We start from the raw sequence: 115343 nt of genomic DNA on the forward strand, positions 1-115343 counted from the left end.
TTGTTCAAAGTGCTGAAGGAACAGGGACTGGATGAGGAGACGCTGGTGATTTATACCAGCGATAATGGAGGCGTCAGCAAAGCGTTCAAGGCGGGCCTTAAAGGAGGTAAGGGGAGTGCCTATGAAGGAGGGACCCGAGTGCCTTTCGTCGTCCGCTGGCCTGGTCAGATTCCAGCAGGAAAAAAGACCGACGCGCTGGTGGCTCAGATTGATCTGTTTCCCACGTTCTGCGAACTGGCGGGAGTCAGTATTCCCGAAGGTGTTGACCTTGATGGAAAATCCATTCTGTCTCTCATGCAGCAGGGGGGAGGTGAGTCGCCTCATGAGTACCTGTATCACACCTGGGATCGTTACACACCGAACCCCTGGCATCGCTGGTCGATTCATGGTCCACGGTTCAAGCTGGTAGGACACGATCCTCAAGGCAAAAAGAAACAGCAGGAGCCGGCTGGCCAGTTGTATGACCTCACAGCAGATCCTGGTGAAACCAAAGATGTCTCCTGGAAATTCCCGGAGGTGGCTTCCCGCTTGCGAAATGAGTTTCACCGCTGGTTCGATGATGTGACCCGGGGGCAGGAATATCAGCCGGCTGCGATCCCTGTGGGGGATTCTACGGAACCTGTCGTCGAGTTACAGCCGAGCTGGGCCATCATTGATGGTGACGGACTCGAATATTCGTTCGACGGATATGACTGGGATACCCTTGACGGCTGGAAATCCAACAAGAGTTCCGCGCATTGGCAGTTGGATGTATTGAAGTCGGGCCGTTATGAGGTCGAACTCAGCTATGGATATCGTTCAGAACCCACGACGAGCGGAACTCTGCAACTGACAGTAGGGGATCAGAGCCTGAGTTGTAAGCTCCCCATGACGACAAGTCAGAATGTCTTCATGAAAACCATAGCTGGGACACTGGATCTGTCTCAGGGAAAACAGAAGCTTACAATTCGTGCCGCCGCCCCTGCGGGGATCCAGGGACTGCGACTGAATTCAATCTGGCTCAAAGCATTGCCTGAATAAATCAGGATCAGAGTGACTTACGAATTCGCTGGAAACTTTCCTGGATCTCTTTGCCGACATTCCACAGCGCGTCGGCCACTCCGCCTGCTGATTCTGAGACGGCATCTTTCATCGGTTTATAATCGTCTTTTAATTTATCAAACCGACCGGTGACCTGATCCCACTCGTCCTGTGCTTCCTTCTTCCCCAGATGAATCTTCAGGGCCAGTTCATCGCGTTGCTGTTGCAGTGCACTGATCAGTTCGTCCATGCGATTGCGGTTAGTCATGGTCATGGTTCCTTACTTTGGATCATTCTCTTGAAAACAAAGATCAACGGGTCAGATTGATTCTTGCTTAGTTTTAACGGCTCATTACTGACATTATACCAGTTTTCCGAGGAAGTCGACAGCCGTTAAGTTGCAACTGACAAATATTTAATGGCTTACATCAGTTGTCTACCTTGGGGCTGTATCAGTCAATCAGAACCAGGGCATCCTGAAGTTCGTTCTTATCATCAGAGGCGCGAGGCAGGAGTATGGCTGCCTGGTCGCCGATTTCGCGGATGACTTCACATATCGTTTCAGAAGCTTTCCCTGAGTGGAGACCTGCTGTCAGTTTTTGACAGATCTGATCAATGAAAGACTGCCCCAGTTTGTCGATGACTGACTGGTCAGCCAGTGCCACTGCCACATGCTCAAACAGGGAAATGTAGATGAGTACTCCGGTCCCCCCTTCGGTGTGATGGACGCGCTTATCGAAAAAGATCTCCCGGGCACGAGCGGCAACTTCGTCCTGCATCTGTTGTCGGGGTGTAAACAGACGACGAAGCCAACCGATCCGGCTTCCGGCAATCGCTCCCAGAATAAACGCGATGACCATCGCGAGGGCCGCCAGAATCAGTTCGACAACGACGGGTAAACCTCCCCAGTCACCTGCCTGTCCCTGAACACGGGGAAAGAAATACCAGAAGCCCAGTCCTGTGATAACGGTCAACCAGAGCCCCACAACGTCTTCCGGACGATCGTAGCGACCCGAAGATGTAGCCACTACGGGAACAATCTCACAGGATGTTTTACCCTCGGCGTCAACAACGGCCTGCTCAACCTGCTTCTGTTGTTCTTCGGTTAAAAAGTTAAATGCGCTCTGCATGGAAATGAGCTTTCGATCTGGAAACTGGGGAATAACGATCTGGTTACCACGAGCCGGTGGCACCGCCACCACCGGAGAAGCCACCTCCGAACGAGCCGCCACTGAAACCGCCTCCTCCACCTCCCCGATTGGTGAGCATCTGGTAGAGAATCGTGCCGATCACCGCAAAGATGACGCCCCAGAATAACCAGGCCCAGCCACTGGATCCGCGGCGAATTAAAGAGACGATGGTGAAAATGGCCAGTCCAATCGCCACCGCGATGATGACGTAGCTCCAGGCAGACTGTGGCTTGGCAGGCATTGACAGCTTGCGTGCCATTTTATCGAGGGCCTCGACTCCCGCCAGAATACCCTGCGAAAACTGTCCCTGTTTGAAATGGGGGATAATGTAGTCGTCCATGATTTCACGGCACTTGGCATCGTCTTCCCGACCCCAGCCAGCACCGAGCTCTATGCGTGCCTTGCGATCATCTTTAGATACCAGCAACAGAATGCCGGTATTCCAATCCTGATCATTCAGTTTGGCATGTCCGATCTGCCACTGATTGAAGAGGATCGTAGCAAAGGTTTCGATCCGCATGTCAGCGCCGCCATGTTTAGCCATCGAATCGATGGTGACAACAATGATCGGCGTCGCCTTGTCGGTAAGCAACTTATCGCAGATCTCCTGGATCTTTTTCTTAGTCGGCTCATCGATCATGCCGGCCAGATCGCGAACGAATTCACGATCTCCCGGCGGTTCGAGCGTTAATTCCAGGGCATGAACTGAATTCAGCCTGCTGAAACTGATTATAGTCAGCGTCAGAAAGACGACGAGGTATTGATACTTGAGTAGGGATTTCACGTGATCTCGCTTGATTCAGAGAACTGACATCAGTGATTGAACTGAAGTCAGTCTATGAATCTGTGCGGATAATTTCAATTCCACTTAACGCGGCCGGCATCTGCTCTGCCGCTTCGTTTTGCGGGACCAGTTCAAGATGTAGATTGTCTTTGACTGGAATACCTTCGAATTTCCGAACCTGGATGCCCTGTTTCCCGTGTGGGTTGAAATCTTTCTGTACCACTTTACCCTGCAGTTTAATCGTAAACAGGGGAGCAGCCTGAGAGTCATTCACAGAGACGGGTTCCAGTTCCGAGAACGAGAGCTGCACCGAATAGTTTGCAGGTGCATCATCTTTACCCAGCAGCGGAATCGAGCATTCTTTCAAACCCCGTGCCCAGGATGTATAGACCCATGGAGGTTCTGCTTCTTTTACGGGATGAGTAATTTCATTGAGGCTGTTGTAGCCACCGCCACTATTGAATATGGGGCTGATATCAAATTTGAAGTCGAGCCCTGTTTCACGACTCGGGGTTGGACGCGGATATGCCATCCAGACAGTTCCGCGAGCATCCCGTCGGTCGCCAGGGGCTCCCATGTTAAGTGCCATGTGATCGACTGGTGTTTTCGGACCGACCGAGCTGAAAATAGTCCAGTGTTTTCGTTCTTCGCGCGGTTCGAGCACAATGGTGGAAGAGATTGAAAACAGACAAACACAGCCGGCACTCGATTCCGGGATCATGACCAGACCGTTGGCTGGGATCGCGTTGATCCAGCACCCCGTACGATGGCCCGCGAAGTGACGGGTGCCTGCGTCTTTTTCCAGGTCATAAAAGCCGGTGAAACCGGAACGGAACATCAATAGGTTTTCGGAAGCGGCCAGCATGCCGCAGTGATGTCCTTCCCGCATGATACTCCAGGGAACTTCTTTACCGGTCAGTGGGTGTTTCCGCATATGCTGCAACCCAGTGTAGAGGTCGTAAGACCAGGGCTCGGCAATCACCTTGTCACCCACGATGATGGGACGATGGCGATAGTTGGCGTCCTTCTTCCAGAGAAGGGCACCATCGTTTGCATTCAGCGCAACGAGTCGACGTCGCGAGAAATCGCCGGCCATAAACTGTTTCCAGTAATGACCGTTGGCATTGGCACCGCAGAGTAGTAGAACGTTGTTCTGATAGAGCAACGTAAGTTTTCCGCCACCGATGCCAATTTCGCTACAGTCAGTCACATCGACTGGGGTGGACCAGAGTTTTTTGCCTGTCTTGACGTCGAGGGCGACTGCCAGACGCAGGTCCTGTTTTTTCAGGCGGTCTTCTGCGATTTCCCGTTCTTTCCCGGTCAAATCTTTCAGGTGCGATTTGTCCTGACGGAGAATCTCTGCCCGCTGCTCGCTGGTAATGGAGCTGTCGATAAAATATGCGGCTTCCGGACCTATGGCGATGGTGTGATGTGCGATGCTTTTGCCCTGATAGGTCCAGGCAGGTTTACCTGTTTTGACGTCGATTGCAAAAACGGCATCTGTTGAATCTTCAGTTCTGCGACCGCGGCGGATCTGTCGGGCTGCGAGTTCCTGGCGAGTCGTCGCGGTGCCGAACAACAAGCCGTCTTGATAGGCGAGGTATCCCCATTCGTGCTTGCCATCATTGAACTGTTCGGGCAGGGGAATCTTAGTGACCGTTTTTCCCGTAGCGGCATCCAGTTGATAACAATATTCTTTCATCATGAAGAACAGGCTGTCTTCACTGGCAACCAGGTTGCCAGGATTCTGGTTCTGGAATACCCCGGTACGGATGGCCTGGGGATTTTCACGTTCCCAGAGAAACAGTCCGTTGTATGCATCGAAGGCCATGATGGTGGTTTCACCCTGAATGAACAGGCGGCCGTTGATTGCCAGTGGACCTACTGCACCTTCATGGCGGTTTACCATTTTCTTTTCACCGGGGTCGCCAAACCAGAGCACTCCCAGACCACCTCTGACGAGTTGATCCTTGCTGCTCGCGGTGTTTCCCGGATCTGCATATTGATGAGACCAACTGCCGGCTCCCGGCAGAGCCCCTCGAATGAGCAGGGCATAGTCACCCTGAGTCTTAATCTCAGCGGTTTCGGTAAGGCCGGTATCTTTGAGCCAGCCTGTCAGGCTGGCTGAATCCGTTGTCGCTGATTTCGGGTCGGCGGGGGTTCCCAGACAGATAGTGCCTCCCAGCGGTTTGACATGAGTGGCGACATCTTGGGGAATCCCAGGGACTTTTCCTGTTTTGAGCAGTGTGTCTGAGACAATCAGATTTGCAAAGTAGTGTGAATAAGGCAGCGGCGATAGTTCGGTCTGATGGAATGTGATCCGATGTCCGTAGTAGCCTGCCTGGCTCAGTTTTTCCCGAGCTGCAGCAACTTTGGTAGCATCGGGTTCGATACAGTAGATTTTCAACTTTGAGTTGCGGGCCAGTTCGTAAGCCAACTGTCCCTCTTCACCACCCAGAACCAGGCAGAAACCGTTCTGGACTCCCGTGTTTTTCAGGATGTCCTGAGCAGCCTGCTGGTAACGGGCAGAGGTTGCATTGTCCGCATATGGATTTTGTGTGGAGACTGTATCGAGTTCCGTCAGCTTTTCAGTCGGAGTACTTGAGGAACCAAAACCGATGATGTCGCCAGCGGACGTGCTGACAACCAGTTGGCCATCTGAAACAGCCAGTCCCCGGGCCTTACCTTTGACTTTCAATGTCTGCAGGACCTTGCCGGAATCGGCTTCGAGAATCAGCACCTGCTCCTGACCGCCGGCGATGACTTTATCTCCCGCCACGATCAGTGAGTCACGGGCTACAATTGGCTTTTCCCAGATGACGCCCGCTTGTGTGTATTGTTTATTTTCTTCCTGTAATTTCTTGATCTGATCCCGGGCGGCTGTGGCTTGCTCGCCTTTGAGACTGCGGAGCTTACGGAACAGACCGTTGATGGTCATTTCATTGGCGTGGGCTTTCTGGGAGCCTTGGGCATGCTCGAGCCGATTCACTTTCAACAGGCTCGTATCGGTGGCCAGGTAAGCGTACTCATCTTTGACGACCATCTGTTGTCCGTTGATCCAGGCAAAGCCTACATCGCCTTCATCCTGAGTCAGGGCGAGAATGTGGTGAGCACCCATCGAATAGATCTGACCATCAGCTAACAGTGCCTGAGTCCCGCCGACGACACCACCCGCGGTGCTGCGCCAACTGTAAGATCGATTGTGTTCCTGTTCCCCTGTCTTTTTGTTGAAGGCAGCGGGAAGAGAACGACCAGAGGGGAAAAACAGGAAATCGTCATTAGCCAGAATATAGCCCTGGGGAGAGAGTTCATTTCGACCAGCGCTGGTCTGACTCAGGTTATCGATTTTCCAGATTACTTTGCCAGAATTAGCCTCAACGGCATAGAGGTAAATGTTTTCGTGGGGAAAAATGCCGGCACCAAAATAGGCGATTCCCTCGTCGATCAGTACGTTTGTGCGGACGGGCCAGCGGGAGACCATTTCTCCGCGGGCGATAATCATTTCTTCGTTCAGCCCTGCCCGCAGTTTCCAGATCTCTTTTCCAGTCGCTGCGTCAAGGCAATACACGAATCCATCATCGGAGCCAAAATAGACTTTTGCCTGATGGACGGTCGGGGAGAGACGAATCGGGCCGCCGGTAAAGAAACGCCAGACTACCTGTCCACTTTTCAGATCAACACAACGCAACTGATGATCGACCGAGGATCCGAAATAGACCTTTCCTGCTGAGATCGCGACCTGAAAGGCATCGTCAAAATCGACCCGCGATTCCAGATCGTGGCCTTCGATGACCCGTTCGCCGGGGTCGGTCTGGCCAGTCTGAGGTGCACTTGGAGCAGAGTATTGCCAGACAGGGACCAAGGGAGTCTGAACGCTGTCCGTAGTGGCACCAGCACGCTCCCGATCCATGAGATAGGTCGGCCAGTCTTTCGCTGACAGCTCATGCCCGGGCTGAGTTAAAACAGAGACGAGGGTAAGCAGACAGAGGGTGAGGAGGGGGAGTCGCTGTTTCACTGATTGATCCTTCATAATCTGGCGGAGATCATTCCGAGCCGCCTGTTTGAGGGGGCGGGTAATAACCAAGCTAACATATCGATGGATATTGATGCCATTGAGTATACCGGGGCTGGTCGTGGAATCGCAAGTAGTTGCAGAAAACAGACGCTTTGAATTGCAATGTTTCTGGCAGGGCTCTATTTTGGGGATCATTGTTAGTATTGTGAGTGCGTTTGGTGAATCTTTGATTTTGAGTCAGGGAACGCTGGCCTGACACTCGCAATCAGCTCACGATTTATCAAAAGATCGGTACCTGAAGTGCGTGTCCAATTGAAATCTATGAGGGATCTCAGGATGAAGAATAAGATATTACTTTCTCTGGCAGGTTTGTGTCTGTTTAGCGGCTGCCCCGCTAACAATCCTCCGTCTGATCAGGGACAGCAGAAACAGGAACAGCCGACAGAAGGTAAAGCACAGAAAACCGTACCAGAGAAAGAAGCGGCGGTGAAACCCGATGATCCTGAAGCGGTCAAAGCCTTCAAAGCTCTGGATGCGAAAATGGTAACCTCCGACGATGGACGGGTGCTCATTCTCGATTTGAAAGGGACCAACGCCAAGGACGAAGACCTGAAGCATCTGGCTGGTTTGCCTTCCCTGGAACGGCTGATTATCTGGGGACCTAATTTTACCGATGAAGCGACCAAAGAGATCGGTAAAAAGAAGGGGCTCTGGTTTGTCAGTCTGGAAAGCACGGCCATTGGCGATGCAGGGGTCAAAAATCTTGCCGACCTGCAGGATCTGCAGGTACTCTCATTGCGGGCGACCAACATTACCAACGATGCGCTGAAGACAGTCGCGCAGTTTCCCAAGCTGAAAGACCTCGATCTGCGCTTCAATAAGGAAATCAACGACGAAGGGATGCCGTTGATCAAGGATATGAAGAATCTGAGGGTGCTGAAGCTCCAGGCAACTCAGGTGACCGATGATGGCATGAAAGATGTGGCGCAACTGCCTAATCTGCAGCGATTGAATACCTGGGGACGCAATATCTCTGATAAGACGCTGGCACTGCTCAAGGATAAGAATCTGGTATCACTGGAACTGGATGATACGGAAATCTCTGATGAGGGGCTCCAGCACCTCAAGGGGATGACCAACATGGAAGCCCTGCATCTGCGTCGCGACTTTGTAACAGACGCGGGTATCGAAAATATCAAAGATATGAAGAACCTGCAGACGCTGCATCTGCGTGATACTGTGGTCACCAATGAAGGGATGAAGAATCTGTCGGGACTGACGGAGCTGACCTACCTCGATCTGGATGAATCGATGATCGGGGACGAAGGGCTGGAGCAGCTCAAAGATCTGAAAAAACTGACCCGTCTCGGCCTCTGGGGAACCGAAACTACTGATGAAGGTTTAAAGGTGGTCTCCGGATTTACCGATCTGAATCGGCTGAATCTGGAAGGTACCCAGATTACCAATGCTGGCCTGGAGCATCTCCTGCCCCTGAAAAAACTCGAATATCTGAACCTGAGCAAAACGGAAATCGGTGATGAAGGATTACAGAAACTCACAGCCTTGAAGAATCTCAAGGAAGTGCAGGTCAGCTTCACCCAGGTGACAGATGACGGGATCAAGAAGTTCAAGGAAGCGGTTCCCGGTTGCAAGGTCAAGCATTAAAGGATTGGTCGAGAGCAGATGTCTGATCAGGAACAACAGCGGGCACAACGGGCCGTACGTCAGTTTATGCAAAGCTGGCAGCGTTCCGGGCTGACGCATATCAAACATATCGAGCCGGCGCCCGTGGTTTCTGCGCCTGTAGAAGTTGTTCCACCTGCTGTCCCTGAATCGAAAACTTCGCTGCGAATACGTCCCGTTGAGCCCGAGACTCCACCAGAACGTACACCGGTCTCCCCGCCAGAGCCAGCAGTTGAACATGTTGTTGAACCGGTTGTAGAGACCGCAGACCCGCGAAAGGATATGAGCGTGCCCCGAACAACAAAATCGAGACTTTCCAAGGCAGATCGCCAGGCACAACTGGATATTGTGGCTGGAGAAGTCTCTCAATGTCGTCAGTGCCCGGAACTGGCTGAGACACGCACTCAGACCGTATTTGGAGTCGGGAATCCAAGTGCAAAAATCATGTTTATCGGTGAGGCACCCGGGGCGGATGAAGATAAGCAGGGAGAACCCTTCGTGGGACGGGCAGGGAAGCTGCTGGATAAAATTATCGAAGCCTGCCAGATGAAACGCAGCGAGATCTATATCGCGAATATTCTCAGGTGTCGGCCCCCTGGAAACAGGAATCCGTCCGACACGGAAGCGGCAAACTGTCGAGGCTTTCTCGATGCTCAGATTGAGATTGTCGATCCGGATTACATCGTCTGCTGGGGCTCTGTGGCTGCAAAGAATCTGCTGCACTCAGAGCTTCCGATTGGCAAGATGCGCGGGCAGTTTTACGAATATGGCCGGGCCAGAGTCGTCTGTACCTACCATCCGTCTTACCTGCTGAGAAACCCATCTGCCAAGAAGAATGTCTGGGATGACATGATCTTCCTGTTCGAAGATATGGGCGTCGACCTCAAGGCAACTCAAAATTAGGAACCGTGAGGTCTTTACGACTAATCGTCAATCAGCCCATGCAACTGCAGCAACTGGCGATGAGAATTGACTCGATTCAGGTGAGGTGGATTGATGTCGTGCGTTGAGGAGTGGATTTCCGTCGTGGAAGACACTTTCACTTCCTGCTCTGTGTCGCAGTCGACTTCATCTAATGTCAGCATCAGGCGGAACAGGTCGCGGCAGGTCAGTTTTCCGATCAGCAGTCCCTCGTTTGTTACAGGCATACAGCTGTTGCGACGATCGCGGAACAGGGGAGCCTGGAGCAGGGCATCGTCGTCCGGTGAGAGGGTTTCCAGCTGAACATGCATGATGGATTCAACGGGAGCATTCATGTCTGCGAGCTGTAATTTCTGTTTCAGAAAATTGTACTCGGGAACAACGCCGACCAGTCGCATTTGATGGTCAGTCACGTAAACTTCAGGCGATTCTGCTTCGATCATGCGCCGGGCGGCTTGCTTAAGAGTTGTTCCCAGTGGCACACTGACCGGACTCTGGGTCATCAGATCACGAACTCGTACCTGCATTGTTTCTTCCTTGGCAATGACCTGTTTTGAATGGTTTCAAAACGGTTTCTACAATAGGGACGGATGAAATCGGTTTATCTCACAGGGGAGATTGAAAATTACAGGCCCACTGAAAAGTAGTTCAAGTCCACAGCTAAAAGAGCAATAGCCTTCAACCAGCCTTTCAATCAAAGATAGGTTGCCAGGAAACAACATGATGCATTTTCTCAACACATTCTCTCGAAAAGCGGGGAACTGTGCGAAAAACATGCGGGTTATGCAGGTTGTAGTGAGAAGATCTTTGAACTGAATGAGCTTTCAGAGAGAGCATATTACTGACCGCGTCACTGCATTTACTGATAGCGCTTGAGAATCTCTTCTGCGACCAGATAGACGACTTTAGGCCCCGTGGTCGCTTCAATGTGTCCCAGTTTGTGATGCGAGACCCTGGTGCCCCATTGTTCTGCCAGCTCTGCGATCCGCAGTGAAGGGACAAAGCGATCAAAGTCGGCGATATGCAGACGAATCTGATCGGGAGATAATAACGGTTGCCACTGATTCAACCGCAGTGGTTTACAAAGCGTTTCCAGTTGTGATTCCTCAGGCGGATCGTGACTGGCGCCGCGGCGGATTGCATTTACTACAGTGCCCCCTTCATCAAGGATTCGTAAGAGATCGACAGGAGGCGTAATCGCATGCGCGAATTCGAGGTTTTCCACCAGCAGAGTCGCTGTCAGCGTTAACCAGGCCCCGTGACTGATGCCCATCAGACCGATACGATGTCCCTGAGACTGGAGTGTCAGAATCAGACTCCAGAGATCGAGAACTCCCTGCCGGGCGACCATCAACTGGTGGTCGATATTTCCCCCTGCGATTAACTGTCCAGGTCGGTATCCCGGAGGAGTGCGACGGAAATTGAAAGGGCTGTCCAGCATGACCACATCGATGCCGTGAGGCGTTAACCGTTCCGCCAGTCTGTTAAAGCTGCGGACTCCTAACTGCACAATTCCATCAACGGCGACAACGGTCAGGCGTTCGGGGATGTTGTTCTGCGTGGATTGAACGGTCGATTTCCAGTGGCGACCTTTGACGCAGTCATTTTCAGGAAAACCGCTGGCGACGCTGGACTGAAACCTGAAGTCTTTTACTTCCGCAGAGGGGAATGTAGTCTTGGAGGCCGGACGTAACTCGGACTGATACTCCAACTGGGCTGGATCCGGTTTCGGAGAAAAAAACTGGTCTAACTCGCCACTCTGGAGTTCCGGCGTGGTTTCACGCGCACTCGAGACCGCCAGCGGTTGCTTTTGGTAGTAGAAGAACCGATGCAGGAGATAGAAACCAACAACCTCATCCAGGCAAGTCGACCAGAGCTTTTGAAACATGCAATAAACTCGGACTGGGGAATGTCTTATTCCGGTTTCTGTTTCAAGGCTGCTTCGATTGCTGCTTTAATATCTGCCTGCGTGATTTCCTGGCTGGGGTCTGCAAAAGAGAATTTCTTAACCAGTTTCCCACTGCGGTCGTAGATACGGTAGTGCGGGAGCGCGCCGTCGTCGATCCCAAAGGTCTCCATCGGATCCTTGTCATCGGCTGCGGTCGCCAGGACGTTAGTGAATTGGGCTTTCTGCTTTTCGAGAAATTCGCGAACGGCTTTCTGAGTTGCCTCGTCTGATTCATCCATGCTGACCGAGATGACACTCAACCCCTGATCGGCGAGTTTCTGATTCCATTCCACTGTATGGTGAAAATTCTTGACGCAGGGAATGCACCAGGTTGCCCAGAAATCAACCAGTACAACTTTACCCTGCTGTTGCTTGAGGATCTCTTCAAAACCGGCAGCATCGCTTAAGGTCAGTGTGATCTCTTCTGTCTTAGCAGGTTTGGCTTCGTGAGCGGCTGTCTCGGAGGGAGCAGCTTCGGGCTGCGGCTCAGTTTTTGTCGTTTCCTGGCTTTCCTGTGACGAGCAGCTGAATGTGAGTAGCAGCAGGCTGCAAACGAAAGCGGTGCGAAATTGAGTTTGTTGACGAAAGTTGTGTATCAGTTGTGTAAGGATCATGGTTCGTCCCTGAAAAGTGTAACTAATCGGATATACCTGTTCGAATTTTAAACAAAAACGGAAAAGGAGCATAGTGTGAAGCGGGTTTCCTTCAGTAAGATTAAAGAGTCCAATAATTATTGAAATGTCTTTTTAATCCGGGACCCTTTATGAATTTCCCTGGCAAAACGTTTCTAATCTGCACAATACTGAGTCTCTCTCTGTTAGCGGATCTTCACACACCTCTCCAAGCCGGTTCACCAGAAATCTCCGTACAAATTGAGCGATTGGAAAATACCTGGTTGTATGAAGTCGCGGATGGTGACTATCAGATTCTGGTGGAAGGAGAACCCCTGAAACGCATTACCGGGGCAGAGCTGCCTGCTTTACGCGACTTGGAGATTAAGTTACAGAAACAGAAGCAGAATGATCCTCGGGCAGCGCAACAGCTCAATGCGCTGTTGATTGCCATGGGACGCATTGCGGACGAACCGACTCTGATCTACCTGCATGAACTTTTCGAATCGTATCCCGAGCGACGAAATGATGTGGCTGAGGCGATCAGCTGGTATTCACAGGAGAATCAGCGCCGGGATGCCGACTGGCGGATTCTGGTACGGTCGTTGAATATCGTCGAAGGAAAACAGGCCCGGGCTGTGATGCAGGCATTGACCCGCTTTCACAGGCGATCCAACAAAGCGCAATGGATTCGGCAGGTGATTCTGGTCGGGCTGCAGCAGAATCCTGAGGGGCAGGCGATTGCAGTGAAACTGCTGGAGCACTGGACTGGACAACATCTCGAACAGTCGGGAGAAGCTGCTTCATCTCCGCTCGTGGCCTGGCAAAAATGGTTTGCTCAAAAATATCCGGACGAACTTCCCGCGGAACTTCCGGTGGAACCAGAGGACAGCCGCTGGAAATATGCCGGCCTGTTGAAAGAATTGAAGAACGAGTCGACAAAACCAGCTAATCTGAAGCTGGGAGCTGAGGCGTTTGTAAAAGCGACCTGTGTCAAATGTCATCTTTTTGGAAAAACAGGTGAGAAAATCGGACCTGATCTGACTCATATCAGCAGGCGTTTCCAGCAGAAGGAGATCCTGCAGGCGACCATCTTTCCTTCCCATTTCGTTTCCGAAGAATATCCCACGTTTACCATCATTACCAGTGCCGGTAAGTCTCATACCGGCATGATGGGCGCAGCGGGACCCGATGAGATTATGTTGCTGACCAGTGAAGGCAAACGACAGCTGATTAAAAAGAAGGATGTGGATGAGATCATCCCCGTCAAGAAATCGTCAATGCCGGATGGGCTGCTGAATCTACTGACGAAAGCCGAGGCCGTGCAGCTGATTCGCTATCTGTCCCGACTGCCTGAAGGGGCGTCGGAAGCATATCGGCATTCAACCCGATAAACGTGCCGTTACATGACGGGCGCAAACAGGCGATAGATATTCTGTTTTAATATCACCAATCTGCTTCGTTGGTCCCACTCAGCCTCAGTGATTCTGATGGCATCCAGCAGGTCCTGCTCACAGGTTTCTCTCAGACGCTGGGCAAACTTGCGGTCATAGATTGCCAGTCCGACTTCGAAATTGAGAATCAGGCTACGGGAATCAAAGTTGGCGGTCCCCACGAGGGACCAGCAGCCATCGATCGTAAGTGTTTTGGAATGCAGGATTCCCTTGTTGTACTCGTAGATTTCCACGCCGGCATCGAGCAGCGAATCATAATAGGAGCGGCCGGCATGTACGGTCGAGGGATTTGCCGACTTGCCGGAAACCAGCAGTCTCACATGAACTCCCCGCCGCGCTGCTGATTCGAGCGCAGTTGTTAATGATTCTGGCGGGACGAAATAAGACGTCGTCAGTAACAGACTCTCGCGGGCTTCATTGATGGCGGCAAACATCAGGGTCAGGAATACATCTGCATTTTTTTCCGGCCCGGAACAGAGCGTCTGTGCTGTGACGTTCCCATCGGTTTCCGGATGGGGATAATACTGAGAATGAGTCAGGGCTTCCCCGGTGGCGAAGAACCAGTCTTCTGCAAACACCTGTTGCAACTGCAGTGTTTCGGGACCTTCGATTTTGAGATGGGTATCGCGCCAGAAGCCAAGATTCTGATGCAGTCCCAGATATTCATCACCGATGTTCATACCACCGGTGAATGCCACGTTCCCGTCGACAATCACAATTTTACGATGGTTACGAAGATTGATCGACCAGCGCTCGCGAATTGAAGCACCTGGCAGGAAAGGGGCGACCTGAATCCCTGCGGCAATCATCGGCTTGAAGAAGTGGTTCCTGAGATTCATTGACCCGAAACCGTCATAGAGAAAGCGAACTTCAACGCCTGCATTTGCTTTTTCAATCAGCAGGTCGCGTAGCATGGTGCCTGATTGATCGGGTTGCCAGATATAGTATTCCAGGTGCAGGGAATGTTGGGCGTTTAGAATCGCCTGTTTAATCAGGCCCAGTGTGCGGTTGGTATCTGTCAATAGTTCGATGCTGTTGCCATAAGTGGGCACGGTATGTGCGATGTTCTGTGCAAGTCGCATCAAATTCTGATTCAGGACCAGGTACTCATCGTTGGAGAGCAGCTGGTTTTGAACGATCTGGGGGAGTTTAGGAGCCAGAGACTGATTGGCCCGCTCTTTCGATCTGGAACGCCGTTGAACGCGGTTGATTCCGAAGAAGAGATAAATGATACCCCCAGGCCGGGGAGCAGCAGAATACTTAGAATCCAGGAAACGGTGGAGACGGGGTGTCGTTTCTTCTGCAGCAGGATGTGGGGAATCAGCGCCAGCGTAATCAGGTAACCGGTAAGTGAGATTGTCGCTGTAATCCAGTCCATCGAAAAGTCTCTCGAGCGCCAGGAAGCATAATACATGCAGGAAGATCAATTTGATTCAGGATTATGCAGTAATCCACTGGTTTCTCCTACCTTGTTTTTCTGTATGGCTTGAAAATTATGAGAAATTCGGGAACTCGGCGGGAATTCCGTTCGTCAAATCAACGCGAAATATTATGATTCCCGTCTGAAGCACTTCAAAAATAAACACATCTTGATACAGGTCCTGCAATGTTAAAGTTATCCATAAAAAAACACCTTCTCTGGTCATGCATGCTGGTTAGCCTGACCTCGCTGGGAGTTTATCTCTTTGCGGCAGAAAAAAGTTCCCCCGAAGTCCGTTCGCTGGCAGATTCCTATCAGAAACAGGGAAACTACCGCGATGCCTGGGAACTGTATCAGAAGCTGGCAACCCGACAGGATAGTTCAGCAACAGAGGTGGTGCATGATCTGCAGGCAGGCATCCAGTGTCTGCAGCGTTTGAACCGCGTCAGTGAAATCGACGCGTTTCGAAAAGCGATTCTCAAAGTACACAGCGATGAACCGCTGGTTCTCTCCAGTCTTGCAGAAACACTGATTCAGGGACCTTATTTTGGATATATCATCGATGGTGAGTTCATCCGCGGTCACCAGAGGGGTGGCAGTCGATATGTGAATACACGGGAACAGGACCGTCTCCGGGCCTTACAGCTGATGAGTCAGGCGGTTGAGGAATTGAAGTCATCCAATGATCCAGCGCTCGCAGCCCAGATTTATGCTGACTATGCCAGATACCTGATGTCAGGCCGTCAGGGACGCGATGCCTGGAAGCTTCAGATTTTGACTGATCTTGAGGCAATACCCGACTACCAGAGCGTCGGGGTAGAACCTGGCAACTGGTTTCGTGGTGAACCCAGCGGAGGGTCGGAAGGGGCGCCCGTGGATGCGAATGGCAAGCCCGTTTACTATCGAGTGCCCGAGTCCTGGGAGGGAGCGGCTAATGATGGAGAACGCTGGCGATGGATGCTGGCGGAATCAGTCAAACAGGAGCCCGGGCGGGAAGGGCGCGTGCTTCTGGAAGTCGCGAATTTTACCCGCAGTCAGTTTGGCGTTCAGACCCTGCAGCAATACTTTCCCCTGCTGTACCGGACTCGGGCGATGGACGATGCCAAGGAGGAAGAGCAGGTTAATCCCTATTCTCTGGAGAGTCTGAAAGAATCCGAAACCCTCGCACGTCTGGCTACGGGAATTCAACGCTTCGAGCTGCCCGCCGATCAGAATTATATTCTGCTTTACCAGAAGGTGATCTCACTGGGTAAAAGCAACCAGGCGGAAAACGCACTGGCTCAGTTGACGAGTGTCTTCGAGAACCGGAGACAGTATCCAGAAGCTGCTAAATACCTGCAGCAGAACATTCGAGAGTATGGTGATCCCGGGCAGAATAAACAGAAGCACCTGAATCAGATTGTTGGCAGCTGGGGAGAATTCGCACCCACTCAGACACAGGCCGCAGGTCAGGGGGCTAAGGTCGATTATCGTTTCCGGAACGGTATGCAGGTCAGATTTGAAGCGTATGAGATCAACGTTGCTGAATTGTTGAAAGATGTCAAAGACTATCTCAAGTCACATCCGGACCGCCTGGACTGGAATAAAATCAATATTTCCAACCTGGGATATCGTCTGGTTCAGGAACAGCAGAAAAAATATCAGGGTGAACTGGTTTCTCGCTGGGATATGAAACTGGATCCTCTGGCAGGACACCGGGACCGTCGTGTGACTGTCACCACCCCGCTGCAGAATGCAGGAGCATATCTGCTGATCGCGAAAATGGAAGACGGGAATACCAGTCGGATTGTCGTCTGGCTGGATGATACTGTCATCGTGCACAAGCGGATGGCAGACCGGACCTTCTATTATGTGGCTGATGCCCGCAGCGGGCAGCCGGTGCCGAATGCGAATCTGGAGTTTTTTGGATATCAGAACAAATACGTCGCCCGTAATCAGCGACAGACTCTGACCGCCAGTTTTGCAGAGCAGACCGATGAAAACGGTCAGGCATTTCCTGAAGAGAATCTACTGAAACGCGAGTTTCAATGGATTGCCATCGCCCGTACGAAGTCAGGTCGATTTGCCTACCAGGGGTTCGATCGATTCTGGTACCAGCGGTCCCCCCAGGAAGAGTATCAGGTCAACAAGATTTATGGGATCACCGATCGTCCCGTCTACCGCCCTGGTCAGAAAGTCGATTATAAATTCTGGGTGCGGAACGTGGGCTATGATCTTTCGAAATCTGAGGAAGCCCTGTTTGATCAACGTGAGGTTACATTAAAGCTGATCGGGCGAGATCAGAAACAGATCTTTGAAAAAACGCTCACGACCGACGAGTATGGCGGTGCAAACGGGGAGTGGGAGATTCCCCAAGATGCCGCTCTGGGCTCTTACAGTTTTGTGGTCGAAGTCAAATATGATTTTCCACCGGGGAATAAACGAAATCGCAGATTTGCTTCGTCGTTTTCGTTCCGCGTTGAGGAATATAAGAAACCGGAATACGAAGTTTCAGTCGAGGCACCTGATGAACCCGTGGCACTGGGAGATACGATTAAAGCCAAAATTAAGGCAAAGTACTATTTTGGCAGTCCGGTGGTCAACGCGGAAGTCAAATACAAAGTAACGCGAACCTCTTACGAACAGCACTGGTATCCCTATGATCCGTGGGACTGGTTGTATGGATCCGGTTACTGGTGGTTTACCAGTGATCATCCCTGGTATCCCGGTTGGGGCCATTGGGGATGTATTGCCCCCGGTCCGTGGTGGATCCATCGTCGCTCTGCACCACCAGAAGTTGTTATGTCGAATACGGTTCCAATTGGCAGCAATGGTGAGGTTGAAATCGAGATCGACACAGCGCTGGCGAAAGCGATTCACGGCGATGAAGATCATCGATATGAGATTACTGCAGAAGTCGTTGACGAGTCTCGACGTACGATCGTGGGAAAAGGATCGGTACTGGTAGCCCGTGAACCCTTCAAAGTGTTTGCCTGGATGGATCGGGGGTATTACCGGGTTGGCGATTCGATGACGGCCAGCTTCAAGGCACAGACACTCGATCAGAAACCGGTCCAGGGAACCGGGAAGATCGTGTTATACCATATTACCTACAATCAACGGGGAGAACCACAGGAAACGGCGGTCCAGGAATGGGACGTAATCCCGCAAGAGGAAGGTACAATCAATCAAAAGATGTCCGCGACTCAGGCCGGACAATATCGAGTTGCCTGTGTCGTAACGGACAGACAGGGGAAACAGATTGAAGGGGGCTCCCTGTTCACGATCCGAGGTGAAGGTTTTGACGGCAAGGAGTATCGATTCAATGACCTGGAAATCATTGTCGAAAAGAAAAATTACCAGCCGGGGGAAAAGGTCCGTCTGTTGATCAATACGAATCAGCCGGGCAGTACCATTTTGTTGTTTTTGCGTCCCGTGAATGGAGTCTATCAGAAACCCCAGGTGCTCAAGCTGGCTGGCAAGAGTACCACTTATGAGCTGGACCTGACGTCCAAGGATCTGCCAAACCTGTTTGTGGAAGCTGTGACAATTCACCAGGGGCAGGTGTTTACCGAAGCACGTGAAATTGCCGTTCCACCAGAAAAACGGGTGGTCAACCTGGAAGTCGAATCCTCTGAAACAGAATATAAGCCCGGTCAAGACGCGACCGTGAAGCTGAAAGTGACCGATGCAGAAGGAAATCCGGTCGAGGGTTCCCTGGTGCTGAGTGTCTATGACAAGAGTGTGGAGTACATCAGCGGCGGTTCGAATGTGAGTGATATCAAATCATTCTTCTGGAAATGGAAACGTTCACATCACCCTTTGACCTACAGTAGTCTCAGTCGGAGTTTTCATAACCTGCTCAAGCAAGGTGAAATAGGCATGCAGGTGCTGGGGACTTTTGGAAATCTGATGCCTGCGAATGCTGATAAATCGGATCAATTCGGAGTCATGGAGGGTGCTGCTGGCGGGCTGGGGGCCATGCGTCGTTCAAGGGCTGTCGGTGCTACTCCGATGGCTGCAGCTCCGGAAGCAAATATGCTGATGGAAAAACAGGCCGATGCAGCCGTTGAATCAGTGGGACCCTCAGCGGTGGTCGAACCGGTCGTACGTCAGAATTTCGCAGATACCGCCTTTTGGAATGGCGCGATCAATACGGACCAGAATGGTCTGGCAGAGGTTTCCTTCAAGATGCCCGAAAATCTCACCAGTTGGAAGATTCGCAGCTGGTCAATGGGCGCAGGGACCATGGTAGGTGAAGGTCAGCGTGAAGTCGTCACTCGTAAAAATCTGATTATTCGGCTCCAGGCTCCCCGGTTCTTTACAGAGACTGATGAAGTCGTGCTGAGTGCGAACGTGCATAACTACCTGAAGACATCCAAGGATGTGCAGGTCGTGCTTGAACTGGACGGCGATGCATTGGAACCGCTGGATGAACTGACTCAGACGGTGACGATTGACGCCAATGGCGAGAAACGGATTGACTGGCGGGTCAAAGCCTCACGGGCTGGTTTTGCCGTAATTCGTATGAAAGCACTGACCGACGAGGAATCCGATGCGATGCAGGTGACCTTCCCGGTCAAAGTGCACGGAATTTTAAAAACAGAATCCTTTACCGGCAGTATTCGTCCTGGCGATACATCGGCCCAGATCAGTTTTCAGATTCCCGGCCAGCGGACGACGGAACTCAGTCGCCTGGAACTTCGTTATTCCCCCTCACTGGCAGGAGCGATGGTCGATGCACTGCCTTATCTGATTTACAACCCCCATAAAACTACAGATTGCACCCTGTATCGTTTTCTGCCAACCGTGATGACCCAGAACATTCTGAAACGAATGGGGCTGGATCTGAAGGAGATTGAGCGGAAACGGACTAACCTGAATGCCCAGGAAATTGGCGATGATCAGAAACGGGCTGAACAGTGGAAACGCTATGGTCAGAATCCGATCTTCAATCAGGCTGAGGCGGATCTGATCGTGAAGCAGGGCGTCGCAGATTTGACCAGTATGCAGTTGTCTGATGGTGGCTGGGGCTGGTTCTCTGGCTGGCAGGAACGGTCGTCTCCCTTCTTCACTGCCCGGGTTGTACAGGGGCTGGCCCTGGCGCAGCAGAGCGATGTTGCGCTGGTGCCCGGCACTTTGGAACGCGGGGTCGAGTGGTTGAAGAACTACCAGCAACAGGAAGTTCGGAAGCTTCTGAATGCACCAGCTAAAACGAAACCCTACAAAGAATATGTGTCCAACCTGGATGCCTATGTGTTCCTGGTTCTGGTCAATCAGGGCGTCACCAATGAGCAGATGTATGATTTCCTGTATCGGGATCGTACTAAATTATCGGTCTATGCCTTGGGAATGTTGGGACTGGCGTCTCATAAGCTGGAACGTCAGGATCGTCTGACGATGCTGATGGATAACATGGATCAGTACCTGGTACAGGATCCTGAAAATCAGACCGCTTATCTTAATCTGCCAGAAAACAACTGGTGGTGGCACTGGTACGGTAATGAAGTGGAAGCGAATGCTTACTATCTGAAGCTGTTGTCGAAAGTGGATCCGCAGAACCCCAAAGCGGCACAGCTGGTCAAGTATCTGCTTAACAACCGCAAGCACGCCACCTACTGGAGTTCTGTGTCGGACACTGCGATCGCAGTCGAAGCTCTGGCCGAGTACTGGACAGCCAGTGGAGAAGATCAACCCGATCTGACTCTCGAAGTTTACCTGGATGGTGAGAAACAGAAAGAGGTGAAAATTACAGCCGCCGATCTGTTTACTTATGACAACAAGTTTGTCCTGGAAGGGGACGCATTGACTGCGGGGGCTCATCGTCTGGAGATCCGGAAGCAGGGGCGGGGGCCGGTATACTATAATGCTTATGTGACGTACTTCACCAAGGAAGATTTCATCACAGCCACAGGTTTGGAAGTCAAAGTGGAACGAAAGTATTACCAGCTGATTCCCGAAGACGCGGACATTAAAACGTCCGGCTCGGAAGGTCAGGTCGTCGATCAGCGTGTGGAGAAATACCAGCGTCAGGAAATCACACGTGAGGCTGCACTCAAGAGTGGCGACCTGGTGGAAGTGGAATTGATCTTCGACAGCAAAAATGACTATGAATATCTGGTATTCGAAGATTTCCGCGCCGCTGGTCTGGAACCGGTCGAACTCCGCAGCGGATACTCCTACAACGGACTGAGGAACTATCAGGAATTTCGGGATGACCGCGTGGTCTTTTACATCCGACAACTGCCCCGCGGAAAACATAGTCTGAATTACCGGTTGCGAGCCGAAATTCCCGGGAAGTTCAGTGGCTTACCGACTACGGGCGAGGGCATGTATGCTCCCGAACTCAAAGCCAATTCCGACGAAATGAAACTGCAAATCATCGATAAATAATCGAGGTCAGATCGGCTCCCAGAAGGTACCATTCCATCTGCTGAGCCGATTCTGTTTTGCATCGAACAGATAGAGCGTGCGTTGTGGGAAGATTTGCTGCACACGGGCAGGGGGATACTGATCGGGAATGTAACGACCGGTCAGGATCTCCTGTTGTTTCAGGTCGGGCGAGTTGATGACGTAGTCGATGTGTCGATCGTGCGGATCGTGGGCGATGAGCATCATCGCGGGACGTTTGATTTGCGGATGATGATTCAGCATCTGCTGAAACTGAAAATGTTTGAGACGTGAGAAGGCAACATTACTCACGATGATTTCCAGCTTGGAGACACCCCAGAGTGGGGGTAGGACCGTCAGGTTAGTCAGGAAGGCGGCCAGCATCATGGCCAGCCAGAGAACGCACATCAGGGGACGGTCGATTTGTTGCCAGATCCGAAACAGCGTCTGCGTGGCGCGGGCAAAGATCAGCGCCCAGAGCGGGCCGGTTTCGAAGACGTAATGCCAGTGCATGATGCCGTCGTACCAGTAGGGGATGTGGACAACGTGCAGTGATATGATGGAAGCGATTACCAGCCACCAGCGGGACCACTGTTTCCATTCAGTTAATAGAAAGACCAGCGCTGCCAGGGAGAGAGGGATAATTCCCAGCGTCCACTGCAGGCTGGCCAGGAATCGGTTCTGTACATTCTGGACAGCCAGAGCCGGCGTCAGGTTTTCGGCCCACTTGTCGTAATTATTTAGGACCTTGGGCCCCAGTTTCTGCTCTCCCCGGATGACATTATTGAAACCATACACGTGCCGAGGGGTGTAGATATCGGTATAGAGCTGATAGGGCATCTTCCAGCCGCTACCGGTGATTGACTGATTATACAGAAACAGACAGATTAACCCGCACGCCAGGGGCAGCGCCAGTCCCGCCACAGGCAACCAGATTTGCCGGGCTGAGCTTTCGGTTTCTGTTTTCTTTATTTTTTGCAGACACCAGCGGACCAGTTGAACTGCCTGCCAGATTCCAAACGGGAGGGCAAAGCCGGCCGCCGTCATGGGGCGACACAGCATCGCGAAACTGAGTCCGAGCCCTGCCAGTAAGGCGTCCCCAAACGAACTGGTTCGCTGCATGCGCAGGTAGGCCCAGAGAAAGAGGGACAGTCCGACCAGGGTGGGATGATGGGCCAGTAACAGGTTACTGAAGATCGCCATCCCCGGGGAGAATGCAATGATCAGGCCGACCAGTAAGCCGACGCCATTTCCTCCGAGCTCTCGTGCTGCCCAGAAGAAAAAGAACGTCGTAATCCCACCCGCGAGCCAGTACCCCCAGTAAGGATGTCCCCAGGCGAGAAACGGGGCCAGCCAGAGTCCTGTGCCTGGAAAATAGCGGCTGGCCATCTTTCCTTCGTTCAGGACATGGACCTGGTCGAAGAGTTCTGGTGCCTCAGCATGACTGGGAAATGAAGTCCGTCCAGCCAATAAAGTTTCCGCCTGAAACAGGTAGCTGTATTCATCATGATACGCCGGGGGAAGGTCGCCGAGAGTGAGTTCTCGTTCGGCATCCACAATATGATCTGCAGTCCAGCCGCTGATAAAAAGTGATGTCAACGCCAGGAGCAGGCTGATCGAAATAGCAAACCAGTCCCGTTGTTTGTCGCTACGCTTTTTCTCGACCCACGACTGGGAGAGTCGGGGACGCAGGAACCGAGTGAAGAATCCCCAATGGATGGGGAGTGGCAGCCACCAGCAGAGTGGGCTGAAGAGGAGCAGTATGAAATACGGCGTCGTGTCGACATTCACGTACAGAAAGAAGCGGGACAGCCAGGGGAGTTGCAGATTCTCGGATTCAATCCGGTTCCATTCATAGGGGGCCAGTAAGGAGAGCAATCCGATCAGGAACAACAGATGGATCAGCGGAATCCAGCGTGAGGGGGAGGTAGGTGTCATCTCCGCTCCCGAGTTGGGCTGGGAGGAAGGTTGCTGTTTCGAATTCATGAATCGTATTGATTTCTGCGGATTGGAACCTGCTGCGAGTTCAAAGGAAAATCATAGACTTCTATTCCTTAAAGAGAGTATAGCTGTGCCGATTGGAAAAAAGAAAGGCGTGATCTCCGAGTAGACCACGCCTTTTTCAGGGAACAGAGACAGATCTCAGTTTTTCTTTTTAGCGGCCTTCTTTTTCTCGATCTGTTCCAGGATTTCTCCCAGAATTGATTTCTGTGAGGCTGAGAGTACTTCCGCGCACTCGGCGTCTTTTTTCGCATCGATTTCAGCGAGTTGTTTCTTCAGACTGTCGATCTGGGCTTTATAGTCCTTCTGTATTTTATAAATCTTCTCGCGCTGGTCATCCGTGAGATTCAGCTTTCCATAGTGATTGGGTAAGCGGACTTTCCGTTTGGCAGGAGCCTTTGTGCCTTCCGTTTTTTTAGCGGCGGGCTTTGCAGACTCGCCCTCTTTTTGCTGAGCCGGAATAGAATCGGCCGTACAGACGGTGAATGCGATCACTGTGGACAAAATGGCAATCATTTTCAAAGCATGCTGTTTCAACATGGCTTTCCCCCTCGTTAAACAACTGGAAATTGTAAACCGCCCCCATGGGGGCCACGTGTATATTATTGTGTACACGTGGATTTTTGTGTTCAACTGTTATTACCGAGATAATCCGAAAAAACTGATAATCAGTTCAGTTGCTCGCGGATGCGGTAGAGTTCTTCCAGAGCCGCCAGAGGGGTCATTTCATCTACATTCAGATCCCTGATTTCATCCAGTACCGGATGGGGGGCATTTCCAAACAGAGATAGCTGCTGATGCATCGATTTCTTCTGTTTGCGGGGTGGAATTGTAGTCTGGCCACTGTCATCGAAGTGGTCTTTTTCCAGAGTAGCCAGGATCTGGTTGGCCCGTTGAATGACCTGATCGGGGATGCCTGCCAGTCGCGCGACGTGGATCCCGTAGCTCTTGTTGGCTGATCCTTCGACAATTTTATGCAGGAAGACGATCTCGCCATCCTGTTCATGCACCGCCACATTCCAGTTACTGGCCTGCTTCAGTGTCTGTGTCAGCTCGGTCAGCTCATGGTAGTGGGTGGCGAACAGGGTCCGTGCTTTGATCTGGTCGTGCAGAAATTCGGTCATGGACCAGGCTAGGGAAATCCCGTCGTAGGTACTCGTCCCTCGGCCGATCTCATCCAGGATGACCAGGCTTCGATCCGATGCGGAATTCAGAATACGCGCTGCCTCCGTCATTTCGACCATGAAGGTACTCTGGCCCTTGCTCAACTCATCACTGGCACCGACGCGGGCAAAAATACGATCGGCAATTCCGATGCGTGCTTCACTGGCGGGGATGAACGAGCCGATTTGTGCCATGAGTGTCAACAGGGCTGCCTGACGGATATAAGTACTCTTACCCGCCATGTTCGGTCCGGTGATAATCTGGACTCGTCCGTAAGGTTCGCCCAGCAGGACGTCGTTGGGAACAAATTCACCCGAGGGCTGCAGGCGATCCAGCACGGGGTGCCGACTCTCGCGGATGTCGAGTACGGGATCGGTGGTCATTTCAGGTCGCGTGTAACCGGCGTGTGTTGCCAGGTGCGCGAGACCGAACAGGACGTCGATCTGGGCCAGTACTTCTGCAGTCCGCTGGGTACGAGTGGCTTCTTTCGCGACCTTCTCCCTAAGCGTGTCGAACATGGTCTGTTCGAGTTCAATCGCCCGTTCTTCTGCTTTGAGTACTTTTTCTTCGTACTCTTTGAGTTCGGGAGTGATGTAGCGTTCCTGATTTTTCAATGTCTGTTTGCGGATGTAGTGTTCGGGGACTTTGTCCGCGTGGGCCGCTGAGACTTCCAGGTAATAGCCGAAGACTTTGTTGTAACCGACTTTGAGATGGGGAATGCCAACCCGCTCCGATTCTTCATTCCGATAGCTGGCGATCCATTCCTTGCCCCCTTTAGAGAGCGAACGCAGTTCGTCCAGCTCATCGCTGAAGCCTGAGCGGATGACGCCCCCTTCGTTGAGTGTCAGAGGCGGGTCTTCGACGATCATGGTTTCAATCTCATTGCGGACTTCTGCACAGAGATCGATTCCCGCTTCGAGCGACTGCAGCAGTTCTGCTTTGCGTCCCGATAGTTTTGCTTTCAGTTTTGGCAGCAATGCCAGAGTCTGTGCCAGGAAGCTGAGGTCCCGGGCACTGGCACGTCCCGTAGCGATTCGTGCCGTCAGACGCTGCAGATCGTATGTTTTTGAAAGTTGTTCCCGCACATCATTGCAGAGCACCGGGTTTTGTGAGATCTCTTCAACAGAATCGTGGCGTTTCTGGATTTCATCCAGACTGGTGAGGGGGTTGGCAATCCAGTCGTTGAGCAGGCGGGCTCCCATGGAAGTCACGGTCTCGTCCAGGACGGAAATCAGACTGCCTTCCCGTTTTCCTTCGCGGATCGTCCGGGTCAGTTCCAGGCTGCGGCGGGTTGCTTCGTCGATCAGCAGACGATCGCCCCGTTCGTACGGTTCGATCTGGTTGATATGCGGAATGGCACTCCGCTGGGTTTCCTGAACGTATTCCAGCAGGGCGCCGGCAGCAGTGATGGCGGGCGTTCCCTGTTCCAGGTTGAAGCCTTCGAGGGTTTTGGTGCCGAAATGTGTGAGCAGGAGCTTTTCGCATTCCTCTTCTGCAAACGTCCAGGAAGGGCGTTCTGACAGCATCGTTTCCAGATGTCCGATGGCGTTCTGAAGTGCTGTGTTCCCCTCGGCAAAGATGCACTCAGCAGGATGGATCCGCGCCAGTTCGTCGACCAGATGTTCTGCCGTCGTATTGGACGTGAGGAAACGCCCCGTCGAAAGTTCCAGCCAGGCCAGGCCGATATCACTTTTGCCGAAATAGATACTGGCCAGAAAGTTATTTTCATGCGGGTCGAGCAGGGCGTCATCCGTTAGAGTTCCAGGTGTAATCACACGGGTGACTTCGCGCTTGACCATCCCTTTCGCTTTTTTGGGATCTTCTACCTGATCGCAAATGGCGGCCCGATAACCGGCATGAATCAGCTTATAGAGATAACTGTCCAGCGAGTGATGAGGGAACCCGGCCATGGGGATCGGGTTGCTGGAATTTTTATCGCGACTGGTGAGTGTGATTCCCAGAATGCGGGCTGCGATTTCCGCGTCTTCGTAAAACAGCTCATAGAAGTCACCCATCCGAAACAATAACAGTGTTCCCGGATTCTGGTGTTTGACTTCCAGATACCGCTCCATCATCGGGGTCAGCTTCTTGCCTGTTTTTGCCATGCGTCCTGATTTTCTCTGACAGTGAGCTATTACAATTCGGGATTACTTTTTCAGTCGCTTTTCCGGAAAAAGAGTGCTGACACTGGTTCGGTCATGAATGGACCGGATCGCGGCAGCAAAGGAATGGGCAACTGAAATGATTTCAATGTTATCCGGCAGGGGATCGATCTGTGATTCAATGGTATTGGTCATAAACATCTTTTTCAAAGGACTCTGGCCAATTCGTTCGGCTGCTCCTCTGGATAAAACCCCATGCGTGACTGCGGCATAGATGTCTTTGGCACCTTTGTTTTTCAGCAGTTCGGCCATGCTGATCAGGGTGCGACCGGTGATCGTAAAGTCGTCGACCAGGATGACGTTTTTCCCTGCCACCTCACCGATGACTTCCAGCATCTCGACGGTTTCGGAGTGATCTTTACGCATCTTGTTACCGATGACCACCGGTGCTCCCAGCAGCTTCGCAAAATCAGAGGCTTCCTTGGCGAATCCAACATCGGGACTGCAGACGACCAGATCCTCAATTTTGAGTTTGCGGATGTGATCGCTGATGACATGTCGTCCGTACAGATGATCGACGGGGACACTGAAGAATCCCTGGATCTGGGGACTGTGCAGATCCATGGTCAGGACGCGGTCGGCACCCGCCACTTCGATGGCGTCTGCACAGACTCGCGCTCGGATGGATACGCGGGGTTCGTCTTTCTTATCGCCCTTGGCATAACTGAAGAAGGGGATGACGGCTGTGATCTGCTGGGCACTGGCCCGTTTGAGGGCATCAATCCAGAACAGAAGTTCAACGAAGTTGTCATTAACCGGGGAATGGACACCCTGGATGATGTAGGCATCGCGGCCTCGGACATTCTCGAGGATCCGGACAAAAATATTACCCTCGCTGAACTTGTGCGCTTCACAGGGTGTCAGCCGAATGCCTAACTCATCAGCGATTGCTTTTGCGAGCAGCGGGTTGCCGGAACCGGCCATGATGGTCAGGTCGCCTTGGGGAGGTTGGAAAGACTGGACGCGGGGCCCTCTGGATAATGGGTTGGGAGATTGTGACATTAAATAATAGATCAATCAAACGGGGCAATTACTCGCCTGAAACGCGACTATTCCCGGGAATTCTTGAATATTTGGCTTCGCTCCATTCACGAAGAAATGCAGACTCCATAATATCGATGCTGAATGGCAAAACAAGCGAACGCCTGCCATTATCCTCAAGGATGGTTCCAAGAGTGAGAGTTTCGTCGGTAATATTGACACCACACTGGTTACTCAGGGTGAAACCTCCGAATTTTGCCCGCAAACGATGTTGAGATATCTAAAATGACAGAAAGAATTTACAACTTTTCTGCGGGACCTGCAGCGCTCCCGTTACCCGTTCTCGAACAGGCTCAGAAAGATTTGATCTCTCTGGGCGATACCGGTATCGGAATTCTGGAGCACTCCCATCGCAGTAAAGCCTTCCTGGCGGTATATGAAGCTGCTGAAGCTCTTTGCCGTGAACTGGCAGGGGTGCCCGAAAATTATAAAGTCCTGTTCGTCCAGGGGGGCGCTTCGACCCAGTTCTTCACGATTCCCATGAACCTGCTCTCCAAGGATCAGACTGCTGACTACCTTGTGACCGGTTCCTGGTCGAAAAAAGCGGTTAAAGAAGCCAAGATGTTTGGTAATGTGAATGTCGCCTGCAGCAGTGAAGATCAGAACTTCTCTTACATCCCGGAAGAAGTCAACTACAGTGAAAAGCCGGCTTATGTGCACTTCACTTCGAACAACACCATCTACGGAACCGAATTCGCCAGTGAGCCTGAAGTTCCCGGCGATACGCCGCTGATTTGCGATGCCAGCAGCGATATCTTTTCCCGTCCGCTGGATATCAGCAAATACGGAATCGTCTATGCCGGTGCTCAGAAAAACCTGGGACCCAGCGGTGTGACGCTTGTGATCATTCGCGATGATCTGATCGAGCAGGGCCCCAGTGACATTCCTACCATGCTGCAGTATCGGACCCATTCTGAAGCTGGTTCGATGTATAATACTCCGCCGACTTTCGGGATTTATATTCTGGGGCAGGTTCTGCAATGGCTGAAAGACCAGGGCGGATTGTCAGTCATGCAGGAGAAGAACCAGGCGAAAGCCGGTAAGCTGTATGATTACCTGGATCAGAGTAAGCTGTTCAAGCCGACTGCGGCGAAGAAAGACCGTTCGCTGATGAACGTCACTTTCGTAACCGGCGATGCCGACCTGGATGCGAAATTCATCGCCCAGGCGACCGCAGCAGGTCTGGATGGTCTGAAAGGACACCGTAGTGTCGGCGGCATGCGTGCCAGCATTTATAATGCATTCCCGGAAGCGGGCGTCGACAAGTTAATTGAAACCATGAGTCAGTTCGAACAGGAAAATGCCTCTTGAATCAACCCCAGGACGATAAAGCACATGCGGATATAGGGCTGGTCTGTGCTCTGCCGATGGAGGTCCAGCCGTTTCTGGACCGCTGCGAGCACCTCAAAAAGTACACCGGCGGTTCGTATGTGTTTCGGGGTGGTTTTCTGGATCGAATCAAAGTTGCTGTGGTGCAGACGGGAGTGGGCTTTGCCCGCGCCCGGGCTGCGACCCAGGCGTTGATCGACGCACACTCTCCACCATGGGTTCTTTCCATTGGTTTCTCGGGGGCACTGCGATCCGGGATGCGAGTGGGGGATATCGTGGTCGCGACGTCGATCTGTGATCTACATGGACAGGAGCTGACGAATGACGTCCATTTTCCGGAAGATCCGGAGAACGGGCTCTATGTTGGCCGGATTCTCAATGCTGATGAAATCGTCCGGACCGTCGAGGAGAAACAGAAACTGGCCGCGGAGTATGACGCGCTGGCCGTCGATCTGGAAAGCCTTGCGGTGGCCCAAGTCTGTCACGCTCAACAACGGGGATTCATGGCGATCCGGGTGATCAGCGATGACTGCTCAACAGACTTGCCCAAAGAAGTGCTCTCAATTTTAGGGGAGACGGGGGCCGTGCGTGCGGGCGCTGCACTGGGAGCGGTCTTCAAGCGTCCGGAAAGTATCAAAGAGATGTGGAAGATGCGGGGCGATGCGTCCCGCGCTGCCACTCGCCTGGCCAGCTTTCTGGAAGGAGTGGTTGTGCAACTCTACGATGCCCGGCATTAGTAATCAACGATGGTCTCGCCGCCGACGGGCGTGCTCAGTGCTTTGAGAATGGCAGGGTCGATATTGCGATCGACAAACAATACTCGACCATCGCAGAACAGCACATGATTTCCTCCCCGGGAAAGCGATTTCTTCCCTGGTCCAATGACTGCGGAGGGGACTGTTAATGAGCTGGGGTCTCCCCAGGGTTTGAATCCTTCTCCGAGTTCGACGGCCATGATGGTATTTGACGATCCATCCGTGATGGATTCCCGTATTTTCATGCCTTGATTCTGTTTCAGAACTAATTTGTCGCCTGCAAAGTGAGAGAGCGAATAATCTGCCCGGGATCGGGGCTGGCTGGTGTTTGGGCTCAGGTAGACGGAGATTTCGTGTTGGAACGGGGGCGGTTTTCCGGAGCGTCCCACGACTTCTGGAAGTCAATCTGTTTGAAAACAGACTCGTGGTCGAGATAGGGAAGAATCAAAGCCTGCCAACTCTGGAAGGGATGATCTTTGCTGTCTGAGAGGGCGCCTGGAGGAAATGTGGTATTCTGCTCATGGTATATGTGTAGAGCCAGACCGATCTGCTTCAGATGATTCTTGGTAACAGACCGCCGCCGACCGCTGGACCTGAAGAACTGCATGTCGAGCAGAGGGATCAGGATGGCAACAGCGATTAACAGAACTAGAACCAGATTGACTGGATCAAATCTGCGGCGGGCAATTATCGGAGATGATACATTTTCATGGGGGCGAGAAAACTGTTCCGGTAAACTGTCTGCAGACTGAAATTGCCGGTCTGTCCCCTGCCGGATCAGATCTGTTTTTGTGATTTTTCCTGTTGTCAGGAGATCTTCCAGTTCCTGATCTGAATACGGTCCCGTGATTTGCTCGTTACGTTTCAGGTACCAGTCAGCCATGGAACTCTTTCAGTATGAATTAGAACTCTCCCACGATTTCGCCACCAGCAGGGGTACTCAACGCTTCCAGAACACCGGGGTCAATGTTTTCTGAGACGAAGCGCACAGATCCGTCTCCCAGCATGACGTGGCTGCCGCCGCGGAACGCGGATTTCGCACCTGAGCCAATATAGTCGACGGGATTCCCAAAATTCGTGGGATCTCCCCAGGCTTTGAAATTATCTCCCGCTTCAAATGCGAGTATGGTATTCGAAGTACCATCTGTGATGTTCCGGATCCGCAGGTGGCTGTTTTCGTTTAACGCTTGCTCATTGGCCATATAATGTGACAATGCCAGACCGGCGGGAGTATATTTATCCTCGATCTGTGGGTTCAGGTAGACAGGTAGTTCCAGCTGAAACAGAGTCTGATTTTGTGGGGCAAACCAGGGCTCATTAAAATCGACTCGATTGTAGAGCGGTGCGTTGTCTACGAAAGGCAGAATATAGGTCTGCCAGCTGTGGTAGGGAGTACCATCGGTGCGGGCAGTTCCTCCTGGTGGAAATACTCTGTGGGTATCGTGGTAATTGTGCATGCCAATTGCGATCATCTTCAGGTTATTTTTTGAGTGTGATCGGCGGGCGGCGTCACGTGCCGACAGGATGGCTGGCAGCAGTAATGCCATCAGGACGAGCACAATCAGAATTCCACCTCCCCCCAGCACGGCGATGATAAAAAGCGTTGATTTCTTATTTTTTGTTGCTGGCTCGCGGGAGGAGGAAACCGTTTCAAAATCCTCGTCCGGTAACAGACCGGGAATCTGGTGTGCCTCAATGAACGAGCCGTCTTCTCCCTTGCGGATGAGGTCTGTGTCTTTGATGCGTCCCTCTGTAGCCAGTTCCTTGAGACGCTGCTGAGTCAGAGGGCCAGCGATTTCAGAGCCTCGTTTCACGTACCAGTTTGCCATCCTGCTTAACTCCTTCGGGAAATGATCTTGATATTCGTTCAGCATACCCGGCTGTTGATCTGGGGTACAGAGGGATAGGCAATACTTTGAATATTTATTGCTTTTGATGATGAAGAAAAGATTAGAAATCACCAGTCGAATCGGCACTGGAGGGGGTGCTCAACGCTTTGAGAATGGCCGGATCGATGTCTTTCGAAATTAAGCGTACGGATCCATCACACATCAGAGCCTGATTTCCATCGGCGAATGAGGAAACTTTGTCCGGTCCGATAATCTTCTGCGGATCTTCCAGGGAAGTCGGGTCTCCCCAGGCCTGAAAGTCATTACCGCGTTCCACGGCCAGAATGGTATATTGCGGTCCGTCTGAGATACTTTCATACGTTCTGGGAAAGTCGTCTCTGAGCAGTAGACGATTGCCGACATAATGCGACAAAGCCAGTCCATCCGGTGTGACTTTTTCTGTGATCAGCGGATTTAGATAAAGGGGAACCTGTTTCTGAAAGAGATTATAGTTAACGGGATGTGTCCAGCGCATCTTTAGATTTATCTTTGAGTACAATTCTGCTTCACCTAAAAAGGGGAGAATTGCAGTCTGCCAGCCATGATAGGGATGAACCGATTCCTTAAACAGGGCGTGTGGTGGGTACCGGTATCGATCTTTGTAGTAATCGATGACTGCACGGTTGATGTGTCTCAGATTTTTCTTGGAATCAGACCGGTTGGTGGCGACCACCATTCTGTCCAGAAAGAAGGTGGGGGCTTCCGGTTGAGTACGTGTGGAGACCACGTTAGCGGGTGAGACTTTGTGGGTGTCATCCTGCTGAGTTGATCCATTTTGTTTCATCAACGGAACATCCAGAATATCCTGGAACAGAAACAACAACAGCAAGATGGAAAACAGACATCCGCCCAGTATGGTCATCAGGCTTCGGTGCGAGGGGGTGAACTGATTTGTCGATTGGACAGTTCCTGAATTATGATCGGGCTGTGAATTCATAATGAAATATCTCACTCTGCATTTTAAATGCTGGTCATACAATAGATTTAAAGCTCACAAAGAGCTGATCTGAAACCTGGTTAAGAGGCAGGCTTCAACGTCGCATAGGCTCAGTAGAAACTAAAACAGGTTCACGAGAGCCTGGATGAGGGGAATCAGCAGCAGGCTGCCCATAAAGATGGAACCACAGATAATTACGATCCATTCTTTCTGCTCGATCGTCAGCAGCGGGCTGGATTCGAGATCCAGATCGTGCACCCGCTCTTTTGATTTCCTGCCTCGGGAACGAGACGGAACACTGGACTTCTTGAGGGTTGGCAACAGTCCGGGGATCTCGCGTGCCTGGATTCCCGTGCCTGACATTCCCTCGCGAATCTGGTCCCGGGGAGAGATTTTTCCCTGCGATGCGAGTTCTTTCAGCGCACCTCGCGTGAAAGGGCCTGTGATTTCAGAGGCTTGTTCGAGGTATAAGTTAGACATGAGGCACTACAGTTTCCGAGTTTCGGAGCAGGAGAGATGGATCTGGAATGGAAAGGCTGGTTCAATAGTCCCAGATCCGTTCATTTCCATCGGGAGTACTTAAACTTCGTAAGATTTCAGGATCAGTATTTTCTGAAATGAAACGCACGCTTCCATCAAGCATGAGAACATTGGTGCCTCCCTTAAAAGATTTTTTCTGTCCGGGGCCGAGTATCTCATGGGGTTTAGCAATGTTGCCTGGATCCCCCCACGCTTTGAAGTTTTCACCAGCTTCCAGAGCCATGATGGTGTTGGCTGCACTGTCGGTAACATCACGAAATCTGAGGGGAGTATTTTTCTTTAATAACAGTTCATTGCCAACATAATGCGATAGTCCCAGGCCGTCTGGAGTCGCTGTTTCTGATATGGCAGGATTCAGGTACTGACTAATCTGGTATCGAAATACTTGCTGGTTCTGTGGAGAAGACCATGGTTGATCTTGATCAATCTGATCGTATAACCGTGATTGTTCCAGGCCAAGTTCAGGTAAAATTGCTGTTTGCCAGCTGTGCATGGGGGTGCCATCATCCCTGAATGTTCCTCCTCGAGGAAAATGTCTGAATCTATCGTGATAGTTATGGATTGCCAGCCCCATCTGTCGCAAGCGATTATAAGAGGTCTCACGCAGCGCGGCCTGATGCGATCTGTTCCAGGCTTCGTAAAGGATGAATAAGAAAGAAACCCCTGCTAAAAATCCGATGCAGAGCAGGATTGGCAGGCTGGAATGTTTTTTCTTCCGGGCGGGTGGAGTATTCGCTGGGGAAGATGGTACCTGAGGTGTGGGAGGGCGCTCTGACTCAGGATCAGGTAATAATCCCGGAATCTGACCTGCAGGAAAGAAATCGCCTTGCTCCCCTTTCCGTATCAGGTCTGTTTCCTCTATTTTTCCCTGGGCGGCGAGTTCTTTAATCCGGTCTTGAGTTAAGGGGCCAGCTGTCTCTGATCCTCGTTTGACATACCAGTTGGCCATGGGGCTTCTCCTCAGACAAGATTAATACTAAGTGAATACTTGAGTATACACATGTGACTGTGTGGGGTACAGTGTGATAGGTCAAAAGTCTGTATCTTGTTCCAGATAACAGAAGTATCATGAATGAGGTTTGCCCATGAAACTGTTAGTATGCATTTACATATCAAACCGCTCCCGGAAAACTCCAGACAAGGAGAGAACTGAGTGTCTGCAGAACCTGCGATGCGTCCCTGGATCTTAGCCGAAACCAACTATGCGCATGTCAAAGAATGTTCCTATGAAGTAGCGGTGCTGCCGATGGGGGCAACTGAACCACATAATCTGCATCTGCCCTACGGGACTGATACGTTCGAAGCCGAAGCCATCGGCTCACGTGTCTGTGAAGCGGCATGGCAGCGGGGAGCAAAGGTCGTGATGCTGCCCCCCATCCCTTACGGCACCGAGACGAACCAGAGTGCGTTTCCGTTATCCATGAATGTGAATCCTTCCACACTGGGACAGATCATTTCTGATCTAGTCGCTTCCCTCGCGAATCATGGTGTAGAGAAGCTGCTGATTTTGAACAGCCACGGGGGGAACGATTTCAAACCACTGTTGCGGGAACTGCATGGCACCACGCCGGTCCAGATCTTTCTGGCTGACTGGTTTCGCGGGACCACCGCTGATGTGAAGCCACAGATCTTTGAGAATCCCGATGATCACGCCGGGGAGATGGAAACCTCGCTCGCTCTGGCATTTTTCCCTCATCTGGTCGTCCGGGATCCTGAGTCCGGTGCGCTGCTCGCAGACGAAGGGGCCACGAATCCGACCCGCTTTACTGCCGTCAATTCAGGCTGGGTGAGTATTACGCGTCCCTGGCATCTGTTAACCACCAATACGGGATCCGGAAATCCACATCAGGCATCTGCTGAAAAAGGGGAAAAGCTGATGCAGATTCTGGTGGAGCGATTGTCCGAGTTTCTGGTCGAACTCTCCGAGGCGGAACTGGATGAGCAATTTCCGTTTTAGACGAAATACAGCTTCCCGTCTGTTGCAGCGGATGAGATGGACGGTCTGTCTGCTCAGCTGCCTGTCGATTGGCGATCCGGTTCTGCTTTCCGCTGAGGAATCGGCGGACAAAATACAGCTCAAGGATGTGACCGACGCTGTGCAGCTTTCATTTCAGCATCGCTCACCGCTGACCGTCACCCGGCATCTGCACCTGATGATGGGATCCGGGGTTGGCTGGTTCGACTATGACAACGATGGCTTTCCCGACCTGTTCTGTGCCCAGGGAGAAGAATGGCAATCTGCACTGCGTAAGAAACAGGTTGCAGACCTGGACTGGTCACATCGCATGTTTCGGAATGTGGAAGGGCGTGCGTTTCATGACATCACCCGGGCCTCGGGGCTGACCGGCTTCGGTTACGGAATGGGCATGGCTGTTGGCGACTTTAATCACGATGGTTTTGAGGATCTGTATGTCAGTGTCTTTGGTCGCAATCAATTGTATGCGAACAATGGTGACGGAACCTTTACCGATATTTCACAGGCGGCCCACGTTGATCATCCCGGTTACGGTGCCAGCTGTACCTGGGTAGATCTCAATGGCGACGGGCTGCTGGATTTGTATATCGCTAACTATCTCGAGATCGATCGGGAACACTATCCTCTCTGCAGCCGTCGAGTTGATAACTCGCGGGTTTATTTCGTCTGTCATCCGCGTTATGTACCCGGCGAATATGATGTGGTCTATCGTAATCTGGGTAACGGTAAATTCCTGGATGTCTCCCAGCAGTCAGGCCTGCATAGCGAGCCTGCCCGACAGGGACTGGGAGTCTTTGCTGCAGACTACGATCTGGATGGCGACCAGGATATTTACGTGGCGAATGACTCCGTGGCGAATCAGCTCTGGATCAATGATGGTCGAGGGAACTTCACCGATCAGGCATTGATCGCGGGGCTGGCCTTCAATCGGGAAGGGGACCGTGAAGCGGGCATGGGGTTGGCCGGTGCTGATTATAACGGGGATGGCACCCTGGATTTATTCGTGACTAACTACTTCGGCGAAACTAATACGCTTTATCGCAACGAAGGTGCCCTGTTTTTTCTGGATGTCACCGACGAGACTGGACTGGCGGCACCGAGTCGGGTCCGTCTGGGGTTTGGAACTTCGTTTGTCGATCTGAATAACGATGGTTGGGACGATCTGTTTGTCGCCAACGGACATGTGCATGATCGGCTGGCCCAACTGGGTAAAAGTGAGCCGTTTGAACAGGAACCGCAGCTCTTCAGAAATGAATCCGGAACCCGCTTTCGTGAGATCTCTAACTCTGCAGGGCCTTTCTTTGAGACCAGACGGGTCGGACGCGGGAGTGCCACTGCTGATTTTAATCGGGATGGACTGGCTGATCTGGCTGTCTCTCATTTGAATCAAAAGGTGGTCCTGCTGCAGAATCAAACCCGGACCACCGGTCAGAGCATCGCCTTGAAACTGATTGGAACCGAGGCGAACCGCAGTGCGATCGGGGCTGTTGTGGAAATCACTGCCGGGAAGAGGAAACTGATGCGGTTACGAAAGGGGAGCAGCAGCTATCTGTCGGCTGATGAGTCTGAAATACTGATGGGATTGGGTGAGCAGCATGATGCTGTTACGGTGAAAGTTATCTGGCCCGGAGGGAAATCGGAGATCTGGACTGGATTCAAGGCGGGGCAGCACTATACATTAATAGAAGGTAACAGCGACTCACAGAAATCGACCCCCAGCCAGTCTGAAGAATGAACACTCCGTTTGAACCGGAACAACCCTTTCGCACTTTGAATCCCCCCCAGAAAAAACTCTGGTCGAGTGGGGCCATCGTGGCAATATTCGGCTGCGGTGTACTGGTGCTGTTCCTCTGGCTGGGACGAAGTGAATCGACGTCATCTGCCCCAGAGCAAGACTCACAATCGTCGGTACAACAGAAGTCAGATAAAGACCGGCAAAAAGAATTAATCGCTTATCTGCAGGATCATCCACAGGATGAGTTCGCCCATTATCAGCTCGGTGAACTGATACGGCACCGTGCCCCTTTTCAGGCTCTGGAAAATTTCTCGCATGTTACTTCCCGGCACCCGCACTACTTTGAGGCGGTGGCAGCGATCGCGGAAATCGCCTTGGAGCAGGATCTCCCCGAACGTGCGAAGCCGGCATTGCAGACGCTGGTACGGGAGTATCCGGAGCAGATTCAGTACCAGAAGGCCCTGGCACGCATCTATCAGCAGGAAGGGCGTTATCGACGTGCGCTCCGCTATGCTCGACGTTGCGTAGAACTGGAGCCTGGTAACGCAGAGAATCAGCTGTTGCTGGCAGAGATTCTCAAAAAAGCAGGGCGGACCAGTGAAATGCTCGTGCCCCTCAAGGAAGCCCTCTATCTCCAGCCTGATTCCTTTCCGGCTCATTTGAGTCTGGCTTACGCGTCTCTGTATACGGGAGACCTGGAAACCGCTAAAAGGGAAGCCCGCTGGTGTCTGGAGCAGGAACCTGAATCGATCACTGCCCTGCGCTATCTGGCGACCATCGACCGTAACCAGGGGCAGATCGAGTCTGCGTTCCAGCATATCGATCAGGCACTACAGATTGAACCTCAGGACTTTGACAGCCTGCTCATCAAGGCAGACTTGCTTCTCTACCAGCGTCAGGGAGAGGCGGCGTACATAATGCTCAAACCACTCTATGAAAATCACCAGACCGATCGTCACTATATTTCGGCTCTGGCCCGGGCAGCCGGTCTGACCGGGAAGCGTGCTGAAGCCCTGGAGCTGCAGAAACGGAATCAGGAATTGATCAAGGAAGACGATCTCCGCCCCTCATCGCTACAGAGCGACACCGTAGAAAAGAAGCAGGCTCAGCATAACTGACGCTCTCAGCCTGTGTTGACCTGAATCCGTCGCGGTTCTACTTTGGGGGCTTTCGGCAGAAAGATTCGCAAAACCCCGTTGGTCAACTTTGCTTCAATCTCGCTGTGCACGATCTCTCCGCTGAGAATAAATGAACGGAGATAATTTCCGACTTCGTATTCTTTATGAATCGGACGCGCGCCTTCGGGGATCTGAGGTTCGACCTTACCCAGCAATGTCAGTTTGTTGTCTTGCACCTGCAGTTCCAGTGATCCGACGGAGACGCCCGGCAGGTCCGCGTAGAGCACCAGCCCTTCATCGGTTTCGTAAATATCAATCGGCGGAGTAAATACAAACTGCTCTGGATGCGACAGAGAACGCGGTTCATCATGTTCGTGTGGTTGACTCATCTAAGCCTCCTATTCTCCTGAGCTGACCGGAATCTGACGGGGACTTTCCTCTTCCAGCTTGGGAAGATGGATCTTCAGCACACCGTCATTGAACTCAGCAGAGAGATGTTCGTCCGAAATCCGATCCGGAATACTGATCGAGCGTTGCCACTCGCCGAAGGTCCGTTCTCGACGTCGAAAACGTTCTTCCGGAATGGCTTCGTTCTCAGAGACGGGGGAATTGCGATGCCCTTTGAGCGTCAGCACGCTGTTGGCAATCGTCAACTCCAAGTCTTCCACCTGCATGCCCGGGAGCTCTGCAGTGATTAGAAACTCGTGCTCCAGTTCAAATATATTCACAGCCGGATACTGGCGGGGCATACGAATCCCCTGAACTGAGAATTCAACTCCCTGAATCAGTCGATCAACTTCACGTTCCAGGTCCCGCAACGGGTTCCAGGATTGATCCCAGCGAAAAATCGGCATGGTATGATCCTCACTCTAAGTTTAGATACGTAAATCTGCTCTTTAAGAAAGCAAAGAGCATACCATTCTTTCAGGGAGATCCTGATTTCGCGTGGCGTGTTGTAAGTGTAGATATATTGGTGGGATAGGTGACTGTCCTGAGGTGGGGTGGATGACGAAAATCGATCCGGATGTCATTCTGGCATGAAGAAACGGCGTGGATGACCACCAGATACCGTGCCAAATTGACAGTGATAGGCAATGATCAGATAGGAACCAGCCCTCTCATCCCCATTGAATGGGTCGGATCAGCCCACCCGCCAGAAGCAGACCAAACAGGATTCCCACCAGAAAGATCACGCGCAGCACCCAGACGGCACGAGCAGGCCCAAACCAGCGGGTCAGCTTCTGTCCTTTGCGTGTCTCGGCCAGGAACCACTTTTCCTTGATCAGCCCCCACAGCGAGAAAGCCGCGACAAATAGACCGATCACCACATTTTCGGGAATTTGAAAAGGCATCAACTTTGGTCTTCATCCGGATCCATACGCTGGGACGTGTCGAGCCTGGGAAAGAGGAACCAGAACAACAGCGTCGCCAACAGGGCGATCGCGGCACTGCTGAGCCAGATTCCCGGCCAGTCGCGGAGCAGATCAATCGGATGCCCTTCGAGGTTTTTCTGAGTGAAAGCCTGGATGCCTGTCTGCGATTCAATATTCCACGCCGTCCGCACCAGCGTCTCTTTTTCAGGCGATGTGAAATAGTCACCGATCGAACCACTGATGAATCCGCCGGCAAACATCCCCAGTCCAAAGACAAACGTTCCGAAAAACGTCTGCATACTCCCGCGTGCATCCAGCGGGCAGACCTTGTCGACATAGATGTAAGCAGCCGCCAGGAAGCATCCAAAACAGAGACCATGCATCGCCTGGCCCAGACAGGTCAACGCCATCGCCAGCGGAAACGCATCACTCAATGTGGAGGCGTAAGCAAAGATCAGGCTGCGAACCAGGTAGGAGAGCAGACCGACCAGCATAACCAGTTTGAACCCGAATTTCTTGAGGGCGAATCCAAGGACCGCCATCACGAGCACTTCAAACACCTGTCCAATCGAACTGATTCGCTGCTCCCAGGCGCCTGTGACGTCTCCCATGACGAGGACGTTTTTCAGAAACGGGCTGTTCCACTGGAAGTAGAACTTATGCACGATCGAAATAATAAAGGCGACCAGCACCAGCACCAAAAAGTGCCGGTATTTCAGCATCTTCAGCACCTTACCGGGGGCCAGGTCCTTCTTATCTTTACTCACCGGCGGCGTATGCGGGAGCGATAAACAGTAGGCTGCCATCAAAAGACCAGCCACCCCCGCCATCGCCAGCACAATACCGCGACCCGTATTCAACGCGTCACCTGATAGTCCGCGTAAAAAGAGTCCCTCTGCCAGCCAGGCGGGGACCACAAATCCGATGGTTCCCCACAGACGGATCAAGGGGAATTCGCGGTCACTGTCTTTCAGATGCTGAAACGAAAGGGAATTCGTGAGCATCATGGTAGGGACATACAGAATCGAATACAGCACGCCCAGAATCACGACCGGCCAGTAACTCTGTTGAAGAAACAGAGCCAGCATGATCACGCCACCCGATAAATGGCAGAACGCGAGCACGCGCTCTGTCGCATAATGGCGGTCGACGATCTGACCGAACACAAACGGGGCGAGCAGGGGACCTACGGCAAGTGCCGCCCCGAATACGCCGATCTGAAATGCGGAGAAGCCTAGGGCATCAATCAGGTAGAGCGTGATGATAGGCAGATAGCAGCCCTGCACAAAGTATTGCAGGAACATCATCACAATCAGCCGCATTTTCAGTGCGAAATCAGTCTTTTCCAGTGAAAGCGTCTCTGTCTCGGTATCTGTCATCAGTAAGCGGCCCCCGGTTGTGAAATCTCATGAGTGATTACCGTCAGTACGGTTTGGATTATTTTTCAATCACCCAGATATTTCGGAACCGGACCGGATTCGAATGGTTCTGCAGGAACAGAGGTCCTGCGATAGATTCATCCTTGTTGGTTCCTCCGGGAGTCGGTTCATCAATCTCGCGATCATCATGCACGGTGACGCCGTTGTGTTTCACAGTGATGCGGGCTTTCGCTGTTTTGTTTCCTTCATCATCGTATTTTGCAGAAGTGAAATCGATATCGTAGGTCTGCCAGGCCAGAGGGGGGAAGCACATATTCACGCTGGGAGCACCGACTTTATAAATCCCGCCACACTCGTTGTCTTTCCCTTCCAGACCGAAGGAGTCCAGGATCTGAACTTCATAACGCCCGAGCACGTAACAGCCACTGTTGCTGCGTCCCTGGCCACGTGCCTGAGGCATGAAGGGGAGCTGGAATTCCAGATGCAGGTGACCATCTTTGAATTTCTTTTTACTCGTGACACCTTCCATCAGCAGACCATCTTCGGTTACGCGACCGTTTTCAAAGTTCTTCACAGTCTTTTCAGGCTGTTTCTCATCGAACAGGACGGTGGCTCCTTCAGGAGCCGACTTACCCAGGGTCGGGCTTTTGCGATGGACTTTGTTAAGGACGCCGACTTCGGTTCCCTCTGCGTCATAGATTGTAATTTTCCCGTCTTCCAGATCACCGCGGCCATCTTCCGATTTGAAACTGATGACATTGCCGTCCTTAACGCCTTCAGCGCTGACTTTCTTCTCCTGGTTCCAGCCATCGCCGGGGAGACCACCGGGATAACCGACGGCTTCAAATTTGCCATCACCCAGGGCAATCACCTGCACCCCATACTTGAGGGTTTCGTCACCACCGCCCAGGATCCCCGAGTATTCGCCCTGGATCTGAAAGTCGGGACCCGCTTTTTCCACGCTGTTGGCGGCCCACTTCGGGTCTTTCGAGTCAGCCAGTCCCAGTTGGACCAGAATTAAAAAAGCACAGCAGCCAGTGAGGGCGCGAATCATAAACTGCTTCATTGGAGTACTCCCGGAGTGTTCTTGAGTCGGTCGATTGATTGTATGGAATGGGACGGGTCTCCCCAGATCAATTGATCAGCGAAGAGGCTTCCATTGTGCGAAGGCAGCATCAGAGATGCAAGTTCAGGTCGCCCGAATCCATTTGCTCGATGCGTTTGTGCAGTAAAATTAACTAAAACTTGTGATGGTAGGGTGTTAAAAAATCTTGTATGATGTAACACTGAAGCGTAATAGAAGATAAAGGACAAGGTGCGGGCCTTTCGTACCGATATCCCTAATGCGGGAGTCGGGGAGGTGTCGTTCTACTCAAGAATTGATTTTGAGCATTGAGGAACTGCGGAAGAGATTTATGACATCTGACAGAAACAAAAAAATCGCTGCTGACTGCTGGAGACGTGGAAACGAGGCCCTGTCCAAAGAGAACTGGGATTACTCGATTGAGATGTTCACGACCGCTGTCAAACTGGAGCCCGCAGCACTGCTCTACCGTCAGACCAAACGGGGCGCAGAACGAAAGAAGTACGGCGATAACCAGAGCGGTTCCAAGATGGGCGTCTTGAAGCTCGCCAGTATCAAAACCAAAATCAAGAATGCCCGGCGGAAGAAGGACTGGGCTGGCGTGGATCAACTCGCCGAAGAAGGGCTCTCTCTGAATCCCTGGGACGCCGTCCTGAATGCGGAAATGGCCACTGCCTGTCAGAACCTCGGCTACGAGGATGCCGCGATTTTCGGCTTCAAGGTGGCAATCGAAAACGATAAAACCAACAAGGCGTATTTCCGCGAACTGGGAGACCTCCTCGAGGAAAAGGGAGAGTACAAGCAGGCCCGCGAGTGCTGGGAAATGGTGCTCAAACTGGATAACATGGACGGCGATGCCCGTTCCAAAGTGACCGCACTGATGGCGACCGAAACCCGCGTGCGTGGCGGATACGACGGTGCCGACAAGTCTTCGTCTGTCAAACGTCAGTCTGCCTACGACGAAGGGCGTGCTTCCCGCGAACAGCGCCACCAGGCCCAGCGGGGCAATACCGCTGATGGCCCCGGACAGTCTGTCGAAGCGGATCTGCAGCGCGCCATTCGCAAAGAGCCTGAAAACAAAGACCATTACCTCAAACTGGGTGATTATTACAAACGCGAAGGCAAGCTGGCAGAGTCCCGCGAAAACTACGTGAAGGCATACGAATTTTCCGGCAAAGATGCGAATATCGGCGAGCAGGTCGAAGACATCGACATCGAGTTGCTCAAAGAGAAGCTCACCGCCGCCCGGGACCTCTTCAACCAGGATCGGGAAAACCCTGAAGCGAAAAAAGAGGTCACCCTGCTCAGCAAAGCGCTGATCAAGAAAGAGATCGAAGTTCTCACCAAACGTGTGGAACGCTATCCCGCCGACATGCGGTACAAGTACGATCTCGCGCAACGCTTCATCCGTCTCAAAAAATGGTCCTCCGCAATCCCCTTGCTGCAGCAGTCCGTCAAAGACACTCGCATCAGTTCTGATGCCCTGGTCGCCCTCGGAAAGTGCTTCTTCGCAGACGGGAAAAAGGAACTCGCCAAGCGGCAGTTCGAAAAGGCCCTTCCCAAGCTGTCTCCCGATGAAAAGGAAGATACGTTCAAGGAAGCCCACTACCTGCTGGGACGCCTCTATGAGGATGCAGACCAGAAATCCCAGGCGGCCGATCACTACAGCGAAATTCTGGCCGTCGATTACGACTTCCGGGATACCCGTCAGCGCCTGGAAGAGATGGAAGGCGGAGCATAGGCCTGTTTTCCCCACTCTCAGCAGGGGAAAAGAGCCGGTTTCTCTCCAGAATTCCTGAAAAAACCTCATATTTGCGACTCGGGATGGTTGGAATAACCGTCGACAGATTGTTACACTTCTCAATCTGCCTGAGATATCTTGTGGCGACCGTCTTGAATTGCGGTTGCTGGTATGAACAGTAAATAGTTACTCAGAGAATACTTAAGTCGAAAAATGCCAAACACGAAAAGTGCCAAAAGAGCGTTGCGGAAAAGTGAAGTTCGTCGTGTCCGTAACCGTGCGACCCGTTCTGAATTACGATCTGCCATCAAAAATGCCCGTGCTGCGATCACCGGTGACGATGCACAGGCTGCCACCAAAGCATTACAGCTGGCCAGCAAACAGATCGATCAGGCTGCTGCCAAAGGCATCATCCACAAAAACGCTGCTGCCCGGACCAAATCACGTCTGGCAAAGAGCGCCAATCAGAAAACAGCTGAGTAGTCTCTCTCAACCAGCTGATCTGAAACCGAATACACCAGCCCCGCACAGGTCCTCTGCGCGGGGTTTTGTTTTTGGAACCGCCTCCTCACCTCACCAGTGCATCACAAAACCTCCGTCCACGTTGATGGTCTGACCCGTCACCTGCGCGGCGCGAGCCGAACTGAGAAACACAATCATATCCGCAATGTCCTGAGTCGTCTGCCACCGTTGCAGGGGAACCAGCTGACGGATTTTATCCCCCGCCCAGTCCTCATAGCTCCGTTTCTGATCCTCTGGTTGACGATCATTCCACGCCTGCCACACCGATTGATTCAACGGCGTCTGCACCATTCCCGGACAGACTGAATTCACGCGAATTCCCTCCGCAGCCAGATCTTTTGCCAGGCACTGGGCGAAGTTGATGTTCGCCGCTTTCGACGCGCTGTAAGGAGGATCGGTCTGTGATCCGATCTGCCCGGCAATCGAACTCACAAACACCATGCTCCCCGCGTCCGATTCCTGCATCACCGGCGTCACCGCATGCGCCACATTCACCATGCCCTGCATGTTGACTTCAAACACGCGCGGCCAGTCAGCCGGAGTCAGATTCGTAAACGGGAACCCGAATTTACCCGACCCGATCGCAGCCGCATGCACCAGGTGCGCGAATGACTTCACCTCCGCCACCGTCTGTCGGGTCACATCCTGTAACGCTTCAAAATCGGTGATATCGACTTGAAATCCATGCACCGTCTGCCCGGTTTCTGAAGCGAGCTGTTCCGCCACCGCCGTTACCTGGTCTGACTGATCCCAGAGGACGGGCAGGGCACCTTCCTCGGCAAAGGTCCGTGCGGTCGCCAGTCCAATTCCGCTGGCACCTCCGGTGATGATAACGGGAACATTCTGTAATTTGAGATCCATAAGCTGCTGATCCTGCAGAGAGGTGGTGTGAGTCCAGTAACTGTTCCGCCCATTCTGATCGATGCCTTTTCTCCCTGCAAGCGGACTGTTATCTTGAAGGAAACGAAACAGGACAACCGGAACCGCAGCTGCAAAGGAACCTCTATGAAACTGGGGATGATCAACTCCGCCTGGGCTCAGGCCGGTCGTGATACCGCCTGGGGATTGCACAAAACGAAAGAGATCGGCTTTGACAGCGTGGATATCTTCATTGATCCGCAGGATGTCGACATCCGCGAGCGGAGACTGGTCAAGGATACCTGTGACCAGCTCGACCTGCCCATCATGTCCGTCTGCTGTGTCGCAGTCGGCCTGATCGACTTCAATCCCAGCGTGCAGCGATTCCATCTCCAGCGGGTCAAGGATTACCTCGATCTCTGTTACGAGTACGAGGCCCGTAACCTCTTGCTGGTCCTCGGAGAATACATCTGGAACCGCGAAGTCATTCCCCCCGCAGAACAGTGGCAGACCGCGGTGGAGAATTGTCGCAGGCTCGCCGAATACGCGGCCAACCTGGGGCTGGAAATCGCCCTGGAACTCGAACCGTTTCCCCTCTCGCTGCTCAACGACGTCGATTCCATGGTCCGCTTCGTCGATGAAGTCGATCATTCCGCGCTCAAGGCCAATATCGATGTCTCGCACCTCCTGCTCGCTGGCGTCGAACCACCCGAACTGCAGAAGCTGCAGGGCAAGGCCATCCATGTCCACATTTCGGACTGCGATGGTAAAGTGCACGGCGATCTGCCTCCCGGACGTGGCGTTGTTCACTTCGAACCCTACCTGGCTGAGATTAAAAAATTGAACATCGACGGGGCCATTTCGCTCGAGCTCGAGTACTCCCCCGAACCTGATAAAATCGAGGAATGGGTCCGCGAAGCATACGAATCCACTGATTCCCTCATGAAACAGGCCGGTTTGCGTGGCTGAAATCGACTTAAACCGGCGGAAATTGCCGTGAAACGAGAGAGTTTTTTGATTTCCATGAATCCCCCTGTCTGTTGCTTGAAGTTTTGACTGCGTTTCCCTAATTTCGCTGCTGGAGACGCCCACTGGCTGGCGTTAATTTCGGAACTTTTTACAAATATTGAGAATTCAAACAATGGCCGATCTGATTGCCCCTCACGGAGGGTTGACTGAACCCGTTTGCTGTACAGTGCCCGCAGGGGAAATTGACAGCTTCAAAGCCGAAGCAGCCAGCCTGCCCCAGGTTCCTGTTTCTGCCGCCGACTTGTCTACCGTATACCGCCTCGGCGACGGGACTCTGAGCCCGCTGACCGGACCGATGAACGGGGACGTCTACAACCGCGTGCTGGACGAAGCCTGCATCGAAGTCAACGGTAAGAAATACGCCTGGACCATCCCGCTCGCACTGCCCGTCACCTCCGAACTGGCCGGCACCCTCTCCAGCGGACAGAAAGTCGCTCTGACCTGCCCGGAAGGCGAAATCGTCGCAATCCTGGAAATCGGCGACGTCTTCGAATGGGACAAACCCAAATACATCCAGAGCGTCTACCAGACCGAACGGACCGACCACCCCGGTGCTGCCATGGTCCTCGAAGGCGATGCCGACAAGACTCACCTGATCGGTGGTGAAATCCGCGTTCTGCCTCAGCCCAAGAACAGCGAGTTCGGCAAATACGTTCTGACTCCTCGCGAAGTCCGTGCTCTGATCGCTGAAAAAGGCTGGGATGCCGTGGTTGCCTTCCAGACCCGTAACCCGCTGCACCGGGCTCACGAATACGCCCTGGTCTACGGTCTCGAAAAACTCCTGAAAGACGGCAAGAACGCCGGCGCTGTCCTCAACCCGTTGATCGGGGAAACCAAGAGCGACGACGTGAGTGCAGAGATCCGCATGCAGACCTACGAAAAGCTGATCGAAAACCGCGAACTGGGCGATGGCGACAGCGATCCCGAACTCTGGGGTGCTCGTGACGACAATCCTCCCGATCGCGTTCTGCTGCTCGGTCTGGACATCAAAATGTTCTACGGCGGTCCCAAAGAAGCCGTCATGCACGCCATCTACCGTCAGAACATGGGCTACACGAACATCATCATCGGTCGTAAACATGCCGACGCTCCTTACGCAGACGGCACCGCGATCTGGGGTGACTTCGACGCCCAGGAAATCTTCAACAACCTGAATGGCGAACTGCTGATTCAGCCCGTCAACGTTGGCTTCGCTGCCTACTACGAATCGATGGGCCGCGTCGACCTGATGGAAAACCATTCGGAAGAAAAGCCGGTCTTCATCTCCGGAAAAGAAGTCCGTGCCACCCTCCAGAAGGGCGAAATGGTTGATCCCCGGATCATGCGGGAAAGTACTTCCCAGATTCTCGCTGAGGCCATGAAGGTCTCCTGAGTGATCCCGGTTTAACCGAGAACCAGCTACCGGCAGACAGGCCTCGACCTGTCTGCCTTTTTTCATGCGCACAACACGCTGCGCTCGTCCCACTCCTGGTTGTTCCCTCATAAACAGATCTCACTTTCCTGTACGCACCACTGCACAGATCCTAACTGGGACTGCTCAAATTGAACTTGATCCGCCCCCGCCGATCCGTATCCTGTTTCGAACGTGGCTCGCGCGCGAGGCAGGTCATCGTGCACTGGAACAGGACGCACCACTGACTCAGATTCACCTGAATCACAGGCGTATTTCACCGGCTTTTCAGTAGAACAGTTTGAGCTGGTTCGCAAAGTTCTCCCCCCGATGTTCAGGGCAGACCAGGACAGATTCCGGTCAGACAAGGACAAAATCCGGGACACACCAGGACAAAATCCAGCCACATCGGGACAAAATTCTGTCTTGACCCCCAGCTGCCCTTCAACAAAATCAATCTCAACACGAGCCATCTGTTCGGTCTCCCTGCATGCCACCTTGTCTGAAGAAACCAGTAAACCAGAGTAATACATCGAACCCAAATCCTCCTGAGCGGCAAGGCGCCAGGTAGCGTTTATTTAATAGTTTTCTACGTGATCATAAGGTCGACAGCGTTAGCTATGTAAGTATCCACCGTGGCCGAGGGTATGCTGTTACTCTTGTTTTCAGGACTTCAACAGCAGAAAAGAAAATTAGCCGCAGGGCGTTAGCCCCGGTTGAAACATCTTTGGTATATATCATCCGAATTAAGAAACGCTACCTGGCCAGCGGTAATCAACTAGACGATCAAAGCACATACCGGTAGCCAACACTATTCCGCTCAAACCAAATCAGTCATAGGACCTTCGCCCCAGTCGAAACATACAATCCACAACCAGCCTGCCAACCGGGTAAGCCCGAATAAAATTCGGGCCGAGCGCAGCGAGCAGAAAACCGTCAGAGCAACAGATCAATCCAGGAACAGGAAACCAACCCCAGAATAGTAGGGTGCGGACCCACGTGTCCGCCCGCCGGGCGACATACCATTCGTTTCCGCTTTCGATGCCACCAGAAAAAATCCCGGGTGACCCCGAATGCAATTCGGGGCGAGCACAGCGAGCAAGAGGTCGCAGCTTCCGCGTCCAATCCAGGGGAAACCAGTCCCATTCTAAAAATGCGCACCAGTTCGCCAATCTGAACATCGCCCATCACCCGCTCATTCAATAGCGAAAAAGATTCCCCTTCCGGATAAAAGGGTAGGCCCGAATATAATTCGGGCCGAGCGCAGCGAGCAGGAAACTGTCAGAGCAACAGATCAATCCAGAAACAGGAAACCAACCTCTGAAAACCAGGGTGCGGACCCACGTATCCGCCCGCCAGATCCTTCATTCCCGATTATGTCTTCCATCACGAGCACGTTTCCGCTAAGTTCACTCATTCAAGCAGGCCTGCGTGTCTGCCAGATGCCATTTGATCCCATCCTGCTCTCATTGGCACCTGACTGAAAATCCCGCTGACGTCGGTTGCCACAACCGTTAGGCCCAAATGCATTTCGGGCCGGGCGCAGCGAGCAGGAATCATCCCAGATCAAACTATGGTGTGCGGACTCCCATGTCCCCGCCTGGTGATACTGATTCTGAATCAGCCCCCAATGTTCTCTGTCAGGGCTGCTGCTGATCCCGTCAACCCGACGGTCGATGTTAAGCAAAAGTAACGCACGCCCGTAGCTGAATATCGCGAAGTGGAACGGATCCGAACCTCACAAAGAGAACCAAAGAATCCGGATCCCGCTTCCTTCAACTCGACAAAACAGAAATTCATCAATCTCAACATTTGAAATCCATGATCAGGAAAGGAAACGGTATGGAAGATTTAGTATCGTTCGTCGAAAGTAAGGGCGGACACATTAGGCAAAACGAACAGGGAGAACTCGACAGCATCTATCTGTATAACTGTAATGTCGCTGACCACGACCTGGATATTTTTACGCGATTAGGCGCCAATGAAATCGCGCTTTTAGATTTTAGTGGAACACAAGTGACTGACGAAGTTCTTGCTAAATTAGCGTCTCTGCAACATCTGGAATATCTTGAATTAGGGCACACTACAATAACCGGAACTGGATTCGCCAATGTAACGTTTACATCACTTAAGAAACTCTCGTTCCGTGGATGTGATCAGTTGAACGTGGATGGTTTCCAACAAATCGTCAAATGCCAAAATCTTGAAAAACTGGATTTGGTTGAAAGCAATATCGACGATCCGTTTCTGCAGGAAATTGCCAAACTCCCCAGGTTAAAAACACTGTGGGCCGATCACACCAGACTGACGAATGCGGGACTGCAATATTTAAATAACATGACTCAGTTAAGATCATTCACTCTTGATAAGACTGCAGTCACACGCGAGGGCATGCAGGAACTCTGGAAACATCTCCCCGATCTCAACAATGGATTCATCATGTGATGATTAATCGGATGCTTTAAAACGTGATCTAACAGTGAAATCAAAAAAGGAAGGAAATGATATGGAAGAATTAATATCGTTCGTCGAAAGTAAGGGCGGACGCATTTCGCAAAACGAACAGGGCGAATTTGCCTGGGTATTTCTGACGAACCAAAAGGTAGATGACCAGGATCTGGACATCTTTATGCAATCAGGTGCCAGCCAAATAGCGTATTTATCTCTCAACGGCACACAAGTGACTGATGAAGGGCTTGCGAAATTAGCGTCCCTCTATTGCCTGGAAAAGCTTGACTTGGGACGCACAAAAATAACCGGAACCGGATTCGCCAACGTCAAGTTCTCATCACTCAAGAAACTCTCATTAGATAAATGTGATATGCTGACAGTGGATGGTTTCAAAGAGATCGTCAAATGCCAAAATTTTGAAAAACTGAATTTGATTGAAAGCAACATCGACAATGAATTTCTGCAGGAAATTGCCAAACTCGATAAGTTACTCACATTATGGATCGATGATACGAAAGTGACGAATGCAGGCCTGTCCTGCTTAAACGGCATGACTCAGTTGAAGTCACTCAGTATCAGGGGCACTACAATCACACGCGAGGGCATGCTGCAACTCTGGAAACATCTCCCCGATCTCAACAAGGGATTGACGATGTGATGATTGATTGGATGCTTCCAAAACGTGATTAGCAATCCCTCCATATCCTCCTGAGCGGCAAGCCACTAGCCGCCGGTAATCAGTGAGATCATTAAAGTACATCACGGTGGCAAACGCTATTCCGCTCAAATCAAATCAGCCGCAAGGCCTTAGCCCCGGTTGAAACAATCAATCCAGAACCAGCCTGCCAACCCCGGAATAGTAGGGTGCGGAACCACGTGTCCGCCCGCCGGGCGACAGGGAGAAAAGACACGATTCGTGTCTGATGCCGTTTACCATTTGGTTACAGAGTACAGACCTGCCAAGATAAACAGAAGAAAGGTCACGATACGTGCTTTGAAAAGGGCGTCATGCACTGTGACCAGGCCTCTTAATTTCTCATTCGAATCACAACGGGCGAAATCAGAAATCATCGACCATGTTTTCAATTCACGCACATTAAGTAGTTCATCCGACTTACTGATGATCAAGTCTGCATTTCGCGCATGTCGACAGGCGATGGAAAGACAAACCTGGTCAATGACAGTAAAAAGAAAACAGAGTGCAAAGGCAGTCAATGTAAGAAGCATTGTCTGACTCCTGAGAAAAACTATCTTTACTGCTTCACTTTTGGGTTGCTGTCACCAAAAAAGCTCCAGGGTTTCTCCTCAGTTTTCTTTACCTTTCTGGTCTGGGGATCAATCCAGACCGTCGCTGCAAACTTTTTCGTCCGATCAGTCAAATCGAGTTTCAATAAGCCAGCATCCCATTGTATCTTTTTGAGAATCGGGGTGGCACCTTGAGAGCTGAATGCACCATTCGTAAACATCCACGGGTTTTGGATATGCGCACCCAGCTGGGTTGTATTTTCTTGTTTCAACACATTGCTTAATGGTATCGCTGACTGCAGCAATGTGAAACCCGAGATATCCTGTTCAAAACGAGATGTCAGGTCAGGGGATGCTTTATTGGGATCACGCTGCAGTAAACTCTCGCACCAGTCGATGCGATCTCCTATGAGGCGAAATCCCAAAATCCCCTCTTGCAACACCAGATAGGTATTTTGTTCGGGGCCCGCCCAGGTCAGGCCTGATTGGGGATCGGAGAAGATAACCACGGGAATGGTCCGCTTTCGGGAGCCATGCTTCAGTTTATAAACGGCACGTTTTCCTGTGATCATCTCAGGTGACTCAGTACCTGATCGCAGTAATGGGACTTGTGTAACTTGCCAGGCGACTGTCTGCTTCTTTTTGACATTCTCCGGAAACCCCAGAGACTCCTTCTTCGTTGAGCTCTCCTGTTGCGCGAACAGTCGGTCCACAGCTCCGGCGAATACAGCCGACAGAAGAATTGTCGCACCGAGAAAATGGGAAAAGCTAATAGTACTTACTCCTGTAAAAGCAGGGGGAAGTAGAAAAAGATGTCAGGTTTTAATAAAGGCACCCACCGCAAGCCTGTGTCCCAACCAACCCCCTCAGTCAGGCACCACCGCCCCTTTCCAGTTCTTTTTCAGCTGAGCTGACAGTTGTTGTACCACCTGCTTCTGGTCCGGTTGACCAGCAATGTTTTCGTTCTCGGCACCGTCCTGCCGATGATCGTATAGTTCACGATCGACCACTTTACCTGACTTGCGGTCCTGCCATTCGGTGTAGCGGTAGCGATCCGTTTTCATCGAATAACCCATCACGCGTCCCCGTGGATACTGGCTGAAAGCGGCCGGCTTCCAGGGACGCTGCGGGTTGCTTAACAACGGTTTGAAGCTGGTCCCTTCCAGGTGCGCGGGCAGGGGGAGCCCCGCTAAATCGCAGAGCGTCGGGTAGATGTCGACAAACTCCACCAGGGCCTCACTGGTTTTTCCCTGCGCCTGCATACCCGGTGCCCGAATGATGAGCGGCACGCGGGTGTCGTTTTCAAAGTTCGTATGCTTGCACCAGCCGTCGTGCTCGCCCAGCTTCCAGCCATGATCGCCCCACAGAATCACGATCGTGTTCTCATCCAGTTCCAGCCGCTGCAGTTCATCCAGCACTTTACCAATGTTCGCATCAGTGAAACTGACGCAGGCATAGTAACCGTGCCGCAACTGCAGTTGCTGCTCGTCGGTCAGATCCCCTTTGGCCGGCATGTCCGAATAGTTCCGCAGTTCTCCCCAGTTGGTCAATGCGATTTTCGGTGCGTTCTTAGGGGTGAACCGGTTCTCCGCCAGTTTGATCTGCTGGCGGTCGTAGAGATCCCAGTACTTCTGCGGCGCCACAAAGGGGAGGTGCGGCTTCAGAAAACCGACCGCCAGGAAGAAGGGCTGCTGACTCTGTTTCAACTCCCGGAGTGATTTAATCGCCTGTTCGGCAATCGCCCCGTCGCGGTACTGTTCGTCCGGCACATCTGCCATCTCCGTAGCGGGCCCCCGCGTCAGCTTAGAACGTTGCCGCCAGTTCATTTTTTTTACGTCGAGTCCTTTAGTCCGTTCCCGAATTCCCGCCAGCGTCTCAGGCAGCTGATATCCTCTCCCGTTGACCGTGGGGTAGGCATCCCATGACGCTTTATCGTTTAGACTCCCATGATAGATCTTGCCCATCCCGATCGATTTATAACCATGCTTCATGAACTGCTGTGTCAGCGTCACCACATCGGGTACCGTCTTGCGGAAGTGCGTATCCAGATCGTAGACCTTGGTGGAATCGGGACGCAGCCCGGTCATCAGGCTCGTTCGCGAAGGGGAACAGACCGCCTGCTGGCAATAAGCCCGATTGAACAGCAGACCGCTGGCTGCGAGCTGATCAATGTGCGGACTCTGAATATGCGACGCACCATAACAGCCCAGCTCAGGCCGCAGGTCATCCACGGCAATGAACAGCACATTCGGTTTCTCGGCGGCTGTCGAGAGGCGCTGGTCCATACCAAAACAGAGGGCAAACAGGCTGAGTAGAAAAACGGGCCGCAGCCGCATCGAGGTCATCATGGAAGCGCTCCTGGACAGGAAAAAATAATGGATATCTGACGGACATAATATCTCTCTGCCGCGGGGGAAATACAACATCGCGTTCTGAATTCAGTTGAGTTTTTCAAATGAAGCATCTCCCGGAAATTGGCATTCTCATCTGCTGGAAGACTCAGGGGGCCCGATTTTCATTTCAGGCTGGTTTTGAATAACGCAATAAGGTTTAATAAAGGGCAGGGCTGGATGGTAAATCTCCAGAACCTTAAACAGAGCAAGGCATCGACAGACAGGGAGTTTATGAGTACTTCAACGAAACTGACGCGTCGTGAAATGTTACAACGTTCGGCTCTGGCAGGGGCGGGCCTCTGGCTCGGGGCACATACGGCCCAGGCAGAAAGCACCTCACCCAACGAGAAGCTCAACATCGCCTGTATCGGCCTGGGGAATCAGGGGAACGCCAACCTGGGTCTGGTCTCCAGCCAGAACATTGTCGGCCTGTGCGACGTCGATTCCGCCCGCACCGACAAATACCAGGCGAAGTTCCCGAAAGCGAAATCCTTCGCCGATTTTCGCCTCATGCTCGATAAGCTGGAAAACGAGATCGACGCCGTCGTCGTGACGACTCCCAACCACACCCACGCCACGATCGCTGTCAACGCCATGCGACGTGGCAAACACGTCTACTGTGAAAAGCCGCTGGCCCACTCCATACATGAAGTTCGCGAAATGCAGCGCGTAGCCCGTGAGGAAAACGTTGTCACCCAGATGGGCACACAGAACCACGCCGGTGAAAATTACCGGCGGACTGTCGAACTCATTCAATCCGGAGCCATTGGCGATGTGGAACAGGTCCACGTCTGGTTTGGACGACCGGGAGGCTGGCGGCGTTTTAAGCATGTCGTTGATCGTCCTACCGAACCACAGCCGATTCCCAAAACCCTGAACTGGGATCTCTGGGTCGGCCCGGCACCGATGCAGAACTTTCATCCCTGTTATCATCCCCACGACTGGCACTACTGGTGGGACTTCGGCAACGGCACGCTGGGGAACATGGGCTGCCACTACATGGACCTGATTTTCTGGTCGCTGGATCTGCAGTATCCCAACGCGGTCGAAACCAAGGGCCCCGATCTGCACCCCGATTCCACTCCGTTCTGGCTCGACTGTCACTGGCAGTTCCCGGCCCGGGGCTCGAAGCCTCCCGTCGAAGTGATCTGGTACCACGGACGCAATACCCCGGAACCTGTTCTCGAACTGGGCGGCCCCGAATGGGCGGCGGGAATTCTGTTTGTCGGCACCGATGGTATGCTGGCCGCGGATTACGGTAAGCGCGTATTGCTGCCCGAAGAAAAATTCGCCGGCTTCAAAGCACCGCCGAAAACGATTCCGCCGGCAATCGGCAATCACCGCCAGGAATGGTACGAAGCCTGTAAAGGCAACGGCAAAACCAACTGCCACTTCGATTACGCAGCCCCATTGACGGAAACGATCCTGCTGGGCAACCTCGCGTTCCGCGTCGGCGAGAAAGTGGAATGGGATGCAGACAAAGGTGCTGCCACGAACACCGACCAGGCCGCGCAATACGTACAACGCGAATACCGCAAAGGATGGACACTCTAAGATGCCGCTTTACAGATTGAAGTCACACATGAAATCACAACTACGTTCCGCCACACTCCTGATGCTGGCATTGTTAGCAGGGACCGAAGCATCTCTGTATGCAGGTCCCGCCGTCACTCTGGAAGTCAGCGCCGGCAAACACGATCGGCAGCAGACCGTCATCAGTCTCCCCGTACCTGAACCACTTCAGAATCAGAAACAGCTGACGCTGGTCCGCCTCGATGACGGCAAGGAAGTTCCGGTGCAGATTGATGCCTCGGGTTCCGAACGGAAACTGTTCTGGATTCTCAGCAAACCGCTGCCAGCAGGCACGTCGCGTCAATATCGCCTCCATGCGGCGCAATTCACCAAGCCGGCCGAGCAGGTGACTGTCGTCGACGATGGCAGCCATCTAAGTGTCAAAGTCGCTGACAAGCCGGTGCTGACCTACAATCACGCCATCGTCAAGGCACCGAAACGGGATGAGTCTTACTACGACAAGAGCGGGTACATTCATCCGCTGTATACACCTTCCGGAAAAGTGATTACCGATGACTTCAACCCTGACCATGCCCACCAGCATGGCATCATGTTTTCCTGGCGAAAGATCCTCTTCGAAGGGCGGGAGAACAACGGTTGGGATCAGAAATCCAAACTGGGCAAAGTCGCTCACAGCCAGGTCAATTCATTTACCGGCGGTCCCGTGTTCGGCGAAATTGATACTTCCATCGAACACATCGACCTCACGAAAAAGACGGGCCCCGTGACGATGCTCAACGAAAACTGGAAGGTCCGCGTCTATGCGCTGGAGAAACAGTTCCTGTTTGATATCGTTTCTGTGCAGAAGTGTGCGACCGAAAAGCCGGTCACCATTGATAAGATCCATTACGGAGGTATGACTATTCGTGGACACGCCGACTGGCATACGAACCATGGCTATGATTATCTGACCAGTGAAGGCAAGAACAAGACCAACGGCAATCAATCACGACCACACTGGGTCGAGATGTATGGTCCCCTGGGCGACGAAACCGCCGGGGTGGCGATCTTCAGTGCACCAACCAATTTCCGATCGCCGCAACCGGTGCGACTGCATCCCACGATGCCTTATTTCTGTTTCGCAGTCGCTTCGCTCGACCCCTTTGATATCCAGCCGGGCCAACCCTATGTCTCACGCTATCGGTTCTACGTGCATGACGGAAAGCCCAGCCAGGAAGTGGATCAACGGTTATGGACTGACCTGGCCGAACCGCCTGAGGTCAAAGTGATCAGCGGTCCTTAAATTCGGTGACACGATCACGCGCATAAAAAACTGGCCCGAACAGGGATTCGGGCCAGTGAAGTGACTGAAGTCAGATTGTGTTTACTTGATCGACTTGATCATGTTCTCAATGTCTTCTGCGTTGTACTTGTCAGACGCGATCTGCAGGAACAGGAATGTGGCTCCGGTTTTGCCCGGGAAGACACCCATTACCTGGTGAAACCTCTTGTCGTTCTTATCCGTGCCTTCGGCGAACGTGAACTCGACTTTTTCGCCGTTGATTTCAAATTCTTTCTGTTCCGTTTTATCGATCTTCAGTTCCCGCTGGTTCTGATTCTGCTGTTTCAGGTTCTGGCGGAACTCTTTGTTCATGTCGACCATGCCATCGTTCGGAATACCGAAACTCATCAGCACCAGTCCGCCATCTTTCTCTTTTTCCTCGTAGATCGCCATCAGGATCTTTTTGCCGATCACATCCGCAGACATGCCCATCTGGGGAACGAAGTATTCGGGAATGTTGATCGTGGCGATCTCATTCTGGATTTCGGTGATTTCCTGTTTGTTCTCGGTGACCTTGGCCTTCACGTTCCGTACGGCATAGAAGATACCGCCGCAGCAGAGCAGCAGGCCGATACCCCCGAGCGCCAGCAGGATAAGCAGAATCTTGACCCCGGAGCTCATCCCCGGTTTAGGGGGAGCCGAATATTCTTCCGGTTTGAATTGATCATCGTCTGCGTAAAAATTGTCGTCGGACATCGTCGCTTATCCTTTATTCCGGCTGGCGGAGCGAAAACTGTGTCGAAAACAGGCGATATCGAGGGAATTACACAAGGGGAGACCGCCTGATGACCGTCAGTCTATAACGAATCGGGCAGGGAAACGAGCGAAATTCAAATCCGGATCACAAAAATCGGGAGAATTATTCCCAGTCCTCGGCTTCCTGTGCTGCCAGACGTCGCTCTTCGTCACGCCACTGTTTCTGCAGCTTGCGACGTTCGCGCTTGCTCAACCCTTTCAGCTGTTCCGGATCATGATTCAGGTCGACGCGTGTTTTCTTTTTGACCGTCTTAGACTGCTTGCTCGAAGCAGGCTGCTGTTGTGACGGTTGCTCGACTTGAGATTCCGGTTCGGGCGTCTCATCGGCCTCTTCCGATTCTGGTTCCGACTTGGGTTGTTTCACGGCCTTTTTCTGTGCCGCTTTTTCGGCTGCTGCCTGTTTCGCAGCTTCTTTTTCAGCCGCTTTCTGTGCGGCCTTTTCTTCCGCAGCTGCTTTGGCTGCCTGTTTCTTCTCAGCCGCAGCGGCCGCCTGTTCCTCTTTCAGTTTCGATTTTTCTGCGCGTTCCTGTTCCAGACGCACTTTCTCGGCCTGTTTCTGTTCTGCCCGTTCTTTCTGTTGTTGTTCTTTTTCCTGCAGGCGTGCTTTCCGCTGCAGAGCTCGGGCAACCCGCTTCGCTTTGCCTCGAATACGACGTCGATACAGATATCCCTTGGCCGCATGCTTGAAGCGGGAAGGGGCCCTCTCGGGCAGATCCACCGAATGATACAGCAGATGATGTGTATGCAGCAGCAGGCTGGTAAACAGACACCAGTGAGCGAAGTAAAACAGCCCCGCGTCGATCATGTGATGCCAGGCCTCGCCCGGAATCAGGTTATCGGTAAACTGGAAGGTCAGGCTCAAAACATAGGTGGCGCCGGCTCCGATCAGCAGGTTCAGCCCCGCCCGGTCGCCACGCATTTCCAGGTAGGCCATTAACGCCACCGTACACCCGAAAGCCAGGGCCGGTACCAGCCAGGCCAGCAGCCCCGTATGCGGTCCCCAGTCAAACAACCGCAGCTCAATCACAGTCTGGGCCCAGACGGTATGCAACTGTGTCGTCAGGCACAGTGCGAGCAGAAACAGACCGCAGGCGATCCACTTCCAGAGCCGGTACCGTCCGGAGAAATCGTGCAGACTTTGTGTCCGCAGGGCTGCGATCAGCAATGCCAGCTGTCCCGTCATGAACAAGAGGCCGCCTCCCAGTACGGGGAGCAGGGGACTCTGTTTCAGTGACAATAAGCCGGAGAGCGTTTTTCCTTCCGGCGGAAGCTCTGCCCGATAAAAGTCGGCCGCGATCAGCCCGGAAAAACAGAGCAGTACCGGCAGGTAATAGAGCGCCAGCTTCCAGCGACGCGGAAAGATCAGTGTCCGTAACGGATACTGACCCGCAGCGAAACGATGCGTGCGCGCAAGTCGAGGGGAATCTGAATCGTCATTCGCGTTATCGAGCGATTCAGAACATTCCGACGCCAGTCTGCGGCGTCGGCGTTCATCCATGGAACGAGAGCCGGCAAATCCAGTAGACATTGATGCTCTTTGTGATCCTTCAACGAGATCTTTGTCGTCTATAAGTACAGTTTTATTTAGAACGATGAGTCATTGAGAGTGACAACGGTCGGCAGAGGCAGTAATCAATCCTTTGATCGCCTGATCCCCGGCATGACCGCATCGATGGTGACTCCATTTTCATCGGTATTCACGAAATTCCAGCACGAGTTCAGATTTATAAAACACCGGCTGTTGCAGGTGATACTGAAAGCAAATGCCGTGAGTTCGCTTTTATCGCCAGTCATTTCCTGATGCGAAAATACTTCCCGAAACCCCCATGTTACCGCAGTTGTTTCAAGATGAGATTTTCACCGGTCTCATGGAGCAGAAGAGAGCTGAATCAGGGTAAATACTGATATGGAAATGGTTTAAAATTTGTCCGAGTTTCTCGGTGCTGTTTAGTCCTCAGTCCTTTACTCAACAGATATAATGAGGCATCCGCCTCACCAACTTTGCGATTTTTAATAAATGGAGTGAATGCAAATGCTGTTCAACTGGAAATCAGGTCTGCTGTTCTGCCTGTTACTGATATCACTGTCTACCGTGTCCGCTGCTGAAGTTCCCACCGCCGCGATCTCTTCTGAGGCGGGTATCGTGATTCGACTGAAACGGCCGCAGGCAACATTACAGAAAATGAATCAGCTTACGAGTCAGGTCGACGAAGCCATCAGCGGTCTACTGGCTGCCAACGTGCGAACCGTCGTTGGACGTTCGCTCTCAAATCCGACCTGGGAAGGCGTCGACCCGGCACGGACGATCAGTGTTGGCGTCTTTCTGCATGCCGAACAGGATCCGGGCTTGCTCTTCATTGTGCCTGTGAAAGACGCCGCTGCCTGTAAAGCCGCCCTGGGCGAGAAATATCACTCAGCTCTCGAAGAGAAATGGCTGATTTACAGCGAAGACAAGCAACTCGTCGAGCAGGCACAGGCCAGTCTCAAACAGTCGGATCAGTCGTTCGAATCTCAACTCAGCCCGGCCGCGAAAGGGCTGTTCGATTCCGGTGATCTCTCGGTCTATCTCAATCTGCAGAAGATGGTCCAGATCTATCAGGCTCAACTGAAACGCGCCGAGGGCCAGGTCGATCGCAGACTGACAGAACTCGCCAAAACCATGAACGCGGCTCCCGGCGTCAATGCAAAACCGATTCTCGGTCTCTACTCGACGCTGGCGAAAGGTTCTCTGCAGGCCGTCAAAGATTCGCACGCTTATACCACCGCCTTTCAGTTTTCGGAGCAGGGGGTCGGCCTGGAAAGCCTGTTTGAAGTCAAACCCGATTCCGAAACCGATCAACTGTTTCAGTCCAATCCGCCTCAGCCGTTAAATCAGCTGGGACATTTTCCCGCACATCAACTGGCTTACATCGCCGGTGCCGGCAATGCGGATGCGTTGATTACCTGGGGCATGAACATGACCGCCCAGATGTTTGATGAAACACAGCAGAACGCCGAAGCCAAAGAGAAGTTCACGGAGATCGTCAAAGAAATCCGCAGCCTCAAGTTCGGCAGTTACTACTTTTCCTTCGAACTGGGCAAACTCGCAGATGGCGTGATGCATGCCTACACGGTTTCCGAGGTCACCCCTTCTGACAAGCTGCGGACTCTCACGCATCAGATGATGCAGATCATGCAGAATATCTCTCTGCCCGGCATCAAGCAGGAAATCACTTTTAAGCCCGATGCAGAACAGGCAGGCGGCATTCCCGTTGACCTGACTGTCATCAAGCAGGAACTCGATCCGGCGTCCGATCCGCTGCAGATCCAGAAGCGGATGCTCGAAATTCTCTACGGCCCGTCCGGGATCACTAACCGGATGGCGTATCCGGAAGGTAAGGTCCTGCAGGTCATGGGGGGATCAGCCTCGATGCAGAAATTCATGGAAGCCCTCAACGCGCCAGATAAATCCTCCCTGACCGCGCAAAACCAGCCCGCCTTTCAAAAAGCCCGTGCCCAAGGCGCGGAGAAAGCGAATCTGGTAGCCCTCGTCGATGTCTCAGGCACCGTGATGCGGATTCTGAATATCTTTGCCGAGAGCCGTCAGCAGACAGGTCCCTTTGCCGAAAAACAGATCCGCGAACTGGGCATCCAGGACTCCTATCTGACCTTCAGCCTGACTACCGGAAAACAGTCACTCAGCACGAAAACCTATATTCCAGTTGAGAATCTGCAGAACGGGTTCAAAGTTTATTCGCTGATTTCCCGCCAGAAATAAGACTGGCACTCTCTTTTGTGGAAAAATACTGAAAAAATGTCGCCCTGCTTTTGAGTGTGGCCCTCTGTTCGTAAGCTATTATGAAAAAATAGGTTACAGGCGACCTGGTGGGCCGGCGCAGATCCGGGATGTTCCGTTTCACTGGAGAATCCGTAAAACTACTCTTGAAAGAATCGACATTTTTCCGAAAACTGTCAAAAATGAGCGAACCTTTGTCAGGGCATTGTTGTCTTACTGGCAGAGGGATACTCCTGTTACTCATCATAACAGGTCTATCCGCTGAATTACCTGTGAACGGCTTGTGTCCGTTTTTTTCTTATGAGGCACGAGCCTCTCTTTTTATAGTCTCTTTCTCTGCGGTTTAACGCAGGAGGTGCACTGATGATTTTCTCTAAACAGAATCGTCGTTTCGTCGTCAAAGCAATTAGCAACAGCGTGTTTGTCAAAGCAGCAGCTGTCGTGAAAGCGATTGATGTCGTCCGTGCCGCCCTCCGTACAGATGCGTTACGCCCTCTAAGTGGAGAACGATTGTCGGAATCCGGTGGTATGCCGGGGTCCTCCCCGATGGGTTGGCATAGTTGTTGTCAACATCAACCCACAATGCATCTGCTCTATCAAAGATATATGCAGATAACGGGAACCCCCCTGACCACCGTGACCGGAACTGCTTCGTAAGCAGATTCCTATTCCCTGCTTTTTAGCAGAAAATCGTTTACTCAAAGTGGTTGGTTAAAACGCGACAGCCTTTTAGCTGACCCTGCCACATTCACTGGCAAACGTAGCACGTTGGGCCCCTGGTGACCTGTGAAAGCGCCCCGCTTTTTCTCTGGTCTCGCGGCTGATTCAAACGCTGTTCCGTTTCTGGTTTGCATGTGCTTAACGAACCACTTTGAACTTCAATGAATTCAGAGTCCTGATTCAGGGACAGAGAAGAGATACTACAATGGAAGATCAGAACTTAATCGAGTTAGTTACGGCTGCTCAGAATGGAGATCGGGACGCCTTCGGTTCACTTGTTGTTCAATTTGAATCTACGGTCTTCGCGATCGTAATGAAGCGTCTGCGTAACCACGCTGAAGCCAGTGAAGTCACTCAGGATGTCTTCATCCAGGCCATGCGGAAACTGTCACAGCTGAATGCACCGGAGCGATTCGGTGGCTGGTTGCGGCAGATCGCCGTCCGGATGTCGATCAATCGAGCCGTTCGTCGGCCTAACGAATGCATTCAGAGCCCGGATACCTTCATCGTCCTGGACGATGAACCGGAAAACCCGCTGGACAAACTGCTGGAAAGCGAGCGGGCTACTGAACTGCGTGGCGGACTGGAATCGCTGGGTGAAGTCGACCGTCAGACCCTGATCTCATTCTACTTCAAGGGCCAGTCCCTGAAGGAAATGAGTGACGAGTTCGATCGGCCCATCGGGACGATTAAGCGTCGACTGCACACCGCACGTAATCGTCTGCGGGAAGCACTGTTGGACGTCCAGTCCGTATGAGTGACGTTCATGAAAGGAATCGAACCACGCCTGTGGAGGCCCGCCTCTGCAGGCGTTTTTTTGCGCGACTCTTGACTTAAGGGAGTTCCAGGCCCGCGCGTCTCAACAGGGACGTGAGCTCCATCAATGGAATTCCGGTAATCGCCGAGTGGTCGGTTGATTCGATCGATTCAAACAGGGCAATGCCCCGGCTTTCAATCTTGTACGCTCCGGCACAGTTCCAGGGTTCGTCATATTCGACATACCGCCGCAGCACTGCTTCATCCAGAGCACGCATTGTGAGCCGCGTGTGATTGCAGTGAACTTCCTCAAACGCCGGACCCAGTACCGCGATCGCGGTGATCAGTTCATGACTGGTCCCCTGCAGTCGCAGTAATTGCTGAACCGCCCGTTCGTTGGAACCCGGTTTCCCCAGCACATCTCCTTCGAAGGAAACCAGTTGATCACCGCCGATAATCAGGGCCGTCGGGAAACGCTGCTGCACCTGGAACGCTTTCTCCAGCGCCAGCCGTTTGGCCAGTTCTGCGGAAGGCAGTCCAGCCTGCTTCAGAATGTCTTCATCGACCTGCGGATCCTCTTGTGCAAACGGAATTCCCAGACGCCGTAACTGTTCCGCGCGATAAGTTGAAGTACTGGCCAGAATGAGTTGCATAGTACGCATTTCTTGGATTAGGGGATTTCTTGTTCTCTGGTAGACCGTTTAGTTAGGACGCTGCGCATATACCTGTCGAGGGGAGAGACACTGATGAGGACGATCCCATTCCGCAATCGCTGCCAACTCACCGGCGGGGCTGACGATCGCGACTTCAGTGATTTCGTCCGTCTCAGGCAGCCTTTCCGGAGGGCCGGTCAGTTTCTGTCCCAGGCTGATGGCTCTCAGTTCTCGTGCATCGCACCGGTAATGCGGTAGATGGGGGACGGCTTTGATTGGCGGTTGCAGATGGGCAGTGATCGCTTCCAGAGTCGGCGGTTCTTCGAGGCTCAATGCTGATTCCAGTTTGAATTCCCCAATCCGCGAACGTACCAGTGAGGTCATCGTGGCGCCCACACCAAGGTCTTCTCCCAGGTCGCGTCCGATCGAACGAATGTAAGTTCCCGAACCGCAGACAATCCGCAGCTGAAAACGGGGGAACTCAAATTTCACGATTTCCAGTTCATAGACTTCGACCGTGCGAGGCTCGATTTCAACGGTCTTACCCTGGCGGGCCAGATCGTATGCCCGTCTGCCATTAACGTGCACTGCTGAAAACTTCGGCGGAGTCTGTTCGATGGAACCACGATAGGTGGGTAGCAAGCGTTCCAACTGTTCCCATTCGATCACCGGACAGTCCGGCGTCTCCACGACTTCGCCCGTAATATCATCAGTGTCGCTCCGTTTGCCCAGAACGAATTCGCCGATGTATTCCTTGGGCTGATCCTGCACAAAGCGGATCAACCGTGTCGAGGGGCCGACGCACAGTACCAGCACTCCCGTTGCCAGGGGATCGAGTGTCCCTGCATGACCGACTCTGGCCGGGCGGACCAGCTTTTGAAACTGGTTGACGACCTGGCGGGAAGTGATGTCCTGGGGTTTGTTAACGCTCAACAATCCTGAGAGTTGCAGGTCTGCTTTAGAAGGAGAACCGCTCATCGGGGAATGTCTCCCTGTTCTGATACATTCCGGAATCAGACACGCGACTCTGTCAGGAAACAGAGACCCGCACTTTCTGCTGATGATAATTCAGAGCCGCACCGACGAACCCGGCAAACAGCGGATGCGGGCTGACCGGCTTGGACTTGAATTCCGGATGGAACTGAACGGCGAGAAACCAGGGATGATCTGGAATTTCGACGATTTCAACCAGGTTCCCGTTGGGGCTGGTGCCGGTCGGAATCATCCCACCTTCGACCATCTTCGTACGGAACTCAGGATTGAACTCGTACCGGTGACGGTGCCGCTCGCTGATGGAGTCTGCCCCGTAGCAGGTGTGTGCCTTGGTCTCTTTGGTAATGATGCAGTCCTGGGCTCCCAGTCGCATCGTGCCCCCTTTTTCGGTGATCTCTTTCTGTTCTTCGAGCAGACAGATCACCGGGGCGCTCGTTTCACTATCGAATTCCGTGCTGTGGGCATCGGGCAGTCCCAGTACATTCCGGGCGAATTCGATAACCGCACACTGCATACCCAGACAGATTCCGAAGTAGGGAATCTTGTTTTCGCGGGCAAATTTTACGGATGCGATTTTTCCTTCGATGCCACGTTTCCCGAATCCACCGGGAACCAGAATCCCGTCAACGTTGGAGAGCAGTTTCTCGGCGCCCTGGCGTTCGACTTCTTCCGCTTCGATCCGCTTCAGCAGAATCCGGGTGTTGTGATGGAAGCCGGCGTGGAACAGTGATTCGTAAATCGACTTGTAGGCATCTTTGTGATCGATGTATTTTCCGACCACGGCGATGGTCACTTCGTGTTCCGGGTTTTTGATCCGGTTCAACAGTGTCCGCCAGTTGGCCAGGTCCAGAGGTTCGGCGTCGATCTGCAGTTTGCGGATGATGAGCTTATCCAGCCCGTCATCGGCCAGACCCTGGGGCACTTCGTAAATCGAATATTCGGTATCGACCTCTTCGATGACCGCCCCTTTTTCGACGTTACAGAACAGCGCGATCTTGTCCGCGTGATCCTTGTCCATGGGACGTTCCGTACGTACGATGAGGACGTCGGGCTGAATCCCGATCTGCCGCAGCAGGCCCACACTGTGCTGGGTCGGTTTGGTCTTCATTTCTCCCGCCGCCTTGATGTAAGGCAGGAGCGTCAGGTGGATAAACAGGCAGTTTTCTTTGCCGATATCCAGCGGAATCTGACGGATGGCTTCGAGGAAGGGCAGCCCTTCAATGTCGCCCACGGTCCCCCCGAGTTCGGTGATGACCACATCGACATCGGAGCTGGCCAGATTATAAACCGATTCTTTGATCTCATCGGTGATATGCGGAATGACCTGCACGGTCGCTCCCAGGTATTCACCCCGGCGTTCTTTTTCAATCACGCGCTGGTAAATCTGCCCGGTAGTGTAGTTGGATTTGCGGGAGAGCGGGCTGTTGGTGAACCGCTCATAGTGACCCAGGTCGAGGTCGGTCTCTGAACCGTCGTCGAGTACGTAAACTTCACCATGTTCGTAAGGGTTCATGGTGCCGGGATCGATGTTGATGTACGGATCGAGCTTTTGCATCCGGACCCGCAGGCCGCGCTGTTCGAGCAGCAGACCGATGGAGGCCGAGGTCAGACCTTTCCCTAAAGAACTGACGACGCCGCCGGTGACAAAAATGTGTTTTGTGGTGTGTTTGGTCATTTCGCTGTCTGTTGTTTGAGCTGTCATTAATCTTTGCTGCATGATATGGAAAGCAATGCGAAATTGCACGCTTTAATCAGATGAAAAGCGAGCAGGACTGCCGGATCTCAGTCGCCACTCATGAATATTCTAACACGTCAGGCTTGCAGGGAAATGCCTGAAACCGATCCGGGGGTAGATCGTTAACTGTTGATCAATAAGCGACTTACTGCAATCTAATTCGTTCCCTGCTGATAGCGGCTGACGAACCGGGCATAATCGTCCGGGGTATCAATGCCAACGGTGGGATGAGCGACGGTGCCGACCTGAATCTTTGCACCCGTTTCCAGGGCCCTGAGCTGTTCCAGTTTCTCCAGCTGTTCCAGTGGAGTCGGAGAGACTTTGGTGAGCTCAAGTAAAAACGGTCGACGGTAGGCATACAGACCCAGGTGCAATAACCAGGGGCTCTGTTCGGGTAGCAGTGTTTCGGGAGCGACATCACGCGTGAAGGGAATCGGCAGGCGACTGAAGTACAGCGCCGAACCGTCCTGTCTGCAGACGACTTTGGTACACGAAGAATCCTGTAACTGTTCCAGGCTGCGGATGGGAGTCGCCAGCGTCGCCATTTCGGCTTCCGGGGAGGATTCCAGCAGGTCGATCAGCTGATCGATGAATTCAGGCGCGATTTCGGGTTCGTCTCCCTGGATATTCACCAGGATATCCGCATCCAGGAGTTCTTTTTCCGCAACTTCGGCAATCCGGTCGGTGCCGCTGGGATGCTCTCCCGTCAGAAACGCCTTGCCACCAAAGCCATGTACGGCTTCTAGAATCTCCAGACTGTCGGTCGCCACGATCAGGCGATCCAGCCGCTCGGAGCGGGCTGCTGCCTCCCAGGTATGCTGAATCAGCGTCTGTCCGGTTTCACTTAATAACAGTTTTCCGGGGAGTCGCGATGACTCGAGTCGGGCGGGAATCACGCCGCACACTGGCACGTGCACACCTCCTGTGTCTGAGAGAACGGCTGGCTGAAAAAATCCTTAATTGGCCCAATGTATCAAGCCTGTCTGACTCTGCAAGTGGGAGCCGGGGAAATTCGCGCCATTCCACCAAGGAAACTGATCGTGAGCAAAATCAGGCTGGGCTTGGATCAGAATTGAAGTTCTGATATGGTTCCTCGCGAACAGATCTCGTTCCCCCCATACGCCAAAACAGGATACTCAGATGGAGCATGGATTTTTAGGCTATCGCTCAACATTCATGTTGGATTTTGTGGTCTCGGCACTGTTGCTGATTGTGCCACTTCTCTTATTCAGCCTTTACGCTGTTAAAATCAAACATAACTTTGCGCTGCACAAAAAGCTGCAGATTCTGCTCGGGGCCGTGCTGCTGGTGGCTGTGGCCGCCTTCGAAGTGGACGTCCAGATCATGCACGGCGGCTGGCAGAATATTGTGAAACAGCGCGAAGTCCCCCTGACACCCGAACAGTTCGACTATGTCCGGAATGTCCTCTACGTGCACCTGCTGTTCGCTGTCAGCACACCCTTCTTCTGGGCGACAACACTGATTCTGGCTCTGAAACGCATTCCCAATCCGCCCGTACCCTGTGCGCACAGCAGCGTGCACAAAAAGCTGGGCTGGATTTCTACGATCGATATCACGCTGACGTCGTTGACCGGGTTGTACTGGTACTACGTCGCGCTGGTTGCCGGGGGGTAAGGGCAGGCAGGTCGCTTACGATTTTTTACGTGCGCGTGACAGAGGCCCTTTAGCGGGTTTGCTATCATCTCCGTCGTCCGAGCCTTTTGCCAATACGCGGGCGATCGCATCCAGGAAGACGTCCATCGCGAAAGGCTTCCGCAGATAGTCGTCAACTCCGAGCATCTCGGCATACGCTTTGTGCCGGCCACCTTCATTGGCGGTGATCATGATCACCTTGGGGGGAGAAGGCAGCGACTTGAGAGTTTCCAGTACGGGGAAACCTCCCATTTTAGGCATCATCATATCGGTGATGACGAGATCGGGATTCTCGGTCTGGGCGAGCTTCTGCCCTTCCAGTCCATTGGGGGCCACGATGATGTTATAGCCCGCAGATTTAATCACACCACTCAACGTGCTGGAAATCTCGCGGTCATCCTCGATCAGTAAAATTTTGTAATCAGTTGACATGGTCGTTTTCATTCCCTGGAGAAACGATGCGTTTCCCGCAACTCCTGTTTTTCAAAGTGACTCAGCGCCACGTACTCAGACACTCCGGTCTGAGATATATGGTAGAGCTCGAACTCGGGATTCTCAAGGCAGTTGCAAAAAACTGTTCTGATTCTTCATCTTTCATTCGTGAGCTGTGTCGTATTATACCAGTTAGACGATCGAAATTTCACGCTTTTTTTGTGCGTTTGATAAAGGATGCCACCAGTTCCTCACTTTTAATCCCCGGTGCCGATTCCACTCCGCTGGCGGTATCCACACCAAAGGGCTGCACCGCGGCGATCGCTTCCGCGACATTCTCGGGAGTCAGTCCCCCCGCCAGAATCAGGGGAGGCCACTCAGCAAACTGATAATATTCCTCAATCACCGCCCAGGGAGCCACTTTGCCGGTCCCCCAAAGGCATCTGGTGAATAAGCGTCGATCAACAGGTAATCCGGGCGTTTGCCACAGCGATCGCAGTCAGACAGATAGGCGGCGATTGATTCGAGATTCGCTTCCCGCACACGAAATGCTCGGATCAAAGGCAGGTTTGGTAGTCGCTCCGCCAGTTCCGCCAGGAATTCCGGCGTTTCATCACCGTGCAGTTGCAGCAGATCGAGTGAAACGTCCTGGCAGGTTGCTTCGATATCTTCCAGGCTATGATTCACGAACAATCCCACCAGCACGACATCATTCTTCGAGACGGCCGCAGCGATTTCCCCGGCGGTTTCAACAGAGATGCACCGTGGCGAAGGGGCGTAAAAATTCAAACCGAGTGCAGAGGCACCGAGGTCCGCCACCATGCGGGCGGTTTCGGCATCACGAATGCCACAGATTTTCGTCCACATATGTGTCGATCTTATTGGGACTGGAGGTTTTCAAAAGCAATGCAACCGCGGCAGGTTTTCCTCCGCGGTAAGGTGTCTGCATTATAGACGTCAGGTAACTCAGGGAGTACCGCTGATCGGCAGAAACTGAATACAGACCGGCTTGGGAACGTCGATTTCATGTCCTGTTGGCTCCAGCACCCCCGTTTTCTGATTGATCTTGAATACGACGACGTTATTCGAATCCTGGTTCGCGGCCAGCAGGAATTTCCCACTCGGGTCGATATTAAAATTCCGCGGAATCGCACCGCCGGTCGGCTGATAACCGAGGGACGTCAGTTCGCCCGTTTTCTGGTCGATTCCATACATGGCAATCGTGTTCGGGCCCCGGTTGGAACCATACAGGAATTTTCCAGAGGGATGCACCAGAACCTGCGCTGTCGAATTCCCTTTCCGTTTCGTTCCTTCTGGAACGGTGGAGATGTTCTGCAGAATCTCAAAGACACCCGTCTTTTGATTGTATTTCATGGCGGTCACGGTCAGGTTCAGCTCGTTAATCACATAACCCCATTTCCCGCTCGGATGAAAGGCAAAGTGCCGGGGACCGGCTCCCGGAGCCATTTTGATTCCCGGTATCGCGTTCGGAGTCAGGCTGCCGTCGGCTGCAGAGAAATCGTAGACGCGCAGTTCGTCAATGCCCAGATCGGCGACAACTGCATGACGGTTCTTGGGATCCAGATTAATCGAATGCGCGTGCGGTGCTTTCTGACGGGCCGGATTCACACTGGAACCGGTATGCTGCACAAAAGCGGAACTGGGTCCGAGGGCACCATCTTTCTGGATCGGCAGCGTGCAGATATTGCCGCCAGAATAGTTGGCCACGAGCACGAACTTGCCAGTCGCATCCACCACCAGGTGACAGGGAGAGCCACCCCGGGAAGAATGCTGGTTGAGAAACGTCAGCTTGCCACTGTCTGAAGCAATCGAATACGCACTGACGGCACCCGCTTTCTGGCCTTCAAAATCACTGATTTCATTAACGGCATACAGATATTTCTGATTGGGAGAAATCGCCAGAAACGAGGGATTCACGCTGTTTTCCGTGACATCCACGTGCGTCAGTTTGCCCGTCTTGCCGTCCAGCAGCAACTGGTAGATCCCTTTGCTGTCGCTGCCGCGGGTATAGGTGCCCACATAAACCCGATATTGCTCAGCCCCGGATGCGGTTTGGGTGAGGAGCGTGGAGCAGACGGCTCCGGAAAAGAGAGCGAAGCACAGGAAATATTGGGTCGGCGCGAGCATGGGCAATCCTATCTGAAATATCAGGAGAACAGGGCAGGGGACGGGCAATCCATCCCTCACCTGGCTTTGCAGTTATTTGACTCGAATCAATGGCGGAACGCAAGCCTCTGTTTCGGCGGGGATCTGAAATACCGGGGGCGTCAATCCTGTGATTCGCGAACCGAAATGATTATACTTTGAAGCATGTTGAAACGGATTACACTACATAACTTTATGAGCCATGCGTTTACCGAGATTGAGCTGTCGCCCGGACTCACCGTGCTGACGGGGCCCAATAACTGCGGTAAGTCGGCGTTCGTCTCGGCCCTGCAGGTACTGGCGGAAAATACCTCGGGCGATTACATGGTCAGGCACGGCGCCAAAGAGTGCCGCGTGATCGTGGAAACCGACGACGGCCACGTCATCGAATGGAAACGCAAAAAGAAGGTCGTCAGTTATACGATTGACGGGCAGGATTTCCATCGCCTCAGAAACAATGTCCCCGATATCCTCCCGGAAGTATTAAGACTGGCGAAAGTCAAGTCGGGGGACAGCGATGAATTCGATGTCCATTTCGGCGAGCAGAAATCGCCCATCTTTCTGCTGGGCGATCGGGGCAGTCGGGCCGCCCGCTTCTTTGCCTCCTCCTCGGATGCCTCCGTGCTGATCGAGATGCAGAAGCGGCACCGCAGCAAAGTCAAAGTTGCTCAGCAGGACTATCAGCGACAACAGACCGAGCAGAAACAGAACGAGGCCACACTGAAACTGCTGGAGCCCGTTCCCGATCTGGAATCCGAACTCGAGACACTCGAAACACAATATCAGGCACTCCAGGCCGATACGCAGCAGATTCAGCAGCTGGAAACGCTGATTTCGGAACTGACAAAGGCGGAAGCACGTGTCGCCCTCTGTTCCCGCCGGGTGACCTGTCTTCAGGAATTACCCGGACCGCTGGAGCAGGAACCGGAACGCCCCCTCGCAGCACTGGTTCAACGCTGGCAGACGATTCAACTCGGGCTGCAGCGCTCACAGACGACTGTCTCCGCTCTGCAGACATTAAGCGATCCCCCTGCGCTACAAAATGAATCGGCACTCTCTGCTCTGATCAGGGATTTTCAACTGCAGGATCGCATCTGCCAGCATTCACAGGCGACACAGAATTGCCTGGAACCGCTGGATGAACCTCCTCAGCTGACCGATCCGGAAAGTCTGGAGAAGCTGATCGCGAGACTGACAGCCGCGGAAGCCCGCACGCAACGGGATCGAAAAGAAGCCGAAATCCTCGCAGAATGCGTTTCCCCCCCGCAACTGGTCGATGGTGCGAAGCTCGCGCAGTTCTGCCAGCAGTGGACCGCCGCGGAGACGCAGTTTCTGGAACGGAAACAGATTCACGCTGGTGTCGAAGCCGAATACGAACAGGCCCGCGTCGAACTGCTACACTTGGTGGAAGAGAATCCCACCTGCCCCACGTGTGGCGGAGAGCTGGAGCCGGATCGCTTCATTCAGTCAGCCGAAACCGGATTGAAGGGGCACACACATGACGCCTGAAGAATATCAAGGTGTGCTCCTGATCGGCGATCCCCACGTGGAAGGGCGGGTTCCCGGCTTTCGCAGGGATGACTATCCCCGCGTCGTGCTGGAGAAAATCAAGTGGTGTCTGCAGACGGCGCAGGAACAAAGCTTACTCCCCGTGATCCTGGGTGACCTGTTTCATGTGCCCCGCGACAATCAGAACTGGCTGTTGTGTGAACTGCTGACTTTATTCGAAACACCCGTGTATGGCATCTACGGCAATCATGACTGCCGTGAAAACCAGTTGAACGAACATGACACGCTCAGCATTCTGATCCAGGCGGGCCGCTATCGTCTGCTCTCAACCGAAAATCCCTGGCGAGGCACCATGGCAGGTCGCCCGGTCATCGTGGGAGGCACTTCCTGGGGGCACAAACTACCCAAGGCGGACGCATTTGAGCACGAAACCGATTCACCGCTGATCGTCTGGGTGACCCACCACGACCTGCTCGTCCCCGGCTACGAAGAACAGGGGCACCTGCGTCCCTATGAAATTACAGGCGTGGATTACGTTGTTAACGGCCACATTCATCGTCGGCTTGATGACGTGCAGAAAGGGCAGACGACCTGGGTGACCCCGGGAAATATTATCCGGCGTTCGCGCAGCGATGCGACTCGGGCGCATATTCCTTCTGTCTTGAAACTCGAAGCGACCGCAGACGGCTGGCGACGTTCGCAGGTGGAAATTCCCCACGCCGCCTTTGATGAAGTCTTTCACCCGGAAATGGAAGACGAAACCGAGGAAGGCGTGCCGTCCGCTTTTATTTCGGGTCTGGCCGAATTACAGTCTCGGAGAACGGATACGGGAGCAGGGCTGAAACTGTTCCTGGAAAAAAATCTGCCCCAGTTTGAAACAACCGTGGCAGCAGAAATACAGAAATTAGCAGATGAGGTTTCCCGCGATGACGAATGACCAGCCAGGAGCAGTTCCCGATATCGAAGCTTTGACGGAACAGTTTCAGAAACTGAATAAACGCAAAATTGAATCCGAACGCGACCTGGTGAATGCCGAGCAGAATCTGAACGAGCTCAAGCAACAGGCGCAGGAAGAGTATGGCACCGATCAACTGGAAGAGCTGAAAGCAAAGCTGCAGCAGATCAAGGATGAGAATGCCCGCAAACGGGCCGAGTATCATCAGAGTCTCGCGAAGATCGAAACCGAACTCTCCAAAATTGAAACCGCACATCAGTCAGCAGACGCTTCCTGAACCGGCCAAATGGAAAGTGAGCCATGCAGAGCGACATGACTTCTCAATCTGATTCTGAGACCGAGCCCGGGGAACTGCGGTCTCCCTTGAGCCTGCAGCGCCGCTGCTGGGAACTTTCCGCGGTGCGCAAACAGAAAGAGAAAGACCAGGCCCAGCTCAAACAGCTTTTGCAGGAAACGGAACAGTACCTGGGGATCTCCGAGCAGGTCACCGAAGCTTTGGAGACCTTAAGCGGTCAGCTGTTCGAGCAGGAACTGCAGATGATTCAGGAGAAACTGACGATCGCCCTCCAGGAAGTTCTGGAACAGCCACTCAAGCTCAAGGCGGTCGCTGAATGGAAACGCAATGCCGCCACGGTCGAATTTCAGATCGAACGGGAAGGCAATACGGAAGACATCATGCGGGGGCAGGGGGGTTCGGTGGCCAACATCCTCTCGGTCGGCCTGCGGATGTTCGCGCTCATGACGCTGGATGAAACAGAACACCGGCGGGTACTCGTTCTGGACGAACAGGATTGCTGGCTCCGTCCCGATCTGGTACCACGGTTAGTGAAAATTATTCATGAGGCGGGGCAGGCACTCGGCTTCCAGATTATCATGATCAGTCACCACGATCCGGTAATGTTTGAACGTTATGCTGACACCATTTTCCAGTTCACTCCCTCTCCCGAAGGGGTAAAGGTAGAACGCGTGGAAACGGATCGACACCAATATGATTCAACCTGAACCGAAATCGAGACACCATTGAAGGACCAGACCCACTGATGACATCGCCAACATATAAGACTGCTCCTGTCCCTTCTCCGAAAATGCCGAACGGGATTCCCTACATTGTCGGTAACGAAGCAGCAGAACGCTTCAGTTATTACGGCATGCGAGGCATCCTCGTGATCTTCATGACGCAGTATCTGCTCAATGCAGAGGGGATGAAAGATTACATGAGCGATGAGCAGGCGACGAAATACTTTCATCTGTTTGTCGCCGCCGTTTACTTTTTTCCACTGTTGGGGTCTATTATCTCCGATGTATTCTGGGGCAAATATCGGACGATTCTGACATTGTCGATCGTTTACTGTTTCGGCCACCTGGCGCTGGCCATTGATGAAACGCGGTCGGGGTTGCTGGTCGGTCTGACTTTGATTGCCATCGGCGCCGGGGGGATCAAGCCCTGTGTCTCCGCGCATGTGGGCGATCAGTTCGGAAAGCAAAATCAGCATCTGCTCAGCCGGGTCTTTGGCTGGTTTTATCTGTCGATTAACATGGGGGCCTTTGTCGCTTCCTTATTGATTCCGGTGATCCTCAAGAGCTATGGACCACATTACGCATTTGGACTGCCGGGAATCTTGATGCTGATCGCCACCATTCTGTTCTGGCTGGGACGCAATGAATTTGTGCACATTCCCGCTTCAGGCTGGGAGAAATTCCGCTCGGAAACATTTGGCAAGGAAGGCCTGCAGGCGCTGCTGAATCTGTCGGTACTCTATTATGTGTTTCTCCCCGTCTTCTGGTCGCTCTTCGATCAGACGGGCTCCTCCTGGGTACTCCAGGGAACAAAGATGAAGCACATGATCGGCAGCTATGAACTGGGAGCGGCCGAAATTCAGGCACTCAATCCCCTGTTTATTTTACTGCTGGTGCCGACGTTTACGTATGTGATTTACCCACTGATCGACAAAGTCTTTCCGCTGACACCCCTGCGAAAAATCTCTATCGGTTTCTTTCTGGCGGCCGCCTCGTTTGCGATCAGCGCCCTGCTTGAATCATGGATCATCCGTGCGCCTGATAACCCTCCCCATATACTCTGGCAGGCGATCCCCTATCTGGTTTTGACCTCTGCAGAAGTCATGGTTTCGATTACCTGCCTTGAATTTTCCTATACTCAGGCTCCCAAATCGATGAAGTCATTCATCATGTCACTCTTCTTTCTTTCCATGACGGTGGGGAATCTGCTGACTGCGGGTGTGAATGAAGTCATTATGGTTGATGAAGAGAGCTCATACCTGGAAGGCGCCAGATACTTCTGGTTCTTTTCCGGACTGATGCTGGTGGCCGCGGTACTGTTTGTGTTCGTTGCGCAGCGCTATAAAGGGAAAACGTATATTCAGGATGACGCCGTAGATCAGGCGCAGGCTGAGGAAGAGGGGATTCATTGATCTCTGTGCGAAACTTCAGCAGATCGCTTTTCTTTATGGTTCATTCTGCATATGATTTGCATATGTAATTGGCAGGGCGAATTGAAATCGCTATTAAAACACTTAGTTTCATATATTTCGGGAAGGAATGAAAATGCGAATTAATAATTTATTGGCTGTCGTCTGCTGCAGCGGGGCGCTCGCCCTGTTTACCGGTTGTGCCGGACAGGATGAAACCCGCACATTCGATGAAAAAGACTCCCAGGCTTCCGCGGAAGCAGAACATGACCATGGACACGATCACGAACACGCCCATGGCCCCAACGGCGGTCATCTGCTGGAAGTGGGGGAAGAACAGTACCACGTGGAAGTTGTCTTTGACGGCGATAAACGCACGCTGACCGCGTTCATTCTCGGTCCTGATGCCAAAGCTGCTGTTCCAATCGCTGCAGAGTCCATCGACTTTGATATGGAAGTTGGCGACAAAGAACACGAAATTCCGCTGGCTGCCAAACCTCTGGAAGGGGAAAAGGACGGCAAGTCCTCCCGTTTCGTAGCCGAAGGCAAAGCCATTCCGGAATCGATCAAAAAAGAATCCGATCTGAATGGGCACTTCCACCTGGATATCGGCGAAAATCATTTTCATGTTGACCTGAAGCACGACGGTCACGGCCATGAGCATGGCGATCATGATCACGATCATGCACATGAAAAAGAGCCGAAGAAAGAGGAAGCCAAAACAGAAGAACCCAAAAAGACTGAAGACAAACCTGCTGACAAAGAATAGTCGCAGTCTTTGAATCGAACAAAAAAACGCCCCTGGAAATTAATCCCCGGGCGTTTTTTTGTTTTCGGTATCGTCTGTCGGCTGTTAGAACCAGAAGTAACGACGGGCGGTTTCCACCACATCACCGAACAGCACATAGAACAGGCTGCGTTCGCCGCAGTCGATCTTGGCGCTCACTTCAGCACCAATTCGCAGCATCGGCAGTGCTTCTTCATCGAATGTTGCATAGGTTTCCACAATCGACCCTACCTCTTCGGCGTGATTGGCCCGTGTTGAGATTTCGGTGACTTCCCCTTCGTAGGTCAGTTCGTTGGACGTTGCCAGAATGAATTCGACCGGCAACTCGATGTCACCCTTCTTCTCAGCAGCTCTGAGGATGTGCCCCATTCGCTTTTCTTCTACGTCCAGTTCCAGCTGCCAGGGACCGTTGGGATCCATGATCTCCATCAGCAGTTCACCCCGCTGCACCGGACGGTTAATCAGCAACTGTTCAACCTGGAATGTGGTGACGACGCCATCGATGGGAGCCCGCACATTCAGTTTGTCGAGTCGCTCGTTCAGAATCTGCAGATGACGTTCGGTACCTGCGATCTGGGTGCGTGTTTCATTCAGTTTCCCGCGGAGATTGATGATATCTTCCACCGGGCGTTTATTGTTGGAATCCGATTGAAGCTGGGCATTCACTGCCAGCATCGACAGGCGGAGTTCGTTCAGTTTATTCTCCGCATCTACAGCCTGGGCTTTCAGGTCTTCGTTGCGGATTTCCACCAGCAGATCACCTTTTTTCACCTGCTGTCCACTCTCTACATGAATCTTGACGACTTCGCCTTCCCAGTTGGTAAAGACTTCCCGCTGAATGGTCGGCATCAGTCGACCGTCACAGTTGACGCGATAATCATAGGGAACCATCGCCAGTGTCACGCCGGCAGCGACGAGCAGTGCGATCACGACCAGGGTTTTGACGAGCGTTTTACCACGCAGCGAAGCAAAGATGCGCCCGACCATCCGCCAGAGCGGCATCAGGAAAATGCTTTCGTAGTTGCGGGAATTGGCAATCCCGCTGGCGATGTGCCCCGACAACAGATCGGCGCGGCTTTCCAGATGAGGTCGCGGCTGGCTGTCGGTGATCTGTTCGACGATCAGACCGCCAATCAGTTTGCGGGGTTTATCGCTGGTACGCCCCAGGGCTTCGTCATCACTTTTGACAATTTTTTCCGGTTCGAAAAGCGGCACAATCATGATCATGCGGGTTCCGCTTTCCTGCAGGTAATCGGCCAGAGGTTCTTCAATCTGCGGGGGAATGGCATCGACCGACCCTGAGTAGATGAAGTTCTCACGCATCGCCAGAACTTTGTTGGAGAGCTTGGAGAGCAGTCGGACCGTATTGGCCCGCTTGTTGACTTTGTCCTGCCCGTTGATTGCTTCGATGACTGTTTTTTTGCCGTACTGCATCGCCAGGCTGACGCGGTCGGCATTCAGGAGCTGACGACCATCATTCACGACGGTCGCCGCGACTTCAGACAAATCCAGGCTGCGGTGCAGCTGCTGAACGAACTGGTCGACTTCTTCCCAGACTTCGAGGGATGCATCCGACTGATTGGCTTTGTCGCGCTCTGTCAGATAATGTGAGGCATAGCCCGACATCTGCTCGACAAACTGCAGGTAACCTGAGTGAGCCTGTTTGGGAGCATTCGATCGCTGGAAGATTTCGATGACACCGACCGGCTTTTTGCGAATCGTCAGCGCCGCCACCACGATCAGGTTATCGGTGGGCAGGTGGACATCGCTCTCACCATCGGCAGTAAAGATGCGTGCTTCAGCCGTGGAAATGACATCGGAGAGCAGTCGCTGGTTTTTCAGAATCGCCTCTGGTTCTTCGTAGAAACCGGTGTCTGCCAGATTGACTTCACTTTTGATGGTCAACCGACCGCTTTCATCGATTAACCAGGCAGCACCTGCCGTTGCTCCCAGTCCGGCTACCACGCGTCTGAGAAATTCACGGAAGAATGTCTCGGGGGCGACGTTGGAATGAGCAAACTCTTCGATTTCCCGCGCAATACGAATGACACGTTCACGGGTCTGAGTGGGCGATTGAGTGCTGGTCATAGAGTTAACTTACCTGTTTGATCGATCGATGGATTTCCGTTTTCCATTTCTGAAACGAGACTCTTTCAGAAATTATACGGTATGTTTGACGTAAACTATGGTTTTTTGCTGGTTCCACACGCGATTTTCACTGTGTGGACAATCTTACATACCCTGATTTTATTCGGGGGGAAGGGCGAATGCAAAAAGACAATTTGTCGTAAATCTCTTTTTTTTCGCATGTTGCGGAAAAGAAACGGACAAAGTGAGTAATCGCTCCAGTGGCCCGGAGCCGTAAAAACATACCCTGTTATAAGAGACGGTCAAATATTTGAAGTATAACATGCGTAGAATCAGAACAGGCCATAATTGGAAAATAGAACATGACTTACGGTCAGGCATTGACAGGCAGGGAGCCTGGGAATCGTCTCAAAAATCGAAAACAGGATAAACTGGGTAATCTGTTCCGGTTGTGATGACCTGCTGCGGGAGTTCAACATGTCGTTATGTTCTGAACTAGCCCGTAAAAAACGTTTGTTCCACTTCAGAAATTGCTTGTGAGTAGTGTGAACCGGGCGTTAGATATGAGGCACTGAAGTGTCTATATTTATATATGTCAGACTCTCCAGTCTCGATCAGCGTTGAAATGCAGGCTTTTTGCTTCGGGAACCTTAAGATTCAGTTTTAGGATCAGGATATGAATTTCAAAATGAAACACGTGTTGTACACAATGCTGCTGACCGCAGGATGCAGTCTCGGATATGCAGGAACGCCCCTGCTGGCCGAAAAGAAAGCCACCGAAAAGAAACCGACTGCAAACCCCGAAGCCGCCATCTCCGTTGGTGAGTGCCGAATTAAACTGATCGACCGCGTCATCCTCGGTAGCGATCGTCCCGGCGTGCTCGAGTTTGTCGAACCCAACGAAGGCGAACGGGTCAAAAAAGGGCAGGTGATCGCTGGCTTAAAAAGCGATGCCCTCAAGGCGGCCCGCCGGACAGCAGAGAAGAAGGCCACCAACGATATTGAAATTCGCTACTCTAAGAAAGCCCGGGATACCGCCTACGTCGAACTGGAAATGAACAAGGACATCAATAGACGGGTTCCCAACACGATTTCCGTACTCGATATCAAACGCCTGACCCTGAACGCAGAAAAAAGCGATCTGCAGATCGAACAGGCAGAGCTGGAATTTGATATGAATAAGCTGCAACTCGATGAAATCGACGCCCAACTGGAAGAAATGAAAGTTGTCGCTCCCTTTGACGGCATCGTCACCAAAAAATTCCGTTCGACCGGCGAAGTCGTCCGTCACGGCGATGAAGTTCTGGAACTGGTCAGCACTAACCGGGTCAAAGTGGAAGGTTATGTGAATATTCAGGATACATGGAAGTTTCATGTGGGAACCCCCGTCGAAGTCCAGCTGGACATTCATGGTGTCCGTCTGCCGGTTGAGAACGAAACCTTCAACGGCAAAATTACCTTTATCGATGTCGAAGTCGAACCCATCCACGGTAAATCAATTCGGGTCTGGGCCGAAGTCGAAAATCCGGAAAACATTCTCAAAGCAGGCTACATGGCCACGATGAAGATTCTGCCGGATAAATCAGAACCCAAAGTGGCGCAGGGAAGCCCGGCAAAAACAATTGAGGACTAAGCTGTTCTCGTAGACTGAAGAAGAAGCGACATTTCTTAATCTGCCAGGAATCCTGACCACATATGAGTACTCTTAGCGAATCCATGACATCCTCAACGGAACGACCGATTCCGCTGAGCGTGCGCGATGATTTAATCAGCAAATGGATTCATTACAAAGGACTGGGCTACTGGGTCATCAAAGACCCGGTCTCCCTGAAATACACGCGGCTGCATCCCGAGCAGTACTACATTCTGAATCTGCTCAATGGAGAACGCAGTCCGGAAGAGATTCGTGACGAAGTCCATCGTCAGTATCCCACTCTGCTACTTTCCATCTCTGAAATCCAGCAATTGATTTCGGACCTGTATCGTAAAGGGCTGCTGACCAGCGGACGTCCCGGACAGGGAGTGACACTGATCAAGCAGTATCGCGAAGAGACGAAGAAGAAATTCTTCTCCACCGTGAAAAACATGCTTTATCTCAGGCTGCCCGGCTGGGACCCGGAAACGACCCTCCAGAAGATGTATCCCTATGTGAAATGGATGTGGAAACCCTGGGCGACCACCATGTTCGCTCTGCTGATCCTGTCTTCTTGGGTTCTGATCGGCGTGCAGTTCGAAGCGTTTCGCAGTCGGCTCCCGGAATTCCAGCAGTTTTTTGGCTGGCCCAACCTGATTTACATGTGGTTCGTGCTTGGAGCGGCGAAAGTCGTCCACGAATTCGGGCACGGTCTCTCCTGCAAGCATTACAATGGGGAGTGCCACGGGATGGGGATCATGTTTCTCGTTTTCAGCCCCTGCCTGTATTGTGATGTTTCCGATTCCTGGATGCTGAGAAATAAATGGCAGCGAATCATCATCGGCGGGGCCGGGATGTATATCGAAGTCATCATGTCCGCCATCGCGGTCTGGATCTGGTGGTTTACCAAACCGGGCCTCCTGAACCACCTGGCTTTGAACCTGTTCTTTATCTCCACCGTGACGACCGTGATTTTCAACGCGAACCCGTTGATGCGGTTTGACGGTTATTACATGATGAGTGATCTGCTGGAGATTCCCAACCTGAGGCAGAAAGCCGATAAGCATCTTCGCGATACTTTTGCCTGGTACTGCCTGGGAATTGAATCGCAGCGGGATCCCTTTATGCCGGAAACCGGTAAATTCTGGTTCATCCTGTATGCGGTTTCCGCGGCGGTCTACCGCTGGTTCATCATGTTCGGGATCACTTTGTTCCTGTATACCGTCCTGAAACCCTACGACCTGCAGAGTATCGGTATCACTCTGGCGGTGATCTCTGTTGTCTCATTCATTGGTGGGATTATCTATAACATTTACAAAATCATTGCAGCTCCGAGGACCGAACCCATGAATTACTTCAAAGTCTCAGCGACTGTGACTGTGGCTGTCGCTTTGATCCTGGGAATTCTCCTGATCCCAGTTCCCATGCATTTTGAGGCACCTTTCGTTGTCGAAGGTTACGACGTGAAAGATGTCTACACCACCGAGCCGGGCAGACTGGAGCAGGTCTATGTCGAACCAGGACAGCAGGTCAAACAGGGACAACTGCTCGCGCGGATCGTTAACATCGAGAAAGAAGACAAGCTCTACCGACTGAAAGAGATCGAACGTAAAGTTCAGGAAGACGAGATCTACAAATATCGCGCCCTCGGAGATCAGGCAGGTGTCAAGGTCGCCAAGGAAAAACTGGCGACCATTGATGAGCAGATTGCGGAGATCGAGGAACAGCTCAAGCATATGGAAGTCATCGCACCTATCAGTGGGAAAGTGATCGCCCCGGCACGCAAACCGGAGCCCAAATTATCTGATTCCCGCAAACGACTTTCCGGCTGGTTCGGAACTCCCCTTGATCCCCGCAATGCCGAGTGCTATCTCGATAAAGGGACGCATATGCTGAGCATTGCTCCGGAAGAACGTTTCCAGGCCGTGCTCTATATCGACCAGGAATACCGCAACGATTTCCAGATCGACCAGCAGGTGGAACTCAAAATGGAACACCTGCCGGAGAAAATCTACACATCGAAAATCGAACGGGTTGCTCACGGGCACCGGGATTATGTCCCTCCCACGCTCTCGAATAAAATGGGAGGCGAACTGCCTACGGTAACGGACAAAGACGGCAACGAAAAACTGACCAGTACTGCGTACCAGGCGATCGTACCGCTGGAAGAGGATGTCTTTCTGTTCCGGACCAACATGCGGGGTAAAGCGCGATTCCTGGTAAGTCAGCTGACGACCGGCCAATGGCTCTGGCGCTACTTCCGAAAAACATTCCACTTCCGTCTCTGATCCGATCGGGGAAGAATTAGTAAAAGGGAATACTTTTCAGAACCTGATTTCGGGAACAGTATGAACAGCATCATCGCGGAAGCGGTCCAGTTACTGCAGCAGAATCAGCCGTTAAAAGCAGCGGAAATCTTAAGCCCTTACTATTATGCGAATCTGGATAACCCCCGGTTCCTGCATTTCTATGCCCTGGCGAAATCCCAGTCAGGAGAGCATAGTGTGGGGGTGGATCTGCTCAACAAAGCCATCGAACTGCAACCGCAGGTGGCCGAGTATCATCACAACCTGGCTGCCATTTACAGGCTGATTGGTGAGTTCCAGCTGTCTGAAGATCATTACCTGACCGCCCTGCGGCTGAAGCCCGATTATGCAGAGGCTTATTTCAATTACTCCGCCACACGAAAGTTCACACCCGATGATCCGTTAATTGAAATGATTGAGCAACAGGCTGCCCGCGATGATCTCAGTGATGAAGACCGCTGCTTTCTCGGTTTTGCCGGCGGCAAAATATTCAATGATCTCAAAGATTACGATAAGGCGTTTTTCTACTACGAACTGGGTAATCAAAGTCGCAAGGTGCAGTTCGATCTTCAAAAACATCGCCAGGGAATCGATCAGGTAATTGAAGTCTTCTCTACAGAAACGATCCGGGAACTTTCACAATACGGCGTGCAGACAGAGCTGCCGGTTTTTATTATTGGAATGCCACGCACAGGCACGACCCTGGTCGAACAGATCCTCTCCAGTCACCCGCATGTGCACGGCGCAGGGGAGCTGAGTGACATCTCCAGTATCGCCGGTACCCTGCCGCGTCATACTCCCGGGCAGACCCCATATCCCGAGTGCATCCCTCAACTGCCCACCAATGTATTCTCCGGATTTGGAAAAGCTTATCTTCAGCGTCTACGTACCTTCAGCCAAAGGGCCAGTCGCGTCATCAATAAAATGCCTGGAAATTATCTTTACCTGGGGCTCATCGCTATTCTGTTTCCACAGGCGAAAGTCATTCATTGCCGTCGCGATCCCCTTGATACCTGTCTCTCCTGTTACTTTCAGCGGTTTCGCACCGGTCACGATTACTCGCATGATCTAAAAGATCTGGGACTGTACTACCGGGAATATGAGCGATTGATGGAGCACTGGCAACAGGTTCTACCTCACCAGCCTTACGAACTGGCATACGCAGACCTGGTTCAGAATCAGGAAGCCATCTCCCGGGAACTGGTTGAATTCATCGGCGTCGACTGGGATGACCAGTGCCTGGAATTTCATGCCAATCAGCGTCCTGTGACGACCGCAAGTAACTGGCAGGTAAGGCGTCCCATGAACCGTTCCGGCCTGGAGCGGTGGAAGAATTACGATCAGCATCTGGGCGGTTTACGTCGGGCGCTGGCCGGCGATGAAAACTGAGAACCGGGAGCCGATTCACGGGCACTTCACGGAATCGCGGGGATAATGCCCGTCTGGTTTTCAACCGATGACCACCAGAGTCGCCACAATCGCTGGTTATATCCGAAATTCTGTTCGGTCAATTTCTGCAGGGCATCCAGCACCGCGCTGTTCTGGTGGACATGTTTGACTGAGACAGTCCGCATGCGGACCTTGGGTTGCTGTGAGGGGAGGACGATCACCCCGTTGGGATAACGCCCCGCCAGCAGTCCGGCTTCTATCTCAGGTGGTAGCACAACACCTGAACCGCCGAACGATCCATTACTGTTGAAACTGTACGTCGAAGTGGCATCCGGAACGCGAACCCGGTAAGTATGGCTGGTCGTCAGGGCATCGATCAGTTCAGGGACGACCTCCCGATCTCCAATCGCCGCCAGGCCCGCTCCGGCCCGCTGGACGATCAGATTCGACTTGTGCTTCAACGCTTCAATGAAAAAGACGATTGCCTGAGACGCATCGCGTGCGGAAAGCGCCTGCAGTGCCGCATCGCGAATCGCCTGATGCGGATCTGTCAGTGCCAGTTCCGCCAGCGGACGTAAAGGGAGGTGACCGGGAATCTGCTGCAACGTGGTCACCAGTAGAGACCGCAGGCTCAGATTCTCATGTTTCCCCAGGTTCCTTGCCAGACCGGCGACCGCGTTGGGATCATTGATATTCTGAATGTTCTGCAGTCCCTCGGACTGATATTGCGGATTCTGGCTGGTGAGCCAGGTAACCCACAGATTGATTTTTTTGCTCCAGGCACGTTCAGCTTCCAGGTCCGCCTGATTTTTTTCCAACAGTTCCAGTTCTGCAGATGAGACATAGCGGCCCTTATACTTCACATAGCCATTTTTCCGCATGATCTGGTCGCGGGTCATCCATTCGCCATCACGTAAGGTATATCCCAAAGCTGCCCGTGCTTGCTCATGATCGGGATCAAGCTCGATCACTTTTTCCAGCTCCTGCAGACGAGGTGTCGTCAGGAAATTCTCGCGACACCATTCCGAAAGCTCCAGATGGGCTTCGACAGTGTCCTCTATCTGGTGCGCCCTGGATTCGTATTCTTCAATCACCAGGGGACGGTTCGTAACGAACTCGATCTGCTGAGCATCGACGCTGATACGACCTCCACTCAGTGTTTCGATGGTGCGTGTGGTCTCACCGCCAGCGCTCTCTTTCAGCAGCTTACCGCGAATTTCTCCCCCCTGTTTCAGCTTGATCAGATCGGCGCGAACCTCTTGCGCCGAATGGCACAGTCCCAGTGTCAAACACAGGACCACCGCCAGTCTGAGAGCGCCTGGAAACATCAAAGCGGAGCAGGGGAGTTTCATGCCAGTTCCCTTTCAGGCTGTGAGAGAATCAAAGCTTGATTTGCAGACAGGAAAACTGCAGTTATTTTAACACATCCAGGACGGACTGAGTAGTTCCTGTTTCGCAGGAACGCAGGATTACCGCAGCATCCGACAGGAACCGCTTAATCAGTAAATCCGTCAGCATCAATAGTTGGCTGGGAACTGCCTGCTACTGAATAACGTGCGAGAACTGTTTGCATCAACCAATTTTATAAATCTGTTCAGTTTTGATGGTGAAAATTCTTCGAATCTCGGCGGAACAATGCTGGATTCCAGCTTGGTTGTGTAGGTAGAATAGGGTGAGTATGATATTTCTGGAGTCAGGAGCAGGCCAGAATATTACCTGTTTTTACAGACTCTTTCGGTGTCTGATGAATCCATCATGTAGACTTGAGAGAGGGAGGTCTCGCATCATTTCTGATGTCTGAGAGCATTCTCCGCGAATTTGAATCACCCGTTCTCCTAAATCATTCTGGAAAAGATTGAATATGTCTGGTTGGAAGATGCCCAAGTATTTGATTCTGGCGCTACTGGTTATGGGGCTGTGCTCTGAAAATCTGCAGGCGCAACGCTTAAACGAATCATCCGTGGGACTGACGGTTCCAACCCAGCGTTCGCTGGTCAAACATAATCTGGAACGGGTCTGGTGGGGCCAGGCCACAGTGGACCCTCAACGGGACCGCATCGTCCATCTGACACTGGATGAAATTAATATCTACGCGATTTCTACTTCCGGGATCATCACTGCGTTCAATAATGAAACGGGAAAGAAGCTCTGGGCGACACAGATGGGGCGGGGGAATAACGTCAGTTATCCGCCGGTTTCCAATTCAAAATACGTGTTCATCACCGTCGGAACGAAGATCTATTCCATCGACCGGATGAATGGTGAGATCGACTGGGAACTGCAGCTTCCCACATCAGCTTCTACCAGCCCGACTGTTGACGAAGACGCACTCTACGTTGGCACACTGGATGGTCGTGTCTATTCCTGGAATCTACGAAGGTTGAAAGAGCTGAGCGGCGAATCCAAGTTACCCGACTGGCGTGATCTTGCCATTCGCTGGACCTTCCAGACAGGCGATGCCATTACCACTCCTTCAATTGTGACTCCCCGCGCTCTCGTATTTGCCAGTCAGGATGGATCGCTGTATTCCGTCACCTTGTCCGATCGAAAGCTGACGTATCAGTTTGAAACCGACGCACCGATTGCCACCGATCTGGCAGAAAATAAAAATAGTGTATACCTCGCATCCGAGGATCAGAATCTGTATTGCCTGAATATTCTCAATGGAATTGTTCGCTGGAGAATCCGTACTTCATTTCCGATTCGCATTCCGGTCATGGTTCTGGAGAACGAAGTCTATCTCTCTTCACGCAAGAGCGGCCTGTTCCAGCTCTCCAGTGAAACCGGTATGGAAGAATGGTGGCAGCCATTGGGGTCGACCTTTATTTCCATGTCGCCCACCCGGGTTTATGCAACGGATGAACTGGGGAATCTGCTCGTGCTGTCCCGTAAGGATGGAGCACTGCTCTCTGCGGTTCCTCTGCGAAAGTATAAGGTCAAGCTCATGAACGAATTGAACGACCGTATTTTCTGTGCTTCTGAATCAGGCGTCATTCTCTGTCTGAAACAGAAAGATCTGCCGTTCCCGATTCGCTTCAAGCACCAGGATAAATACCCGATTCTGCCCGAAGTGGCTCCTGAACCTGCTGCGGATAACGCGAATACCGAAGCTCCGGCGACTGAAAACCCTGTGCAGTAAACAGGGTTCGCCTCTTCTGCTGAAGCAGGGTATGCCTCGTTTGTTTTCTGACCAGAGAGTGGCTAAACTGGCCTCTGGTTGAGTGCCCGAGAGGATGATTCTGTGGCCTGTGTCGCGCAGGCCCCCTTTCGTCGCGCACTCAGGTACGCTTTTTCTCTCTCAGAAATACTGTATTTCTGTCTTCTTCGGAAATTGATTTAGAAACAAATGAGCGATTCTTATCCGCGTCGGGCGTTGGTCAGTGTCAGTGACAAATCGGGTCTGGATGATTTTGTCAAAGGTCTGGCTGAACTGGGTTTTGAGTTTATCTCCACGGGGGGCACACGCCGTTACCTCGAAGAGCAGGGAGTCAATGTCATTGACATCTCTACTTATACGGGCTTCCCTGAGATCATGGATGGACGCGTCAAGACTCTGCATCCCAAGGTCCATGGTGCCATTCTGGGACGTCCCGATCTCCCCAGCGATGCGGCTTCGATCAAAGAGTTTGAAATCGTGCCATTCGAACTGGTGGTCTGCAATCTGTATCCCTTTGAAGCTACCATTGCCAAACCAGATGTGACCCTGCCCGAAGCAATCGAACAGATTGATATCGGCGGCCCCAGCATGGTCCGTTCCGCCGCTAAGAATCATGCCTATGTCGGCATCGTGACCAATCAGTCACAATATGATCGTGTGCTCGATGCACTCAAGTCTGGTCCGCTGACTCCCGAATTTCGACTGGAACTCTCTGCTGCTGCGTTTGAAATGACTGCACGCTATGATCGGGCGGTTGCCAACTTCATGGCTTCGGTTTTGCCTGCAGAAGCAGATTCACAAAGCCGTTTCGCCGAATCGGTCAGCATCAGTCTGGAAAAGCGGGATCAACTGCGTTACGGCGAGAACCCTCACCAGGGAGCCGCTTTTTACGCCGAACAGAATCCACCGGCTGCCAGCGTCGCCCAGGCAGAGCAGTTGAACGGTAAAGAACTGTCCTATAATAACTACCTGGACCTGGATGCCGCCCTGCAGATTGCCAGTGACTTTGATCAGCCAGCCGCTGTGGTCATCAAACATACCAATCCCTGTGGCTGTGCCACTGCAGAGACACTCGCTGAAGCATTCGAAAAAGCTTACGCCGGTGACCCGGTCAGTGCCTTCGGTTCGATTTTGAGTTTCAACCGTCCTGTCGATCAGGCGACGGCAGAAAAACTCTGTGAACCCAATCGGTTCATTGAAGCCATCATCGCCCCGGATTATGAACCCGCGGCTTTCGAACTGCTGACCACAAAGCCAAAATGGAAAAAGAACGTTCGTCTGATGAAGTGCCCGATGATGCAGGAGCCGGCTGAACCCAGCCTGGATTATCGTCGTGTATCCGGCGGTCTGCTGGTGCAGGAAAAAGACGAACTGCGTGACGATAAGAGCGACTGGAAAGTCGTCACCGAACGCGAGCCCACGCCCGAAGAACTCAACAGTCTGAGCTTTGGCTGGGTTGTCTGCCGCCACGTGAAATCGAATGCGATCGTCATTGCCAAAGATGAAATGCTGCTCGGTGCCGGAGCAGGGCAGATGAGTCGTCTCGATTCCTCCTACATCGCCGCTTACAAAGCCGGCGATCGGAGCCAGGGGTCAATCGTCGCATCAGATGCGTTCTTCCCCTTCCGCGACGGTGTGGATGAAGCTGCTAAAGCAGGCGTGACCGCCATTATTCAGCCCGGCGGCTCCGTGCGGGATGAAGAAGTCATTGCTGCCTGCAATGAGCACAACATCGCGATGATCTTTACCGGTCGCCGTCATTTCAAACACTAAGCCACTGAGATTGACTGCTGACGCAAGAAGCTTAATACGAATATCGCCGTGTGATGGGCCTGAACCTGTCACACGGCGTTTTTATTTCGCATTCACACGTTTGTGCCAGGCAGCATACCGCCGGGATAAAGACTCGACTTTCTCCGGATGTTGGGCTGCCAGGTTAGTGGTCTCGGTGCCGTCGTCTTTCAGATTGTAGAGTTCCCACTTTGTCGGCTGCTGGCGTGGTCTGATCGCTTTCCAGTCACCACTGATGATAGACTGCTGGCGGGGCAGGTCCCAGCAGAGTTCCGAATAAGGCTCGCGTTGTTTTCCCTCAAAGACGGGCAACAGGCTCTGACCTTCGACGGGTAGAGGGTGACGCCCTTGAAACTCCTGGGGATACTCGGCCCGGGCAACATCCAGAAATGTGGGCATAAAGTCCATCACATGTCCCGCCTGTCTGGTGACGGTACCTCCCTGCTGGATGATTTTGGGCCAGCGGACGATGAGCGGCGTACGGATCCCACCTTCGTAGCCTTCCAGTTTCGTCCCCCGGAAGGGTGTATTGCTGGTCGTCGCCCAGGCCAGACCGTAGGCGGCAAAGGTATCATGGGGACCAGGCATGTGATCGGGACCGCTACCCGGTTTGATTGGCACCTGGTCGCGTCGCCATTTTTTGTTGGGACGTTTCTCACTGAATCCCATGCCACTCTGTGAGGGAGCCAGCCCGCCATCGGGGGCGGCACCATTGTCAGACAGAAAAATGACCAGCGTATTATTTTCTGCGTCCGTCTCTTTCAGTGCACTCAGCAATTGACCCAGACCACGGTCTATCGATTTCACCTGGGCTGCATACACGGCCATCCGTTCTGCCTGCCAGCGTTGATTTGGCTCCTCGGACCAGTCGCGAATACTGGCTGACCGAGGTGCTAACTCCCATTCCTGTGGAATCAGTCCGGTTGACCGTTGATGTGCAAAACGACGGGCACGAACCTGATCCCAACCTTGGGTCAGGTATTGTTCACGGTAGCGGGCGATTTCCTGTTCCCGGGCATGCAGGGGCCAGTGCGGCGCGATGTGGGCGACATACAGCAGAAACGGTTGTTTGCCAGTCAGACCTTCCTGAAGAAACTGCAGTGCGTGATCATTGAGGGCATCAGTCAGGTAAAAATCGTCAGGCAGTTCAATTCGTTTGCGATCCAGGTAATACGGATTCTGGGCGACTTCATGAAAGTAGCTGATTTTACCCTGACACATCGGCCCGTAAAAACGATGAAATCCTCGATCGAGGGCAGAGTCTCTCCCCTGCCACTTTCCGACCATCATTGTCCGATAGCCGACCTGTTGCAGGACTTCACCAAATGTCACGCAGACGTCGAAATTCTTGGGTTCGTTCCAGCGATCTCCACGATGACCTGCCTGCTGACAATATAGCCCCGTTAACAGAGAGGCCCGGGTCGGTCCACAGATGGCATTGTTATAAAACTGAGTGAAACGCATCCCGTCACGAGACAGGCTGTCGATGTGGGGCGTATCGATTTCACCTCCGTAGGAGCCAATATCAGACCAGCCCAGGTCGTCTGCCATTACAAGTATGATGTTGGGACGCTGATCAGAGGCAGGGGCTCCAAACAAAACAGAACAGCTGAGGAGCAGAGCTAACAACAGGCAGGAGCGGAGCAACATACGGTTCATGGCGAGTCAATCAGGCTGAGATACGGCGAGAACAGGAATAGAAAACATGTAAGACGCTGTTTCTCATCTTACCAGACTGATTTCAGAAGCGTCAATTTTCGATAGAATAAACAGAAACGTAACAGAGCAAAATCGCATACCACACTGCGCAAAAGAAGAGAGCCTTCCTGATCCAGGAAGGCTCTCTTTGATTTTATACCACATCATTCGGGATTGGGAATGACGGGTGATTCAATCGTGATCGTTGGTCTTAGAAGACGAGGATTACGTCAGTACCAACGGTGAACTGGCTGTCCTTGGTACCACCGTCAGATGTGGTCCAGGGATCTGAACCGTCAGCCCAGTCCCAGCGGACTTCAGGACGAACCTGAATGCAGGAGTTGAGCTTGTGGTTGATACCAGCGGTAATTTCGTAGTAGTTCGTGCCCGGAGCACCCAACTGGGTACCGTTGTGGTCACGCCACCATTCAACACGCATACCAGCACGGGTTGAATCGCAGATATCGTAGAACAGGTACTGGTTGATACCGTAAGCTTCAGCTGTTACGCCAGCAGCATTAGCATCACCGTTCGGGTAGAACATGTGGTCGTGCTGGAATACGTAGCTCAGGTTTTCAGACAGTTTCTGCTGAGCAACAAGGCTGAAGATGGTCAGGTTGGAAGTACCACCGAAAGCGTCGTTTTCACCACCAGAGCTGATGGCGAATGTGACTGAGGTGTCTTCACTATCGCTGGTCCAGCCAACAGAACCCAGGAAGCTCCACTCGTTGTTCTGATTTTCAAAATCGTCCCAACCTGTGGTGATACCACCGGTCAGTGAGATGTTGTCGCTCAGGTCAGTACTGGCCAGAACACCGGTGTGGGTAAACGGCTCATCGTACTGCATGGTATAAGCATGTGAGTAGAAGAAGTTACCGGTAGCAGGTACAACTTCGTAACCGATAACGGTGTAGAAGTGACCAACGTTAACGGTAACACCGTTTCCGATGGGGGCATAGACTGAAGCGTACATCTGCGGCATCGCCAGACCAATCTGGTTGGCAGTTGCGATGTCGTTGTCAGACCAGCGACCATCGAAGTTCGGTGCGTTGTTAGGACCACCGAATACGGCAGTATCAGCAGCGTCTGAACCGACGAGCAGGTCAACACGACCACCCCAGCCGAAGCAGTCTTCGTTGGCGGCAGCGTCTTTTTCCAAAACAAAGTACAGCTGGTTCAGCATGAACTGGCTGTCAGCCTGGTTGAATCCAACACCAGGGGTGTTCAGATTGTTAGCAGGACGGTTTCCGTTGAATGTAATCCCGAATTCCAACCAACCACTCAGTTTCCAGCCGTTGTCTTCCAGGATGTTTCCACAGCCGTCGCAGTCGTCAAACAGACGAGTCAGACGTCCGCTGCAGCAGTCTCCATCATCACCGGCTTCTTCACCGCAACATGTGTTGGGATCGGTGCAGCCATCAGTGGTGCAGGTAGGGGCACAGGTTTTAGGGGCACAACATTCAGCGGTTAACCGCTCAAGTTCGACAGCCAGCTTGTCACCAGCATCCTCGAACACTTTCGTGCAGCAAGGGTTTGATGCGGGGACGCACGAGGGAGCACATCCGGCATCACCACCAAATGCTGGCGAAACAGCCATGAGACCCAGCCCGCTCAGCAGGAGCCCAGTCAGTCTGGCTTTTCGTTTCAATTCCTTCAGTTTTCGCATATTTTAACTCCTGAGTACACCTTCTTGGGTGCTTGGTCTCCATACCGTCAGAAGGGAAGCGCGCATGCTTTCCGGTAATTTAGTTTGGTAGAAGCCATACTGACGGTTCTAAATCAATTTCCCATCGTTAGATTAAGAGAACCAGTTACGGTCCACAAATTGAGCGCTAACTTAACGATGGCTCTAACTCGGAATATCGGAATTCTCAGTAGTGCTTTTGATCAAAAGAGATACGTCAAGAATATTCTGACTGATCGGGAGGGTCTGGCTGTTCTCGCCAGATTGCGGAGCCGGAATAGTTTAACAGTTGCTGAAGAATGTTAAACTTGCGCGAATATTATGCAGGCAGCGCGCAGTAACCCTCAATACTCATATAAAGTAATGGGAATATAAGGGTTTGGATGCAGTTTAATTAACAGGCATCAGGCGAATAAGGCGTCGACAAAACCTTGTGGATTAAAGAGTTCAAGGTCATCGATTTGCTCTCCCACGCCTATATATTTGACCGGTATGCCCATCTTCTGGCGGATTGCAACGGTCACTCCACCCCGGGCTGTGCCATCTAATTTTGCTAAAATTATTCCAGAACACTCGATTGAATTCGAGAAATGTTCCGCCTGGCTCAGACCATTTTGCCCAGTCGTCGCATCCAGAACCAGCAGGTTCTCGTGTGGTGCACCCGGGATCTTCTTATCTACGACACGTTTAATCTTTTCCAGCTCTTCCATGAGGTTGGTATGTGTCTGCAGACGGCCCGCAGTATCAATAATTAAATAGTCGACGCCGGTTTCCAGTGCTCGTTCACAGCCGGAGTAAGCGACACTGGCCGGATCGGTACCGTCGGGGCGGGTCACGATTTCACAACCCAGGCGGCTGGCCCACATGGTCAGCTGTTCCACAGCGGCCGCACGGAATGTATCACCCGCAGCCAGCAGGACTGATTTATTCTGTTTAATAATCAGGTTTGCCAGTTTGGCGATCGAAGTTGTCTTCCCGACCCCGTTGACACCGGCGACCAGAATGACCGTCACACCATCCGGATTGTGTTTCAGCGGGGACAGGGGATTATTCAGGTCCCAGCGGGTATCACCTTCTCCTTCCAGCAGCGTCCGGATCTTTTCCTTCACGGTTTCCTGAATCTCATCCAGGATCACGGTACGACCACCATGTTTCTTGCGGATTTCATCACAGATGGCTGCCGAAGAGACAACGCCCATATCCGTCTTAATCAGTCGCGCTTCGAATTCTTCAATTTTCTGATCATCCAGAATCTCCCCCGCCTTGAACAGGTCGCGTACATCGGTGCGCAGGACATCCTTGGTTTTCTCTAAACCACGTTTCAAGCGGTCAAACAGACCCATTGTTATACTTTCTTACTGGATGATACTTATCTATGAATCAAATGTGTTTACCGACTGGGATAATATAGTGTAGCGGAACAGACGGCAAGTTACTCACTTTTAAAGGGGGGAATGGTCTCTAACCAGCGGCGTCCAGCAGCTGATTGAACCGCTGCATCGCCTCTGACCAGACAGCCTGATCCTGAGGTTCATATGTTGTCGTTTCCGTCGAATTCCTGACGATCTCACGAATTTCAGCCAGCGAACTGACAGCGCCTGCCGCACGGGCCTGCACCAGCACATTACCCAGCCCGGTTGCCTCCACAGGTCCCGTGATGACCGGGATCTGACAGGAATTCGCGGTAAACTGGTTGAGCAGCTCATTCTTGGTTCCACCGCCCACAATATGCAGGACTGTAATGGGTGTTCCCGTCAGTTCTTCCAGCCAGTCAAGCACCTTGTGATATTTCAGAGCCAGGCTCTCCAGCGCACAACGCACAAACTGACCCGGAGTCTCGGGGACCGGCTGGTTGGTCTCCTGACAGTACCCTTTGATTTCTTCCCGCATGTCTACCGGACTCAGGAACCGGGGATCATCGGGATCCACCAGGGACCGGAATGGCTCTGCCTCCGTGGCAGCCGTGGTCAGCGCTGTGTAATCGAGTTCGGTTCCCTCCCGTTCATAGCACCGCTTGCATTCCTGCACGAGCCAGAGCCCCATGATGTTTTTCAGCAGACGATACGTTCCATCAATGCCCCCTTCATTCGTGAAATTTAATTCGAAGGCCCGTTTACCGATAACCGCCTGATTGACTTCGACTCCCATCAGGGACCAGGTTCCTGAACTGATATACGCCCAGTCGGGGTTGCCTGTATTTGCAGTGGGAATCGCAGCGACCGCGGAAGCCGTATCGTGGGTCGCGGGGGCAACAACTTCAATTTTAGAGAGGCCGGTCTGCCGCATCACTTCTTCCCGTAAGGTCCCCAGCTTTGTTCCCGGTTGTACCAGCTTAGGCAGCATCGCGGTGGGGATCTCCAGTTGACGTAACAGTTCATACGACCAGTCGCCTGTCACAGGGTTGAGGCACTGGGTCGTGGTCGCATTGGTAAACTCAACGACCTGGCTTCCCGAGAGCAGCCAGTGGAAAAAGTCCGGCATGAGCAGTAACACGTTTGCCTGGTTCAGCAGTTCCGGATCGCTCTGCTGCATCGCCAGCAACTGGTAAAGTGTGTTGATTTCCATGAACTGCACACCGGTGGCATCGAAAATCTCCTGCTGGGGCACCCGGGAGATGGCCAGGTTCAACATGCCTTCTGTCCGCGGATCTCGATAATGATAAGGCTGCCCCAGCAGTTCCTGTTTCTCGGAGAGCAGGGCATAGTCAACGCCCCACGTATCCACACCGACGGAGATGATCTGATCCCCGTATTTCTGTGCAGCCAGTGACAGGCCCTTCAGGATCGAAGACCACAGGCCGATAACGTTCCAGCGTTTCGTACCGGCCACCGTAACCGGCCCATTGCTGAACCGGTAAATCTCCTCGAGGCGAATCTGCTGGTTCTCCAGAATGCCTGCCAGCACACGTCCACTTTCTGCCCCCAGATCGACTCCCAAAAAACACTGTGATGGCATGGATCAGCCCTTTTGATTCTAAAAAGCGGTGTTGATAAACTAGAATTTAATGCTTCGCGATTGAAACTGCATATTACAAAAAGTTCGCGGGAATTTCATTGGCTACCGGTTGTCCCTGCTGAAAGAATTCTCGATCATAAGCCTGACAAACGAAAACATTCTGATCGCCGGGACATCCCGGGCTGGACTCACATCGACTGATACGACTGAGAGACATCGACTATGAAAGCGCTATCGCTACTTTTTCTCCTGATCGCCGCCTGCGGTCTCACTCAGAATCACGCCACCGCAGCTGAACCGGTCAAACTGATCTTCGACACCGATATCGGAAATGACATTGACGACGCCCTGGCACTGGCCGTCATTCATGCCCTGCAGAGCCGGGGGGAATGCGAACTGCTGGCCGTCACGAGCAGTAAGGATAATCCGTATTCGGCGCTTTACTGCGATGTCGTGAATACGTTTTACGGACGCCCTGAAATCCCACTGGGACGCGTGGAGCAGGGTAAAACTCCCAAAGACGGATCCTATGTAAGGAAAGTTGTCGAATACGCCCTCGAGGGGAAGCCTGTGTTTCCGCGCCAGTATGACTCTGCGGATCAACTGCCGGAAGCTGTCAGCCTGCTCCGCAAGACCCTGGCCGCTCAACCCGATCATTCGGTGGCCCTCGTCGTGGTCGGTTTTTCCACGAACATCGCCCGCCTGCTCAAGTCACCTGCCGATGGCATCAGTCCGCTGACAGGAAAAGAACTGGTCAGCCAGAAAGTCAAACTGCTTTCCCAGATGATCGGACGCTTTGAACCCGGCAAGCCAGCCTCTTTCCACGAATATAATGTCAGGGAAGACGTCCCCGCGGCTCGTACCCTGTTTGAACTCTGGCCGGAAAATGTTCCCGTGGTAGCCAGCGGCTGGGAAATTGGCAGAGCGATTCAGAACCGGTCAACCAGTATTCTCAATGACTATAACTATGTGAAATATCACCCGGTCAAGCTGGGCTATGAGTACTGGCACAAAATGCCTTACGACCGGCCCACCTATGATCTGACCAGTGTGCTGTATGCAGTACGTCCCGAACGCGGCTACTTTGGCAAGTCAGCTCCGGGACAACTGAAGATCAATGAATCTGGCAAACTGGAACACCATACAGAAAAAGCAGGCAAACATTATTTCCTGACCGTCTCGCCAGAACAGGTAGTGCGTACTCAGGAAGTTCTGGAAAGTCTGTCCAGTCAACCCCCGTCGAACTGATACCGAATCAGGACTCAGGTCCCCTCTTTCAATAGTTAGCGAAATTTCATGAGCGAGCAGACTGAACAATCCACTGATCCGACATTTGGCACTCGTTTTAAAACGGCGTTGAAAAACCTGGGGATCGGAATTGTGTTCCTGATTGCGGGGCTGTTTCTGCTCTGGCATAACGAAAGCAGAATTCTGGAACGGGAGCAGAGTATCACGCAGGCGGAAGCAGTTCTCTCTGAAGCCGCCGCCGATGCAGAATCAGGGGCAGACACAAAGTCTGCTCCCCAGGATACTCAGGTCACCACTCCCTTTCGCTGGGCCTTACGCCTCGGGGGCTGGGTGATTCTGTTTCTGGGGCTGGCGACACTCTTTAAACCACTGGTCGTACTCGTTGAAAAGATCCCCTTGATCGCCAATTTCGTCGGACGCGGGATCACGGTCTTCGCTTTGCTCAGCTCATTAAGCTTGACTCTGATTCTGATTTCAGCCGTCTGGATGGTCGCGCGACCCGTCTTTGGGGCACTCATGCTGCTGGCCGGAATCGTCCCCCTCTTCACCTTATATCGCTCCGGGAGAAAAGCGAGACTCAAACAGGCCTGGAAAAACGCCTGAATCTTTCCCTGCAGTGATCTCCCTGATCTCGCGGATTACCAGATCGGAGTACGCGCTACCATGCCTTTCTATCTTTCCTAATGTGGTGCGTTCTCGTGTTCGGCTTCCGAACTTTCTGCCCAAGAACGCAGGATTCCTACAAGTCGAATAACCCTCATAACCGATACCTTTGATATATCTAATACCCATCACGCAGGAAATCCTGCGCGAGAGGGGGGGATTTACTGAACCGTCCCGTGTTTCAGGGCGGTTTCGTAGAGTATCCGGCTTGTCGACTTCTTTTATAATGAGATTGAAGTACAACATGGTTAATCCGGCCTATCGTTTAATGATTGGGATGATTGTTCTCCTGTCGGGAGTGGGCTTCCGTACTGCGCAGGCTCAATATTCTCCTGCCATGGGGCAACCCGGCGCACAGGGTAATCCGTACGCGACTGCGTCCTACGGTGGTGGTCACAAAGGTGGCATGGTTTATGAACCGGCGCCAGAATATTATGCATCTCCCGATCAGTATGCTTCAGAGTATTACGCACCCGATTATTACGGTACGAGTAACTCGGGGACTGTGATGCAGGTGCTTCCGGAAGACCGGGGCTGGGCCTACGATCATCCCTGGGATGGCTTCTTTAAGAATCTGGCTGAAAACAGCTGGTTGCGCGTCGAATATATGCTGGTAAAATCCCCTCCGGGAAATCAGCTGATTGGTGCTCCAATTCCATCAGGCAATGATCCGCGTCTGCCTTTTACCACCGCTGATTTCGACGGCTTGGGAACTCTGTCCACCAAGGAAGCGGATCTGAGTTCGATTGGCACACAGGGAACCAACGGGCTGCGTGGAACCTTTGGTATCGACTTCGAAAGCGGTACGATCGAAGCCATATTCTTTGGGACACAATCCGACGTCAGTTCTGTCTCCTACGGTCAGGCTGATCTGCTGGGACCTAACTTCGGCCAGACAGATTTGATTTCGATTAATACTCTCGTCGACGGTCAGGTTGGAATTGCTGGCAGAAACTTCAATCAGAAATTTGCCGTCAATTACCGTTCTCAGGCATGGGGCGCGGAAAGTAATTATGTCGTCAACACAGACCAGTTGTTTTTCAAAACTATTTATGGCGCTGGTGGATTTCAGGTGCGTCCTCTGGTCGGTTTCCGCTATCTGAAAATCGCCGAAGACATGAACGTCACCGGGGACTTTGAAGAGCTCAATACCATCCCGACGGTTCCTCTATTCACAACGACAATTGAATCGTCCACCAATAACAAACTGTATGTTCCACAGGCTGGTATCCGCATGGAGTTTGTGCATCCCTGGTTCACGATCTCTGCTGAACCTAAAGTCGGTTTCGGTGTGAACCATTACAAAGGGAGTGTGCTGACCGATCAGTTCTTCGGACCTACCGATCCCACACATCTCACGCAGATCTCACAGACACGTTTCTCTCCCACCTTTGAATTCGGCGTGAATGCACGCTTCCATTTGAACCAGTGGTTTACCTTCAACGTGGGGTATAACTTCCTGTGGGCCAATCAGATTGCCCGTCCAGGTACGATTGTCTATTACAACAGCAGCACAGTCAGCAATGTCTCCCTGCAGGCACAGGACAGCCTGGACAGTTACAAGCTGCACGGTCTTGTGCTGGGGGGGGAAATCCGCTGGCCGTAAGAGAAGCTGCTGAGTCCGTTGTGGGGTTCAGCACTGCAGATTAAGCGATCAGTTTATCTACGACTTTACCACCCACATTGGTCAGTCGGATATCCAGGCCACCGAATTTCTGTGCCAGTTTAAGGTGGTTTAAACCGAACAGGTGCAGCAGGGTCGCGTGAAAATCGTTGATGTGTACGGGATCCTCTTCCACCGACCAACCCAGTTCAGTGGTCTTCCCGATAACCTGTCCCCCTTTTACGCCACCGCCGGCCATCCAGAGACTGAAGGCACTGGGATGGTGGTCACGTCCGGTGACCGCTTTAGAGCCCGTTCGGTTTTCACCGAGAGGCGTTCTGCCAAATTCCCCGGCCATCACAACCAGTGTGGAATCCAGCAGACCGCGTTGTTTAAGGTCTTTCAATAGAGCAGCCACGGGTTGATCCACGATCCCTGCATTCCGTTCGATTCCTGCATCCAGACCGCTGTGGTGATCCCAGGAAGCGTGATACAGATTCACAAAACGGACACCACGCTCGACAAGTCGACGTGCCAGCAGGCAGTTACGTCCAAAGGCGGCTTCTGTATCCGAGCCACCTCCCCGTTTGCCTTCCTTGGTATTCCCCTTGCGATTCACGCCGTAGGCTTCCTGCGTCTCTTTTGTTTCACTGGAGAGATCAATCAGTTCGGGAGCCGAGGACTGCATCTGGAACGCAAGTTCGTAGCTGGCGATCCGACTCGCAATCTCATCATCGCCCGTGCGCTGCAGTTGCTCCTGGTTCAATTGCTTGATGGCTTCCAGCCCCGATTTCTGAATCGCAGAATTGATTCCCGGTGGATTATTCAGATTCAATACGGGCTCGCCCTGATTACGAAACAGTACGCCGGCATACGTCGAAGGCAGTGAGCCACTCGACCAGAGCGAAGCCCCGCCACTGGCGCCACGACCCGCCGTCAACACGACATAACCGGGCAGGTTGTTGGACTGACTTCCCAGTCCGTAGGTCAACCAGGAACCGACACTGGGTCTACCGAACCGTCCTACGCCGGTATTCATCATCAGCTGCGCCGGATGATGGTTGAACTGTTCCGTATACATGGAGCGAACCAGCGCGATATCGTCTGCGCAGGAACCGATGTGAGGCAGTACATCCGAGAACTCAGTCCCACATTCCCCATACTTCTTGAACTTGCGCGAACTGCCACTCAGCGTCGCTGATTCTTTATTAATGAACGCAAACCGAACTTTCTCTGTCAGCTCTTTTGGGAGCGGCTGACCGTTCAATTCCTGCAGCTTGGGTTTCGGGTCATACAGATCGATCTGGCTCGGACCGCCGGCGAGGAAAATGAAGATGCAGTTCTTCGCAGTCCCGGGGAAATGGGAGTCTTTCGGAGCCAGGGGATTGGCCAGACTGCCTGAGTCTTCCCCGGCCAGAAGTCCTTCTTTCTGCATCATGGCAGCCAGGGCATAACCGGCGACACTGCAGGATGAATTCATCAGAAACCGACGTCGGGCCAGATTCAACGATTCAGTGGGAGGATTCAACATGGCAATGATCCAGACTCAAAAAATGATTTCAGATAATGATAGCTGTCAGTGGAAAAACTAGCTGCGGGTGACGAATTCATCCAGGTTCAGCAGCACCCGGCCGATAATGATCCAGGCCGCGACTTCCTGAGGAGTACTTCCCGCGGGAATCGTCTGTTTGCTGGTCAGTTCGCTTACCAGTTTGGGATCGGACTTTAACAGTCGGGTCTGTTCCTGGTAGAGCTGTTTGATGATTTCGACTTCTGACTCCGCAGGTTCCCGGGTCAGGCAGAGTTCGAAGGCATGCTGAATCCGCTGTTCCAGGCTGCTGTTCTTTCCCTGAGTTTCACTTACAATCCGCGGGCCGAGTGACTGGGAGCATTCAAAGAAGACCGGATCGTTCCAGATCGTCAACGCCTGGAGCGGCGTATTAGAACGCTCGCGACGGGTGCAGCTCAGGTTGGAATCAGGGGAATCGAAGGTCATCAGCATCGGGTAGGGCACGGTTCGCTGGAAGAATGTGTAAAGCCCCCGCCGATAGCGGTCATCTCCCTTACTGGTCGGCCATTTGACGGAATTCGCATAACCCAGACTGGCGATTCCCTCGGGTTGAGGCGGGTTCACACTCCGGCCGCCGACCTTATGCTTGAGCAGACCACTGACCGAGAGGGCTTCGTCGCGGATAATTTCCGCCTCGACTCGCAAACGGTTCTGATGTGACAACCAGGCATTGTAGGGATCGCGTTCCGCCAGTTCCGGACGTTTTTCGGAAGACTGACGATAAGTGGCGGAGGTCACAATCAGCCGGTGCAGCTGTTTCATGCTCCAGTTCTGTTCGCGAAACCGGGTCGCCAGCCAGTCCAGCAGTTCGGGATGTGAGGGGGCCTCTCCTTGTGTGCCGAAGTCATTGATCGTGGGGACCAGGCCTCGTCCGAAATAGCGGCTCCAGATCCGGTTGACTGTTACGCGGGCGGTCAGCGGATGCTGTGGATTGAACAACCAGCGGGCCAGATCCAGACGAGATGGCTCTTCTGATTCCAAGGGAGGCAGCACAGCGGGAGTATTCGGTTGAACTTCATCCGCCGGATTCAGAAAGTCACCCCGGACCAGCAGACGTGTCTTACGTGGCGTCTTCAGATGATCGACGACCTGAGCTTTCGTGGTCTCGGATGGATCCTGGGGGGCTTTTTTCCTGTGAGCCAGTTCCTGGTCTTTCAGCTTCTTCAGCTCGGGATCGATCGTGCGATAGTATTCGCGTAGTTCCTGTTTCTGGACCTCAGTCCGCTGATCGGTTGGCGTATTGAGTGTCTCGGCGATCAGGTCTGTCATCCCGGTCAGGGGCAGCGGCTTTTTGTCGGTGGTCAGTGACAAGCGAAACCGGCCCAGGTTGTGATACAGTTTGCGGGTAGTCGACTGCTGCAGCGTGACGGTGAGCAACATCCCTTTTTCATCGCCAAAGCTCTCTTTGGTTTCAAAGGTGGCGATCTGTTTTTTCCCCTGTTGAGGACTGATTGACCAGCCTGTGTGCGGGCTGTTGTTAATCACGCGGTCAACTTTAAAGCCCGCCATCTCGAAGCTGGCTTGAGCTTTCTCCAGATCGATTTCTTTCGCTTTATCGGGCGCATTCAACGGTGCTGCCTTGAGTGTCAGCATTGTCAGTTCAAAATCGCCGGTCGGACTGCGTCCCGGTCCCTGGCGAGGCAAACTCGGATCGGGCAGGGCTTCCAGTCGAATACCATTGATGTTCTGCAGGTTCGTTTTAAAGGTCAGCGTATAAATTTCTGCCCGTCCGGGGTTTTCTCCGGATGCCAGAATAGAACGGTCTGGCAGCACGCTGAGGGTGGTATTCTGTTTTGCCTGGAGAGACTCAGGTTGCAGGATGTTCCAGACCGGACTCTGGTCCGGTTTCTGTTGTTCCCATTTTTCCATCGAGCCGACCAGTTTATGCTGTTCATATTCCTGGACTGCTTTGACCAGCGGCGCATGTGCTTTGAGGTAGACCTGGTTGGCTTTCTCAAACGCCGCCTGTTCTTCAGGCAATGGTGCGCCGATATCCGGCTCGGTCAGAGAATTGAAAAAAGCATACAGCCGATAATATTCCCGCTGTGTGAGCGGATCGTATTTATGCGTGTGACACTGCGCACATTCCACGGTCACGCCCAGCCAGACAGAGCCCAGGGTGTTGGTTCGGTCCACGGTGCGTTTGACGCGATCTTCTTCCGGGTCTGTGCCCCCTTCGCGGTTAATCAGCGTGTTACGATGAAAACCTGTTGCTACCAGTTGGCTCGTATCCGGATTCGGCAGCAGGTCTCCGGCAATCTGTTCGATGGAGAACTGATCGAACGGCATGTCTTCATTGAGTGCGTTGATGACCCACGTACGCCAGCGCCACGCATGCGGACGCTTGCTGTCTTTTTCATAGCCGTCACTGTCCGCATATCGGGCCAGGTCCAGCCAGTGCCGGGCCCAGCGTTCCCCGTAATGCGGCGATTCCAGCAGTTGATCAACCATGTTTTCATACCACTGCGGACTCGGTTCAGAACTCCAGCGCTTCCACTCTTCCACGGAAGGGGGGAGGCCGGTGAGATCCAGATACGCGCGGCGGATGAGTGTGCTGCGATCTGCCTCGGGGGCAGGCGTTACATTTTCCTGTTCCAGCTTTCGCAGGATAAAGGCATCGATACCGTTTTTGACCCAGTCTGACTGTTTGACCTGGGGAGGCTGTACGTCTTTGATCGGCTGGAACGACCAGTGGTCAGAGCCTGGCGTCTTGTTCTGCCCCGCGACTTCAGGCCAGACGGCGCCCTGCTTGATCCAGGATTCAACCAGAGCCAGTTCCTCTTTCGTCAGCGGGGTGCCTTCACCTTCGGGGGGCATTTTATCCCCCTCCCCGGTTCCGGCGAGGCGATGATAGAGTTCGCTTTCGTGACTGTGTCCCGGTTTAATGGCGATGCCGCTATCGCCCCCTTCGAGGGCGCGGCTTTTCAGATCGAGGCGGAATCCCCCCTCCTGAACTTCACTTCCATGGCAGGAAAAGCATTTGGCCTGGAAGAGTGGACGGATCTGTTTCTGGAAATCGACAGCCGCTGTCTTCTCTGATTTTTCATTCGCAGAGAGCATCGCAGGCGGAAGCAGCGACGAGGAGAGCAGAAACAGGGAACCGGTAAATGTGAGTAGACCGAATTTCATAGACTTGCCCTCATTGTTATCAGGCAATGCAACGATCCGGGTGCGTCTCTGGAAGGCCAATGCTACGCCATCGCAACATGGGAGAACAGGTGAGTCCCCTTGATGATCGCTGTTACAGATAATAGTAATCGGATCAGACTACTATTGTCAATTATTCTCACCGCGTGTGCCTCTGACCAGACCATAACGTGAAAAACCTTGAGAGAAGAGTAAATCTCATCTCTCAAGGTCTGATTGGTGATTATCCGCTGTTCAGGCAACGCAACTACAGATTATTCGTCTGCCTTGGGAATCGATGCTTCAATCGGAAACAGTTTGAGTAACGCCTGTTTGTTGGGGCGTGAACCGTATTCGCAGAGTTCGAACGATTCGGCGTATTTGACCTGCTTACCAACGTCTTCGCCGTAAATGTTAATCAGCTCTGTGCGGTACTTGTTGGCTTCGTTCGACTGACGTCGTGTCCAGGAAGGGCGGAGATGTTCAACTCGCAGTTCCGGGGGATTCGCAGGAGGAACTTTGGCGGCGCGTTCCGGGCTGCCACCAGCGCCCCCTTCCAGAGACTGAGATACCAGTTGGGCAACCGCTTTCAGTTTCTTTTCAAACACATTGTCTAATGCGACAACGACATCTGGACGGAATGGATAGGGTTTCTGAAAGCCGTCACTCGAATACATGAAGACGGGGTTCTTTTTCAGCCGCGGGACATCCGGGCAGAAGTAGGGGACTGTTACCATGAACGCGGCGTCCTGCACAAGCACACCAACATAACGATGGTCGGGATGGTAGTCCCACGGACGATGCGAAATGACCAGATCCGCTTTCCATTCCCGGATCAGTTTGACGATTTTTTTCCGGTTCTCCAAAGTCGGCAGTAGTTCGCCATCGTGGATATCCAGAACTTCTGTTTCCACTCCCAGGATCTTACCCGCGGCTTTGACTTCTGCGCTACGACGCTGTGCCAGCGTTCCGCCGGCCATCTCAAAGTGACCGATGTCACCATTCGTGACTGATACCAGTTTGACTTTATGTCCCTGTTCGGCCCACAAGGCTGCGGTACCTCCGTTTTTATATTCCGCATCATCCGGATGCGCACCAAAGCAGATGATGCGCAGCGGTTCGTTGTCTGCAGCAGAGAGCGCGGAGGGGAGAATCAGCAGGGGGCAGGCCAGGAGTAACAGGGGGGAGATGACGTTTCGCAGTAGCAGCATCATGGTCGAGAGCTCCGGTTGAGGGGGATTCAGATCAATTTTGAGACATGTATCCAAAATACCGGACCGCTTGACCAGATGGTAGTGTGGCGCATAAAAAAAGGCTCGCCGAAGCGAGCCTTATGATGTCTTGCATTGCTTTACTTGGAAAAGCTGCGAACAGTTTCTGTCTGAGCCCGGGCTGGGGCTTCTTCAGATTTGTCGACGTCTTTCCGGTTGCGGGCACGTTCGTGAGAAATGCCAACCAGTTGAACGGCGAACTGCAGTTCAGCAGGATTGAAGTAAGGCGAAGGTGGCAGACCACCAACGTGTTTGATTGATTTTGAAGCGAGTTCCTGCCAGCTCATCTTGTTGGCGAGGTGCCAGGCTGCTGCCTGACCTGCCTGCTGGTTAACCCGGCCGGTTGCGACCAGCTTCAGCAGTTCCTGCAGAGCAGGATCTTTGACCATGTCTTCAGTTTTGACCATCCGGTATTCCATCCGTGAGGAAGGCTCTTTTTTACCGTGTTCGAGACAGACCGAAGTGTAAGGAACGTAAACAGTTTTTTCAGGAGGAACAGAGAAGAAACCACCGCCGGCACCACCAGCGCCACCGGCTCCCCCTAATCCACCACCGAGTCCGCCGCCCAGACCACCGCCGGCACCACCGCCGGCTGTCTGTGCCTGACCACCCTGGCCGCCACCGAGCCCGCCGCCTAAGCCACCGCCCAGACCGCCACCCAAGCCACCGCCGAGGGCACCCTGCTTAAGAACCTGAACTGCCAGGAATGTTTCCGGCAATTTTACGTTCAACGGTTTATCGTTATTGTTCGTAATCAGAACGTTGCCACCTTTGGAGCTCTTCGCGATGATTTCGACATCGACCAGACCGGATTCCATGGCGTCAAACAGATCGTCTACCTTTTCTGCAGAAGGATCATATTTTTGCGGACGGATCGATTTTTTGCCGGCCTCCACGTTTGTGCTCAGGCAGAGAGCCAGGCAGCCAGCGGTCAGAATTGTCAAAAATCGGGACGCGGTTTTTGTGGACAACATAGAAAACGTTCCTGTGGTTCACGGAGAAAATACCACTTTCGTGTGGTGTAAGACGAGAAGTCGCTGAATCAGCTATTTATTACAACTAACCCAACATTATCATCTTACAGCATACAAATTGGTTCTGGCAACAAAAAGTTGCTGGTAAACCAAGTTTTTCACAACTCAACCTGCCGGCTGTTAAAGTCAAACCGGTCAGGTAATTCCTGCGTAGCAGCTGATTATGCAGGTTATGCGGCTGGTGAGGAAAGCGCTTTGAGCTCACCGCCTGCTGATTTCCTCCGGGGAAGCGCATTCTAAGCCTGTTAAGAGAAGGAATCTCAGATTATGATGAAGCGGTCAAAACACGATTAACGCTTACCAGTTATCAACTTATGGGAAGAAAACATGGAGCGGGAGATCACTGCGGAGAACGTGATTGAGTATCTCAGGGAACAGGGACAGCTGAAACCTGACGAGCAGGCGGATGCAGAGGCCCTGGCCTGGGGCGTTTCCAATATCGTCATTCGTATAGATCGGGCAGCGGACGCCGATTTTGTGATCAAGCAGTCCCGCAAGCAGCTGCGGACCCAGGCCGAGTGGTTCAGTCAGCTGGAACGGATCTGGCGCGAACTGGAAGTGATGCAGGAACTGGAGCAACTGTTACCTGCGGGGGTGGTTCCGCGTGTGCTGTTCGAGGATCGGGACAACTACCTGTTCGCCATGGAAGCGATCGCCGCCGATCACAGGGTCTGGAAGGCAGAACTGCTGGACGGCCGAGTAGAACAAACGGTGGCCCGCGAACTGGGGAAATATCTGAGCGCCATCCACAGAAAGTCATTCCTTCAGGAAGGCTATCAGCAGCGGTGGGGGGACTGGGAGATCTTTGACCAGCTGCGCATCGATCCCTTCTACCGCTTCATTGTTCGCTCACATCCGGAAATCAAAGAGTGGGTTGCAGAACTGATTGAGGAAATGTCCGCGCATCGGCTCTGCCTGGTACTGGCGGACTTTAGTCCCAAGAATATCCTGATCACCGACGAGCAGATCCATCTGGTCGATTTTGAGACGGCCCATTTTGGTGATCCGGCTTTCGATTTGGGATTCTTTCTGAGTCACCTCCTGCTCAAGGCCATTCATTTTCAGGCAGAGGGAACACACTGTATTGAGTTGGCGGAAACATTCTGGGAGTCCTACCTCAGCACCGAGGTCGTCGCGCCTCTGGAGCCGAGTCCCGAGACTGCTAAAATGGAGGAACCACAGATCGGTCAGCGGACCATCAAACATCTGGCAGCCTGCATGCTGGCCCGCGTCGATGGTAAGAGTACGGTCGATTACCTCTCCAGCGCGCAGCAGGACCAGGTTCGATCTTTCGCACTATCGCTGATTCTGGACGCACCGGCTTCCCTGCCGCAGGCGTTTCAAAGACTGCGGGAGATGCTGATCTCCTGAAGGGGCTCGGGTGACGCGGCCCGAGAATCCTGTTATGTTTAAATAAGGAACTGTCTGAGAGCGTCAGGCAATATTTCGGAACCACTAAGGCAGACGGGAGAGTATTCTGTCATGACACAAATCGAGTATGTGCAGGCACGCGAAGTATTTGACAGTCGGGGCAATCCCACGGTGGAGGTCGAAATCTGTTGTGCCAATTGTCGTCCGGGGCGGGCCATCGTGCCCAGTGGCGCCAGCACCGGAAAGTTCGAAGCCGTCGAACTGCGAGACGAGGATCCTGCCCGCTTTGACGGTCTGGGAGTGACTCGCGCTGTCGAGAATGTCCGCCGCGAAATTGCGGATGCACTGATCGGTCAGGATGCCGCTGATCAGCGGGCCATCGATGATCGGCTTCGCGAACTGGACGGAACAGAAAATAAATCTCGGCTGGGAGCGAACGCGATTCTGGGAGCCTCCCTGGCTGCGGCCTACGCTTCTGCCGAGTCACAACAGCAGAGCCCCGTGGAACGCTTTGCGGAAATCTGGTCGGACTATCTTGAGTCGCAGACCGGTGTCGAACCGGGACAGAGGGCGCGGACTTCCCTTCTCGCAAAGTCGATGTCCCTTCCGCTCCCGATGGTCAACATGATCTCAGGGGGATTACACGCAGGTCGCAATCTTGATTTCCAGGATTTCCTGATTCTGCCGGTCGGAGCGACCTCGTATCGTCAGGCCTTTGAATGGATCGTCACCATCTACCGTCGTCTGGGACAGATCCTCAACAAGACGGGACATGAAGGCACCCTCATCGGTGATGAGGGGGGCTACGGTCCCAAACTCTCCTGTAACAGCGAAGCGGTCAAATACGTGGTCGGTGCCATCGAAGCCGCGGGCCTGACACCAGGCGACGATGTCGCCATCGGTCTGGATGTCGCGAGTACGCACTTCTATGATGCAGAGAGTAACACCTATCATCTGAATGCGACGGGGGAGGAAGCACTCTCAGCTGACGATGTGATTAACATGCTGGAACGCTGGGTCGACACCTATCCGATCGTCAGTATCGAAGACGGCCTGGCCGAAGATGACTGGGAAGGCTGGAAGAAACTCACCGAACGCCTGGGGCATCGCGTGCAGCTGATTGGCGACGATCTGTTCGTGACCAATCGACAGCGGCTGCAGCAGGGAATCTCCAGTCAGACTGCGAACAGTGTGCTGGTCAAACTTAACCAGATCGGCACTCTGACCGAGACGCTGGAAACCCTGCGGATGGCCATCGATCACGGTTACTGGCCCGTCGTCTCTGCACGCAGCGGTGAAACCGAAGATACCACCATCGCCGACCTGGTTGTGGCAACCGGTGCCGGTCAGCTGAAGGTGGGCTCCGTGGGACGTAGCGAACGCCTGGCCAAATACAACCAACTGCTGCGACTCGAAGAACTGCTGGCGGATCGGGCTCCCTACCATGGAGGCGGAATCTTCTCGAGTCTGCAGCGGTAAGCAGGTCTTTCAGTTGATTCCGGAGAGCGAAGCCGATTGTGGACCGCGCTGGTTCCGGGAGTAGAGCGTGATGAGTGCATCCAGGTCAGCCTGAAGCGACTGGAAGACGCGAAAGATACTGACCGCTCCCAGTGTGCCTGCGACCGTAATCAGCACGATGGCGAGTTTGTCATCCAGGTTTAATATCGCCAGGGCGGCGATGCTGAGCATCGGTACCAGGAACGCCAGGATCAGATAGACCCAGCTCAATTTCTTGAGTCGCTCCAGTGGCTCAGGAGATTGCTGGCTGAAATCAGCCCGCTCGATCAGTTGCGGATAAATCGTATGCAGGCTGAAATAGGTGACCCCAAAAAACGGGTAACTGGCAGCGATCAGGCCGCAGAGCAGCAGAGATCCCAGGAAATGCAGATACGCAGAGACCGGCAGCGAACCGATGGCGTAATGCATGCTCACCGGATAGGCGATCCCCGCGATGATCCAGAGCGTGGTGCAGATCAGGGCGGCATAGTGTCCGAGTCGCAGACAGCGTTTCTGTAGCATCGTATCTGGTGGTGCAGCGGGCTGCGCAGGAGCTCGTTTCGGGGCGCGTTCTCTGACCAGTGTCCAGGTGAGCCAGCCCATCAGACCGAGGCCAGTCGGATAGGCGATCAGGTTGATGGTGGTCTGAATATTCCAGAAGGCATCCTGCGAATTTTTCAGTTGCTCGATGATGTGCTTCTGGTTGTGGAAAAAGTTAAACAGTCCCGCCAGGATATTAGGTATCGCGACGATTAAAATTATGATCAGTACTTCACACCCGGTGCAACGGGCAAACCAGCTTTTCGATGAAGGAAACAGGATCTGCTGGGCACGTGGATTCAGACATAACTCGAGCTGGCTGGCCAGTTCCTGGCCCGAATTCCACCGCTCTGCAGGATCGGGAGCCAGGCATTTCTGGAGTACGGTAATCAGATGCTCGGGGCAATCGGGGGGCAGGTGCTGAGGAGCTGCCTGCAGGCTCTGACCGGCTTTGCGCTGTTCGATCATCTGGCTGAGCAGGCTGGACCAGCTGTCGGTCATCGCAGGATTCTCAAAGGGGCGTTTTCCGGTCAGCAACTCGGCCAGCATCAGCCCCAGCGAAAAGAGATCGCTGCGCTCATCCAGGCTTTCGGGCAGGCGCGTATGTGTCGGATCATAGGCTTCCAGCTGTTCGGGCGACATGTAAGCCAGGCTGCCCCCGAAATAGGCTGCGGGTGTCGTCCCTGTCACATGCGAGCTGAAGCTGATGTTGAAGTCGGCCAGTTTGGGAACCCCTTCCGCAGTCAGCAGCACATTCGCAGGCTTGATGTCGCGGTGCAGGACTCCTTTCTGATGAGCATAGTCCAGCGCCTTCGCCAGCCGGATGCCGATCCAGCAGATCGTCTCGGGCCAGGTGAGTGAATTCAGGGTCTGGTAGGTGACCGACTCGGTTGGTCGGCTTTCTCCCCGCAATTCCAGTGACTGGTTCAAAGCGGAAACCAGCAGGCTGCCTGAACGCTCTGCGGGCGCCGTTTTGCGAATCAGTTCTATCACTGACTGCAGAGTTCCTCCCGGCAGATACTGCATATACAACAGACGCAGTTTTTCATCGGGAAGGATGCGCTGGTCAAACACCCGTACGATATTTTCGTGGTCGAACTGAGCCAGGGTCTGTGGTTCGTCGCTGGAATCCTCCGAGATTTTCAAAGCGACCAGACGCTGCATCGAATTCTGGCGGGCCTGGAAGACGCGGGCAAACGCACCCTGACCGAGCAGGGTCAGCAGATCAAAATCATCTACTGTCTGTCCGGGCTGAAACTGATGCCATGTCTGAGGTCGGATCTTGTGAAACAGACTGGTGGTCTGGTAGGCATGATCCAGATCGAAGAGTTGCTGCAGTTGTGGACTACCCGTGGGGAGGTAGCCCAAGTATTCGTCGGGATCGACATCAAATCCGTTCTGCCGCCGGAGATGATATTCTTCATAGAGCAGGTCAACGGGCAGACTCGCGGTCTGCAGTTCGGGGAATTCCTCAAGGTATTCCTGCAGGCGTTTAGGGAAATTGAAACGCTGCCAGCGATATTCGAGGTCGATTTTGATCAACTCGCTCAACAGAAAAACCGGGACCGGCTTCGTTTGTGAAAGATAAGCACGTAACTCGGGCGGTTCTTCTGCAGACTCCCAGTCGGAAACAAACTGTTCCATGGCTTCAGTCAACGCATCAAGCGCAAGCTGGCTCTCTGTTGATTCAAGACCTGGCGTAGCTTCGGACAACAGTGAACTCCCGGGTAATGGTCTGGCGGATTCAGACCTGGAATCGAGCAGGTTTATGTGGCTGACAGGCGCTAGACGTGCTATAAAATGTCAATGTCTTCTGTAATACAGTCCACATGGTAATCAATCCTGCACGGCGATGAAAGCAGAATGCTGTGCGTAAATGGTTGAACTCAGGCAGGAAGTAAGAAGCGGCATGGCGGCAGATATTGAAGAATTGATCCAACGGATTCAGCAGGGCAGCGATCCCGCGCTGCTGGAATTTCTCGAAATCCATCGTGCCCCTTTGCTGGCGTTCATCAACAAAAACATGAGTGATGCGCTGAAATCCAAAGTGGAAGCGAACGACATTCTGCAGGAAGTCTCGCTGAATGCCGTCTCAACATTTTCTGAATTTGATTTCGAAAAGAAAACTCCCTTTAACTGGCTCTGTCATCTCGCAGAACGGCGGATCATTGATAATCACCGCAAATACTTCCAGGTGCAGAAGCGGGCTGCTGGCCGGGAGATTCGTCAGCCTGCTGGTGGTGATGCAGCAGGGCAGGGTTTTATGGATCTGCTGGTAGCCAGTATGACCAGCCCCAGCCAGGCGTTCTCCCGCGGTGCCCGGGAAATGAAACTTCTGACCGCACTGGAGTCTCTCCCCGAGGAAAGTCGCGAGGCCATTCGACTGAAATATGTTGAAGGACTTAATTCCAGTGAGATCGCTGACCAGCTGGGTAAATCGGATGTGGCAGTGCGGGTGCTCGTCAGCCGGGCGATGGCAAAGCTGCAGGAGCAGCTCAAACAGGAAGATGAATTTAAAAGTCTGCTGGGAGGCTGACTATTCTTCTTCCTCCTCTTCGCCAGGAGCGGGAGACAGTTCCGAGTTGATGCGGTCAATCATCTGCCGTAAGCGTCCCAGGTTTTTGCGGTTGAACAGCAGCGAAATCCTAGGCAGGTCGACCAGGTGTTCGTCGTCCATTTCCAGATCATGGGCATCGACCTTGGTGATGATACCTGATTCCAAAATGTCTTTGAATTCGATGTTGAGCTGTTCCACGAATTCATTGCTGGGCTCGACGTGCAGACGCAGTACCAGGCGTCCGTTTACGTACCGCATACTGTTGTAGACGCTGTAAAAACCGATGATTTCGTCGACGGCATCTTCGATGTCATCGGTGATATGAAACAGTGACAAGTCTTCCGGAGAGATTAGTTCATGCTTCAGCAGATTGTTTTCAATGTAAGCTTTCCAGTCATTCCAGTACGTGCCTCCCGGCGCTTCCAGTAAGACGATGGGCATCGGATCCCGTTTCCCGGTCTGAACCAGCGTCAGGGTTTCGAATGCTTCGTCCTGGGTGCCGAATCCACCCGCACAACAGACGATCGCGTGGACCTCTTTCACAAACAGCAGTTTGCGAGTGAAGAAGTAGTTCAGGTTGACCAGTTTTTCGTCTTTATGGATGACGTAATTGGGTTCCTGCTCGAACGGGAGCATGATGTTGACGCCCATCGACATATCGGTCCCAGCACCTACGTGGGCGGCTTCCATAATCCCCGGGCCGGCGCCGGTAACGGTCATCCATTTTTCTTCCGCCATTCTACGACCGAAGTGCAGGGCCTGCTGGTAAGCGGGATCGTCGGGCAGAGTTCGGGCTGAGCCGAAGACGGTCACTTTTCGCTGCTTGCGGTAAGGTGTGAAAACCTTGAAAGCATAGCGCAGTTCTTTGAGTGCCCGGTCGAGAATCTTGAGGTCGCCGCGCGTTGCCTGGTCCTGCTTGAGTTTGTCAGCTGTGTCTTTGATACTGGCAATGATCGATTCGTGCGGATACAGCTCGGTGCAGTGTTCCGTTGGCAGTACGTCAGACTCTGAAACGCGGGGGCGGGTTTTTCGATATTTCCTCGACATGATCAATTAATCCTTTAATGTAGCTGGTCGAGATGAAGGCTGGTAAAAAATCGTTAACCCATCAGGGCATCGAGGGCTTCGTCCCTGGTTTCGTAAATCGCCCAGAGGGTGTCTAACGCCGTAATGCGGAGTAATTCGCTGGCCATTTTACTGGCACCGCACAGAACCAGTTCGCCTCCACGACTGCGCACATGTTTGTGGCATCGCAGCAGCAGGGCCAGGAAGACTGAGCCAAAGTAACTCACATCACTCAAGTCAAAAACAACCATGGGAATTTCGACTTCCTGCAACGGTGCCATGACGATATCAGCGGCCTGTTCGATCAGGTCCCAGCTCATAGATTCCACGTTGCTCGCCGGAATGATTACAACCGTGTTTCCATGCCATTCCAATTGAAAATCGTCGTGGTAGTTCGTCATGAAGTCGTTCCGCGGTGAAGATGTGATTCTCTGGATACTGAATATGAGTGCAATTACAGCCCATAATACTGTGAACACCGAGGCGAGAACAGGCTACTAGAGGCCCAAAAACGAGATTTCACACTTAACGCCCTGTAGACAGCCGCGAACTGGACCCTGAGTGCTGAGTTTGCCACCAGTTCATCCAGATTTTCGCCTGTTCGCTGGGGCTGGAAACCGTCTTCAATTCCGCTGGTTGATCGGATGGGGGAACCAGTCTGCCCAGGCTGCTCAGAATCTCTTCCAGGGTGGACGAGTTACGTTCGGTCCAGGCCATCTGGATCAGTGGTTCTACGAAGCGCGTCTGTCCCGATTCTCCCATTTCCCGCACGGCGTCCCGCCTGACTGCACTGCGGGTGTCGTTGGAAAGACGCACCAGTTCCTGCATGCCCTGGAAGTCGCCCAGGTGGCTCAAAGCGACCACGGTTTCAAAGCGGACACGCTGATTCGAATGGGTTAACAGGTTCCGCAGTGACGCCGGTCGCGACGGGTTTTGTTCGTCGGATTGAACCCCATTGATGGCGATGGGATTATGGCATTGTCCCAGGGCACGGATGGCGGCCAGTTGCACGGAGTGGTTGCTGTCATTCAACAGGGGTAAGACCCAGGGGGCATACTGGGGAATTCCGTGAGCACCAAAATACTCACAGCCCAGCACCCGAATGTCAGGCCAGTTGTGATTGATTGCCAGCAGGGCAAGCTGGGCGGCCTCTTCATAGCTGTCTCGGGAGATCGATTCCATCACAATCCGCCAGACGAGCCGGTCCTGTTCCCGGGACATCATGGTACGCAGACGTTTGACGATCACCGGATTGAGCGAAGATTTCTGTGAGCTCATAAACAGTTGCTGGGCCGCCTGACGCCGGTCGGTGACATGCGAACTATTTAACTGCTGGAGTGCGGCGTAATTTGTATCGAGTTTGGGAAGCAGGTCGCTGTATACCTCATCCGGGATGGCAACCGATGTCTCCAGAATCATCTTCTCCAGCTGATTGACTTCTTCGGGTGTCAACTGGGTCAACTCCTGGAAAGCGTGTTGCCAGCCGGGAGCGTCGGGGCTCTGGTTGATCAACTGTTGGAAGTAAGCCTGCAGTTCCGCGACACGTCCCTGATTCACGCGGGATTCCTGATGGATTCCCTGCTGCATCAACTGAGTCCAGAATCCGCCGGGAAGTTGTCCCGACTGCACCAGTGACTGGATGGCGGCTGTCCGTTCTTCACGTGAGGCTTCGATGGAGATGATCCCGCCGACACCCGTCCGTTCAGTCAGCTGCAACACACTGGCGCGGCGTGTTTTGAAGACGCCTTCCTTAATCCCTTCCAGCAGGAGTGGGATAGCCAGTTCGTCTGGCCAGTGTCGGATCGATTCAATCACGGTGAGTTGTACTTCGGTGCTGCGGTCATTGATCAGGGACTTCAGCTGCAAGGCGGCATCAGCCGTAGGAGACTGTCCCAGACCTTCGGCGACCGCCAGGCGTACGGCAGAGGAACTGTCATCTCCCAGGCCAGCCAGGTAAACCGGACCCCAGGAACTGAGGCCTGTCGCTGCGGCGACACGTACTGTTTCCTGGGGGCGGGTGGATTGCTGTTTCAAGATGCGGAGGGCAGAGTCGCTGCCCAGCAGTCCCAGGTTTCTGATAGCTTTGTTCTGCACCAGCATATCAGCGTCTTTGAGCTGTGCTGTCAGGATGGCTTCGGCGTCGGGATGACGAACCACGGCCGCCCAGTAGCCGAAGTTCCAGCGAATGATGGCATCCGGATCCCAGCGAACCTGCATGATATTCTCAGGCCAGGCAGAAGACTGGTAAGGACGCGGTTGTTGTGAGGCTGCACTGCGATGGGAAAACTGATCCGGTTCCGCATAAAACCAGAGGCCGTGCATGATACAGCCTTCCAGGGCCGCCCGGCGAAGTTCCTTCGGTGGCAACGCGTTGCTGTCAGTGATATCCATCGACTGGTTCATGGATGTGATTTGAGCAGGTGGCATGAAACGTGACAGGCTGCGGTAGAGTTCCCCTCGCAGCTTGAAGGAAATATCAGGATGCGAAAGCAGTTGGGTCAGGCGTTGCTTAGTCTCAATAGGCAGCGCGTCTGCATGTGCCAGTACCAGCGAGAGACCATTGAGTGCCGCGAGTCGTATGCCTGGCGAAACGCTGGCTTTCTGTTTCTTGTCAGACTTTGATTCGGAATCCGAACGCTTATCCGCTTCACAGACCAGCTTCTCCAGCGTCGGAATGGTGTCGGCCGCAGTCCGGGGGGCCAGGGTGGCCCAGAGGATGGTTGCGTTCCAGCCTGCCAGTGTATCATGTGCGGCCAGTTGTTGCAGGGCGGCAATTTTCTGTGACTTATGCGTCGGTTCGCTGTCTTCTTCCCGGTGGAAGAAGTCGTGCAGGGCATTGAACGACCAGCTCTCTGCTGCTGACTTGTTGTTGGGAGCAGTCGGTTTCTCAGCCCCAGCTGATTTCTCTGCTGTGGTATCGTCTGCGTCCTGTTCTGCTTTTGCTGACTTATCAGGCGTTTCGACAGCTTGCGCGACCTGTTGTAGAGGAGAGCTGTCCTGTTTGACGCCAAACAGCCAGCGATGGTTGTGTGGGGCAGAGAGCTCCGTTGTTTTTAAATCGCGAAGCGTTATCCATTCGTCATACGGAGACCAGTGATGGTTTTTGACCCACAGATCCTGGGAGAGATAAACGTTTAAGCCTTCCAACTCGGCGGGGATCTCTGGTTTGAAGGTCTCTACCTCTTTGAAGGCAGTTACGACCGGCGTTTCACTGACGTTTTGTAACAGACTTTTCTGACATCCAGAGAGTGCCGCGCAGACCAGAAGCGGGAGAGTCCACGACAGCCATTTTTGATGACTTCGACGAACCTCTGACACTCGGGCTAAATTGATTCCGCGGGGGGAAGCAGATTTCATGCGCGAAACTGATCGGTAGGTTGGGATGTGAGTTCGATTCACTT

Annotated in this window: 91 protein-coding genes (1 of these 91 running past the window's edge); 39 read left to right on the forward strand and 52 right to left on the reverse strand. The window is 52.9% G+C overall.

Annotated features, from left to right (window positions below; genetic code table 11):
• Positions 1-1020, forward strand: partial view of an arylsulfatase gene (locus F1728_RS28865; protein ID WP_194242577.1) — the 3' portion only. It extends 768 nt beyond the left edge of the window; 1020 of the gene's 1788 nt are visible here — the last part of the coding sequence; its start codon lies off the left edge, out of view; the stop codon is at positions 1018-1020.
• 7 nt (positions 1021-1027) lie between these two features.
• On the opposite strand, the gene F1728_RS28870 is transcribed toward F1728_RS28865, so the two are convergent.
• The 4 genes from F1728_RS28870 to F1728_RS28885 form a co-directional block, all read right to left on the reverse strand.
• Positions 1028-1288, reverse strand: a complete 261-nt coding sequence (locus F1728_RS28870; RefSeq protein ID WP_155366900.1) for a hypothetical protein — start codon at positions 1286-1288, stop codon at positions 1028-1030.
• Between the two features lie 184 nt (positions 1289-1472).
• Positions 1473-2252 (reverse strand): TPM domain-containing protein, encoded by a 780-nt coding sequence (locus tag F1728_RS28875; protein ID WP_155366901.1) that lies wholly within the window; start codon positions 2250-2252, stop codon positions 1473-1475.
• Complete coding sequence (locus tag F1728_RS28880; protein ID WP_155366902.1) at positions 2194-2994, reverse strand: TPM domain-containing protein; 801 nt, start codon at positions 2992-2994, stop codon at positions 2194-2196. The genes F1728_RS28875 and F1728_RS28880 overlap by 59 nt, the downstream gene beginning before the upstream one ends.
• A gap of 52 nt (positions 2995-3046) precedes the next feature.
• Positions 3047-7009 (reverse strand): PQQ-binding-like beta-propeller repeat protein, encoded by a 3963-nt coding sequence (locus F1728_RS28885; protein ID WP_194242578.1) that lies wholly within the window; start codon positions 7007-7009, stop codon positions 3047-3049.
• Between the two features lie 336 nt (positions 7010-7345).
• On the opposite strand from F1728_RS28885, the gene F1728_RS28890 reads away from it, so the two are divergent.
• Positions 7346-8674, forward strand: coding sequence for a leucine-rich repeat domain-containing protein (locus F1728_RS28890; protein ID WP_194242579.1), 1329 nt, complete (start codon positions 7346-7348; stop codon positions 8672-8674).
• 18 nt (positions 8675-8692) lie between these two features.
• Positions 8693-9595 carry a uracil-DNA glycosylase gene (locus F1728_RS28895; RefSeq protein WP_155366905.1) on the forward strand — a complete coding sequence of 301 codons (903 nt, stop codon included), beginning with the start codon at positions 8693-8695 and terminating at the stop codon, positions 9593-9595.
• A gap of 20 nt (positions 9596-9615) precedes the next feature.
• Here F1728_RS28895 and F1728_RS28900 read toward each other — a convergent pair whose 3' ends face one another.
• From F1728_RS28900 to F1728_RS28910, 3 genes are all read right to left on the reverse strand, one after another.
• Positions 9616-10140 (reverse strand): CBS domain-containing protein, encoded by a 525-nt coding sequence (locus F1728_RS28900; RefSeq protein WP_155366906.1) that lies wholly within the window; start codon positions 10138-10140, stop codon positions 9616-9618.
• Positions 10141-10472: 332 nt separating this feature from the next.
• On the reverse strand, positions 10473-11501 hold the full coding sequence (locus tag F1728_RS28905) for an alpha/beta hydrolase family protein (RefSeq protein ID WP_155366907.1): 1029 nt from the start codon (positions 11499-11501) through the stop codon (positions 10473-10475).
• A gap of 26 nt (positions 11502-11527) precedes the next feature.
• Positions 11528-12175: a TlpA family protein disulfide reductase gene (locus tag F1728_RS28910; RefSeq protein WP_194242580.1), complete on the reverse strand. Its 648-nt coding sequence runs from the start codon at positions 12173-12175 to the stop codon at positions 11528-11530.
• Positions 12176-12441: 266 nt separating this feature from the next.
• Here F1728_RS28910 and F1728_RS28915 point away from each other — a divergent pair, with 266 nt between their 5' ends.
• Positions 12442-13566: a c-type cytochrome gene (locus tag F1728_RS28915; RefSeq protein ID WP_194242581.1), complete on the forward strand. Its 1125-nt coding sequence runs from the start codon at positions 12442-12444 to the stop codon at positions 13564-13566.
• A gap of 8 nt (positions 13567-13574) precedes the next feature.
• On the opposite strand, the gene cls is transcribed toward F1728_RS28915, so the two are convergent.
• Positions 13575-14837: a cardiolipin synthase gene (cls, locus tag F1728_RS28920; RefSeq protein ID WP_228030890.1), complete on the reverse strand. Its 1263-nt coding sequence runs from the start codon at positions 14835-14837 to the stop codon at positions 13575-13577.
• On the reverse strand, positions 14720-15004 hold the full coding sequence (locus F1728_RS31980; RefSeq protein ID WP_228030905.1) for a PLDc N-terminal domain-containing protein: 285 nt from the start codon (positions 15002-15004) through the stop codon (positions 14720-14722). Before F1728_RS31980 ends, cls begins: the two co-directional genes overlap by 118 nt.
• A gap of 270 nt (positions 15005-15274) precedes the next feature.
• Between F1728_RS31980 and F1728_RS28925 the strand changes: the two genes are divergently transcribed.
• Positions 15275-21418: an alpha-2-macroglobulin family protein gene (locus F1728_RS28925; protein WP_228030393.1), complete on the forward strand. Its 6144-nt coding sequence runs from the start codon at positions 15275-15277 to the stop codon at positions 21416-21418.
• A 6-nt stretch (positions 21419-21424) separates the two neighbouring features.
• Here the strand turns inward: F1728_RS28925 and F1728_RS28930 are convergent, their stop codons facing one another.
• The 4 genes from F1728_RS28930 to F1728_RS28945 form a co-directional block, all read right to left on the reverse strand.
• Positions 21425-23353, reverse strand: coding sequence for a hypothetical protein (locus F1728_RS28930; protein WP_155366911.1), 1929 nt, complete (start codon positions 23351-23353; stop codon positions 21425-21427).
• A gap of 204 nt (positions 23354-23557) precedes the next feature.
• Positions 23558-23956 carry a hypothetical protein gene (locus F1728_RS28935; protein WP_155366912.1) on the reverse strand — a complete coding sequence of 133 codons (399 nt, stop codon included), beginning with the start codon at positions 23954-23956 and terminating at the stop codon, positions 23558-23560.
• A gap of 128 nt (positions 23957-24084) precedes the next feature.
• Complete coding sequence (gene mutS / locus F1728_RS28940) at positions 24085-26685, reverse strand: DNA mismatch repair protein MutS (protein WP_155366913.1); 2601 nt, start codon at positions 26683-26685, stop codon at positions 24085-24087.
• 42 nt (positions 26686-26727) lie between these two features.
• A complete protein-coding gene (locus tag F1728_RS28945) occupies positions 26728-27744 on the reverse strand; it encodes a ribose-phosphate diphosphokinase (protein WP_145186441.1) in 1017 nt (338 codons plus the stop codon).
• Between the two features lie 264 nt (positions 27745-28008).
• Between F1728_RS28945 and serC the strand changes: the two genes are divergently transcribed.
• Positions 28009-29094, forward strand: coding sequence for a 3-phosphoserine/phosphohydroxythreonine transaminase (gene serC, locus F1728_RS28950; RefSeq protein ID WP_155366914.1), 1086 nt, complete (start codon positions 28009-28011; stop codon positions 29092-29094).
• On the forward strand, positions 29091-29849 hold the full coding sequence (locus F1728_RS28955) for a phosphorylase family protein (RefSeq protein ID WP_155366915.1): 759 nt from the start codon (positions 29091-29093) through the stop codon (positions 29847-29849). The genes serC and F1728_RS28955 overlap by 4 nt, the downstream gene beginning before the upstream one ends.
• On the opposite strand, the gene F1728_RS28960 is transcribed toward F1728_RS28955, so the two are convergent.
• From F1728_RS28960 to F1728_RS28985, 6 genes are all read right to left on the reverse strand, one after another.
• Entirely contained in the window at positions 29846-30112 is a 267-nt protein-coding gene (locus F1728_RS28960) for a hypothetical protein (RefSeq protein ID WP_155366916.1), read from the reverse strand. The genes F1728_RS28955 and F1728_RS28960 overlap by 4 nt on opposite strands.
• Positions 30113-30201: 89 nt before the next feature.
• Positions 30202-30750 (reverse strand): DUF1559 family PulG-like putative transporter, encoded by a 549-nt coding sequence (locus F1728_RS28965; protein ID WP_155366917.1) that lies wholly within the window; start codon positions 30748-30750, stop codon positions 30202-30204.
• Between the two features lie 19 nt (positions 30751-30769).
• Entirely contained in the window at positions 30770-31696 is a 927-nt protein-coding gene (locus F1728_RS28970; RefSeq protein WP_155366918.1) for a DUF1559 family PulG-like putative transporter, read from the reverse strand.
• A gap of 121 nt (positions 31697-31817) precedes the next feature.
• Entirely contained in the window at positions 31818-32618 is an 801-nt protein-coding gene (locus F1728_RS28975; protein ID WP_194242582.1) for a DUF1559 family PulG-like putative transporter, read from the reverse strand.
• Between the two features lie 195 nt (positions 32619-32813).
• A complete protein-coding gene (locus tag F1728_RS28980; RefSeq protein ID WP_155366920.1) occupies positions 32814-33173 on the reverse strand; it encodes a DUF4339 domain-containing protein in 360 nt (119 codons plus the stop codon).
• Between the two features lie 61 nt (positions 33174-33234).
• A complete protein-coding gene (locus tag F1728_RS28985; protein ID WP_155366921.1) occupies positions 33235-34182 on the reverse strand; it encodes a DUF1559 family PulG-like putative transporter in 948 nt (315 codons plus the stop codon).
• A gap of 204 nt (positions 34183-34386) precedes the next feature.
• Here F1728_RS28985 and F1728_RS28990 point away from each other — a divergent pair, with 204 nt between their 5' ends.
• Genes F1728_RS28990 through F1728_RS29000 form a run of 3 tightly spaced genes read left to right on the forward strand, consistent with a single transcriptional unit; the run spans position 34387 to position 38061 of the window.
• Positions 34387-35190, forward strand: a complete 804-nt coding sequence (locus tag F1728_RS28990; RefSeq protein ID WP_228030394.1) for a creatininase family protein — start codon at positions 34387-34389, stop codon at positions 35188-35190.
• Positions 35171-36943, forward strand: coding sequence for a CRTAC1 family protein (locus F1728_RS28995; protein WP_155366922.1), 1773 nt, complete (start codon positions 35171-35173; stop codon positions 36941-36943). The genes F1728_RS28990 and F1728_RS28995 overlap by 20 nt, the downstream gene beginning before the upstream one ends.
• On the forward strand, positions 36940-38061 hold the full coding sequence (locus tag F1728_RS29000; RefSeq protein WP_155366923.1) for a tetratricopeptide repeat protein: 1122 nt from the start codon (positions 36940-36942) through the stop codon (positions 38059-38061). Before F1728_RS28995 ends, F1728_RS29000 begins: the two co-directional genes overlap by 4 nt.
• A gap of 5 nt (positions 38062-38066) precedes the next feature.
• Here the strand turns inward: F1728_RS29000 and F1728_RS29005 are convergent, their stop codons facing one another.
• From F1728_RS29005 to F1728_RS29025, 5 genes are all read right to left on the reverse strand, one after another.
• Positions 38067-38450 carry an Hsp20/alpha crystallin family protein gene (locus F1728_RS29005; RefSeq protein ID WP_149345241.1) on the reverse strand — a complete coding sequence of 128 codons (384 nt, stop codon included), beginning with the start codon at positions 38448-38450 and terminating at the stop codon, positions 38067-38069.
• A 9-nt stretch (positions 38451-38459) separates the two neighbouring features.
• Positions 38460-38915, reverse strand: coding sequence for an Hsp20/alpha crystallin family protein (locus tag F1728_RS29010; RefSeq protein ID WP_149345242.1), 456 nt, complete (start codon positions 38913-38915; stop codon positions 38460-38462).
• 264 nt (positions 38916-39179) lie between these two features.
• On the reverse strand, positions 39180-39413 hold the full coding sequence (locus tag F1728_RS29015; RefSeq protein ID WP_145041630.1) for a hypothetical protein: 234 nt from the start codon (positions 39411-39413) through the stop codon (positions 39180-39182).
• A complete protein-coding gene (locus F1728_RS29020) occupies positions 39413-40813 on the reverse strand; it encodes an MFS transporter (protein ID WP_155366924.1) in 1401 nt (466 codons plus the stop codon). The genes F1728_RS29015 and F1728_RS29020 overlap by 1 nt, the downstream gene beginning before the upstream one ends.
• 58 nt (positions 40814-40871) lie before the next feature.
• Positions 40872-41879, reverse strand: coding sequence for a 3-keto-disaccharide hydrolase (locus F1728_RS29025; RefSeq protein WP_155366925.1), 1008 nt, complete (start codon positions 41877-41879; stop codon positions 40872-40874).
• A gap of 349 nt (positions 41880-42228) precedes the next feature.
• On the opposite strand from F1728_RS29025, the gene F1728_RS29030 reads away from it, so the two are divergent.
• Complete coding sequence (locus F1728_RS29030) at positions 42229-43638, forward strand: tetratricopeptide repeat protein (RefSeq protein ID WP_194242583.1); 1410 nt, start codon at positions 42229-42231, stop codon at positions 43636-43638.
• 213 nt (positions 43639-43851) lie between these two features.
• The gene (rpsT, locus tag F1728_RS29035; RefSeq protein WP_149345247.1) at positions 43852-44121 is read left to right on the forward strand and encodes a 30S ribosomal protein S20; all 270 of its coding nucleotides are present in this window, start codon (positions 43852-43854) and stop codon (positions 44119-44121) included.
• Positions 44122-44211: 90 nt separating this feature from the next.
• On the opposite strand, the gene F1728_RS29040 is transcribed toward rpsT, so the two are convergent.
• Positions 44212-45021, reverse strand: coding sequence for an SDR family NAD(P)-dependent oxidoreductase (locus F1728_RS29040; RefSeq protein ID WP_155366927.1), 810 nt, complete (start codon positions 45019-45021; stop codon positions 44212-44214).
• 144 nt (positions 45022-45165) lie between these two features.
• Between F1728_RS29040 and F1728_RS29045 the strand changes: the two genes are divergently transcribed.
• The 4 genes from F1728_RS29045 (at position 45166) to F1728_RS29060 (ending at position 50546) form a co-directional block, all read left to right on the forward strand.
• Complete coding sequence (locus tag F1728_RS29045; RefSeq protein ID WP_155367519.1) at positions 45166-45987, forward strand: sugar phosphate isomerase/epimerase family protein; 822 nt, start codon at positions 45166-45168, stop codon at positions 45985-45987.
• Positions 45988-46159: 172 nt separating this feature from the next.
• Entirely contained in the window at positions 46160-47419 is a 1260-nt protein-coding gene (locus tag F1728_RS29050; RefSeq protein WP_149345250.1) for a sulfate adenylyltransferase, read from the forward strand.
• A gap of 1860 nt (positions 47420-49279) precedes the next feature.
• On the forward strand, positions 49280-49882 hold the full coding sequence (locus tag F1728_RS29055; protein WP_194242584.1) for a leucine-rich repeat domain-containing protein: 603 nt from the start codon (positions 49280-49282) through the stop codon (positions 49880-49882).
• A 61-nt stretch (positions 49883-49943) separates the two neighbouring features.
• Positions 49944-50546 carry a leucine-rich repeat domain-containing protein gene (locus F1728_RS29060; protein ID WP_155366929.1) on the forward strand — a complete coding sequence of 201 codons (603 nt, stop codon included), beginning with the start codon at positions 49944-49946 and terminating at the stop codon, positions 50544-50546.
• Positions 50547-50818: 272 nt separating this feature from the next.
• Here the strand turns inward: F1728_RS29060 and F1728_RS29065 are convergent, their stop codons facing one another.
• From F1728_RS29065 to F1728_RS29075, 3 genes are all read right to left on the reverse strand, one after another.
• Positions 50819-51115 (reverse strand): hypothetical protein, encoded by a 297-nt coding sequence (locus tag F1728_RS29065; protein ID WP_155366930.1) that lies wholly within the window; start codon positions 51113-51115, stop codon positions 50819-50821.
• A 26-nt stretch (positions 51116-51141) separates the two neighbouring features.
• Positions 51142-51705 carry a hypothetical protein gene (locus F1728_RS29070; protein ID WP_155366931.1) on the reverse strand — a complete coding sequence of 188 codons (564 nt, stop codon included), beginning with the start codon at positions 51703-51705 and terminating at the stop codon, positions 51142-51144.
• Positions 51706-51999: 294 nt separating this feature from the next.
• Positions 52000-53481, reverse strand: a complete 1482-nt coding sequence (locus F1728_RS29075) for a sulfatase (RefSeq protein WP_228030396.1) — start codon at positions 53479-53481, stop codon at positions 52000-52002.
• 276 nt (positions 53482-53757) lie between these two features.
• Between F1728_RS29075 and F1728_RS29080 the strand changes: the two genes are divergently transcribed.
• Entirely contained in the window at positions 53758-55080 is a 1323-nt protein-coding gene (locus F1728_RS29080) for a Gfo/Idh/MocA family protein (RefSeq protein ID WP_155366932.1), read from the forward strand.
• 28 nt (positions 55081-55108) lie between these two features.
• Positions 55109-56341, forward strand: a complete 1233-nt coding sequence (locus tag F1728_RS29085) for a DUF6807 domain-containing protein (protein ID WP_194242585.1) — start codon at positions 55109-55111, stop codon at positions 56339-56341.
• A gap of 81 nt (positions 56342-56422) precedes the next feature.
• On the opposite strand, the gene F1728_RS29090 is transcribed toward F1728_RS29085, so the two are convergent.
• Together F1728_RS29090 and F1728_RS29095 are read right to left on the reverse strand one after the other, a co-directional pair.
• The gene (locus F1728_RS29090) at positions 56423-57076 is read right to left on the reverse strand and encodes a hypothetical protein (RefSeq protein WP_155366934.1); all 654 of its coding nucleotides are present in this window, start codon (positions 57074-57076) and stop codon (positions 56423-56425) included.
• A 163-nt stretch (positions 57077-57239) separates the two neighbouring features.
• On the reverse strand, positions 57240-58664 hold the full coding sequence (locus tag F1728_RS29095; protein ID WP_155366935.1) for a hypothetical protein: 1425 nt from the start codon (positions 58662-58664) through the stop codon (positions 57240-57242).
• A 504-nt stretch (positions 58665-59168) separates the two neighbouring features.
• Here F1728_RS29095 and F1728_RS29100 point away from each other — a divergent pair.
• The 3 genes from F1728_RS29100 to F1728_RS29110 all read left to right on the forward strand — a co-directional run bounded on the left by F1728_RS29100 (position 59169) and on the right by F1728_RS29110 (position 62388).
• Positions 59169-60893: a hypothetical protein gene (locus F1728_RS29100; RefSeq protein WP_155366936.1), complete on the forward strand. Its 1725-nt coding sequence runs from the start codon at positions 59169-59171 to the stop codon at positions 60891-60893.
• A gap of 381 nt (positions 60894-61274) precedes the next feature.
• Entirely contained in the window at positions 61275-61568 is a 294-nt protein-coding gene (locus F1728_RS29105) for a hypothetical protein (protein ID WP_155366937.1), read from the forward strand.
• Positions 61569-61836: 268 nt separating this feature from the next.
• Positions 61837-62388: an RNA polymerase sigma factor gene (locus F1728_RS29110; protein ID WP_145041608.1), complete on the forward strand. Its 552-nt coding sequence runs from the start codon at positions 61837-61839 to the stop codon at positions 62386-62388.
• Between the two features lie 76 nt (positions 62389-62464).
• Here F1728_RS29110 and F1728_RS29115 read toward each other — a convergent pair whose 3' ends face one another.
• From F1728_RS29115 to kdsB, 4 genes are all read right to left on the reverse strand, one after another.
• A complete protein-coding gene (locus F1728_RS29115; RefSeq protein ID WP_155366938.1) occupies positions 62465-63040 on the reverse strand; it encodes a Maf family protein in 576 nt (191 codons plus the stop codon).
• Between the two features lie 48 nt (positions 63041-63088).
• The gene (gene truB / locus F1728_RS29120) at positions 63089-64018 is read right to left on the reverse strand and encodes a tRNA pseudouridine(55) synthase TruB (RefSeq protein ID WP_155366939.1); all 930 of its coding nucleotides are present in this window, start codon (positions 64016-64018) and stop codon (positions 63089-63091) included.
• Positions 64019-64070: 52 nt separating this feature from the next.
• A complete protein-coding gene (locus F1728_RS29125; RefSeq protein WP_315853508.1) occupies positions 64071-65735 on the reverse strand; it encodes a CTP synthase in 1665 nt (554 codons plus the stop codon).
• 188 nt (positions 65736-65923) lie between these two features.
• Positions 65924-66679, reverse strand: coding sequence for a 3-deoxy-manno-octulosonate cytidylyltransferase (kdsB, locus tag F1728_RS29130; protein ID WP_155366940.1), 756 nt, complete (start codon positions 66677-66679; stop codon positions 65924-65926).
• Between the two features lie 229 nt (positions 66680-66908).
• On the opposite strand from kdsB, the gene F1728_RS29135 reads away from it, so the two are divergent.
• Positions 66909-67403: a DUF420 domain-containing protein gene (locus tag F1728_RS29135; protein WP_155366941.1), complete on the forward strand. Its 495-nt coding sequence runs from the start codon at positions 66909-66911 to the stop codon at positions 67401-67403.
• A 15-nt stretch (positions 67404-67418) separates the two neighbouring features.
• On the opposite strand, the gene F1728_RS29140 is transcribed toward F1728_RS29135, so the two are convergent.
• From F1728_RS29140 to F1728_RS29155, 4 genes are all read right to left on the reverse strand, one after another.
• The gene (locus F1728_RS29140; protein ID WP_145186334.1) at positions 67419-67853 is read right to left on the reverse strand and encodes a response regulator transcription factor; all 435 of its coding nucleotides are present in this window, start codon (positions 67851-67853) and stop codon (positions 67419-67421) included.
• A gap of 208 nt (positions 67854-68061) precedes the next feature.
• Complete coding sequence (gene trpF, locus F1728_RS32375; protein WP_261344488.1) at positions 68062-68274, reverse strand: phosphoribosylanthranilate isomerase; 213 nt, start codon at positions 68272-68274, stop codon at positions 68062-68064.
• Complete coding sequence (locus F1728_RS29150) at positions 68256-68720, reverse strand: phosphoribosylanthranilate isomerase (protein WP_155366943.1); 465 nt, start codon at positions 68718-68720, stop codon at positions 68256-68258. The genes trpF and F1728_RS29150 overlap by 19 nt, the downstream gene beginning before the upstream one ends.
• Positions 68721-68819: 99 nt before the next feature.
• Positions 68820-70001: a lactonase family protein gene (locus F1728_RS29155; RefSeq protein ID WP_155366944.1), complete on the reverse strand. Its 1182-nt coding sequence runs from the start codon at positions 69999-70001 to the stop codon at positions 68820-68822.
• A 183-nt stretch (positions 70002-70184) separates the two neighbouring features.
• Between F1728_RS29155 and F1728_RS29160 the strand changes: the two genes are divergently transcribed.
• The 6 genes from F1728_RS29160 to F1728_RS29185 all read left to right on the forward strand — a co-directional run bounded on the left by F1728_RS29160 (position 70185) and on the right by F1728_RS29185 (position 75678).
• Entirely contained in the window at positions 70185-71528 is a 1344-nt protein-coding gene (locus tag F1728_RS29160) for an ATP-binding protein (RefSeq protein WP_155366945.1), read from the forward strand.
• The gene (locus F1728_RS29165; RefSeq protein ID WP_155366946.1) at positions 71518-72465 is read left to right on the forward strand and encodes a metallophosphoesterase; all 948 of its coding nucleotides are present in this window, start codon (positions 71518-71520) and stop codon (positions 72463-72465) included. The genes F1728_RS29160 and F1728_RS29165 overlap by 11 nt, the downstream gene beginning before the upstream one ends.
• Positions 72455-72760 (forward strand): hypothetical protein, encoded by a 306-nt coding sequence (locus F1728_RS29170; protein ID WP_155366947.1) that lies wholly within the window; start codon positions 72455-72457, stop codon positions 72758-72760. Before F1728_RS29165 ends, F1728_RS29170 begins: the two co-directional genes overlap by 11 nt.
• A 35-nt stretch (positions 72761-72795) precedes the next feature.
• Positions 72796-73485, forward strand: coding sequence for a P-loop NTPase family protein (locus F1728_RS29175; protein WP_228030398.1), 690 nt, complete (start codon positions 72796-72798; stop codon positions 73483-73485).
• Positions 73486-73523: 38 nt separating this feature from the next.
• A complete protein-coding gene (locus F1728_RS29180) occupies positions 73524-74912 on the forward strand; it encodes a POT family MFS transporter (RefSeq protein ID WP_155366949.1) in 1389 nt (462 codons plus the stop codon).
• Positions 74913-75045: 133 nt separating this feature from the next.
• Complete coding sequence (locus tag F1728_RS29185; RefSeq protein WP_155366950.1) at positions 75046-75678, forward strand: hypothetical protein; 633 nt, start codon at positions 75046-75048, stop codon at positions 75676-75678.
• An 84-nt stretch (positions 75679-75762) separates the two neighbouring features.
• Here the strand turns inward: F1728_RS29185 and F1728_RS29190 are convergent, their stop codons facing one another.
• On the reverse strand, positions 75763-77784 hold the full coding sequence (locus tag F1728_RS29190; protein WP_155366951.1) for an efflux RND transporter periplasmic adaptor subunit: 2022 nt from the start codon (positions 77782-77784) through the stop codon (positions 75763-75765).
• A gap of 688 nt (positions 77785-78472) precedes the next feature.
• Between F1728_RS29190 and F1728_RS29195 the strand changes: the two genes are divergently transcribed.
• The 3 genes from F1728_RS29195 to F1728_RS29205 all read left to right on the forward strand — a co-directional run bounded on the left by F1728_RS29195 (position 78473) and on the right by F1728_RS29205 (position 83112).
• Positions 78473-79417, forward strand: coding sequence for an efflux RND transporter periplasmic adaptor subunit (locus F1728_RS29195; RefSeq protein ID WP_194242586.1), 945 nt, complete (start codon positions 78473-78475; stop codon positions 79415-79417).
• Between the two features lie 62 nt (positions 79418-79479).
• Positions 79480-81705, forward strand: coding sequence for a biotin/lipoyl-binding protein (locus F1728_RS29200; RefSeq protein WP_155366953.1), 2226 nt, complete (start codon positions 79480-79482; stop codon positions 81703-81705).
• 60 nt (positions 81706-81765) lie between these two features.
• Positions 81766-83112, forward strand: a complete 1347-nt coding sequence (locus F1728_RS29205; RefSeq protein WP_155366954.1) for a sulfotransferase family protein — start codon at positions 81766-81768, stop codon at positions 83110-83112.
• A gap of 26 nt (positions 83113-83138) precedes the next feature.
• Here F1728_RS29205 and F1728_RS29210 read toward each other — a convergent pair whose 3' ends face one another.
• Complete coding sequence (locus tag F1728_RS29210) at positions 83139-84464, reverse strand: HEAT repeat domain-containing protein (RefSeq protein ID WP_155366955.1); 1326 nt, start codon at positions 84462-84464, stop codon at positions 83139-83141.
• 509 nt (positions 84465-84973) lie between these two features.
• Here F1728_RS29210 and F1728_RS29215 point away from each other — a divergent pair.
• Together F1728_RS29215 and purH are read left to right on the forward strand one after the other, a co-directional pair.
• The gene (locus F1728_RS29215; protein WP_155366956.1) at positions 84974-86251 is read left to right on the forward strand and encodes an outer membrane protein assembly factor BamB family protein; all 1278 of its coding nucleotides are present in this window, start codon (positions 84974-84976) and stop codon (positions 86249-86251) included.
• 207 nt (positions 86252-86458) lie between these two features.
• Positions 86459-88042, forward strand: a complete 1584-nt coding sequence (gene purH, locus F1728_RS29220; protein ID WP_155366957.1) for a bifunctional phosphoribosylaminoimidazolecarboxamide formyltransferase/IMP cyclohydrolase — start codon at positions 86459-86461, stop codon at positions 88040-88042.
• Between the two features lie 81 nt (positions 88043-88123).
• Here purH and F1728_RS29225 read toward each other — a convergent pair whose 3' ends face one another.
• The 4 genes from F1728_RS29225 to rhaB all read right to left on the reverse strand — a co-directional run bounded on the left by F1728_RS29225 (position 88124) and on the right by rhaB (position 94397).
• Positions 88124-89719 (reverse strand): arylsulfatase, encoded by a 1596-nt coding sequence (locus F1728_RS29225; protein WP_155366958.1) that lies wholly within the window; start codon positions 89717-89719, stop codon positions 88124-88126.
• A 250-nt stretch (positions 89720-89969) separates the two neighbouring features.
• A complete protein-coding gene (locus F1728_RS29230; protein ID WP_155366959.1) occupies positions 89970-91424 on the reverse strand; it encodes a porin in 1455 nt (484 codons plus the stop codon).
• Between the two features lie 422 nt (positions 91425-91846).
• Positions 91847-92785, reverse strand: coding sequence for a signal recognition particle-docking protein FtsY (gene ftsY, locus F1728_RS29235; protein WP_155366960.1), 939 nt, complete (start codon positions 92783-92785; stop codon positions 91847-91849).
• Between the two features lie 118 nt (positions 92786-92903).
• Positions 92904-94397, reverse strand: coding sequence for a rhamnulokinase (gene rhaB / locus F1728_RS29240; protein ID WP_155366961.1), 1494 nt, complete (start codon positions 94395-94397; stop codon positions 92904-92906).
• 222 nt (positions 94398-94619) lie between these two features.
• On the opposite strand from rhaB, the gene F1728_RS29245 reads away from it, so the two are divergent.
• The 3 genes from F1728_RS29245 to F1728_RS29255 all read left to right on the forward strand — a co-directional run bounded on the left by F1728_RS29245 (position 94620) and on the right by F1728_RS29255 (position 97914).
• Positions 94620-95645 carry a nucleoside hydrolase gene (locus F1728_RS29245; protein WP_155366962.1) on the forward strand — a complete coding sequence of 342 codons (1026 nt, stop codon included), beginning with the start codon at positions 94620-94622 and terminating at the stop codon, positions 95643-95645.
• 48 nt (positions 95646-95693) lie between these two features.
• A complete protein-coding gene (locus F1728_RS29250) occupies positions 95694-96248 on the forward strand; it encodes a TMEM43 family protein (RefSeq protein ID WP_155366963.1) in 555 nt (184 codons plus the stop codon).
• A 304-nt stretch (positions 96249-96552) separates the two neighbouring features.
• Positions 96553-97914, forward strand: a complete 1362-nt coding sequence (locus F1728_RS29255; protein WP_194242587.1) for a BBP7 family outer membrane beta-barrel protein — start codon at positions 96553-96555, stop codon at positions 97912-97914.
• 40 nt (positions 97915-97954) lie between these two features.
• Here the strand turns inward: F1728_RS29255 and F1728_RS29260 are convergent, their stop codons facing one another.
• The 4 genes from F1728_RS29260 to F1728_RS29275 form a co-directional block, all read right to left on the reverse strand.
• Positions 97955-99442 carry a DUF1501 domain-containing protein gene (locus tag F1728_RS29260; protein ID WP_155366965.1) on the reverse strand — a complete coding sequence of 496 codons (1488 nt, stop codon included), beginning with the start codon at positions 99440-99442 and terminating at the stop codon, positions 97955-97957.
• A 57-nt stretch (positions 99443-99499) separates the two neighbouring features.
• A complete protein-coding gene (locus F1728_RS29265) occupies positions 99500-102610 on the reverse strand; it encodes a DUF1553 domain-containing protein (protein WP_155366966.1) in 3111 nt (1036 codons plus the stop codon).
• 272 nt (positions 102611-102882) lie between these two features.
• Complete coding sequence (locus F1728_RS29270) at positions 102883-103821, reverse strand: PIG-L deacetylase family protein (RefSeq protein WP_228030399.1); 939 nt, start codon at positions 103819-103821, stop codon at positions 102883-102885.
• Between the two features lie 137 nt (positions 103822-103958).
• On the reverse strand, positions 103959-104852 hold the full coding sequence (locus F1728_RS29275; RefSeq protein ID WP_155366967.1) for a hypothetical protein: 894 nt from the start codon (positions 104850-104852) through the stop codon (positions 103959-103961).
• Between the two features lie 387 nt (positions 104853-105239).
• Between F1728_RS29275 and F1728_RS29280 the strand changes: the two genes are divergently transcribed.
• Positions 105240-106283, forward strand: a complete 1044-nt coding sequence (locus F1728_RS29280; RefSeq protein ID WP_155366968.1) for a phosphotransferase family protein — start codon at positions 105240-105242, stop codon at positions 106281-106283.
• A 111-nt stretch (positions 106284-106394) separates the two neighbouring features.
• Positions 106395-107762, forward strand: coding sequence for a phosphopyruvate hydratase (gene eno / locus F1728_RS29285; protein WP_155366969.1), 1368 nt, complete (start codon positions 106395-106397; stop codon positions 107760-107762).
• A 9-nt stretch (positions 107763-107771) separates the two neighbouring features.
• On the opposite strand, the gene F1728_RS29290 is transcribed toward eno, so the two are convergent.
• The gene (locus tag F1728_RS29290) at positions 107772-110033 is read right to left on the reverse strand and encodes a serine/threonine-protein kinase (protein ID WP_155366970.1); all 2262 of its coding nucleotides are present in this window, start codon (positions 110031-110033) and stop codon (positions 107772-107774) included.
• Between the two features lie 196 nt (positions 110034-110229).
• Between F1728_RS29290 and F1728_RS29295 the strand changes: the two genes are divergently transcribed.
• A complete protein-coding gene (locus tag F1728_RS29295; RefSeq protein WP_155366971.1) occupies positions 110230-110856 on the forward strand; it encodes an RNA polymerase sigma factor in 627 nt (208 codons plus the stop codon).
• Here the strand turns inward: F1728_RS29295 and F1728_RS29300 are convergent, their stop codons facing one another.
• The 3 genes from F1728_RS29300 to F1728_RS29310 all read right to left on the reverse strand — a co-directional run bounded on the left by F1728_RS29300 (position 110857) and on the right by F1728_RS29310 (position 115260).
• Entirely contained in the window at positions 110857-111924 is a 1068-nt protein-coding gene (locus tag F1728_RS29300; RefSeq protein ID WP_155366972.1) for an LOG family protein, read from the reverse strand.
• A gap of 53 nt (positions 111925-111977) precedes the next feature.
• Positions 111978-112343 (reverse strand): STAS domain-containing protein, encoded by a 366-nt coding sequence (locus tag F1728_RS29305; RefSeq protein WP_145041575.1) that lies wholly within the window; start codon positions 112341-112343, stop codon positions 111978-111980.
• 124 nt (positions 112344-112467) lie between these two features.
• On the reverse strand, positions 112468-115260 hold the full coding sequence (locus F1728_RS29310) for a HEAT repeat domain-containing protein (RefSeq protein ID WP_194242588.1): 2793 nt from the start codon (positions 115258-115260) through the stop codon (positions 112468-112470).
• Between the last annotated feature and the right edge of the window lie 83 nt (positions 115261-115343).

This window comes from Gimesia benthica (genome assembly GCF_009720525.1).
Lineage (GTDB): Bacteria > Planctomycetota > Planctomycetia > Planctomycetales > Planctomycetaceae > Gimesia > Gimesia benthica.

Bases quoted from the DNA above. Each gene is read 5' to 3' on its own strand.
- F1728_RS28870 (WP_155366900.1), bottom strand. From the start codon at position 1,288: ATGACTAACCGCAATCGCATGGACGAACTGATCAGTGCACTGCAACAG.
- F1728_RS28890 (WP_194242579.1), top strand. From the start codon at position 7,346: ATGAAGAATAAGATATTACTTTCTCTGGCAGGTTTGTGTCTGTTTAGC.
- F1728_RS28895 (WP_155366905.1), top strand. From the start codon at position 8,693: ATGTCTGATCAGGAACAACAGCGGGCACAACGGGCCGTACGTCAGTTT.
- F1728_RS28900 (WP_155366906.1), bottom strand. From the start codon at position 10,140: ATGCAGGTACGAGTTCGTGATCTGATGACCCAGAGTCCGGTCAGTGTG.
- F1728_RS28905 (WP_155366907.1), bottom strand. From the start codon at position 11,501: ATGTTTCAAAAGCTCTGGTCGACTTGCCTGGATGAGGTTGTTGGTTTC.
- F1728_RS28910 (WP_194242580.1), bottom strand. From the start codon at position 12,175: ATGATCCTTACACAACTGATACACAACTTTCGTCAACAAACTCAATTT.
- F1728_RS31980 (WP_228030905.1), bottom strand. From the start codon at position 15,004: ATGGACTGGATTACAGCGACAATCTCACTTACCGGTTACCTGATTACG.
- F1728_RS28925 (WP_228030393.1), top strand. From the start codon at position 15,275: ATGCTGGTTAGCCTGACCTCGCTGGGAGTTTATCTCTTTGCGGCAGAA.
- F1728_RS28930 (WP_155366911.1), bottom strand. From the start codon at position 23,353: ATGACACCTACCTCCCCCTCACGCTGGATTCCGCTGATCCATCTGTTG.
- F1728_RS28935 (WP_155366912.1), bottom strand. From the start codon at position 23,956: ATGTTGAAACAGCATGCTTTGAAAATGATTGCCATTTTGTCCACAGTG.
- mutS (WP_155366913.1), bottom strand. From the start codon at position 26,685: ATGGCAAAAACAGGCAAGAAGCTGACCCCGATGATGGAGCGGTATCTG.
- F1728_RS28945 (WP_145186441.1), bottom strand. From the start codon at position 27,744: ATGTCACAATCTCCCAACCCATTATCCAGAGGGCCCCGCGTCCAGTCT.
- serC (WP_155366914.1), top strand. From the start codon at position 28,009: ATGACAGAAAGAATTTACAACTTTTCTGCGGGACCTGCAGCGCTCCCG.
- F1728_RS28960 (WP_155366916.1), bottom strand. From the start codon at position 30,112: ATGAAAATACGGGAATCCATCACGGATGGATCGTCAAATACCATCATG.
- F1728_RS28965 (WP_155366917.1), bottom strand. From the start codon at position 30,750: ATGGCTGACTGGTACCTGAAACGTAACGAGCAAATCACGGGACCGTAT.
- F1728_RS28970 (WP_155366918.1), bottom strand. From the start codon at position 31,696: ATGGCAAACTGGTACGTGAAACGAGGCTCTGAAATCGCTGGCCCTCTG.
- F1728_RS28975 (WP_194242582.1), bottom strand. From the start codon at position 32,618: ATGACCATACTGGGCGGATGTCTGTTTTCCATCTTGCTGTTGTTGTTT.
- F1728_RS28980 (WP_155366920.1), bottom strand. From the start codon at position 33,173: ATGTCTAACTTATACCTCGAACAAGCCTCTGAAATCACAGGCCCTTTC.
- F1728_RS28985 (WP_155366921.1), bottom strand. From the start codon at position 34,182: ATGGCCAACTGGTATGTCAAACGAGGATCAGAGACAGCTGGCCCCTTA.
- F1728_RS28995 (WP_155366922.1), top strand. From the start codon at position 35,171: ATGAGCAATTTCCGTTTTAGACGAAATACAGCTTCCCGTCTGTTGCAG.
- F1728_RS29000 (WP_155366923.1), top strand. From the start codon at position 36,940: ATGAACACTCCGTTTGAACCGGAACAACCCTTTCGCACTTTGAATCCC.
- F1728_RS29005 (WP_149345241.1), bottom strand. From the start codon at position 38,450: ATGAGTCAACCACACGAACATGATGAACCGCGTTCTCTGTCGCATCCA.
- F1728_RS29010 (WP_149345242.1), bottom strand. From the start codon at position 38,915: ATGCCGATTTTTCGCTGGGATCAATCCTGGAACCCGTTGCGGGACCTG.
- F1728_RS29015 (WP_145041630.1), bottom strand. From the start codon at position 39,413: ATGCCTTTTCAAATTCCCGAAAATGTGGTGATCGGTCTATTTGTCGCG.
- F1728_RS29020 (WP_155366924.1), bottom strand. From the start codon at position 40,813: ATGACAGATACCGAGACAGAGACGCTTTCACTGGAAAAGACTGATTTC.
- F1728_RS29025 (WP_155366925.1), bottom strand. From the start codon at position 41,879: ATGAAGCAGTTTATGATTCGCGCCCTCACTGGCTGCTGTGCTTTTTTA.
- F1728_RS29030 (WP_194242583.1), top strand. From the start codon at position 42,229: ATGACATCTGACAGAAACAAAAAAATCGCTGCTGACTGCTGGAGACGT.
- rpsT (WP_149345247.1), top strand. From the start codon at position 43,852: ATGCCAAACACGAAAAGTGCCAAAAGAGCGTTGCGGAAAAGTGAAGTT.
- F1728_RS29040 (WP_155366927.1), bottom strand. From the start codon at position 45,021: ATGGATCTCAAATTACAGAATGTTCCCGTTATCATCACCGGAGGTGCC.
- F1728_RS29045 (WP_155367519.1), top strand. From the start codon at position 45,166: ATGAAACTGGGGATGATCAACTCCGCCTGGGCTCAGGCCGGTCGTGAT.
- F1728_RS29050 (WP_149345250.1), top strand. From the start codon at position 46,160: ATGGCCGATCTGATTGCCCCTCACGGAGGGTTGACTGAACCCGTTTGC.
- F1728_RS29055 (WP_194242584.1), top strand. From the start codon at position 49,280: ATGGAAGATTTAGTATCGTTCGTCGAAAGTAAGGGCGGACACATTAGG.
- F1728_RS29060 (WP_155366929.1), top strand. From the start codon at position 49,944: ATGGAAGAATTAATATCGTTCGTCGAAAGTAAGGGCGGACGCATTTCG.
- F1728_RS29065 (WP_155366930.1), bottom strand. From the start codon at position 51,115: ATGCTTCTTACATTGACTGCCTTTGCACTCTGTTTTCTTTTTACTGTC.
- F1728_RS29070 (WP_155366931.1), bottom strand. From the start codon at position 51,705: ATGATCACAGGAAAACGTGCCGTTTATAAACTGAAGCATGGCTCCCGA.
- F1728_RS29075 (WP_228030396.1), bottom strand. From the start codon at position 53,481: ATGATGACCTCGATGCGGCTGCGGCCCGTTTTTCTACTCAGCCTGTTT.
- F1728_RS29080 (WP_155366932.1), top strand. From the start codon at position 53,758: ATGAGTACTTCAACGAAACTGACGCGTCGTGAAATGTTACAACGTTCG.
- F1728_RS29085 (WP_194242585.1), top strand. From the start codon at position 55,109: ATGAAATCACAACTACGTTCCGCCACACTCCTGATGCTGGCATTGTTA.
- F1728_RS29090 (WP_155366934.1), bottom strand. From the start codon at position 57,076: ATGTCCGACGACAATTTTTACGCAGACGATGATCAATTCAAACCGGAA.
- F1728_RS29095 (WP_155366935.1), bottom strand. From the start codon at position 58,664: ATGTCTACTGGATTTGCCGGCTCTCGTTCCATGGATGAACGCCGACGC.
- F1728_RS29100 (WP_155366936.1), top strand. From the start codon at position 59,169: ATGCTGTTCAACTGGAAATCAGGTCTGCTGTTCTGCCTGTTACTGATA.
- F1728_RS29105 (WP_155366937.1), top strand. From the start codon at position 61,275: ATGATTTTCTCTAAACAGAATCGTCGTTTCGTCGTCAAAGCAATTAGC.
- F1728_RS29110 (WP_145041608.1), top strand. From the start codon at position 61,837: ATGGAAGATCAGAACTTAATCGAGTTAGTTACGGCTGCTCAGAATGGA.
- F1728_RS29115 (WP_155366938.1), bottom strand. From the start codon at position 63,040: ATGCAACTCATTCTGGCCAGTACTTCAACTTATCGCGCGGAACAGTTA.
- truB (WP_155366939.1), bottom strand. From the start codon at position 64,018: ATGAGCGGTTCTCCTTCTAAAGCAGACCTGCAACTCTCAGGATTGTTG.
- F1728_RS29125 (WP_315853508.1), bottom strand. From the start codon at position 65,735: ATGACAGCTCAAACAACAGACAGCGAAATGACCAAACACACCACAAAA.
- F1728_RS29135 (WP_155366941.1), top strand. From the start codon at position 66,909: ATGGAGCATGGATTTTTAGGCTATCGCTCAACATTCATGTTGGATTTT.
- F1728_RS29140 (WP_145186334.1), bottom strand. From the start codon at position 67,853: ATGTCAACTGATTACAAAATTTTACTGATCGAGGATGACCGCGAGATT.
- F1728_RS29150 (WP_155366943.1), bottom strand. From the start codon at position 68,720: ATGTGGACGAAAATCTGTGGCATTCGTGATGCCGAAACCGCCCGCATG.
- F1728_RS29155 (WP_155366944.1), bottom strand. From the start codon at position 70,001: ATGCTCGCGCCGACCCAATATTTCCTGTGCTTCGCTCTCTTTTCCGGA.
- F1728_RS29160 (WP_155366945.1), top strand. From the start codon at position 70,185: ATGTTGAAACGGATTACACTACATAACTTTATGAGCCATGCGTTTACC.
- F1728_RS29165 (WP_155366946.1), top strand. From the start codon at position 71,518: ATGACGCCTGAAGAATATCAAGGTGTGCTCCTGATCGGCGATCCCCAC.
- F1728_RS29170 (WP_155366947.1), top strand. From the start codon at position 72,455: ATGACGAATGACCAGCCAGGAGCAGTTCCCGATATCGAAGCTTTGACG.
- F1728_RS29175 (WP_228030398.1), top strand. From the start codon at position 72,796: ATGACTTCTCAATCTGATTCTGAGACCGAGCCCGGGGAACTGCGGTCT.
- F1728_RS29180 (WP_155366949.1), top strand. From the start codon at position 73,524: ATGACATCGCCAACATATAAGACTGCTCCTGTCCCTTCTCCGAAAATG.
- F1728_RS29185 (WP_155366950.1), top strand. From the start codon at position 75,046: ATGCGAATTAATAATTTATTGGCTGTCGTCTGCTGCAGCGGGGCGCTC.
- F1728_RS29190 (WP_155366951.1), bottom strand. From the start codon at position 77,784: ATGACCAGCACTCAATCGCCCACTCAGACCCGTGAACGTGTCATTCGT.
- F1728_RS29195 (WP_194242586.1), top strand. From the start codon at position 78,473: ATGAAACACGTGTTGTACACAATGCTGCTGACCGCAGGATGCAGTCTC.
- F1728_RS29200 (WP_155366953.1), top strand. From the start codon at position 79,480: ATGAGTACTCTTAGCGAATCCATGACATCCTCAACGGAACGACCGATT.
- F1728_RS29205 (WP_155366954.1), top strand. From the start codon at position 81,766: ATGAACAGCATCATCGCGGAAGCGGTCCAGTTACTGCAGCAGAATCAG.
- F1728_RS29210 (WP_155366955.1), bottom strand. From the start codon at position 84,464: ATGAAACTCCCCTGCTCCGCTTTGATGTTTCCAGGCGCTCTCAGACTG.
- F1728_RS29215 (WP_155366956.1), top strand. From the start codon at position 84,974: ATGTCTGGTTGGAAGATGCCCAAGTATTTGATTCTGGCGCTACTGGTT.
- purH (WP_155366957.1), top strand. From the start codon at position 86,459: ATGAGCGATTCTTATCCGCGTCGGGCGTTGGTCAGTGTCAGTGACAAA.
- F1728_RS29225 (WP_155366958.1), bottom strand. From the start codon at position 89,719: ATGAACCGTATGTTGCTCCGCTCCTGCCTGTTGTTAGCTCTGCTCCTC.
- F1728_RS29230 (WP_155366959.1), bottom strand. From the start codon at position 91,424: ATGCGAAAACTGAAGGAATTGAAACGAAAAGCCAGACTGACTGGGCTC.
- ftsY (WP_155366960.1), bottom strand. From the start codon at position 92,785: ATGGGTCTGTTTGACCGCTTGAAACGTGGTTTAGAGAAAACCAAGGAT.
- rhaB (WP_155366961.1), bottom strand. From the start codon at position 94,397: ATGCCATCACAGTGTTTTTTGGGAGTCGATCTGGGGGCAGAAAGTGGA.
- F1728_RS29245 (WP_155366962.1), top strand. From the start codon at position 94,620: ATGAAAGCGCTATCGCTACTTTTTCTCCTGATCGCCGCCTGCGGTCTC.
- F1728_RS29250 (WP_155366963.1), top strand. From the start codon at position 95,694: ATGAGCGAGCAGACTGAACAATCCACTGATCCGACATTTGGCACTCGT.
- F1728_RS29255 (WP_194242587.1), top strand. From the start codon at position 96,553: ATGGTTAATCCGGCCTATCGTTTAATGATTGGGATGATTGTTCTCCTG.
- F1728_RS29260 (WP_155366965.1), bottom strand. From the start codon at position 99,442: ATGTTGAATCCTCCCACTGAATCGTTGAATCTGGCCCGACGTCGGTTT.
- F1728_RS29265 (WP_155366966.1), bottom strand. From the start codon at position 102,610: ATGAAATTCGGTCTACTCACATTTACCGGTTCCCTGTTTCTGCTCTCC.
- F1728_RS29270 (WP_228030399.1), bottom strand. From the start codon at position 103,821: ATGATGCTGCTACTGCGAAACGTCATCTCCCCCCTGTTACTCCTGGCC.
- F1728_RS29275 (WP_155366967.1), bottom strand. From the start codon at position 104,852: ATGTTGTCCACAAAAACCGCGTCCCGATTTTTGACAATTCTGACCGCT.
- F1728_RS29280 (WP_155366968.1), top strand. From the start codon at position 105,240: ATGGAGCGGGAGATCACTGCGGAGAACGTGATTGAGTATCTCAGGGAA.
- eno (WP_155366969.1), top strand. From the start codon at position 106,395: ATGACACAAATCGAGTATGTGCAGGCACGCGAAGTATTTGACAGTCGG.
- F1728_RS29295 (WP_155366971.1), top strand. From the start codon at position 110,230: ATGGCGGCAGATATTGAAGAATTGATCCAACGGATTCAGCAGGGCAGC.
- F1728_RS29300 (WP_155366972.1), bottom strand. From the start codon at position 111,924: ATGTCGAGGAAATATCGAAAAACCCGCCCCCGCGTTTCAGAGTCTGAC.
- F1728_RS29305 (WP_145041575.1), bottom strand. From the start codon at position 112,343: ATGACGAACTACCACGACGATTTTCAATTGGAATGGCATGGAAACACG.